This window comes from Peribacillus suis (assembly GCF_059384845.1).
Genome location: NZ_CM182019.1, coordinates 3,516,691 through 3,632,033 on the forward strand (window position 1 = coordinate 3,516,691; position 115,343 = coordinate 3,632,033).

General features: G+C 43.6%; 105 protein-coding genes, 22 tRNA genes, 3 rRNA genes, 3 pseudogenes, 1 riboswitch and 1 other annotated feature. Of the genes and pseudogenes, 44 read left to right on the forward strand and 89 right to left on the reverse strand.

The annotated features are described in order from the left end of the window. Positions 1-83 precede the first annotated feature (83 nt). A pseudogene (locus AC503W_RS17175) lies at positions 84-210 on the reverse strand (winged helix-turn-helix transcriptional regulator); the annotation flags it as partial. 513 nt (positions 211-723) lie between these two features. Between AC503W_RS17175 and AC503W_RS17180 the strand changes: the two are divergent. Then, positions 724-1,140: a hypothetical protein gene (locus AC503W_RS17180; RefSeq protein WP_494915197.1), complete on the forward strand. Its 417-nt coding sequence runs from the start codon at positions 724-726 to the stop codon at positions 1,138-1,140. A 138-nt stretch (positions 1,141-1,278) separates the two neighbouring features. Here AC503W_RS17180 and AC503W_RS17185 read toward each other — a convergent pair whose 3' ends face one another. Further along, positions 1,279-2,862 (reverse strand): DUF4179 domain-containing protein, encoded by a 1,584-nt coding sequence (locus tag AC503W_RS17185; RefSeq protein ID WP_494915198.1) that lies wholly within the window; start codon positions 2,860-2,862, stop codon positions 1,279-1,281. Next, a complete protein-coding gene (locus tag AC503W_RS17190) occupies positions 2,852-3,379 on the reverse strand; it encodes an RNA polymerase sigma factor (protein ID WP_407407491.1) in 528 nt (175 codons plus the stop codon). Before AC503W_RS17190 ends, AC503W_RS17185 begins: the two co-directional genes overlap by 11 nt. 150 nt (positions 3,380-3,529) lie before the next feature. Here AC503W_RS17190 and AC503W_RS17195 point away from each other — a divergent pair, with 150 nt between their 5' ends. Next, positions 3,530-4,081 carry a GNAT family N-acetyltransferase gene (locus tag AC503W_RS17195; RefSeq protein WP_427687728.1) on the forward strand — a complete coding sequence of 184 codons (552 nt, stop codon included), beginning with the start codon at positions 3,530-3,532 and terminating at the stop codon, positions 4,079-4,081. A gap of 616 nt (positions 4,082-4,697) precedes the next feature. After that, positions 4,698-5,564, forward strand: coding sequence for an SDR family oxidoreductase (locus tag AC503W_RS17200; RefSeq protein WP_402957193.1), 867 nt, complete (start codon positions 4,698-4,700; stop codon positions 5,562-5,564). Positions 5,565-5,624: 60 nt separating this feature from the next. Here AC503W_RS17200 and AC503W_RS17205 read toward each other — a convergent pair whose 3' ends face one another. After that, positions 5,625-5,960 (reverse strand): MerR family transcriptional regulator, encoded by a 336-nt coding sequence (locus AC503W_RS17205; protein WP_403080368.1) that lies wholly within the window; start codon positions 5,958-5,960, stop codon positions 5,625-5,627. A gap of 74 nt (positions 5,961-6,034) precedes the next feature. Here AC503W_RS17205 and AC503W_RS17210 point away from each other — a divergent pair, with 74 nt between their 5' ends. Beyond that, entirely contained in the window at positions 6,035-6,724 is a 690-nt protein-coding gene (locus AC503W_RS17210; RefSeq protein WP_494915201.1) for a type 1 glutamine amidotransferase domain-containing protein, read from the forward strand. A gap of 941 nt (positions 6,725-7,665) precedes the next feature. On the opposite strand, the gene AC503W_RS17215 is transcribed toward AC503W_RS17210, so the two are convergent. The 3 genes from AC503W_RS17215 to AC503W_RS17225 all read right to left on the reverse strand — a co-directional run bounded on the left by AC503W_RS17215 (position 7,666) and on the right by AC503W_RS17225 (position 9,628). After that, complete coding sequence (locus tag AC503W_RS17215; RefSeq protein WP_427687734.1) at positions 7,666-8,679, reverse strand: LLM class flavin-dependent oxidoreductase; 1,014 nt, start codon at positions 8,677-8,679, stop codon at positions 7,666-7,668. Between the two features lie 97 nt (positions 8,680-8,776). Continuing rightward, the gene (locus AC503W_RS17220) at positions 8,777-9,079 is read right to left on the reverse strand and encodes an ArsR/SmtB family transcription factor (protein WP_402874996.1); all 303 of its coding nucleotides are present in this window, start codon (positions 9,077-9,079) and stop codon (positions 8,777-8,779) included. Positions 9,080-9,109: 30 nt separating this feature from the next. Beyond that, on the reverse strand, positions 9,110-9,628 hold the full coding sequence (locus AC503W_RS17225; protein ID WP_427687736.1) for a GrpB family protein: 519 nt from the start codon (positions 9,626-9,628) through the stop codon (positions 9,110-9,112). Between the two features lie 271 nt (positions 9,629-9,899). Here AC503W_RS17225 and AC503W_RS17230 point away from each other — a divergent pair, with 271 nt between their 5' ends. Beyond that, on the forward strand, positions 9,900-10,601 hold the full coding sequence (locus tag AC503W_RS17230; RefSeq protein WP_494915203.1) for a hypothetical protein: 702 nt from the start codon (positions 9,900-9,902) through the stop codon (positions 10,599-10,601). 169 nt (positions 10,602-10,770) lie between these two features. Here AC503W_RS17230 and AC503W_RS17235 read toward each other — a convergent pair whose 3' ends face one another. The 4 genes from AC503W_RS17235 to modA form a co-directional block, all read right to left on the reverse strand. Beyond that, positions 10,771-11,271, reverse strand: coding sequence for a hypothetical protein (locus AC503W_RS17235; protein WP_494915204.1), 501 nt, complete (start codon positions 11,269-11,271; stop codon positions 10,771-10,773). After that, the gene (locus tag AC503W_RS17240; RefSeq protein ID WP_494915206.1) at positions 11,268-11,606 is read right to left on the reverse strand and encodes a hypothetical protein; all 339 of its coding nucleotides are present in this window, start codon (positions 11,604-11,606) and stop codon (positions 11,268-11,270) included. The genes AC503W_RS17235 and AC503W_RS17240 overlap by 4 nt, the downstream gene beginning before the upstream one ends. Next, on the reverse strand, positions 11,603-11,833 hold the full coding sequence (locus AC503W_RS17245) for a hypothetical protein (protein ID WP_494915207.1): 231 nt from the start codon (positions 11,831-11,833) through the stop codon (positions 11,603-11,605). The genes AC503W_RS17240 and AC503W_RS17245 overlap by 4 nt, the downstream gene beginning before the upstream one ends. A 127-nt stretch (positions 11,834-11,960) precedes the next feature. Beyond that, positions 11,961-12,755: a molybdate ABC transporter substrate-binding protein gene (gene modA / locus AC503W_RS17250; RefSeq protein ID WP_494915208.1), complete on the reverse strand. Its 795-nt coding sequence runs from the start codon at positions 12,753-12,755 to the stop codon at positions 11,961-11,963. Positions 12,756-12,909: 154 nt separating this feature from the next. Here modA and AC503W_RS17255 point away from each other — a divergent pair, with 154 nt between their 5' ends. Both AC503W_RS17255 and AC503W_RS17260 read left to right on the forward strand, forming a co-directional pair. Next, positions 12,910-13,833: a helix-turn-helix transcriptional regulator gene (locus AC503W_RS17255; protein ID WP_494915210.1), complete on the forward strand. Its 924-nt coding sequence runs from the start codon at positions 12,910-12,912 to the stop codon at positions 13,831-13,833. Between the two features lie 141 nt (positions 13,834-13,974). Beyond that, positions 13,975-14,799, forward strand: coding sequence for a hypothetical protein (locus AC503W_RS17260; protein WP_494915211.1), 825 nt, complete (start codon positions 13,975-13,977; stop codon positions 14,797-14,799). Between the two features lie 251 nt (positions 14,800-15,050). Here the strand turns inward: AC503W_RS17260 and AC503W_RS17265 are convergent, their stop codons facing one another. From AC503W_RS17265 to AC503W_RS17275, 3 genes are all read right to left on the reverse strand, one after another. Further along, entirely contained in the window at positions 15,051-15,281 is a 231-nt protein-coding gene (locus tag AC503W_RS17265; RefSeq protein ID WP_494915213.1) for a DUF3953 domain-containing protein, read from the reverse strand. A 145-nt stretch (positions 15,282-15,426) separates the two neighbouring features. After that, complete coding sequence (locus AC503W_RS17270) at positions 15,427-15,900, reverse strand: barstar family protein (protein ID WP_494915214.1); 474 nt, start codon at positions 15,898-15,900, stop codon at positions 15,427-15,429. A gap of 30 nt (positions 15,901-15,930) precedes the next feature. Next, positions 15,931-16,197 carry a hypothetical protein gene (locus tag AC503W_RS17275; RefSeq protein WP_494915215.1) on the reverse strand — a complete coding sequence of 89 codons (267 nt, stop codon included), beginning with the start codon at positions 16,195-16,197 and terminating at the stop codon, positions 15,931-15,933. A gap of 184 nt (positions 16,198-16,381) precedes the next feature. On the opposite strand from AC503W_RS17275, the gene AC503W_RS17280 reads away from it, so the two are divergent. Together AC503W_RS17280 and AC503W_RS17285 are read left to right on the forward strand one after the other, a co-directional pair. Further along, positions 16,382-16,606 (forward strand): hypothetical protein, encoded by a 225-nt coding sequence (locus AC503W_RS17280; RefSeq protein WP_402875029.1) that lies wholly within the window; start codon positions 16,382-16,384, stop codon positions 16,604-16,606. A gap of 256 nt (positions 16,607-16,862) precedes the next feature. Next, complete coding sequence (locus AC503W_RS17285; RefSeq protein ID WP_494915217.1) at positions 16,863-18,275, forward strand: polysaccharide deacetylase family protein; 1,413 nt, start codon at positions 16,863-16,865, stop codon at positions 18,273-18,275. Between the two features lie 101 nt (positions 18,276-18,376). On the opposite strand, the gene AC503W_RS17290 is transcribed toward AC503W_RS17285, so the two are convergent. After that, positions 18,377-19,093, reverse strand: coding sequence for a YebC/PmpR family DNA-binding transcriptional regulator (locus AC503W_RS17290; protein WP_427651159.1), 717 nt, complete (start codon positions 19,091-19,093; stop codon positions 18,377-18,379). Positions 19,094-19,554: 461 nt separating this feature from the next. Between AC503W_RS17290 and AC503W_RS17295 the strand changes: the two genes are divergently transcribed. Together AC503W_RS17295 and AC503W_RS17300 are read left to right on the forward strand one after the other, a co-directional pair. Beyond that, complete coding sequence (locus tag AC503W_RS17295) at positions 19,555-20,268, forward strand: DUF4261 domain-containing protein (protein WP_427687762.1); 714 nt, start codon at positions 19,555-19,557, stop codon at positions 20,266-20,268. Positions 20,269-20,528: 260 nt separating this feature from the next. Next, positions 20,529-22,565, forward strand: coding sequence for an acyltransferase family protein (locus tag AC503W_RS17300; protein ID WP_427687764.1), 2,037 nt, complete (start codon positions 20,529-20,531; stop codon positions 22,563-22,565). A 278-nt stretch (positions 22,566-22,843) separates the two neighbouring features. On the opposite strand, the gene AC503W_RS17305 is transcribed toward AC503W_RS17300, so the two are convergent. Further along, entirely contained in the window at positions 22,844-23,818 is a 975-nt protein-coding gene (locus AC503W_RS17305) for an alpha/beta fold hydrolase (RefSeq protein WP_427687766.1), read from the reverse strand. Between the two features lie 175 nt (positions 23,819-23,993). On the opposite strand from AC503W_RS17305, the gene AC503W_RS17310 reads away from it, so the two are divergent. After that, complete coding sequence (locus AC503W_RS17310; RefSeq protein WP_427687767.1) at positions 23,994-24,113, forward strand: DUF4023 family protein; 120 nt, start codon at positions 23,994-23,996, stop codon at positions 24,111-24,113. Positions 24,114-24,181: 68 nt separating this feature from the next. Here the strand turns inward: AC503W_RS17310 and AC503W_RS17315 are convergent, their stop codons facing one another. From AC503W_RS17315 to AC503W_RS17340, 6 genes are all read right to left on the reverse strand, one after another. Then, positions 24,182-24,478, reverse strand: a complete 297-nt coding sequence (locus AC503W_RS17315; RefSeq protein ID WP_494915220.1) for a spore coat protein — start codon at positions 24,476-24,478, stop codon at positions 24,182-24,184. A 74-nt stretch (positions 24,479-24,552) separates the two neighbouring features. After that, a complete protein-coding gene (locus AC503W_RS17320) occupies positions 24,553-26,469 on the reverse strand; it encodes a vWA domain-containing protein (RefSeq protein ID WP_427687769.1) in 1,917 nt (638 codons plus the stop codon). Positions 26,470-26,484: 15 nt separating this feature from the next. Further along, on the reverse strand, positions 26,485-27,348 hold the full coding sequence (locus AC503W_RS17325; protein WP_427687771.1) for an ATP-binding protein: 864 nt from the start codon (positions 27,346-27,348) through the stop codon (positions 26,485-26,487). 138 nt (positions 27,349-27,486) lie between these two features. Then, a complete protein-coding gene (gene brnQ, locus AC503W_RS17330; protein ID WP_494915222.1) occupies positions 27,487-28,815 on the reverse strand; it encodes a branched-chain amino acid transport system II carrier protein in 1,329 nt (442 codons plus the stop codon). A 391-nt stretch (positions 28,816-29,206) separates the two neighbouring features. After that, positions 29,207-30,469, reverse strand: coding sequence for a group II intron reverse transcriptase/maturase (ltrA, locus tag AC503W_RS17335; protein ID WP_494917251.1), 1,263 nt, complete (start codon positions 30,467-30,469; stop codon positions 29,207-29,209). A 600-nt stretch (positions 30,470-31,069) separates the two neighbouring features. After that, complete coding sequence (locus AC503W_RS17340) at positions 31,070-31,714, reverse strand: SDR family oxidoreductase (protein WP_494915223.1); 645 nt, start codon at positions 31,712-31,714, stop codon at positions 31,070-31,072. 343 nt (positions 31,715-32,057) lie between these two features. Here AC503W_RS17340 and AC503W_RS17345 point away from each other — a divergent pair, with 343 nt between their 5' ends. Both AC503W_RS17345 and AC503W_RS17350 read left to right on the forward strand, forming a co-directional pair. Then, a complete protein-coding gene (locus AC503W_RS17345; protein WP_494915225.1) occupies positions 32,058-32,321 on the forward strand; it encodes a CD3324 family protein in 264 nt (87 codons plus the stop codon). A gap of 137 nt (positions 32,322-32,458) precedes the next feature. Then, positions 32,459-33,094, forward strand: a complete 636-nt coding sequence (locus tag AC503W_RS17350; protein ID WP_494915227.1) for a FusB/FusC family EF-G-binding protein — start codon at positions 32,459-32,461, stop codon at positions 33,092-33,094. A gap of 43 nt (positions 33,095-33,137) precedes the next feature. On the opposite strand, the gene AC503W_RS17355 is transcribed toward AC503W_RS17350, so the two are convergent. The 6 genes from AC503W_RS17355 to gltB form a co-directional block, all read right to left on the reverse strand. Continuing rightward, positions 33,138-33,563, reverse strand: a complete 426-nt coding sequence (locus AC503W_RS17355) for a cytidine deaminase (protein ID WP_494915228.1) — start codon at positions 33,561-33,563, stop codon at positions 33,138-33,140. Between the two features lie 119 nt (positions 33,564-33,682). Beyond that, entirely contained in the window at positions 33,683-34,366 is a 684-nt protein-coding gene (locus tag AC503W_RS17360) for a YfjL-like protein (RefSeq protein WP_494915231.1), read from the reverse strand. A 2-nt stretch (positions 34,367-34,368) separates the two neighbouring features. Continuing rightward, on the reverse strand, positions 34,369-34,917 hold the full coding sequence (locus AC503W_RS17365; protein WP_494915235.1) for a zf-HC2 domain-containing protein: 549 nt from the start codon (positions 34,915-34,917) through the stop codon (positions 34,369-34,371). Then, positions 34,914-35,408 (reverse strand): RNA polymerase sigma factor, encoded by a 495-nt coding sequence (locus AC503W_RS17370; protein WP_494915237.1) that lies wholly within the window; start codon positions 35,406-35,408, stop codon positions 34,914-34,916. Before AC503W_RS17370 ends, AC503W_RS17365 begins: the two co-directional genes overlap by 4 nt. 454 nt (positions 35,409-35,862) lie before the next feature. After that, positions 35,863-37,344: a glutamate synthase small subunit gene (gene gltD / locus AC503W_RS17375; RefSeq protein WP_494915241.1), complete on the reverse strand. Its 1,482-nt coding sequence runs from the start codon at positions 37,342-37,344 to the stop codon at positions 35,863-35,865. 16 nt (positions 37,345-37,360) lie between these two features. Then, positions 37,361-41,911 (reverse strand): glutamate synthase large subunit, encoded by a 4,551-nt coding sequence (gene gltB, locus AC503W_RS17380; protein ID WP_494915245.1) that lies wholly within the window; start codon positions 41,909-41,911, stop codon positions 37,361-37,363. Between the two features lie 133 nt (positions 41,912-42,044). On the opposite strand from gltB, the gene gltC reads away from it, so the two are divergent. Further along, complete coding sequence (gene gltC, locus AC503W_RS17385; protein WP_494915247.1) at positions 42,045-42,947, forward strand: glutamate biosynthesis transcriptional regulator GltC; 903 nt, start codon at positions 42,045-42,047, stop codon at positions 42,945-42,947. An 82-nt stretch (positions 42,948-43,029) separates the two neighbouring features. Further along, positions 43,030-43,551 (forward strand): spore coat protein, encoded by a 522-nt coding sequence (locus AC503W_RS17390; protein ID WP_494915249.1) that lies wholly within the window; start codon positions 43,030-43,032, stop codon positions 43,549-43,551. Between the two features lie 155 nt (positions 43,552-43,706). Here the strand turns inward: AC503W_RS17390 and AC503W_RS17395 are convergent, their stop codons facing one another. From AC503W_RS17395 to AC503W_RS17415, 5 genes are all read right to left on the reverse strand, one after another. Beyond that, positions 43,707-46,613 carry a S8 family peptidase gene (locus AC503W_RS17395; protein WP_494915251.1) on the reverse strand — a complete coding sequence of 969 codons (2,907 nt, stop codon included), beginning with the start codon at positions 46,611-46,613 and terminating at the stop codon, positions 43,707-43,709. 426 nt (positions 46,614-47,039) lie between these two features. Beyond that, positions 47,040-47,525, reverse strand: a complete 486-nt coding sequence (locus tag AC503W_RS17400; protein ID WP_494915252.1) for a GNAT family N-acetyltransferase — start codon at positions 47,523-47,525, stop codon at positions 47,040-47,042. A 152-nt stretch (positions 47,526-47,677) separates the two neighbouring features. Beyond that, positions 47,678-50,092 (reverse strand): leucine--tRNA ligase, encoded by a 2,415-nt coding sequence (gene leuS / locus AC503W_RS17405; RefSeq protein ID WP_427687796.1) that lies wholly within the window; start codon positions 50,090-50,092, stop codon positions 47,678-47,680. Between the two features lie 54 nt (positions 50,093-50,146). Continuing rightward, positions 50,147-50,375, reverse strand: a binding site (T-box leader). A gap of 159 nt (positions 50,376-50,534) precedes the next feature. After that, positions 50,535-50,798: a DUF2524 family protein gene (locus AC503W_RS17410; protein WP_402875099.1), complete on the reverse strand. Its 264-nt coding sequence runs from the start codon at positions 50,796-50,798 to the stop codon at positions 50,535-50,537. 87 nt (positions 50,799-50,885) lie between these two features. Then, a complete protein-coding gene (locus AC503W_RS17415) occupies positions 50,886-51,389 on the reverse strand; it encodes an SMI1/KNR4 family protein (RefSeq protein ID WP_402875102.1) in 504 nt (167 codons plus the stop codon). 164 nt (positions 51,390-51,553) lie between these two features. Here AC503W_RS17415 and mnmL point away from each other — a divergent pair, with 164 nt between their 5' ends. From mnmL to AC503W_RS17430, 3 genes are all read left to right on the forward strand, one after another. Beyond that, positions 51,554-52,519, forward strand: a complete 966-nt coding sequence (gene mnmL, locus AC503W_RS17420; protein WP_402957045.1) for a tRNA modification radical SAM protein MnmL/YtqA — start codon at positions 51,554-51,556, stop codon at positions 52,517-52,519. Then, the gene (gene mnmM, locus AC503W_RS17425; protein WP_427687799.1) at positions 52,516-53,088 is read left to right on the forward strand and encodes a tRNA 5-(aminomethyl)-2-thiouridylate-methyltransferase MnmM; all 573 of its coding nucleotides are present in this window, start codon (positions 52,516-52,518) and stop codon (positions 53,086-53,088) included. The genes mnmL and mnmM overlap by 4 nt, the downstream gene beginning before the upstream one ends. 98 nt (positions 53,089-53,186) lie before the next feature. After that, on the forward strand, positions 53,187-53,372 hold the full coding sequence (locus tag AC503W_RS17430; protein ID WP_427687801.1) for a hypothetical protein: 186 nt from the start codon (positions 53,187-53,189) through the stop codon (positions 53,370-53,372). Positions 53,373-53,412: 40 nt separating this feature from the next. Here AC503W_RS17430 and AC503W_RS17435 read toward each other — a convergent pair whose 3' ends face one another. After that, positions 53,413-54,216, reverse strand: a complete 804-nt coding sequence (locus AC503W_RS17435; protein WP_402875113.1) for an alpha/beta hydrolase — start codon at positions 54,214-54,216, stop codon at positions 53,413-53,415. A 214-nt stretch (positions 54,217-54,430) separates the two neighbouring features. Here AC503W_RS17435 and AC503W_RS17440 point away from each other — a divergent pair, with 214 nt between their 5' ends. Beyond that, positions 54,431-54,949: a gamma carbonic anhydrase gene (locus AC503W_RS17440; RefSeq protein ID WP_402875249.1), complete on the forward strand. Its 519-nt coding sequence runs from the start codon at positions 54,431-54,433 to the stop codon at positions 54,947-54,949. 141 nt (positions 54,950-55,090) lie between these two features. On the opposite strand, the gene metK is transcribed toward AC503W_RS17440, so the two are convergent. Continuing rightward, positions 55,091-56,287, reverse strand: coding sequence for a methionine adenosyltransferase (gene metK / locus AC503W_RS17445; protein ID WP_402875116.1), 1,197 nt, complete (start codon positions 56,285-56,287; stop codon positions 55,091-55,093). 168 nt (positions 56,288-56,455) lie between these two features. Continuing rightward, positions 56,456-56,619, reverse strand: a riboswitch (SAM riboswitch). A 577-nt stretch (positions 56,620-57,196) separates the two neighbouring features. Between metK and pckA the strand changes: the two genes are divergently transcribed. Further along, complete coding sequence (gene pckA, locus AC503W_RS17450; protein WP_402875118.1) at positions 57,197-58,780, forward strand: phosphoenolpyruvate carboxykinase (ATP); 1,584 nt, start codon at positions 57,197-57,199, stop codon at positions 58,778-58,780. Positions 58,781-59,026: 246 nt separating this feature from the next. Here the strand turns inward: pckA and AC503W_RS17455 are convergent, their stop codons facing one another. The 7 genes from AC503W_RS17455 to AC503W_RS17485 form a co-directional block, all read right to left on the reverse strand. Then, positions 59,027-60,715 carry a methyl-accepting chemotaxis protein gene (locus tag AC503W_RS17455; RefSeq protein WP_427687803.1) on the reverse strand — a complete coding sequence of 563 codons (1,689 nt, stop codon included), beginning with the start codon at positions 60,713-60,715 and terminating at the stop codon, positions 59,027-59,029. A gap of 273 nt (positions 60,716-60,988) precedes the next feature. Continuing rightward, positions 60,989-61,126, reverse strand: a complete 138-nt coding sequence (locus tag AC503W_RS17460) for a hypothetical protein (protein WP_427687805.1) — start codon at positions 61,124-61,126, stop codon at positions 60,989-60,991. A 144-nt stretch (positions 61,127-61,270) separates the two neighbouring features. Beyond that, entirely contained in the window at positions 61,271-62,617 is a 1,347-nt protein-coding gene (locus AC503W_RS17465) for an MATE family efflux transporter (RefSeq protein ID WP_427687807.1), read from the reverse strand. Between the two features lie 24 nt (positions 62,618-62,641). Beyond that, positions 62,642-63,214 (reverse strand): TetR/AcrR family transcriptional regulator, encoded by a 573-nt coding sequence (locus AC503W_RS17470; RefSeq protein ID WP_427687809.1) that lies wholly within the window; start codon positions 63,212-63,214, stop codon positions 62,642-62,644. Between the two features lie 156 nt (positions 63,215-63,370). After that, on the reverse strand, positions 63,371-64,141 hold the full coding sequence (locus AC503W_RS17475) for a TSUP family transporter (RefSeq protein WP_407406295.1): 771 nt from the start codon (positions 64,139-64,141) through the stop codon (positions 63,371-63,373). Positions 64,142-64,440: 299 nt separating this feature from the next. Further along, positions 64,441-64,683, reverse strand: coding sequence for a DUF2584 domain-containing protein (locus AC503W_RS17480; protein WP_403080354.1), 243 nt, complete (start codon positions 64,681-64,683; stop codon positions 64,441-64,443). A gap of 39 nt (positions 64,684-64,722) precedes the next feature. Next, positions 64,723-65,511 (reverse strand): alpha/beta hydrolase family protein, encoded by a 789-nt coding sequence (locus AC503W_RS17485; RefSeq protein WP_402957029.1) that lies wholly within the window; start codon positions 65,509-65,511, stop codon positions 64,723-64,725. A 180-nt stretch (positions 65,512-65,691) separates the two neighbouring features. Between AC503W_RS17485 and AC503W_RS17490 the strand changes: the two are divergent. After that, positions 65,692-66,198: pseudogene (locus AC503W_RS17490) on the forward strand (ABC transporter substrate-binding protein); the annotation flags it as partial. Between the two features lie 18 nt (positions 66,199-66,216). On the opposite strand, the gene AC503W_RS17495 reads toward AC503W_RS17490, so the two are convergent. From AC503W_RS17495 to AC503W_RS17505, 3 genes are all read right to left on the reverse strand, one after another. Further along, entirely contained in the window at positions 66,217-67,824 is a 1,608-nt protein-coding gene (locus AC503W_RS17495; RefSeq protein WP_427590952.1) for a recombinase family protein, read from the reverse strand. A gap of 61 nt (positions 67,825-67,885) precedes the next feature. Then, positions 67,886-68,092 (reverse strand): hypothetical protein, encoded by a 207-nt coding sequence (locus AC503W_RS17500; RefSeq protein ID WP_427590953.1) that lies wholly within the window; start codon positions 68,090-68,092, stop codon positions 67,886-67,888. Between the two features lie 152 nt (positions 68,093-68,244). Next, complete coding sequence (locus AC503W_RS17505) at positions 68,245-69,675, reverse strand: DHA2 family efflux MFS transporter permease subunit (RefSeq protein ID WP_494915259.1); 1,431 nt, start codon at positions 69,673-69,675, stop codon at positions 68,245-68,247. A 165-nt stretch (positions 69,676-69,840) separates the two neighbouring features. Here AC503W_RS17505 and AC503W_RS17510 point away from each other — a divergent pair, with 165 nt between their 5' ends. The 5 genes and pseudogenes from AC503W_RS17510 (at position 69,841) to AC503W_RS17530 (ending at position 74,571) form a co-directional block, all read left to right on the forward strand. Further along, positions 69,841-70,377, forward strand: coding sequence for a TetR/AcrR family transcriptional regulator (locus AC503W_RS17510; protein ID WP_403080349.1), 537 nt, complete (start codon positions 69,841-69,843; stop codon positions 70,375-70,377). Between the two features lie 487 nt (positions 70,378-70,864). Continuing rightward, complete coding sequence (locus AC503W_RS17515) at positions 70,865-72,364, forward strand: malate:quinone oxidoreductase (protein ID WP_407406251.1); 1,500 nt, start codon at positions 70,865-70,867, stop codon at positions 72,362-72,364. Between the two features lie 169 nt (positions 72,365-72,533). Further along, positions 72,534-72,995, forward strand: a pseudogene (locus AC503W_RS17520) (ABC transporter substrate-binding protein); the annotation flags it as partial. A 24-nt stretch (positions 72,996-73,019) separates the two neighbouring features. Beyond that, on the forward strand, positions 73,020-73,790 hold the full coding sequence (locus AC503W_RS17525; RefSeq protein WP_402957022.1) for an ABC transporter ATP-binding protein: 771 nt from the start codon (positions 73,020-73,022) through the stop codon (positions 73,788-73,790). After that, positions 73,780-74,571 (forward strand): ABC transporter permease, encoded by a 792-nt coding sequence (locus AC503W_RS17530; RefSeq protein WP_402875150.1) that lies wholly within the window; start codon positions 73,780-73,782, stop codon positions 74,569-74,571. Before AC503W_RS17525 ends, AC503W_RS17530 begins: the two co-directional genes overlap by 11 nt. A gap of 66 nt (positions 74,572-74,637) precedes the next feature. Here the strand turns inward: AC503W_RS17530 and ytkD are convergent, their stop codons facing one another. Next, positions 74,638-75,099: an RNA deprotection pyrophosphohydrolase gene (gene ytkD, locus AC503W_RS17535; protein ID WP_427687817.1), complete on the reverse strand. Its 462-nt coding sequence runs from the start codon at positions 75,097-75,099 to the stop codon at positions 74,638-74,640. Positions 75,100-75,196: 97 nt separating this feature from the next. After that, positions 75,197-75,541 carry a hydrolase gene (locus AC503W_RS17540; protein WP_402875159.1) on the reverse strand — a complete coding sequence of 115 codons (345 nt, stop codon included), beginning with the start codon at positions 75,539-75,541 and terminating at the stop codon, positions 75,197-75,199. Between the two features lie 241 nt (positions 75,542-75,782). On the opposite strand from AC503W_RS17540, the gene AC503W_RS17545 reads away from it, so the two are divergent. Next, the gene (locus tag AC503W_RS17545; RefSeq protein WP_402875161.1) at positions 75,783-76,040 is read left to right on the forward strand and encodes a DUF6154 family protein; all 258 of its coding nucleotides are present in this window, start codon (positions 75,783-75,785) and stop codon (positions 76,038-76,040) included. 87 nt (positions 76,041-76,127) lie between these two features. On the opposite strand, the gene pdxR is transcribed toward AC503W_RS17545, so the two are convergent. Next, positions 76,128-77,531, reverse strand: a complete 1,404-nt coding sequence (pdxR, locus tag AC503W_RS17550) for a MocR-like pyridoxine biosynthesis transcription factor PdxR (RefSeq protein ID WP_427687819.1) — start codon at positions 77,529-77,531, stop codon at positions 76,128-76,130. 152 nt (positions 77,532-77,683) lie between these two features. Here pdxR and AC503W_RS17555 point away from each other — a divergent pair, with 152 nt between their 5' ends. Continuing rightward, positions 77,684-78,598 carry a DMT family transporter gene (locus AC503W_RS17555; RefSeq protein ID WP_427687821.1) on the forward strand — a complete coding sequence of 305 codons (915 nt, stop codon included), beginning with the start codon at positions 77,684-77,686 and terminating at the stop codon, positions 78,596-78,598. 51 nt (positions 78,599-78,649) lie between these two features. On the opposite strand, the gene AC503W_RS17560 is transcribed toward AC503W_RS17555, so the two are convergent. Continuing rightward, the gene (locus tag AC503W_RS17560; RefSeq protein WP_402875179.1) at positions 78,650-79,090 is read right to left on the reverse strand and encodes a Dps family protein; all 441 of its coding nucleotides are present in this window, start codon (positions 79,088-79,090) and stop codon (positions 78,650-78,652) included. A gap of 122 nt (positions 79,091-79,212) precedes the next feature. Between AC503W_RS17560 and ytzI the strand changes: the two genes are divergently transcribed. Continuing rightward, positions 79,213-79,368, forward strand: a complete 156-nt coding sequence (ytzI, locus tag AC503W_RS17565) for a YtzI protein (RefSeq protein WP_402875181.1) — start codon at positions 79,213-79,215, stop codon at positions 79,366-79,368. Positions 79,369-79,408: 40 nt separating this feature from the next. Here the strand turns inward: ytzI and AC503W_RS17570 are convergent, their stop codons facing one another. Next, entirely contained in the window at positions 79,409-79,882 is a 474-nt protein-coding gene (locus AC503W_RS17570; RefSeq protein ID WP_402957008.1) for an S-ribosylhomocysteine lyase, read from the reverse strand. Positions 79,883-80,086: 204 nt separating this feature from the next. Between AC503W_RS17570 and yidD the strand changes: the two genes are divergently transcribed. From yidD to AC503W_RS17585, 3 genes are all read left to right on the forward strand, one after another. After that, entirely contained in the window at positions 80,087-80,305 is a 219-nt protein-coding gene (yidD, locus tag AC503W_RS17575; RefSeq protein ID WP_402875252.1) for a membrane protein insertion efficiency factor YidD, read from the forward strand. A 143-nt stretch (positions 80,306-80,448) separates the two neighbouring features. Then, the gene (locus AC503W_RS17580) at positions 80,449-81,393 is read left to right on the forward strand and encodes a metal ABC transporter solute-binding protein, Zn/Mn family (protein WP_427687823.1); all 945 of its coding nucleotides are present in this window, start codon (positions 80,449-80,451) and stop codon (positions 81,391-81,393) included. A gap of 113 nt (positions 81,394-81,506) precedes the next feature. Continuing rightward, a complete protein-coding gene (locus tag AC503W_RS17585) occupies positions 81,507-81,668 on the forward strand; it encodes a DUF1540 domain-containing protein (protein ID WP_402875188.1) in 162 nt (53 codons plus the stop codon). 48 nt (positions 81,669-81,716) lie between these two features. Here the strand turns inward: AC503W_RS17585 and AC503W_RS17590 are convergent, their stop codons facing one another. After that, positions 81,717-82,778 (reverse strand): DctP family TRAP transporter solute-binding subunit, encoded by a 1,062-nt coding sequence (locus AC503W_RS17590; RefSeq protein ID WP_402875191.1) that lies wholly within the window; start codon positions 82,776-82,778, stop codon positions 81,717-81,719. Positions 82,779-82,921: 143 nt separating this feature from the next. Here AC503W_RS17590 and AC503W_RS17595 point away from each other — a divergent pair, with 143 nt between their 5' ends. Both AC503W_RS17595 and AC503W_RS17600 read left to right on the forward strand, forming a co-directional pair. Continuing rightward, a complete protein-coding gene (locus AC503W_RS17595) occupies positions 82,922-84,526 on the forward strand; it encodes an ATP-binding protein (protein WP_427687825.1) in 1,605 nt (534 codons plus the stop codon). Continuing rightward, a complete protein-coding gene (locus AC503W_RS17600) occupies positions 84,523-85,218 on the forward strand; it encodes a response regulator (RefSeq protein WP_494915265.1) in 696 nt (231 codons plus the stop codon). Before AC503W_RS17595 ends, AC503W_RS17600 begins: the two co-directional genes overlap by 4 nt. A 44-nt stretch (positions 85,219-85,262) precedes the next feature. On the opposite strand, the gene AC503W_RS17605 is transcribed toward AC503W_RS17600, so the two are convergent. From AC503W_RS17605 to AC503W_RS17635, 7 genes are all read right to left on the reverse strand, one after another. Continuing rightward, the gene (locus AC503W_RS17605) at positions 85,263-85,409 is read right to left on the reverse strand and encodes a hypothetical protein (protein ID WP_402991844.1); all 147 of its coding nucleotides are present in this window, start codon (positions 85,407-85,409) and stop codon (positions 85,263-85,265) included. A gap of 305 nt (positions 85,410-85,714) precedes the next feature. Further along, entirely contained in the window at positions 85,715-86,818 is a 1,104-nt protein-coding gene (gene menC, locus AC503W_RS17610; RefSeq protein WP_427687829.1) for an o-succinylbenzoate synthase, read from the reverse strand. Further along, on the reverse strand, positions 86,815-88,296 hold the full coding sequence (locus tag AC503W_RS17615) for an o-succinylbenzoate--CoA ligase (RefSeq protein WP_427687831.1): 1,482 nt from the start codon (positions 88,294-88,296) through the stop codon (positions 86,815-86,817). Before AC503W_RS17615 ends, menC begins: the two co-directional genes overlap by 4 nt. Positions 88,297-88,397: 101 nt before the next feature. Further along, a complete protein-coding gene (menB, locus tag AC503W_RS17620) occupies positions 88,398-89,216 on the reverse strand; it encodes a 1,4-dihydroxy-2-naphthoyl-CoA synthase (RefSeq protein ID WP_402875214.1) in 819 nt (272 codons plus the stop codon). Between the two features lie 12 nt (positions 89,217-89,228). After that, positions 89,229-90,038, reverse strand: coding sequence for a 2-succinyl-6-hydroxy-2,4-cyclohexadiene-1-carboxylate synthase (gene menH / locus AC503W_RS17625; protein ID WP_427687833.1), 810 nt, complete (start codon positions 90,036-90,038; stop codon positions 89,229-89,231). Then, on the reverse strand, positions 90,035-91,786 hold the full coding sequence (gene menD / locus AC503W_RS17630) for a 2-succinyl-5-enolpyruvyl-6-hydroxy-3-cyclohexene-1-carboxylic-acid synthase (protein WP_427687835.1): 1,752 nt from the start codon (positions 91,784-91,786) through the stop codon (positions 90,035-90,037). The genes menH and menD overlap by 4 nt, the downstream gene beginning before the upstream one ends. Then, positions 91,779-93,188, reverse strand: coding sequence for an isochorismate synthase (locus AC503W_RS17635; RefSeq protein WP_427687837.1), 1,410 nt, complete (start codon positions 93,186-93,188; stop codon positions 91,779-91,781). Before AC503W_RS17635 ends, menD begins: the two co-directional genes overlap by 8 nt. A 298-nt stretch (positions 93,189-93,486) precedes the next feature. On the opposite strand from AC503W_RS17635, the gene AC503W_RS17640 reads away from it, so the two are divergent. Both AC503W_RS17640 and AC503W_RS17645 read left to right on the forward strand, forming a co-directional pair. Further along, positions 93,487-94,410: a 1,4-dihydroxy-2-naphthoate polyprenyltransferase gene (locus AC503W_RS17640; protein WP_402875228.1), complete on the forward strand. Its 924-nt coding sequence runs from the start codon at positions 93,487-93,489 to the stop codon at positions 94,408-94,410. A 138-nt stretch (positions 94,411-94,548) separates the two neighbouring features. Continuing rightward, on the forward strand, positions 94,549-95,319 hold the full coding sequence (locus AC503W_RS17645) for a TraR/DksA C4-type zinc finger protein (protein ID WP_494915269.1): 771 nt from the start codon (positions 94,549-94,551) through the stop codon (positions 95,317-95,319). 86 nt (positions 95,320-95,405) lie between these two features. On the opposite strand, the gene hxlR is transcribed toward AC503W_RS17645, so the two are convergent. After that, positions 95,406-95,771 carry a transcriptional activator HxlR gene (gene hxlR, locus AC503W_RS17650; RefSeq protein WP_402875234.1) on the reverse strand — a complete coding sequence of 122 codons (366 nt, stop codon included), beginning with the start codon at positions 95,769-95,771 and terminating at the stop codon, positions 95,406-95,408. 209 nt (positions 95,772-95,980) lie between these two features. Here hxlR and hxlA point away from each other — a divergent pair, with 209 nt between their 5' ends. The 3 genes from hxlA (at position 95,981) to AC503W_RS17665 (ending at position 98,087) form a co-directional block, all read left to right on the forward strand. Continuing rightward, positions 95,981-96,613: a 3-hexulose-6-phosphate synthase gene (gene hxlA, locus AC503W_RS17655; RefSeq protein WP_402991865.1), complete on the forward strand. Its 633-nt coding sequence runs from the start codon at positions 95,981-95,983 to the stop codon at positions 96,611-96,613. A gap of 8 nt (positions 96,614-96,621) precedes the next feature. Next, entirely contained in the window at positions 96,622-97,179 is a 558-nt protein-coding gene (hxlB, locus tag AC503W_RS17660; protein ID WP_427687840.1) for a 6-phospho-3-hexuloisomerase, read from the forward strand. A gap of 437 nt (positions 97,180-97,616) precedes the next feature. Next, positions 97,617-98,087 carry an ABC transporter permease gene (locus AC503W_RS17665; protein WP_427687842.1) on the forward strand — a complete coding sequence of 157 codons (471 nt, stop codon included), beginning with the start codon at positions 97,617-97,619 and terminating at the stop codon, positions 98,085-98,087. 98 nt (positions 98,088-98,185) lie between these two features. Here AC503W_RS17665 and AC503W_RS17670 read toward each other — a convergent pair. From AC503W_RS17670 to AC503W_RS17785, 24 genes are all read right to left on the reverse strand, one after another. Next, positions 98,186-98,257: transfer RNA gene (locus tag AC503W_RS17670), tRNA-Glu, on the reverse strand. A 3-nt stretch (positions 98,258-98,260) separates the two neighbouring features. After that, positions 98,261-98,351: transfer RNA gene (locus AC503W_RS17675), tRNA-Ser, on the reverse strand. A 1-nt stretch (position 98,352) separates the two neighbouring features. Beyond that, positions 98,353-98,427, reverse strand: a tRNA-Asn gene (locus AC503W_RS17680). An 11-nt stretch (positions 98,428-98,438) separates the two neighbouring features. Beyond that, positions 98,439-98,515 (reverse strand) — tRNA-Ile (locus AC503W_RS17685). 4 nt (positions 98,516-98,519) lie between these two features. Beyond that, positions 98,520-98,593, reverse strand: a tRNA-Gly gene (locus AC503W_RS17690). Between the two features lie 4 nt (positions 98,594-98,597). Next, positions 98,598-98,673: transfer RNA gene (locus tag AC503W_RS17695), tRNA-His, on the reverse strand. 18 nt (positions 98,674-98,691) lie between these two features. Continuing rightward, positions 98,692-98,767, reverse strand: a tRNA-Phe gene (locus tag AC503W_RS17700). A gap of 7 nt (positions 98,768-98,774) precedes the next feature. Beyond that, positions 98,775-98,850, reverse strand: a tRNA-Asp gene (locus AC503W_RS17705). 6 nt (positions 98,851-98,856) lie between these two features. Beyond that, positions 98,857-98,930 (reverse strand) — tRNA-Met (locus AC503W_RS17710). A gap of 103 nt (positions 98,931-99,033) precedes the next feature. Then, positions 99,034-99,126, reverse strand: a tRNA-Ser gene (locus AC503W_RS17715). Positions 99,127-99,147: 21 nt separating this feature from the next. Continuing rightward, positions 99,148-99,224 (reverse strand) — tRNA-Ile (locus AC503W_RS17720). 10 nt (positions 99,225-99,234) lie between these two features. Next, positions 99,235-99,311 (reverse strand) — tRNA-Met (locus tag AC503W_RS17725). A gap of 32 nt (positions 99,312-99,343) precedes the next feature. After that, positions 99,344-99,419, reverse strand: a tRNA-Ala gene (locus AC503W_RS17730). 18 nt (positions 99,420-99,437) lie between these two features. Continuing rightward, positions 99,438-99,514, reverse strand: a tRNA-Pro gene (locus tag AC503W_RS17735). A 10-nt stretch (positions 99,515-99,524) separates the two neighbouring features. Then, positions 99,525-99,601, reverse strand: a tRNA-Arg gene (locus AC503W_RS17740). 9 nt (positions 99,602-99,610) lie between these two features. Then, positions 99,611-99,699, reverse strand: a tRNA-Leu gene (locus tag AC503W_RS17745). A 12-nt stretch (positions 99,700-99,711) separates the two neighbouring features. Further along, a tRNA-Gly gene (locus AC503W_RS17750) sits at positions 99,712-99,786 on the reverse strand. An 8-nt stretch (positions 99,787-99,794) separates the two neighbouring features. Further along, positions 99,795-99,876 (reverse strand) — tRNA-Leu (locus tag AC503W_RS17755). A gap of 12 nt (positions 99,877-99,888) precedes the next feature. Further along, a tRNA-Lys gene (locus AC503W_RS17760) sits at positions 99,889-99,961 on the reverse strand. A 21-nt stretch (positions 99,962-99,982) separates the two neighbouring features. After that, positions 99,983-100,058 (reverse strand) — tRNA-Thr (locus tag AC503W_RS17765). A gap of 15 nt (positions 100,059-100,073) precedes the next feature. Next, a tRNA-Val gene (locus AC503W_RS17770) sits at positions 100,074-100,149 on the reverse strand. A 10-nt stretch (positions 100,150-100,159) separates the two neighbouring features. Next, positions 100,160-100,275 (reverse strand): 5S ribosomal RNA (gene rrf, locus AC503W_RS17775). Positions 100,276-100,394: 119 nt separating this feature from the next. Continuing rightward, positions 100,395-103,328, reverse strand: a 23S ribosomal RNA gene (locus AC503W_RS17780). 173 nt (positions 103,329-103,501) lie between these two features. After that, positions 103,502-105,052, reverse strand: a 16S ribosomal RNA gene (locus AC503W_RS17785). Together the 16S, 23S and 5S rRNA genes with 21 tRNA genes alongside form the textbook arrangement of a ribosomal RNA operon. Before the next feature lie 410 nt (positions 105,053-105,462). Here AC503W_RS17785 and AC503W_RS17790 point away from each other — a divergent pair. After that, entirely contained in the window at positions 105,463-105,654 is a 192-nt protein-coding gene (locus AC503W_RS17790; protein WP_427592228.1) for a hypothetical protein, read from the forward strand. 45 nt (positions 105,655-105,699) lie between these two features. On the opposite strand, the gene AC503W_RS17795 is transcribed toward AC503W_RS17790, so the two are convergent. After that, entirely contained in the window at positions 105,700-106,581 is an 882-nt protein-coding gene (locus AC503W_RS17795; RefSeq protein WP_407407872.1) for a DMT family transporter, read from the reverse strand. A gap of 136 nt (positions 106,582-106,717) precedes the next feature. Between AC503W_RS17795 and AC503W_RS17800 the strand changes: the two genes are divergently transcribed. The 3 genes from AC503W_RS17800 (at position 106,718) to map (ending at position 108,713) form a co-directional block, all read left to right on the forward strand. Further along, positions 106,718-107,425: an MgtC/SapB family protein gene (locus tag AC503W_RS17800; RefSeq protein ID WP_402876056.1), complete on the forward strand. Its 708-nt coding sequence runs from the start codon at positions 106,718-106,720 to the stop codon at positions 107,423-107,425. A gap of 118 nt (positions 107,426-107,543) precedes the next feature. Beyond that, positions 107,544-107,616, forward strand: a tRNA-Ala gene (locus AC503W_RS17805). A gap of 356 nt (positions 107,617-107,972) precedes the next feature. Then, positions 107,973-108,713, forward strand: coding sequence for a type I methionyl aminopeptidase (map, locus tag AC503W_RS17810; protein ID WP_402954152.1), 741 nt, complete (start codon positions 107,973-107,975; stop codon positions 108,711-108,713). A gap of 127 nt (positions 108,714-108,840) precedes the next feature. Here map and AC503W_RS17815 read toward each other — a convergent pair whose 3' ends face one another. The 5 genes from AC503W_RS17815 to AC503W_RS17835 form a co-directional block, all read right to left on the reverse strand. Next, positions 108,841-109,017, reverse strand: a complete 177-nt coding sequence (locus AC503W_RS17815) for a hypothetical protein (RefSeq protein WP_427685614.1) — start codon at positions 109,015-109,017, stop codon at positions 108,841-108,843. Positions 109,018-109,326: 309 nt separating this feature from the next. After that, positions 109,327-110,781: an alanine/glycine:cation symporter family protein gene (locus AC503W_RS17820; RefSeq protein ID WP_402992110.1), complete on the reverse strand. Its 1,455-nt coding sequence runs from the start codon at positions 110,779-110,781 to the stop codon at positions 109,327-109,329. A 184-nt stretch (positions 110,782-110,965) separates the two neighbouring features. Next, complete coding sequence (locus AC503W_RS17825) at positions 110,966-112,618, reverse strand: glycerol-3-phosphate dehydrogenase/oxidase (RefSeq protein WP_402876050.1); 1,653 nt, start codon at positions 112,616-112,618, stop codon at positions 110,966-110,968. 243 nt (positions 112,619-112,861) lie between these two features. After that, the gene (glpK, locus tag AC503W_RS17830) at positions 112,862-114,352 is read right to left on the reverse strand and encodes a glycerol kinase GlpK (RefSeq protein ID WP_402876048.1); all 1,491 of its coding nucleotides are present in this window, start codon (positions 114,350-114,352) and stop codon (positions 112,862-112,864) included. Between the two features lie 25 nt (positions 114,353-114,377). Further along, positions 114,378-115,202, reverse strand: a complete 825-nt coding sequence (locus AC503W_RS17835) for an MIP/aquaporin family protein (protein WP_402876046.1) — start codon at positions 115,200-115,202, stop codon at positions 114,378-114,380. Positions 115,203-115,343: the final 141 nt, after the last annotated feature.

Sequence of the window (115,343 nt, forward strand, 5' to 3'; positions counted from 1 at the left end):
AGAAAACCCATACCAATTGTCATGGGTTTTCTATAGTACATTACTTATTTAGATGGCCCTCAAGTAATAGTCAATCTTTGACTTCATCCCCATTCATGCAAAAAACTTCATTACGGGCTCAAGCGTTTTACCATATTCAGTGAGTGAATACTCTACTTTCGGTGGGACTTGTGGGTACACAACCCGTTCGATTATATCTTGGTCCTCAAGCTTAAATATGGACAGCTTTAAAAGGTGCAGGATTAGGGGCATCTTTACAACATTATAATCCACTAATCGATGACAAAGTGAAAGAAGAATGGGATATACCAATCAACTGGAAATTAATTACCCAAATGCCGTTTTGTAATCCGATTTCTCTACCGGTAAAAAGGTATTTAGGCAAGTGACTTACCCCTATGTCATAAATTATAAACAGGAAACAACAAATGATTATGAGTTTTTCAAAATCAACCAAGAACTTTAACACAGCCTATATTATTTATAAAATTTGAAGCGATCTTCAACTAGTTTAATTTTAAGCTAAAGCTGTGGTAGATACATAAAGGGTACCTCGCTTAAAGTAACGGGTTCTCTTTACTGATAATCATTGATAAGTTTTGGTGGGGAATTTTGGAGATTTAATGTATGGTATTAGTATTCACCAAGGGGAATGATAACGAAAATTGTTAGCGGAGAAACAAAGCCGTTCATTTAAAGTGGGAATGAAAGGGGATTAAAAGTATGTTACTAAAAAAAAATTTGAATTTTTACAATTTATTGTTGTCTTTAGGCGCTTTTTATATGGGTGTGTCAATGCTTTTAGGAAGAGGAGTTTTCGATACATTCCCACCTGAGTGGATAGGTAAATTGCCATTTAATAGTTGGACGAGCCTAGCTTTATTTGGAATGATTATTTTTGGAATTGGAAATGCCTTTGCTTCCATTTGGGGTTTTATAAAGAAAGAAAAAATAATATTTATAATGACCTTCACTATGGGTGCTTTGCTTTTCTTCTGTACCATTATATCAACTAGGTTGGTGGGAGAATGGTACTTACCAACAGGACAATTTCTGATATTAAGCATCATCCAAATATTACTTGGATTAGTTGGCTTCGTTATTTCTTACTTCACTAACAGAGCTTTGGTCGAAGAATAAATCAATAGGCTTTATTAAAGGTTTTTATGTGCTTTTTTAAATCAACCAATAACTTTAACATAGCCATAATATAAAAGGGAAATCCGTAAATATAAAAGTCTGATACGATTTGACAGGTATCAGACTTTCACTTGCGATTCACTCCAACGGAATCTCAATCACTTGATCGTAAAAGGTCGTGATGGAATATCCCTCAATCTCTATCCCGATGGGGACAAAAGGTTCCTTTTCATCATCCGTTGATAGCTCGGTTTGATGATCGGTCGAGAAGAATCTCGGTTGCTCCAATTCGTTCAAACGGTGGGAATTCTCACTTGCTTTATACGTATGCCCCTCTTTATCTCTGTAATAGCCATCCCTCCTATTACCTGATGATCCTTGCCCATCTTTATCATAAAAATGAAAATGAAGCGTTTCATATTTCCGTTTTGGTTTGAGTTCTTCGGTCATCACGACTTCAGTAGGCTTACCGACCTTTATCGACTCGATGGAAATCCCACTCCCCAAATATTCAAATGTTTGTGGGAGCTCTTTTGAAGGGTCAATCGCGAAACGGGCTGAATCCTCTACAAAGAATGAAGCAGGACCCATATGAACACGGATTTCCTTTGGTTGATTGAAATATAGGGATTCAAATGTTGCCTCCGTTGAATTCCAGCCAGCTGCGCTTCCTCCGCTGCCACCCATTACTGGATAAACAAACTTTCCATCACTTTCGATACTGGCCATTTGAAGGTACTCCATGTTTTTCTCATCATTATCGTTCCGGTAGCGATAGGATAAGATTGTCGCAGTCGGGGCGATCATCACTTTATCGAATATAACAGGATTGCCTTCGATCTTCGTTTCCTTTTTAATCGCATATACGAGGGCTGGATGCTTCTTCACAGGAATGTCAAACTGCCATTTCCCTTCAATGAACTCATTGCTTCCCCCAGGAATCCCTTCAGAACCTTCTCCTTCTGATGATTGATTTATCATTTTCTCAAGCTTAGTAAGCTCCAGTTGAATCGTTCCTTCATCAGCGGACATCGGTAACGAGCTAAGCTCGCCTTTATACACATAATCCTTTTCCGAATAGAGGGCCGAACTACTATTGATGGGTGAAAACGTAGAATCATCTTCCTTGTCCCAATCTCGGTCTTGATTAGCAATTTTCAGCCCTTCAGTGAAATTGATGCCATATTTGTTCTCCTTCTTTACATCCTCCACTTCATAATAAATCAGCGTCTGGATGTCATCGGCCACCACATTCGTAATGGTCACCTTCACCCCATTACTTTCAGCCACAAGGTTCAACTTCTCTCCAAGCCCCTGCTGGATATAGCTTTCCACCTGCTCAGTTTGCTTGTTGGTTGAATCCTTCCACCAATCCATCACACTTTCAAAGCCATTCGTCGCTACCGCCGTCCCCATGAATACCAGTAAGAATAATGCGGCGGCCATGCCCATCATCACCCGAAGACGATGGTTGGGTATAAACGTGCGCCTGCCTTTTTGCGTGGTGGAAATCCTAGCACGAACCCCAGTCATGAAATCCTCCGGCACTACTATGCTATCATTTCCTGACTCAAGGCTCGCAATCACCTGTTTCAACCCGTTCATTTCCATTCGGCAGCCTTCACATTCCTGTATGTGTTCTTCCATCTCTTTTGTTCTCATCTCATCTAGAACGCCTTCCAGATAATCCAGTAAATCGGCTTGTACATCTTTACACTTCATCTGCGTCACCGCCTTCGATTATTTTTCTCAGCATCAAAAGTCCTCTATATATTCTGGATTTAACGGTCCCGACCGGCAGTTTAAAAATGGTGGCGATTTCCTTTTGCGAATAGCCTTGAAGGTACCGTAACATGATCATTTCCCGATACTTTTCATCCAGGCGGTCCAGGTCATCCAACATTTCCAACTCAGCCTGAAAGTGAGAAGCCGCCCCCATATCTTGTGAGAATTCCATTTCACTAGGCTTCCTTTTCCGGTAAATGGCCCGGCACTCATTGATGAATATCGAAGTGACCCATGATTCAAACGATCGGTCTTCCTTCAACTGACCGATTTTGGCATGCACCTTCATGATCGTATTGTGAAAAACATCCTCTACATCCTGATGGTTCTTCAGATACGACCACCCCAGTTTATAAAACTTTGATTGTCTAGTAGTAAACCAATCTATCACAGCGTTCATATCTTGCTTCTTTATTTTCTCCAGTACCTTATTTTCTGAAATCGATGTGATCACAAATGCTAGTCTCTCCTTTCCAATTTTCCCTTTTATAAGTAGAGCCTCTAACTATGGATAAAGTTCCCTCATTCATAAATTTTTTTCAACCTTGCCTCCATTTTATAGTAAAATAGTTCAATAATAAGGAAATAAGTAGGAGGTAAAGAGATGTTTATACATAAGATTGATGAAGAAGTTTCTTTGAAGATGCTAGAAATGAAGGATGCCAAGAAAATTTTCCAGCTAACGGACCTATCAAGAAATTATTTACGAGAATGGCTGCCATGGTTGGATAGGACAACCAAGATTGAGGATACACAAGCCTATATTCAACACTGCTTGAACGGGTTTGCTGATAATGCGAGCATGACAACGGTCATTTTATATCAGGGGGAAATTGCCGGGGTAGCCGGGTACAACCAGCTGAACTGGGCAAACAAAACAGCCTATATCGGATATTGGCTGGGAGAAGAATTTCAAGGGAATGGAGTGATGACCAAAGTGGCCAAGGCATTGACTGACTATGCTTTCAACGAGTTGCACCTGAATAAGGTGGAAATCAGGGCGGCGGTCGCGAATAAAAAAAGCCGGAGCATTCCCGAGCGATTGGGGTACGTAAATGAAGGCTGTATCAGACAAGCCGAATGGTTATATGACCATTATGTGGATCATATCGTGTATGGGATGTTGGCCGAAGAGTGGGAGAAGAAGAGGGTGTAAGTCACGTTATATCAGGAGGGGAAAATGGTGAATAGTACGAGTGAGAAACGACACATGAGGAAAATCAGGACTTTTATTTATCTGTCGATGGCCTTGCTTTTTTCGATGATTTTTATTTTGGTTAGTATGTTCCTTTTATATTTTCCTATGGTAAGTCTATTAGATTTTGCCTATTTCCCACCAAAACTCGCTATTGGATCTTTCTTGGCAGCGCTTGTATTTTCTATTTTAGCCATAAAAAATCCCTTTGGGAAGATATTGATAGCCGTGAATGTAGTTTTCATTCTCTTCATGATTTTTCAGGGAGTATAGTGGAGAAAAGCCTTCAATCGGCTTTCTTCCTCTTTCTTTAATAAACTGGAAAAACAGCTGGAAACGGGAGAAAGGAGTACATTTTCGTTCTCAATAACGAATTTTATCTTAAAACCTTGTCATATAACAGGATCGAACAGGGATTTGAAGCATATTTTTTGTTTATCGTCCCCTATATAGAAGGAAAAAACAGCAATGATATTTGTAACCGTTTTCCTGTTAATCCGTTGGGAATTATATGTTTAACCGCCCTCCACGATGGCTAAAGTATTAGTAGATTACTATTTTGGAGGAGGAGATTTTTTTGAATATCTATGAACAGCAAAAAAACGGACAACCGGGACAAACACAGTCCAAACAGCCTGGAATTGAATCAGAGATGAATCCACTTCCGATTCAACCAACGGACTATGTAGGAAGCGGTAAATTAAAAGATCAAGTCGCCTTGATTACAGGTGGAGATAGCGGGATCGGACGTGCGGTCGCCATCGCGTATGCAAAAGAAGGTGCCCATGTGGTCGTAAACTATTTGAACGAACATAGCGATGCAGAGGAAACGAAGAAACTGATTGAAGCGGAAGGCGTGCGATGCCTACTACTTCCTGCTGATGTTTCTGTGGAATCGAATTGTAAGGAATTAGTCCAGAAAACATTGGATGAATTCGGAAAGTTGGATATCCTCGTGAACAATGCAGCCGTGCAATATCCGACCGAGAAAATCGAAGATATTACGGGCGAGCAATGGGACAAAACGTTCCGCACCAATATCTATTCCGTATTTTACATGAGCAAATATGCGGTTCCACATATGAAACAAGGCAATTCGGTCATCAACACGACATCCATCAACCCTTATAGAGGACACGCGACATTGATGGATTACACTGCGACAAAAGGTGCAATCGTCGGATTCACTCGAAGCCTCGCACAGAATGTGGCAAGTAAAGGAATCCGTGTCAACATGGTAGCGCCAGGCCCAATCTGGACTCCACTTATTCCAGCGACATTCGATGAAAAATCCGTAGCTGAATTCGGCACCGAGGCACCACTCGGCCGCCCAGGTCAACCAGCCGACCACGCCGGAGCCTACGTTTTACTCGCATCGAATGAAGGTGCCTACATTACAGGACAATGCATTCATATCAATGGCGGAATTACGATGTCATCTTAATCCCAGGATTCAAAAACGACCGGGGCACAAAGCCTTCGGTCGTTTTTTCAAGGAGCACTTTTAATTAACTATTTTTTTCTCGATTTCACGAATGTAAGCATTCAAAATACCAATTTGCTCCTCTAATTTTTTCTTATGCTGAAACAAAATTTCTTTAGTATCTATATCTTCTTGTTCTAAATGTATGGTTGACATGCTTGCTCGTATCTCTTCAATCGACATGCCTAGATTTCGGAAACATCTTATTAAATTAAGGATTTCTATGTCTTTATCATCGAATATACGATGTTCTTGTTTATTTCTTTTAATAGGAGGAAGTACGTTTATCTTTTCATAATATCGAATAGTGCTTGAAGGAACCTGAGCTAAACGGCTAGCTTCTTGAATGGAATACAAAATGCTTCCTCCTTGACTTAAAGTATGGTTTAACCTTTAAGGTAAATACTATCAAACAAAAAGGAGAATGTATAATGAAAAATATCTTAGTAGTAGTCACTAATGTTTCTAAATATCCAAATCAGGAACGTGCAACAGGATTATGGTTGGGAGAAGCCGTTCACTTCGTGGACGAGGTGGAAAAAGAAGGCTATAAAATCGATTACGTTAGTCCTAAAGGTGGGTTTACACCGATTGATCCACACAGCTTGGAAGCCGATCAAATGACTGAATTGGATTGGAAATATTATTCAAACAATGAATTCTTAACGAAACTAGGCACTACTTTATCGGCAGATGAGATTAATCCTAAAGATTATGATGCCATTTATTATACAGGTGGGCACGGGGTAATGTGGGATTTCCCTGAAGATGAAAAGTTACAAAGTATCGCTAGTGCAATCCATGAGAATGGCGGGATCGTCTCAGCTGTATGCCATGGTTCTGTAGGCTTATTAAATATTAAAAATGCGGCAGGTAACTATTTAATTGCTGACAAAAAGGTTGTAGGCTTTGCAAATACGGAAGAAATCGCACTTGGACTAGACAAAACGGTTCCATTCTTAACAGAAGATGAGCTTGTCAATAGAGGAGCCAATTACGTGAAGGGCGATGACTGGGCAGCATTTGCTGTAGCTGATAATCGCGTTGTCACTGGACAAAATCCAGCATCAGGCGCGGCCGTTGCGAAAAAGGTCATAGAACTATTAAAATCCGCACAATAATAGTAGGGTATTCGAATCCAACTGCATCACGTCCCTGTGTCAGCTACTATTCTGACAACTGACTAGGTGTATTGCATTTTCTATAAAAGAAGAAGTAACCAGATGGAACATGGTTGCTTCTTCTTTTTTTATTGGATGTAGAGATTGCTTGTTCAAGGTTGTTGTTTGTCCAAATTAAATTACATTTACCTTCTAAATAAATCCTTCGTTTTTAAGAGCTTGAACGCCTTTTAAGTAGTTCTCCTTAGGGCGGGATACATGCTATTTTGTTAGATCTCAACTCAGCCCTACTATTTAAAGCACACACACTACTCTGCATTTTAACAAACATGACTTTTTTCGAAAATCTTCGAGATATTGCACTCATATTTATAGTATGATAAATATGGTTATTTTTGTATGTTTAGGTAAATTATATAAAATACGGCCAAAATGAAGGCTAATGCTCGCCTTTGGTATTTACACAAGAAATGGACAAGTAGTACCTTATTTACCTAATTCGGTATTTACCCAAACACTGTACTAGTCTGATAACTAAAACAAAGAAAACAGCTTGGCTGATTTTATGCATGTTTATGCATCTATACTTTTTATTTTTGTTCTTAATAACGACCATAAATTTAATGTGTTCGTTATTTTTACTATATTAATATAATAAAAGGTGCATTTTCAGTGATTATTACGCATTATGGGGGGTTTTTGGCGATATTGGACTCATCAACAAGGATTTGGTCTCTTTTGTTGATGAGTTTTTTGCTATTTTTCGAGAATCCTTCTCCATATCGGCCCATTTCGATGGTTTATCGGTCAAGTTGCAGCTTTTATCGGTCAATTTCAGTATTTTATCGGTCAAATCCCACTATTTATCGGTCAAACGCCGCCCCCAAAGCTCCATCAACACAGAAAAACCCCCGGATGCAGATGCACCCGGGGGTAGGTCGTCATTTAGTTTTAACGATTTGCGACATGATTTCGTACGAACGAACACGTGCTTCGTGATCGTAAATATGTGAGCAGACCATGATCTCGTCCACTTGCGTTTCATCCAAAAATGCTTGTAGTTCATGGCTGATTTTAGTAGAATCGCCGATGAATGTGTACTCCAACATCTGATTGACGGCGGCTTTTTCGTATGGACTCCAGTACGTATCCAGGTTATCGACAGGCGGTTTCAGCAGTTCCTGCCCTCCCCTGATCACGTTTAGGAAGAACAATTTCAGGGATGTTGCTAAGCGTTCGGCTTCTTCAGTAGTATCGGCTGCCACTACATTCACGCAGGCGATTGCATAGGGTTCCTTTAACTGTTCAGATGGTTGGAAGGAATCTTTATAGAGCTTTAGCGCGTCCTTTAAATACGATGGAGCAAAGTGGCTCGCAAACGCATATGGCAAGCCCATCATGCCGGCAAGTCTTGCACTGAATAGACTCGATCCGAGTATCCATAGAGGGACATTCGTGCCTTCTCCAGGAAACGCCCGGACTGGACCGGATTTATTCGTGCTTAAATAGTTTTGCAGCTCGACTATATTGGAAGGAAAGTCTTCCCCGGAGCCACCGACATTCCGTCGTAGGGCCCGTGCTGTTATTTGATCCGTTCCCGGTGCTCGTCCCAAGCCTAAATCAATTCTCCCCGGATAAAGTGATTCCAGCGTTCCGAATTGTTCCGCGACCACTAGCGGTACATGGTTCGGTAGCATGATTCCTCCAGAACCGACTCTGATTTTGGTTGTACCGCCGGCGATATAACCGATTAATAGCGAAGTGGCCGAACTTGCGACACCTGGGCTATTATGGTGCTCTGCCAACCAATATCGTTCGTAGCCAAAGTCCTCTACTTTTCTAGCCAGAGCGAGTCCATTGTGAAAGGAATCCGCAGGCACTTTTCCTTGTAAAACCGTCACTAAATCCAAAACGGATAAAGAAAGGTCTTGAAGTTGTTTATTCGTGTTTTTCATGTGTGTTATCCCTTCTTCCAACAATTTCATTTCAACATATCTAAATATGTAGATATGATATGGTAAAAAAATAGGCAGAGTTTCCGCGAAATTCTACCTATAACTCTTTTTTGATGAACTCCCCTAATTCCTTGATGACTTGCTCATTACGGCGATAATAGGTCCACTTACCAATCCGTTTGGATTCCAAGAGCCCTGCCTTTTGCATCATATCAAGGTAACTGGAGATGACCGATTGTGCGAGACCCGATTTTTCCTGGATACTCCCGACGCACACGCCATCATTGAACTGTCCATCATGTTGTTGATGAATAAAGTTTTCTTCAGGATTTTTTAACCACTGTAAGATTAACTGTCTTTTTTCATTAGATAATGCTTTAAAAATGAGTAAATGATCCATGGGTTCATTATATCTATTTAAGTAGATATGTCAATCAGGCGGATTGGCCCACTTTTTTGCCCGCTTATCGATCTCTTGTATATACTTGTTCTTTCCTTCTATGTATTCAGCCCTCTCATTCGGGAACACCTTCGCTAACCTTTTCTTGAGTTGGCTGTACTTATGCGCTTCTTCTGGATGGGCAATCATATAATCCCTGAATCGTACGTGACGGATAATTTCTTCATTGCCGCGTTGAAAGACATGAACATGATGAGTCCTCTTGTCCCCACCTTTCACGAAAAAACGTCGATGGGCGATTCCATACTCACCCATGGCTTCATACCCGATCCTATCCATATCCGCATTATACTCATCCACTCGATTCAACCACTTCACTTCAACCACCATATCGATGACCGGTTTGGCATGAATTGTAGGGATGGCTGTACTCCCAATATGATGGATGTTCAAAATATCGTTCACAAAGATCTTTAGTAACTTTTCGCATTCATCCTGAAACATGTGCGGCCACTTCTCCTGATGAGAGACAACCTCCACTTTCCTCATACGAACCACCTTCTTCTTACACGATTTCTCTTAATCGATTTATTACCGCACTCACCTCTTTCGCTCCGCTTCATTCATTCACACTAGCACTATACTCTTATGTTATATATTCTTGACCGACCGATAAAAACCCTTTCTATTATCCAATATAAGGAATTAGCCAAGTGCCATCCTCCCCACTTCTTGATCATACACACAAAGTGATATGGTTCTTTTTACCATTTTCGTGATATAGTTTAGTAATCATAATCGATCGACTGGGGGAGTCATTGTGGCAAAAAATACATCCGAGAAAGTAGTGTGGTGGCGCTTTTCCTTACTGTTCATCCTATTTTCTTCACTGTGGTTCTTTCTTTTCTATTGGATCAACAGACAGATACATGATACGGGAGATGTCCTGTTTTACGGAACGCCCGCTAGTTCCTATTGGGTATATTTCATATGTGCAGTCGTATATGGCCTCACCACGTGGGGAATCTATTTTACGATGAAACAAGGGATCCATGAAAAATCCTTTCAGTCATTCAAAAAGGGCGCTCAATTTATTATGACATTAGCAGGATTGCCCCTCCTTCTTTCTTTGCCCTTTCTTTATTTAGGCGTGACACATGCCCTCGTAGTAAGTGAGGAAAAGATTCAGTTTTCATCGTTCTGGAGTTTGAAAGAAACCGAGTATTCCTGGGAAAAAGATGTACAAGGCGTTGCCATCGACTATTCCATTACCACCACCACGAAGATTCCCCACAAACGTCATTTTAATGGTAGGTACATCATTTACTTTAAAGATGGGAAGAAAATCGATATGTGGGAAGGCATTTTGGAAGGAAATCTTCCTACGATCAAGAAGATAGATGAAATGATTCAAAAGAAGCAAATCCCTTTTGCGGTTCAACGAAAGCCATCTGCAGAAGAAATAGACGAATTCTTTAACAATAAAGACACTGAATTCATCAATGACCTTTATTCAAGGTGAAATTTCACATATTTTAAAAAGCCCGAATTGATTAATGGGAGTCAATTCGGTCACACCAGGTAAGTTTCCGCGTCAGTAGGCACCTTCATGCAAATCTTTAACCAGAAGCTTAAATAAACGATTCCTCTAAAAAGGAATCGTCCAGCCTTTTCTTATTGACAAATGATCGTCACTTATAATCACGTGACCAATTAATAACGGGATCCTGAATACTCGGTTCATAATAAATTCCTGTGTACTCCTTCTCCTTGCCCGTGATTCTATTGGTCCGTGTCACAGTGTATTCTCCTTTATCGTAATTCTTCGTCCGATAAAATTTACGCACCTTAAATCCTTTATCTGGACCAATCAGTGTACTTCCCCCTCCGTACTCCCTCGGCTCATTTAAGCTTTCGGCCACAACACTTTCAATATCTAGAGGTGCTCCCTCAATCTTTACATCCGTATGATACACCCCATTCATTTTCTTCTTCACTTCTCCTGACGGCACGGATGCCACTTCAACCGTCTTATCCGTATGTTCCGAAAAGGATTTCGTGACGTTATATGTATACAAAACATGCATGGGATTGCTCTTCACCTTTTTTGCTAGCGGAGGAGTCACGGATATCATAATGACAATGGCTACAAGCAGGGTCAGTACAATAATGATTTTTCTTTTCCTTTTCATAATTTCTCCTTCTTTAAACGCTTTGGTTTATTAGGACCCACTACCAAAGTAGCAAACACTAAAACCACAAGAAAAAGTATACACCCCAAACTCGTGTTATTTTCTGTAAAAAACGCATTCGGGACAAGCTGTGCACCTATCAGGATATTCAAGATATAGGTCGATAAAAACCCGGCGTAAGCGATGCAACGCAAATAGGATCCATATAACACCCTTTTTTGTATCGTTTTGTTATGTTTTCTAAGCAGTAATAACTGTTGAAGCTGCATGGCAAATCCGCATGTGAATGCGATGACCAAAATCCCGGTGATAAGATAATCCATCCCCTCACTCATGATGCACCTCCCCCTACTTCGTTTTCTTTGCTCCCTTTCTTATCACTATTATCTGCCCATAGCCACATCATAAAGGTATAAAATGTAACGTAAAACAACGAATCAAATAAGTTTTCCATCCAATGGAATTCGTGCTCCTCTTTATAATCCCAATATACCTTCATAGCAAAAATGCCAATAAAGAACAGGGTGAATTTCAAGTAAGCATGTTTTCTTATATAAGTCATCCAATTCTCCTATCCATCACAATCTGTGACCCCATTATATACGATTCGAACATGAAAAAGTTTCTAAATAAGGAATAAAATTGAATGATAACACAAAAAAAAGACCGCCTAACCGGCAGTCCCTTCATCATTTTACATCCGTAAATCCGTATTCTTCAAAAATCTTCATGGCCTCTTCCGTTTGAAGATAATCATAGAATAACTGGGCTTCTTTTGGATGTGAACTATCCTTGATCACACCTGCTGGATAGATGATCGGGTCATGTAAATCTTCCCCAGCCGTTGTGACGATATCCACTTTCGATGAAGTCAGCGCATCCGTTTTATACACCATGCCTGCATCGACATTCTCCGTTTCCACATATGTAAGCACTTGGCGAACATCTTTGGCATAGATTACGTTCTTTTCAACCTCTTCCCAAAGGCCGCTGTTTTTCAGCGTTTGCAACGCATACTGACCTGCGGGAACGGATTCAGGAGTACCAATTGATAGTTTCGTAGCTTTCGTAACATCTTTCAACGTTTTGATTCCTTTATCCGATTCCTTTGAAACCACCAACACAAGCTCATTGCCGACTAGGTCGGTGCCTTGTTTGTCATCGATAAGCCCCTCATCGACTAACGTATCGAATTTATCTTCTGCCGCTGAGAAAAACAGGTCGACAGGCGCTCCTTTGGAAATTTGTTGTTGTAGTGCTCCTGACGCTCCAAAATTAAAGTTCACATTCACATCTGGCGTTTCTTTTTCAAAGCTTGCTTTAATGTCGTTCAAGGCATCCTGCAAACTTGCAGCTGCCGAAATGGTCAAATCGACTTGCTTCGTTGCTTCCTTTTTTTTCGTTTCGGTGTTTTCATCCGATGAACATCCAGCCCCGATTACCATGACAAATAGAATCGAGATGATAAGATATAATTTCTTCAAAACCGATCTCCCTTTCTATCTAGTTATAATTAGATATAACTAGTTATAACTTATTATAATAAGAAAAAGGATGAAATGTAATACTTACTTTTCCCCTCTTGGAATTTATTTATGTAAGCCACTAGGATACAATAAAGTTGGAGGGATGCACATCATGTCGAAAGAGCTATCCTATACGATTGAAGAAGTGTCACACTTATTAAAGGTATCCAAACTAACGATCTATGATTTGGTTAAAAAAGGCGAGCTCCCTGTCTTCCGGGTCGGCAGGCAGATGAGAATGGATGCAAAAGACTTGGACGACTACATTCAGGGTCATAAGTCCCCATCCACCACAGCTCCGGTTACCGAAAATCAAAAAGCGCAATCGAAGGAATCACATAACCTTGTCATAAGCGGACAGGATATGGTGCTAGATATTCTTGGTCAATATATCGAAAAGGATTCCCCTTATAAAACGCTACGGTCCAACACCGGCAGTTTGAACGGTCTGATCTCGATGTATAACGGCGAAGCGGATATCGCCAGCATGCATATGTTTGACGGAGATACAGGAGAATATAACCTGCCTTACATAAAGAAAATCTTGGTTGGATATCCCTATATGTTAATCAACCTTGTTTCAAGGAAAGCAGGTTTTTACGTCCAAAAGGGCAACCCGCTCCATCTCCACACATGGTCTGACTTGAATCAGGACTTGACGATCATCAATCGGGAAAGAGGGTCCGGCGCCCGTATCCTCCTTGATGAGCAGCTTAGACTCCATCAGATATCCGCTCAAAGCCTTAAGGGCTATGAACACGAAGAAACCAATCATCTGAGTGTAGCCTCGGCTGTCTCGGCAGGGTTGGCGGATGTTGGGATTGGTATCGAAAAGGCGGCCAAAATCGTCGGGGTGGACTTCGTTCCATTAATAACCGAACGGTACGATTTGGTCATTCTAAAGACGCCGAAAACTGACCAGCTCCTCACGATTGTTAAGGAGATATTAACATCGAAACCCTTTCAGTCCGAAATCAACGCATTGGGTGATTACGACATATCCAGGACGGGTTCGGTCATTTGTGAAACATTTTAAACGGGGAGGACTCTTTGAGGAGCCTTCCCGTTTGGCATGCCTTCAAATCACTCATAATTTTTCCTCTGTAAAAGCAGGCTTGATGACGAAGGATAGTGAATATAGTAGGAAACACTATTTCTTTTATAGGAGGCTTTGAACGTGAATGTTCTAGGAAAATACAAAGAATTCCCCCATGCTCTTCAAGCATTGACTAAATTAGATCAAGATTTACAAAAGGAGGGATACAGCTTATTCGATCAGTTATCCCTATTCTTACAAGATGATGATTATTCCTACGATGTCACGCCCTATGATGTCATCCCATTCGCAAGCATTGGGGCTGATGGGATTCACTATGGATTCCTCACCGATTTTGGCAGGGTGCAACATTTAGACGAGGCCTTCATCGTTTGCGTGAGCCCCATGAATTTCGGAAATCACGTAAAAATCATAGCCAGAAATCTTGCAGAATTCATAGATGTAATTCTGACCTTGAATGATGCCTCGGTGATCGAAAACCTATTAGGTTATTCAAACATAGAAGAATATCAGGAATTTTTGGATTGGATCACTAAAGAAGCAACTGCGGATCCGGAGTTTTCAGCGCAAAGTGCCTACGTCTGCAACAGGATCCAACAAGAACTCAACCGTAAACCCCTTGATGATTTATACGAATATGTCGAAGTCACTGTACGTGATCAAAGAAAAAAAGTGGCCTCCCTCCCTACTTTTGATACATTAGGGGTTGTAAGCGATGACCGTCCTAATCAGGAGACGTTTTCCATGAACAGAGATTCAACGATCAATCTAAAAGACTTGGGGAATTTTTTTGATAGAAGTGATGAGGCAACCAAATTAGCAACCATCCGAAACTTGCAATACTTCTACCTCATACAGGAAGACGATGAATTGAAAGAATGTGTGAAAACCGAAATGCTGAAGATGGGGTTGACGGATGAAGTGAACAGGATGGACATGACATGATAAGTGAGGCGTTCCCATGGTTTTAATAATGGATGAACTACATGAAACCTGCTTCTACATTATCAGAAACTATTAAAACGATGAACGAAAGCGCTAAACGGAAGGCCGAAAAAGGAATGTATGTGAAGATCATTTCAAACTGACCATCGTCTCCCCCTCTGATTCAAATCAATAGAAAAAGCATGTTTTGAAACCGATTAAAACATGCCCTTCTATCATTTATTGTTCTTTCAAAATAGGCTGCCTACCTGTTAGCCCATGAAAAAACTCTGGATGGAAACCAAGAAAACAAAGAAAGCAATCCCGATGCTCAGGTGTCCCTTAAAGCCTTTTTTGTCTTTTTGGAGTTCGGCGATCCCTGTCACCAGTATAAGCGCCCCTAAGAAAAACATATAATACGGCATTAATTCGGTTTCCGTTTTTAGACTATAAGTGGCTAGACTAATAACAATGGCTGCTAAGATGATTTTAACTACTTTCAAGGAATTAATTCCTCCTATTTATGTATGATTTCTTAATCATACCATTTATCATCTTTTCATTTATGAGGACATTGAACGTTTCTTTAGTTTACTGACGTGCTGGGGCCAAATGAAAAAGGCTGCCGCAGCAACCTTCTCCAAAATACTAGCCTCTATTTACATTCAGCCATTCTTCATTATTCCATTCAGCAGGCATGCCGCCTAAACGCGGGAATTCCATTGTCGCGTCATTCGATTGGACAAAAGCTAGTAATTTAATGTCCTCCAGTAAAAATCGCCAAGCGTTTGTTTGAACGATATCCAACAATCGATAAGCAACTTCCGGTTCCTTATTTGCGAATAAGTCGTAATTCTTAAACACCAAGACCATCCCTCTTCCTTCTGGGGCCATATCTAATAAACAGTCATGAAAGGCATCCAAATTCTTTCCGTAATAATCAGGAAAGTGGAGTATCGATGCCAAGTCATTATGGTAACTTTCCAAATCCCACTTTGAACAATCCATTACATGGATTTCGAAACCTTCACGAGAAATATCTGAAATATATGCATCCAATAATTCTGTCCTCTGAAATAGCTTAACAGCACCATTTAAAAGAAGACTTTTCCAAAGTTCCACGGTCATCACCTCGCTAAAGAATCAATAAAATTAAAAGAACAAACGAATGGGCGGTGGGTATCCTGCTTCGGGTAAAAAATAAGCAACGAACGTGAAAAAAGTGATCAATACAGAAAAGAATAGAATGCATATCGAGATGGCACCATATGATTTCTTCGCCAGTAAATAGGCGCTGATCAATAAACTGACAAACCCAATCAGCAAGCCAGTAGCAGCACCTATATAGACATGCAGGTTAGAAAGAACTCCGGTGAAAAAATCGATGAGAAATACGGTTTCCAGTATGATGGCAAGCACCAGTATAACTCTTAATTTCCGCTCTGGTATTTCCGTAGTTTTTATTTTAACCGCTCCCTTCCCTTGGCCATTCCGCCTATTCCCTCCGAAGGAATAACCATTATTTCAAAACTGCTTCCTAAATGTAACCACAGTTGTATAATATAGAGAAGACATAAAATTCCACTTGAGAGGAGGGCACATTATGGTTGGCACAATAACCGTTGTCATGATATTCTCTATTCCTATTATAGCGATTGTGACAAACCATTTTCAGGAACAAGCGAAAATTAAGCATAAAATGCTTAAAGACGAAATAGAACTCGAAAAACTCAAACACGAAAACTATCTGATAGAAACAGAGAAGTTGAGGATTGAACTCGATCAAATGAAGCTTCATTCTCCTGCCGATGAATCCAAAACTCTCTAATCTTTTTCCGCTTAGAAACAGAGGTCAACATGGACGTTCATTTCTTCCACCACGATACACTTCAACCTCCGCTTTTTTCATGAAACGGTCCCATTACTTTTGATAATAAATACCACTTCTATAGGCACAAGGAAGGTCATATCTTAGTTAAAAACCACCAGGGAAAATTCACCCTATAAAAAATGAATTATTTTACAAACTTTTAAGGCTTTTGTAGTTATATTATAGTAGAATTATCACGAGGTGGGAAAGCATCATGAGCAAATCAAATTATAAAAAAGTATTTATTTCTCTTTTATGTCTAACTGTGGTTTTGGGCTTGTCCGGATTGGCTATTAAACTGTTGAAAAATAAGCATACAGTTTCCGCTTATTCCATAGATGAAAATTATCCGGATGCGGATATTCAAACGGATGTTAACGATTATACAAAAGGTGGATTTTCAGTAAGCAGGCCGATATTCCATCAAGAGTCAATCGATGAGCAGCTAGAATCCTATATTCATAAAGAAATAAAGGAGTATCAAAAGAAATGGAAGGCTGTCGATGGAGAAGCTTCTTCTGAGTTGAACATCACTTATGAAATCCTTCATTTCAGCAAACAGACCATCACGATTTCCTTCGATAAATATCAACAAATTGCAGGTAAAAAACAATCGGAATATAACATTTTCACATATGATATTCCCTCTCAAGAAATCCTCTCTTTAGATGACATTTTTTATTCTGATACTGATTATTTATCGGTCTTATCCGACATTGCCTTTGAAGAGTTAAGTGATAAGAAAGACAAAACACTTACCGAAGACATGATCAAGAAAATGACAGATCCGAAAATGGACAATTTTGATTCATTTTCCGTATTGAAAAACACGCTGGTTTTCTATATGAAACCGAAAAAAGACGGAGATTCATCCACCATACAATCCATCGCTATCAAAAAAGAGTTATTCAAAGATAGCTTGCTAGATACATATCAAAACAAGGACATGAATCAAGATCGCGTGAAGGAAAGGCAGCCCAAGCATATTGTCGCCAAGCTTCCTCCAAAGAATGATTGGATCGATCCATCCCAAAAGGTGATCGCCCTCACATTCGATGACGGACCTCATCCGGACAATACCATGGCCATCCTGAAGTCCTTGAACAAACATCAAGCCCATGCGACCTTCTTCGTATTAGGAAGCCGTGTCGAGCACTATCCAGAGGTCTTGCAAAAAATGATTGCACAAGGAAATGAAATCGGGAACCATTCCTGGGATCATCCGCAACTGACACGCCTAAACAAGAAAAAGATCAAGAGTCAAATTAACAAAACACAACTTGCCGTCCTAAAAGCCAGTGGTTACGAGCCATCCCTTATCCGTCCGCCATATGGTGCAATAAACGATAAGGTCCGCAAACATATAGGCGATATGGATGTCGCACTCTGGGAAATAGACCCGGAAGACTGGAAGCTCCGGAACAAGAAGAAAGTGGTCCGCAAAGTCATGAACAAAGTGGAAGACGGGAAGATCATCCTCATGCACGACATTTACAAAACCAGCGCCCAAGCGGCTGACGAAATCATAAAACAGCTGGACCAGCAAGGCTACCAACTCGTTACCGTATCCGAACTTGAAAAAGTAAAGCAAGACCGTAAACGATATGGAATCAAAGTAAAAGAATAAATGTGAAGAGCCTGTTTTGTCATCAAAACAGGCTCTTTTCCATTCCTAATCCGTTAAAAAAGGCCTGTGATTATATCTCACAGGCCCGCTTTTCTATATAATCAACCAAGATCCACATTGTGATAAACTTGTTGAACGTCTTCTAAGTCCTCTAATGCATCAATCATTTTTTCGAATTGCTCTTGTGCATCAGCAGGAAGTGTTAGGTCATTTTGTGCAAGCATGGTAAGCTCGGCAACCGTGAACTCCGTAATGCCTACATCTTTGAATGCTCGTTGTACAGCATGGAATTGATCAGGTTCCGCATACACGATAACCGAATCTTCTTCATCGATGATATCACGAACATCAACGTCCGCTTCCATCAATAATTCTAGTACTTCTTCGGAATTCTTTCCTTCTATCCCGAAAACGGCCGTGGCATCGAACATATAGGCAACAGATCCGCTGACCCCCATGTTTCCTCCATTTTTACCGAAAGCGGCACGTACATCAGAAGCAGTACGGTTAACGTTGTTTGTCAGTGCGTCCACAATCACCATGGATCCATTAGGTCCGAAGCCTTCATAGCGAAGTTCATCATAGTTCTCTTCAGAACCACCTTTTGCCTTCTCGATTGCACGGTCAATGATCGCTCTTGGTACATTGTACGTTTTCGCACGTTCCAATACGACACGTAAAGCCTGATTCGATTCCGGATCAGGTTCACCTTGTTTGGCTACCACATAAATTTCACGTCCGAATTTTGCATAAATACGGCTAGTATTTGCATCTTTAGACGCTTTTTTTTCCTTGATATTATTCCACTTACGACCCATTATATTCCACTCTCTTTCATCATTGGATAAACAAAAATCGATTGATATGGTAAATTCCATTACCATTTTTCCATAGATCCACGAGTGAATCTACAAATTATATTCTAGTAAAAATATCACATACCGTCACTCGCTTATATTATACATCAATTGCATTAATTTGAAAAAGTCCTACACACTATGAATTTTCCACTAGAAAAAGTATCAGGTCTGCCTTCTGTTTCTTATCCCTACAGTAATCATGGCCAGAATCAGGAAGACCGTCCCTATACTCACGCCGATAAGCATGGGGTATTCCGAAACACTCCTTAACGCTAACCCCAAAAAAATGCTGGAACTGAATAAAAGCAAACAGATCGAGGTGTAATTTTTCAAAAGAATCGCCCCTTTTCCACTATTATACAATAAGACAAACCGGCAGAAGACGTAGTATAGTAAAAAAAAGAAAGTCGAGGTGCGTCATGACCGAAATTATTATCGGAATACCTGGAGTGTGGAAGAACCGCACGGAATTGATTCAGGCGGTGGCTACGCAAAGCGATGGATACCTGTTGGCTGGACACGTTTTGCATAACAAAGAAAAGAATATTACATTTCCTATCGAAGTGTATGAGTATGAACCTCATTTGAAAGAGGCCTTCGATTATGCCAGTAAAGGGGCATTTCCTGAAAGTCTGTTGACCGAAATCGATCATCATACCTTCACGGTCTATATCATTGCGGAAGTATCTGACTTTGAGGCCGTCATAAACCTGATTGATGCTGGGTCGGCCTTGCTTAAAGCTGGCGGCATGGCTGTGAAAATCGAAACGTCGGGCATGGCTCATACGAAGGAAGCCTGGCAAACTTTACAGAAGAACCCGGATATCATCCCGGTTTATGCCCACTTTGTCACCATCATCGGCGAGGACGACCACTATGGTTCATTCGGAATGAAGGCTTTTGGCCTCCCAGATGTCGTCACGCCAAACACGATGAGCCCAAAAGATGCGGTGACATTACTGAGCACCTTCAACTTTTATAACCTTGGGGAAAGACCTACCTTCACAAATGGCCAGGATTTCCGGATAAAATCGGATGCCCCCACCTTTACATTGACTAGCCGTCAAGACTTCAGGTACGAGGAAGACCATCCTTTTTACAACCCGTATGGATTGTGGAGTTTAGAAAAATAAATGTGTTATACCATATAACGATCAGGAAGCCACTTATACAGAATAGGTGGCTTTTTCATAAATTTTTCTCCATGTTCCTTCAAGGTGATTCCCCGTCTAATCTCTGCTTTTCACTTTACTTCCAACCTATTAAATTCAGGTCCTAAAATACATACTAAGGAAAATTTCCTACTATATTGACAGAAACTCTTCTTATAATGATATAATTTTATTTTGTAAATGTTTAATTAAGCAAGATAAAAAGTATAGGAGATAATTAAATGAACCAACCATTATTAAAACAAAATAAACAACCATCATTTCCAAATGAACAAAGGAAACCTTTAATTAATATTGAAAGGAAATTCAGACCCGAAATCGAGGGGTTACGTGTTATTGCTGCACTACTAGTAGCGGTGTATCATATATGGCTTAACCGTGTTTCTGGAGGGGTGGATGTATTCTTTGTCATTTCAGGTTTTCTAATTACAACTTCCATTATCTCCACAATAAACCGAACAGGTAAATTTAGTTTTCGGGCATATATTACAAAATTAGCAAAAAGATTGCTTCCTTCCGTATTTTGCATTCTCGGAATTGTTCTGATTTTAAGTTGGTTTTTACTACCAGATTCAATTTTAAGTAAAACTATACGCGAAGTATTTGCCTCCATGTTTTTCTATCAAAATTGGCAACTCGCTTTTTCTAGCACAGATTATTTAGATGCCAGTCAAATGAAATCACCCGTTGAACACTTTTGGGCTTTGTCTATACAAGGACAGTTTTATCTGATTTGGTTTTTAGTGTTTACTTTAATTTTATTTATAATAAAAAAATATAAATTAACTAAAGTTAAAACATTAATTAATACGATTTTAGGAGTATTATTTGTTTCTTCCTTTATATACTCTATATATTTAACCGCTGTCGATCAACCTTGGGCTTATTTCATAACAATGACACGTGTATGGGAATTTTCTTTAGGTAGTTTGCTCTGTGTCAATTTATCATCAATTAAGATAAACAAATATATTGCTACAATTATAGGTTGGTTAGGACTAATCGGTTTAGTTTTAACTGGAATAGTTTTCAACGTTTCTGAAATGTTTCCAGGGTATGTTGCCATCTGGCCAATGACTTGCGCCTTATTCATTGTTCTGTCTGGTACACGTGAGACAAAATACGGTATCAAACGCTTTTTAGGTTCACCTCTAATGGTGAAGCTAGGAGGGATATCTTTTGGAATCTATTTGTGGCATTGGGTAATATTGGAATTTTATCGTTATAATGTCCAAGAAACTCCAGGGGTAGTCGTTGGACTTCTAATTATTATTTCTTCTGTCGCGCTTTCATTTTTAATGACACGATATATTGAAGCACCCCTTCGAAGCTCGTCTAACAATAAATATGCATTTTCAAGACTTGCGATACTCGGTAGTATAAATATACTCTTAATTGGTTCTCTTTTGACACAAATGTATATAGACCAATCTAAGCCCCAAAAGGTAATGGATACAAAGAATTATCCAGGAGCCTTAGCTGTAAATAACCCTGATGATGTCCCTGACGAAGACCCATTACCTGCCCTTTCCGATGTATTTAATGATCTACCGAAAGCACATTTGGATGGCAGTAACCAAGGGTTAAAGGAAAGTGACCTAAAAGTCGGAGAATACGGCGAAACTGAAAATTACGATGCTACAATCGCGCTGGTGGGTAGTTCCCATTCGGAACATTGGTTAGGTGCCCTATTAAAAGCAACGAAAAATGAGAATTATCGTATATTAAATATCACTCGTTCAGGTACACGATTCTCAACAGGTTACTCGGATGACGATTTGAAAGGCATCTGGGTCAATAATGCTTTAAACTATCTAAAAAATGAAGATGTGGATCTAATCGTATCCCAAGCTACGGCTGCTGATACGTCTAACGAAAAAATACAACAACAAATGATTGATCAGCTACAGTTTGTTAAAGATGAATATGACATTGAAGTATTGGCTATTCGTGATAGCCCAAGATATAGTTTTAATGTGTTGGAATCATTAGAAACAGCTGGACTTGAAGAAACCATAAAAAAAATGAATAAAACAGATAATCAGAAAGACGAAAGCTTTTGGAAGCAATTCGAAAGTGAGAACCAATCATTGAATAAAATGGATTTAACCAATTACTTTAAAATAGACGGTAAATATCAGCCTATTATAGGAAACATCGTCATTCATCGCGATGATAGACATTTAACGAATTCTTACTCTGAAAGTTTCGCGCCTATATTCAAAGAAAAAATCAACAGTATACTCAAGAATAATTGAAAAGAAATAGGGATAATAAACTGGAGATTTCAGTTTTTATCCCTATTTCTTTTTTTAATGGCCAATAGGAATTAGGGGCATAGTTTAAATTCCCAGCCACCTCCCTCAAATTCTTGTTTCGGAAGGAATACATATATGAATCATCATATTCACCACAACTAACCTAATAATCCTTACTTATAAACCCATGCTTTTCCACTAATTGTTTTGTTTCAAGCATAGGAAATATATCACCTTCCTTCGGCATAAAAATCCCCCTCAGAATTCAGTAGTTTCCTTTACCGGTCTTCTAATTGTGCCGTGAAATGACGAACATGTTCACCCATTTCCTTATAGCGCGTCCAATGAAGATAATGATGGCCTTCTAAGACCACGAGTTCATTTAAAGGGTTCTCCCCCAATTGCTCTTGATAAAACGTTTCATTCGATTTACCATCTTCTGTTACCTTATCTCTTTTGGCAGCAAAGATCAGGAGCGGCATGTTTGAAGGGAAGGACATCTCCTTCGTCTTGTTCACATTCTCCTCTATCGCATTTGCTTCATCGACAATATTTCGGTTGTACACTTTCCAAGCCGTAATCGTTTTGGTCATGTCTAGATTTTCTTCTGAATATATACCCTCATCCGCAATCGGCAGGACATTTTCCGCGCTCACGTAAGAAGCTATTCGTGCCAATCCAGTGGGTGCAACATACTTCAAATAGGCAGGCATGCTAGGAGCAGGCTCCTCAAAATACTCCAATGCCTTCGGTAACGTGAAATCCACTCCGATAATGGCCTTGATCTCGTTTGGATATTCATGGGCATAGTACATGCTATAGATTCCGGATAGGGAGTGGGGCATCAATATGTATGGACCTTCTATCTTTGATTTTTTCAGGGCCGTTCGTATTTCCTCCACGACGTTTTCCACGGTCCTCTCCTTATTCGTCAGCTCACTCCAACCATAGCCAAATGGCTCCACTACGACGATTTTATTATCCTTTGCCATCTCGTCAATCAATGGTTCGTAATCCAAGACAGGCGCCGCCGTTCCTAAACCGCTTAATAGAACAATCGTATGCTCCCCCTCGCCTTTGGCATACACATGCATCTCCTTTCCATCCACTTCCACCATTTGCCCCCATACCGGGTGTTTCTTTTGTTCATAGGCCTTCATGACCGTATGGAAAGCGACCCAAGCCAAGGATATGGCCACAACAAATAATAGGATTGACCGCATGACCCTGAGCGTCCTATTTCTCTTTTTCATGTTCATCCCCTTTCCCTTCTATATAAATGACGCTCCAGGTTCGGAAAAGGATACAGGATAATTTGTTAAGTTATGGATGTTCTCGCCACACAGGGTAAATTCCGGCTCGATTTCCTCATGAATCATAGTCGTTCTGGTTATAGTAAAAAAGAATATAACGGAGGAGGTTTTATGCATGGAACGTTCTGAGGAATTTGTTAAGAAAATCAAGGAACAGCAAAAAAAAGAAGCGGATAATAAACGCCGTCAGGGGAACGGACACCCAGAGAAAAGGTTGCCGAACAAACAGCATTGATCAAAGAGCCAAACAAAAAGAGCCAGAGGAGATCATACATTGATCTCCTCTGGCTCTTTTTTCCTGTTTCAATATTGCTGATATCCGCCGCCTTGGCCCATGCCGCCATGCATCGGGTATGGATGAAAGGCTCCTCCATGTCCGCCCATGCCACCTGGCATCTGCATGGGAAAGCTATTCTGTCCGCCATAACCGTGGTGCATCGGAAATCCTCCTGGAAAGCCCATTCCCGGATGACCACCCATGCCACCAAACATCGGATACCCAACTGGTTGACCAAACCCTCCTGGAACACCATATCCTCCAACTCCCAGGAATCCCCCGAAGTTTCCATATCCGCCAAAGTTCTGTCTTGTGTAGTACATCTCTGTCACTCCTCATCTAGGTTACAGTCTAGAATATGATGAATAGACAGAAGCGTGCTCAAAAATTCCAGGCGTCATATTGTCTTTAATAACAGTTTCTTCAACAGCGGGGTAAAGTGCTCTGGCAATTCAGATACAGTGGGAACCATCAGCCTTTCTTTGCCATAGATGTTTTTCATCGTCAGTTCTTCGCTTTCCTCTATGCTTCCATCCGCTAGAAACATGCCAATGACATCGATTCCCTTTTTACGTGCTTCGGATACGGCAAGATGCGTATCGACGATCCCATTCTGGTCGTAATGTGCAGCAGCCGGTTCGCCATCGGAGAAGACGAGCAGAAAGCGATTCTTCTCCCGCCTTCTTTCCAATTCCTTAGTGGCGACGCGGATGCTGTAACCGTCCCGATTATCTTCCTCAGGTTCAAGCTGCATGATCTTCGCGCCGGCATTCTGGTAAAGAGAATCGGAATGGGAGTGAATCACATGAAAATAGTTCGGTTGGTACCCTTCTTTCACATCATTGGCGTCTTCCCAAAATCCGACGATTGAATGGGGGATTTTCAATTTCTTCAGCACTTCATGAAAGAGGACAATGCCACGCTTCGTTTCATCCATTTTATTGTGCATCGAGGCCGAGCAATCGACAAGAAGTGTGAACACGGCATCGATTTCCTTGGACTCCTGGTTCTTTTTATAAAAGACCCTCGGGTTTTCATCCAGTACGAGTGGCAGCAACTTCTTGGATAACCTTCCGAACGCCAAATCTCTTCTTGGTGCATTCTTCTTATTTTCAAGCGTCTTTTCGATGGTGCTGGAAAGCTTCCGCTTGAAAGGTTCGATGTCAGCCACGAACTCTCGATACCGTTTTTCCTCATCGATTGTTGACGCCCTCGCCTTTTTGGTTATCATGACGGCATCTTTATTATCCTCGCCAAACGGATAATCTCCGTTCTTCCCGGCATTCGTTTGCTTTTTCTCGAGTGTCTCCTGTTGCTTGTAGTCCTTTTCTTTACTTTCACCGGAAGAGCCTTGAATCGAGGCCAACGCCTGGTCAGCATCTTCCGCTTCCCGTGCACCGCCACCCAGCATGCTCGTTTTCGTCCCCTGCTCCAATTCAAACTGAAGGAAGGTGGAAGGGTTCTCGCCATTCTTATTCTCCCGGTGCCATGTCGAGAACTTTTCATCGATGAACTCGCTATTCTCTTCATCCACATCTTCTGTGTCATCATTCGCTAACTCATCGTTTCGCGTCAGTTCATCGAAAAGCGTGTTGGCTGTATACTGTTCCACATTCGCGACCGGGAAGATGAAATACTCATTCATGCTATCTTGATACTCTTCATTCAAACGGAAGACGATTTGTTCGCAAATTCTTGTGATATCACTCGTTTTCCTTGCTTCAAACACCATATAAATCAACGGTTTGATTTTTTCCAATGCCTCCACCTGGCGTCCGTTGGCTCGTGGAAAAATCGGATCCGGACGATCGGAATGAAGCAGTAAATAAATCAGGCAGAACAGTTCATCAAGTGCAAAGCTCCTCGTTACGTTCGCAGCCGATTGCGTTTCAAAGTATTGCGTAAGATACGCCTCGCGTATAGAAAACCACTTCTTTGTTCCCGGGCGCTCTTTTTTGATCAATTCTTCAAGTCGTACATCTTCGAATAAGGTAAACAGCTCTGCCGAAAACTTTGGAAGCCCGCTTTCCTCGATGACTTCCCGATAGGACTGTAAATCCTTCACGCTCGAATGATGAAGGGTCCCAATCGTCCTGAGAAGGACATCCGTCTTCAATCCTGCAGCCTTTACCTCTTGGTTGCCGTTTTCCCAAAAATGACTCGCCGTGACTTTACTGTTTACAGAATCAAGGAAAGATCCATAGTTGTATTCAAATTCCAGTTCTGGAATACCGGATAAAACCGTCGATAAATCCTGAAGCTGCAAAAAAAGCGCCGTATCAATAATTGAATCGTTGAATCGAATATACTTCATGCGGCATTCTCCTAGTTAGAATAATGTGTCGGCCAAGTTCTTCACAAATTCCCGCTCCCGTTCCTCATCAAGCTTATCCACGATTGAACGAAGAATCGCCCGCTTAGGTGGGATCAGTACACTTAAATCACACGCATCAAGCAGTGCCCGTATCGATGCTGCATCCTCAGCCACTTTCCCTTGATTCACGGCATGAATCAAATCACCCGATAGCTTGACGAACAGCTCAATGGTCCGTGCATCCTTCAGTTTCGTATTGGTTTCGATCAATTGCTTAAGCTGCTCTCCTTCAATATAGGGAACCTCAATCACGATGAACCGGTTTTTCAGCGCTTCATTCAACGGCACTGTACCGACATAGCCTTCATTGATGGCCGCAATCACATTGAAGTCCTCTTTTGCCGTGACGATTTCATTCGTAAATGGATTCGTGATCGTCCTTCTATAATCAAGCACCCCATTGATCAACGGCAACGTTTCAGGCTTCGCCATGTTGATTTCATCAATATAGAGGAAAGTTCCGTGATTCATCGCATTTGTCACGGGTCCCGGAACGAATTCAATCTCCTGTTTGCCCTCGTTAAAGGATAAAGTCTTGAAGCCCAACAAGCTCTCAGCATCCAAATCGACCGAACAGTTGACGCTGAACATCGGCTGGTTGAATAAATGGGATAACGTCTCCGCAAACTTCGTCTTCCCTGCCCCTGTGGGACCTTTTAACAAAATGTTTTTCCCCATGCTCAACGCTGAAATCGCATCGACCATCAAATCCATCTCGGGTGGCAAATATCCACCTTTGGAAATCAGCTCCTGAAATTGAACAGGTTTTTTCTTATTCATATGTAAAATATTCGCTATTTTTTCTGGCAACGTATTCATCACGATCTCACTCCACTCCTTTTTCCTCATTCTAAAGTTCTTTTCCAGTAAAGACAAACATCTGCATTTAATCAAAAAGGAGCCGTCAAAAAAGACAGCTCCTTTCATTCATAATCGTATCATTTCTAGCCTTACATTCTAATTCGTTACCGGTTGCCCTTTTATCAGGCTTACGATATAGCCGATTATCCCACCAACGATGGCAGGAATGACCCAACCTACCCCTACACTGAATAATGGCAGGTAGTCAGTCAAAAATTCAGTAACCGGGTTCTTTGGTATCCCGAAAGCAATGAGTCCATCATAAATCCCGAAAATCAAGGTAAGGAAAAGACTTCCCAAATACACTTCCGATCTCCCTTTGAAAAGGGGATGTAAAAATGTCAACGCGATGATGACGATGGCAACTGGATAGAGCGCCGTCAATACCGGCACCGTATACTCGATTAAGTTGCTTAGGCCGACATTGGCCACCGCTGCACTGAATGCAGAAAAAATGACCACATAGATTTTATAGGATACAGATGGCCACAACTTGTTAAAGTAAGTAGAACATGCCGTAATCAGGCCGATGCTCGTCGTTAAACAAGCAGCAATCACAATCAGGCCTAATAACACGGCACCTCCAGAACCGAAAAAGTGGTTCGATACTTGGGCAAGAACGTCTCCGCCATTCCCTAACTGGCCAAGCAATTCCACACTAGTTGCCCCTACATATGTTAATGACGTATAAACGATCATTAACAGGAAGGCTGCAATCAAACCGGCCTTAGTACAGAACTTCAGAATTTCCTTCTTGGAAGTGATGCCCCTATCCTTGATGGTATTGATCACAATGATACCAAAAGCAAAGGATGCCAGGGTATCCATTGTTAAATAGCCCTCTTTGAATCCTTTAAAGAATGAATTGTCAGAATAGTCTGCTATAGGAGCTTGAATGTCCCCCATTGGGTTTATGATCGCCACAATGATCAGGATGGCAATGAAAATTAATAATAATGGAGTTAATATTTTTCCGACTATATCCAAAACCTTTGAAGGATTAATAGATAAGAGACAAGCCACGCCAAAGTAGATGATCGTGAAGACTAGCAAAGGTAAAAAACCGACTCCATCTGGAAGGAATGGCTTGATTCCTATTTCATACGAGACGCTTCCCGTTCTTGGTAGAGCGAATAAAGGCCCGAGCGATAGATAAAGAACGATCGTGAATATCAAACCGAACAGTGGATGCGCCCGGCTTACAAGTGACTGCACATCGTTCTTACCTGAAATACCGAATGCCAGGATTCCGATAAAAGGCAACCCGACCCCGGTAAGGATGAATCCAAGGTTAGCCGACCATAAGTTGGTCCCGGAGGATTGTCCAAGCATGGCAGGAAAAATCAAATTACCTGCACCAAAAAATAAAGCGAAAAGCATTAAACCTGTAACCCATATAAAAGAAAGTGGTGCTTTCTGTGACATTATGAAACCTCCAATGTTCTCTTTCTCCTAATCATTAGATAAGAGAAGTGCCTGCGATTCAACGTACATGATTCGTACAACCCACAACACAACACTCCTAACTATAAAATGCAGTCGTTCGTTTGTCAAAAACTATTTTAGTAACTATTCCGAAAAATCATTTTAGTGTTTCTTATTATCTAAATAAAAATAGTTTTATGCATGATAGTAGGTCTTTCGACACAAGGAAAAAGAAAACAGATAACCAAAAGAAAAATAACGTTATTTCAGTAGCCTGTAATGTTTTTGTTTGGTTAACGAGAGCTGGCTTGAGACAATCGAGTAGGAGGAGGCGCCTAGCCTCCGACCTCTCACACCACCGTACGTACCGTTCGGTATACGGCGGTTCAGTTTAAGTCTGACGTAGTTTTGTATATCGTTCATATAAACTTTCTAACCCTTGATTGTGCCAATAAGCATTGTCGAGGGTTTTATGTAGAATAGGACTTTGGGTAATTCGCCAGTAACCCTTTCTACTATTCCCCCATTCATATGCTTTTCTAGAAGGTACACCAAGCCCTTTGAGTTTTCGTACTCTCGTCTTTGGGAGTTTCCACTGTTTCCAGAGGCACATTCTGAGCCTTCTTCGAATCCATGAATCTAATTTTCGCAATATACTTGGAGTATCAATGAGAGAAAAATAACCTACCCATCCTCTAAGGTACTGTTTTAACCTACCTATTTTGAGTTCCATGGGTATCGGGGATTTCCTCGAGGTCATTTCTCTGATTCGGTTCTTCACTCTCTTCACCGTTTGTTGTGCCAATCGAACCTTCGGGTTCTTCTTTGACCTTGTGTAACTAAAACCGAGAAATGTTCGATTCCAAGGACGATCTACCTTTGATTTCTCATAATTAACCTTTAGTTTTAGTTTACGTTCTATGAAGGAGGAAAGGTTACTCATGGCTCGATTTGCCGCTTTTCTTGTCTTTACGAAGACATTACAGTCATCCGCATACCTCACAAATCGAAGATTTCGCTTCTCCAGTTCTTTATCTAACTCATCTAACATGATATTAGATAATAAAGGACTTAAGGGTCCCCCTTGCGGAGTTCCCTCATTACTCTTATGGAATAGTCCGCCAATCATAATCCCTGATTGTAAGAATTTACGAATCAGTTTTAGAACTCGTTTATCTTCAATTTTCAGCTCAAGCTTTCCCATGAGTTTATCATGATTCACTTTATCGAAAAATTTCTCTAAGTCCATATCTACTACCCATGTATACCCTTCGGCTATATACGATTTCGCCTTTCGAACAGCCTGGTGGCCCTGTTTATTAGGGCGAAATCCGTAGCTATTCTCTGAAAAGGTGGAATCGTATATCTTGTTCAATATCTGGGCAATCGCTTGTTGAATGAAACGGTCAAGAACGGTCGGGATTCCCAATAACCGAACTCCGCCGTTTGGTTTCGGGATTTCGATACGACGGACGGGTTGCGGTTGATAAGTACCCTCTAGTAAGGATGTTTTCATGTTATGCCACGCTGTTACGAGGTGCGGTCTCAGGTTTTGAACCGGCATTCCATCGACTCCATGGCTTCCCTTATTTCTCTCTACACGCTTTAATGCCTGTATTAAGTTGTCCCTTTCTAGTACCTGTTCCATTAACATCATTGATATCCTTTCTACGTGGATAAATGGTCTATTTGTGCCTTTATCTGCTCCGCCCTTTTGAAGTTCCCCGTGTATTCACCACTTCTTCCTTCAAATAAGTTCCGTTTGGAATTGTTTGCTTCTTTGCAAGATAACGAACGCCTAGTATTTATCCTCCTTAATCTGTTCGGTCCTTCCTTATCTTCTCGAGTAGATAAGTACTATGACCTCTGCTGACTTCTGATGATTCAGCTGTCCATCACTGGACAGGTTGCCAAGTTTACTTGGTTGTCACCAGACCTCCCCGGGTAAGAGTGCAATCTTTCCCTCCACCTATCTGCTTCATTTACTCTGTACCACCTTCGGCAGTATGGACTTTGTTTTGTGCAGCAAACTCATCCAATGATACCTAGCCTTATATGAAGTTCGTGTTCCTCAGACCGGAGGTTTGCCGCTTGCTTCCTTCAGATTCCACGTCACCGTGGACACCCTTGCATTAAGCTAACCATTACTACTGCCTTCATGGTTCGGGACTCACACCCTATAGATTGCACCCATGCCGGGCACACTGCAAAAGCAGGGCCATCCATTCAGGATGGCCCTGCTCATTTCTTCCTATTATATAGATTTCAATGCTTTTTCAATCGGAGTTTCCCCTGCAATCAAGTCAAAAGAGCGGTTATAGGTATGTTCCTCGGTTAAGGCAGCCACAATTGTCTCGGCCACATCCTCACGTGGAATCGTGCCTCTTTCCAATTTCTCGGATGCCATCACCTGGCCTGTTCCCGGTTCGTTCACGAGACCGCCCGGCCGGATGATGGTATACGTTAAATCACTATGCAACAGTGCTCGATCGGCATAGTGTTTGGCCACATAATACGGTTTAATGGCTTCGCTCCAATTTTCCCGGTTGTTTGCCTGAAAAGCGCTGACCATGATAAACCGCTTCACCTGTAATTTTTCGGCGGCTTCGATTGTCTTGACTGCGCCATCAAGATCCACCAATAAGGTTTGGTCTGCTCCGGTGCTACCCCCGGAACCTGCTGCGAACACGACGGCGTCGCACCCTTTCGCCGCTTCTGAAATCTCTTCCACCGTCCCCGTCAAGCTGACGACCACGGATTCGACTCCGATTTCTTCAAAGGATTTCTTCTGTTCCTCTTTTCGAATCATGGCCCGGACACTATGTTCCTTGCTTTCTTTCAATAACGTAACTACTTTTTTCCCGATCTGCCCATTTGCTCCAACTACGAATACTTTCATATAAAATCAGCCCCCATACTGGATAATTGGTTTTCTCATCCAATTATTTCATGAACAGCGAACAACAGCAAACAATCCGCATAACGCCAGGATGAAAATGGAATTTCCTTGCAATGCGCTTGAGATATTTTATAATAAAGGAAATTCGATAAGGAGGTGTAATGATGGCAATGAAACGCGTTTTGCCACCTTCTGCAGCGTCTCATGCAAAGCCTGATAGTGGAGGCGATACTTTGCATGGGGTGGAAATGAAGTAAACGAACATCGCCCATCTTTTATCATTTCTATTAAACAGGCTTTGCCCCTTATTTCATTCGAAACAAAAAATAAGGAGCTGGCAGAAATGACGTATGTAAAAGCAACAACCGTTTTACCAGAGGCATTGATTCAGGAAATTCAAAAGTATGTGCAAGGGGAAACCATCTATATTCCCAAACCCGATCAAACGCATCATAAATGGGGAACACGTTCTGGATCCCGGAAATTGATTGATGAACGAAATGCCTCGATTAAATATGCCTTTAAAACCGGGACCGCTATCCATCAATTAGCAGAAGAACATTTTCTCTCAACGGAAACCATCAGGAAAATCGTTTATTCCAAATAGAGCTTATCTCGCAGCACTGATGAAAGAAATCAGTGCTATTTCTATGCCCAATTCGCTTCCTAAACATTTTCCACCTTTCTTTCAAAAAGCGGATTCTGTAAAATGAAAGCAACAGGAACATGAACAGGAGTGGGGAAATGAAACCCTTTATCAAAAGTGAACAATATAACTTCATCAAATTACAAACGCAGATACTGATAAATGGACACGCAACAGCCAACGATAAAGATGTCGTTCATACAGTCAAGTCCGTTGCAAAGGAAAGAGTGCTCGAATTATTCAATGAACTGGATGACGGGCAAAAGCAACTTCTGGACCCCATCGACACCATCAAGGACCCTGCCCATGCTGAAGCCTTTCTCTTGGAACTCAAACCCTATGTCATCCCTTTTAAAGACGTAACGGAACAAACGGTCAAGAAGTTATTTCCGAAAGCGAAGAAATTAAAGGCCCCCAAAATGGAGAACATCGATTTAAGAGAGATATCCTACTTGGGATGGGACGATAAGGGCTCTGGAAAGAAATTCATCATCGCCCCCTGGCAAAATAAGCTAGTTGGACTGCACGGGACATTCAAACCTTCTCATAAAAAAGGGATCTGCGCGATATGCAGCCGCTTTGAGGAAGTCGGGATGTTCCTGTCTGAAACAAAAGGAACCGTTCAGGGCACATTCATTAAAAAAGGGAACTATATTTGCAACGATAGCATGAAATGCAACCTGAATATTACCACATTGGATAAATTGGATGATTTCATTTCGCGGATCAAATAAATGATTAAGGCAACCCTTCGGTAGGAAGGATTGCCTTTTAACATTACGAACCTCTCGTATATTTCAGGGGAAGCAACTCACTGATTCTCGTTTTAACGGTTTCCCCGTCCACCTCTATGATCACAAAACAATCCCCAGCATAATCCGAGATCAGTTCCCGGCACATCCCACAAGGACTGACCATCTTTAACTCTCTATTGATTTCATCGGAATAGGGATGCTTCACAGCCACAATCGTATCAAACTCTTTTTCCCCTTCCGATAACGCTTTTCCAATCGCAACGGCTTCAGCACATACCGTGATACGCCCGACATATGCTTCCATATGTACGGCAGCTACAATTCGACCCGACTTTGTCTTCAACGCTGCCCCTACATGGTGCTTATCTTCCTCGTACAGCGCTTTGATCATTTCCCTTGCCGCTTCGATTACTGGATAATCGGACTCTTGTAAAGGATAGGTTTTCATAAAGCTTTCCCCTTTTTTAAAAAATAACTAAAACTATCCATCTTCTTTTCTACTGGATTGTAAATCTAAAAGAGTAGAGATTCTCAAAAAGAATCGCTAAAAACCATTAGATTTAGTTTTTAATTCAAATCATTTATGGTCAATTCCTTGCCTGGAGTAAAACTCACATACTCATAATCTTCTTCTCCGTTCACCATACTTCGATATCCCACCTCGGTAGTATCATAATCGATCGATTCGTCATTCAATAACTCCTGTATCATCTTGCACTGCTGTACCATCTGTTCTTTTGTTACATCGCCTTTTTCCATTTCCAGCATAATGTGAAGGGGCTTTGGCGTTTTCATCTGCGGCGTCCATTCCTCGGTAACTTTGTTGTATACTTCCACATCCGTATCCACAGAATCGACTTGCGGGATTTTTTTCTGGAGGAGCGTTAGAATATACTGTTCTGCCTCAGCACTTAGCTTTTCGGATGCGTCTTTCTCTATCTTGGATTCATGGATTGTATCACTATACACTTCATACGGTTCGATGCCGGAGACATAGAACCGATAGGTGGTTTCAACTGCTTTCGAACCCTTTACCACTACATGGAACTCATACGTTTCATCAGTCCATCCATACCCTACCGACCGCTTGATTTCGTAGTCCATGTCGGGATAAGTCTGTTCTAAAAATTCCTCAAGGCTCTCCTTAGCTTTATACTTACCAGTTTTATTTCCGCTCATTTGCATATAAGCGAACACTATGGCGGCAATTAATAAAATCGCAATCACACTGTATATCATTTTCTTTTTCATAATTAATGCTCCTCTCTTATTTTAAGAATGCAAAAGCCGATGATGATTCCGACAAAAGTTAACAGCAGGTGGCCAATTAAGGAAGTCAGTGCGATCAGAAGAGCTTCCGAAAAACTTTGAGCATAATACTCACCGAACCAATCCGTCATATATAACAGGCAATTCCATATGAAATTCGGTACACCCGCAAGCAGGACGGCAATGAGGACTGAGCGGTAGAACAGATATGTGACCGCACCTAAAATGGCGTAAGTCAGAATAAAGCCACTAGTGTCATTCATAATGGTCGTACTCATGGCCAATATAAAGGCAATGGCTACAAAGAAAATCTGTATTGTCGTCAATTTCAAGGTGATATTTCGAATCATTTTTTTAGAAGCACCGCCGGGTATTACTTCCGCGGGCAATGGAATCTGTGATTGTTCTGCTATCTGCCGACATTCTTGACAACTTTGCAAATGTTCCTCAACAAATCGTTGAGTTTCCTGTTGCAATAATTCCTCTTCGTATAAAGGTAGTAAATCTTGCGTCACCGAACATTTTGTGTTCATACATTCTCCTCCATTGTTTTTTGAATTCCCAATTTCAAGCGGTGAAAGGATACTCGCGCATAATTTTCGGATTTCCCGATTAATGCGCCAATATCTGCAAAACTCAGCTCCCCGTATATACGCAGTAGTACGATCTCCCTCTCTGAATCCTCCAACTTTGAAATATGATGCAAAAGACTTTTCGTATCCTCCTTAATTTCCGCCAGCTCTTCTAATGAATGGATTTCCGTTTCTGGCAGGATGGCAAGTTTTTGCATTAAGCCAAGCTCATATTTGTTTTTGCGGTAATACTTCTTCAATAGATTATTTGCAATCGAAAACATCCAAGTTGATAAGGTGGACTTGCCATTATATGATGCGATGTTTTTACACGCCTCATAAAAGGTATCGTGGCAAAGATCTTGGGCAGTCGCCTGATTTCCTGTCTTGGCATAAAAAAACGCATAAATTTTTGGGTGGATTTCTTCGTATTCTTCTTCAAGCTTCTTCATAACGCCCTCTCTCTCTTGCTTTTCCTAATATTAATACCTCGGTTACACGTTTCGTTACAACTTTTTAAAAAAAAACCATATTTTAGGTTCGTTTTTTTATTTTTGAGTAGATTAAATGACTATTTAAAACCTGTACATGAAGATTAAAGAAAAAAACAAAAAAAGAAGCGCTAGAAACAGCACTTCTTACAGTTTATCGACAAAAGAGGATCGCCTTTTTGATTTTACTTGATGATCATGCAAAGTGGATTGGAACGGAAGGTACGAGCTCCTGCGGGAAATGCGCGTCTTGGAAAGACACCGCAGGCGAAGCCGAGGAGGCTCCCCGACCGCCCGCGGAAAGCGAGTGCCTGAAGTGGAAATCACCGTGCACATTGTACAAACCATATATAAACAAACACATTTTTCATCAAGTGTGGCTACAGTCTAAAAGAAGTGTTAAAAACAGCACTTCTTACACCAACACTTCTGCACCCATCAAGTAGCTGTTCACTTCCCTCGCTACTTCACGGCCTTCATTGATGGCCCAGACGATCAGGCTTTGCCCTCTTCTCGCATCTCCGGCAGCGAAAACGCCTTCGACATTCGTTCTATAGTTGCCATAGGCGGCATCGATCTTTTGATTGACCGTGTCCACCCCGAATTGAGTGAGGAGCGGTTGCTCTGTTCCTTCGAATCCGATGGCAATGAAGACGAATTGGGCCGGCCATACTTTTTCCGTGCCCGGAATTTCTTTAAAGAGATAGATGCCATCTTCCCCTTTGATTTTTTCCATTTGAATCGTATGCAGTTCCTTTACGTTGCCTTGTTCATCGGCCACGATCTTTTTCGTTTGAATCGAGTATTGACGTGGATCGGAGCCAAATTTAGCTTCCGCTTCTTCGTACGCATACTCAAGTGAAAATACGTTTGGATAGGCTGGCCACATATTATCGGACGTACGGGAGGCCGGCAGGATTGGGTGTTTCCCGAATTGCACGACGCTGTTACATCCTTGGCGAAGGGCCGTCGCCACGCAATCGGCGCCTGTATCGCCGCCACCGATAACGATGACATCCTTACCTTTCGTATTTAAAAACTTGCCATCTTCGAAATTGGAGTCCAACAAGCTTTTCGTCGCCGTTGTTAAGTAATCCATCGCTAGGTGAATGCCTTTTGCTTCACGGCCTTCGATATCCAGTTCGCGTTGCTTCTGGGCACCTGTGCAGAGGATGACCGCATCGTATTGATCTTGCAGTTCTTCTTTTGTGATGTCTTTCCCGACTTCCGTATTCAGGACGAAATCGATGCCTTCTTGATTCAACAAGGTGATCCGGCGTGCGACGACATCTTTCTCCAGCTTCATGTTCGGGATTCCATATGTCAATAAACCGCCTGCACGGTCAGAACGCTCATACACCGTTACAGAATGACCTGCTTGGTTTAACTGGTCGGCACTCGCCAATCCAGCAGGACCTGAACCGATGATCGCAATTTTCTTACCCGTCCGAGTTTCCGGAATGCGAGGGGTGATCCAGCCATTTTCGAAGCCCTTGTCAATGATGGAGCGTTCGATGCTTTTGATGGCAACGGCCGGGTCATTAATCGCTACCGTACAAGACCCTTCACAAGGAGCCGGGCATACCCGTCCCGTGAACTCGGGGAAATTATTCGTCTTCATTAAACGCTCCAACGCTTCCTTCCATCTGCCACGGTACACTAAATCATTCCACTCAGGGATCAGATTGTTAATCGGACAACCCGTTGTGACCCGGTTCAATTCCATTCCCACATGACAGAAAGGGGTAGCACAGTCCATGCACCGTGCTCCCTGTCTGCTTAATTTTTCATCCGAGAACGAAGTGGAGTATTCCCTCCAGTCCCTTAACCTGGTTAGAGGATTCCGTTCACTTGGCTTTTCACGCGGATATTCCATAAATCCTGTTGCTTTTCCCATTTGACTCTCCCCTTCCTTACAGCATCACAGCTTGTTTCGTGGATTTTTTTCCTTGGATCGCATTGGCCTGAAATGCACTCATGAAAGCTTCTTCTTTCGAGAGGCCAGCTTGCTTTTGTTCCTCGATGCTATTCATCATCCGCTTGTAATCCTTCGGAATGACTTTAACGAACCTGTTCACAAGATCGTTCCAGTTCTCCAGCACATAGGAAGCTTTCGCACTCTCTGTATAATGCAGGTGGTTCGAGATCAATTCTTTTACTTCGTTAACATCTTTTATGTCATCTAGCGTTTCGAATTCGATCATTTCCGGGTTACACAAGGCTTTGAATGCTTCCACTTCATCTGCAAGTACATAAGCAATACCGCCTGACATACCGGCTGCAAAGTTTTTCCCGACATCCCCCAGAATCACGACACGTCCGCCTGTCATATACTCGCAACCATGGTCGCCAATTCCCTCGACGACGACATGGACGCCACTATTCCGGACCGCAAAACGCTCACCCGCACGTCCGTTGATGTAGGCTTCCCCACTTGTGGCACCATATAGGGCAATATTCCCGGCAATCACATTGTCGCCCGCTTCCATCTGATTTCCAGGTGGAGATGTGACGACCAATTTCCCTCCGGATAATCCTTTACCGATATAGTCATTGACATCACCTGTCAAATACATCGACATCCCCTTCGGTATGAAGGCACCGAAGCTTTGGCCGGCCGATCCCGTGAAGCGAAGGGTGATCGTATCTTCCGGCAGCCCTTCCTCGCCATAGCGTTTGGAAACTTCACTGCCGACGATCGTTCCAACCACGCGGTTCACGTTTGTGATTGGGAAACTAACATCCACTTGGGTTTGGTCCTCAAGGGCAGGCTGTACGGCCGGGAGGATTTCCCTGACATCCAAGGATTCCTCGATTTTATGGTTTTGCGGATGCTGGAACGTACGGATTCCTTTCGGTTGGAAAAGAAGGGTCGATAAGTCCAGGTGCTTCGTTTTCCAATGGGCCTTGGCCCGTTCACTCACCTCTAAAACATCCGTGCGTCCTACCATTTCGTCAACCGTCTTGAACCCTAGTTCAGCCATCGTTTCACGAACTTCCTCCGCAATGAAGCGCATGAAATTCACGACATGATCCGGATCTCCGGCAAATTTGCTCCGTAGCTCAGGGTTTTGTGTAGCTACACCTACTGGACATGTATCCAAGTGGCACGCACGCATCATCACACAACCAAGCACGACGAGTGGAGCGGTTGCGAAACCGAACTCTTCGGCACCAAGTATCGCCGCCATGACCACGTCACGGCCAGTCATCAGCTTTCCGTCCGTTTCAAGGACGACTCGACTACGTAGACCGTTCAGCATCAAGGTCTGATGGGCTTCGGCAAGACCAAGCTCCCACGGCAGTCCAGTATGCTTGATGCTCGTTTTAGGCGAGGCACCTGTTCCACCGTCATACCCGCTGATGACAATCACATCGGCAGCCCCTTTGGCGACACCCGCAGCAATCGTACCGACTCCCGCTTTCGATACCAGCTTGACGCTGATCCTAGCCTCACGATTGGCATTCTTCAAATCATGGATCAATTGCGCCAAATCTTCAATTGAATAAATATCATGATGTGGCGGTGGTGAAATCAGGCCGACGCCTGGCGTGGATCCACGCACTTCTGCCACCCAAGGGTATACCTTATTCCCAGGCAATTGCCCGCCTTCACCCGGTTTCGCTCCTTGTGCCATCTTAATTTGAAGCTCATCGGCATTCACGAGATAATGGCTTTTCACACCAAAACGACCGGATGCGATTTGCTTGATTCCACTGCGGCGGCTATCGCCGTTTTCATCGATTTCATACCGATTCGGATGTTCCCCGCCTTCTCCACTATTACTTTTTCCGCCTAAACGGTTCATCGCGATCGCCAATGTTTCATGGGCTTCCTGACTTAACGACCCAAATGACATGGCCCCTGTTTTGAAACGGCGCACGATGGATTCCACGGATTCCACTTCATCTATGGAGATACTTTGGTTCTTTTGATTGAATGAGAATAAATTCCGCAAAAATCCGAGGCGCTCTTCATTCGCCAACTGGGAATATTGCTTAAATAGGCTGTAATCACCTTTTCGGCACGCCCATTGCAGCGTATGAATCGTTTTCGGGTTGAACGCATGATGCTGACCATTTGCCCGATATTGAAAATCACTGCCCGCTTCAAGCGTCTGATTGGAAAGATCGGCGACGGCACGTTGGTGACGGATCCATGCTTCTTCCGCAATGGTCTCCAATTCAATCCCACTAAGCTGTGACGCTGTACCACTGAAATAGCGTTCAATCACATTCGCACTAATTCCGACCGCTTCGAAAATTTGGGCACCACGGTAACTTTGGACCGTGGAAATTCCCATCTTCGACATGATCTTGACGATGCCTTCCGTCACGGCTTTCACATATTTGCGAACCGTTTTCTCGTAGCTGATTGTTAGACTGCCGTCTGCGACTGCCTGCTTATACGTTTCAAAAGCAAGATACGGATAGATGGCATCCACCCCATATCCAATCAAAGCGGCGAAGTGATGGACTTCCCGTGCTTCTCCGGTTTCGACGATGATGCTGACCTTCGTCCGGTTCCCATGACGAATAAGCTCTTGGTGAAGGGCACTGGCCGCCAATAATGGAGGAATCGCAGCACGGTCTTCGGTCATATTTTTATCGGATAAAATCAGGAGGCTGGCGCCTTCCGTTATCGCCTGTTCCGCTTCCCGGCATATACGATCCAACTCAAGTTCCAAATCTTCAGAAAATAAAGTCTCGATGACCCTGCTTTTGAACTCCGGATAGGTATTTTCTTTTAGCTGCTTCATTTGTCCTGGCGTCAATACCGGTGTATCCAATTGAATGCGATGGCTGTTCCTTTCATTCGGGTTCAGTAAGTCGCCTTCTGCCCCCAGAAACGTCATCGTTGACGTAACTATTTGTTCACGCAGCGAATCGATTGGTGGGTTGGTCACCTGGGCAAAGGATTGCTTGAAGTAATTGAAAAGCGATTGCGGGCCATCCGCCAATACCGCCAACGGAATATCGTTCCCCATCGAGCCAAGTGGATCTTTTCCTTCCTTAATGACCGGCAACAAATATTTTTGCACGTCTTCATACGTATAGCCGAACGCTTTTTGACGGAAAACCAAATCGGATATTGGTTCCACATCGACCGGCTGTTCTTCGTCCGTCAACTGCACAATCTGTTCGTCCAGCCACTTTTGATACGGTAGTTCGTTTGCCATTTCGGATTTGATTTCTTCATCCGAGATGATGCGCCCTTCCTCTAAATCAAGCAGAAGCATCCTGCCTGGGCTTAAACGCTCTTTATATAATACATTTTCCGGCTCGACTTCGATTACGCCGACTTCCGAGGAGAAAATGATATAGTCATCTTTGGTCACATAATAACGGGCAGGTCGTAATCCATTACGGTCCAGGATCGCCCCGATTTGTTTCCCATTCGTGAACGAGATTGCCGTCGGACCATCCCAAGGCTCCATCAACATGCTGTGGTATTCGTAAAAGGCTTTCTTTTCCTTGGTCATATGCGGATTTTCCGTCCATGGTTCAGGAATCAGCATCATGGCGGCATGCGCCGGTTTTCGTCCTGCCAGCACGAAGAATTCAAGGGCATTATCCAAAATGGATGAGTCGCTTCCATCCGTATCCAAGATAGGAAGGACCTTTTGTAAATCATCCCCGAAAGCTTCCGAAACGAACTGCTGTTCACGCGCTTTCATCCAGTTGACATTGCCCCGAAGCGTATTGATCTCCCCATTATGGATCAAGTAGCGGTTTGGATGGGCCCGTTCCCAGCTAGGGAAGGTGTTGGTACTAAAGCGGGAATGCACTAAAGCGAAAGCGGACAAAAAATCTTCATGCTGCAAATCAAGATAAAAAGCATCGACTTGTTCCGGCGTCAGCAATCCCTTGTAAACGATCGTCGCGCTTGAAAGACTCGCAAAATAAAAACGGTTTCCCCGTTCCCTCGCCCAGTTTTCAGCCTGTTTCCTGATGATGAATAATTTGCGCTCAAAAGCCAAGTCTTCCGTAACGTCATCACTTGCCCCGATGAACACCTGTCGGATTGTCGGACATGTTTCCTTACCGACGTCCCCTAATTTCCCTGCATCCACAGGAACCGTTCTCCAGCCTAGAAGCGTTTGACCCTCTAGTTCGATTAATGAATTCAGACGAGTCTCAATTTCATTCCGTTCAGCATCATCGTTGGAAAAAAAGAGCATGCCCACACCATAGCGTCCCTTTGCCGGCAAATTCATTTCCGGGCAAGTCAGCTTGAAATACTTATCAGGAATTTGCACCATCAATCCTGCCCCATCCCCTGTTAGAGGATCGCTCCCTTGTCCCCCGCGGTGATCTAATTGGCACAGCATCTGCAGTCCTTGCTTGACGATATCATGTGTAGCTAGCCCCTTTAAATGAGCGTATAAACCGATCCCACATGCATCATGTTCAAATTCCGGACGGTAAAGACCTTGTGCTTTTGGTATTTGATTGTATGTCATACGTTTTCCCCCCTCTTATTTCTTACACCGTTATGTCACTTACATATTATTCTAGGTTTTCAAATCAATATAAACAATATATAATTAAGCCAAAATCTATCTCACTTTGAGATAGATGGAAGGAGATGAGTAAATGGAACTACGTCAATTGCGTTATTTCGTCGAGGTTGCGGAGAGGGAACACGTCTCTGAAGCCGCCGAACACCTACATATTGCCCAATCGGCCATCAGCCGCCAGATTGCTAGACTGGAAGAAGAACTCGGCGTCTTGTTATTCGAGAAAATCGGCCGGAACATTCAACTAACACCGATTGGACGAATATTTTTGGTTCATGCCAAAACGGCGATAAAGTCCATTGAATATGCCAAATATCAAATCGAGGAATTCCTGGATCCGGAACATGGGATGATCAAAATCGGGTTTCCGACAAGCCTCTCCACCTATTTATTGCCGACTGTCATTTCCGCTTTTAAAGATGAACAGCCGAACATCTCATTTCATTTGAAACAAGGCTCCTACTCCTACTTAATGGACGCCGTGAAAAACCGGGAAATCGGCTTGGCCTTCCTGGGACCGGTCCCTACAAAAGATCCCGATATCGACGGCCATATCTTATTCACCGAAAACGTGTCCGCCCTACTTCCCATCACCCATCCGCTGGCTGAAAGAAAGAGCCTGCGCCTAAGCGACCTGAGGAATGATCCTTTTGTGCTGTTCCCCAAAGGTTACGTCTTGAACACCCTGGCCATCGAGGCTTGTAAGCAGGCCGGCTTCACACCGAACATCGCTTCGGAAGGGGAAGACATGGATTCCATAAAAGGGCTTGTGTCCGCTGGAATCGGGGTCAGCCTCTTGCCTGACAGCACCTTCTATGAAATCGTGCCGAGGATGACCGTCAAGATTCCCATTGAAACGCCTTCTGTCAAACGGACAGTCGGTATCATCTCTCCAAGGAATCGAGAGCTTGCCCCATCAGAAAAGGTATTTTACGAGTTTGTTAAGAAATTCTTTGCAAGGCTGGAGCAATACCAATAATATTTTCTCAATAATGGGATAACTTCCGAAATGCCCACCTCTTGAATACTGTATCGAGACAATATGTTCAGGAGGTATTAACATGACACCCACACATTCACATCTTGCTTGGCATGAAACACTTGAGCTTCATGAATTGGTAGCATCACAGTCCAATGCCCTTATGAAGCTAAAAAAAGCCTATCCAGAAATAAAAGACCCGGTTTTAAAAACACACTACAAAAACATGATCCATTCGCTAACGCAAAACCTCATGGAGCTGTTGCAATTTTATCCGTTGACACCTGATGCCAATCGGGATGAGGAAGATCGCATGGGAGAAATACTGCAGGGGGATGAAATAAGAGATGATGCATCGGCAATGGCTGCCGGGGATTTACTCGGGCTGGCCAAATCCTCCATCAGAAATTATGCGACTGCCATAACTGAAACGGCCACCCCTTCCCTACGGAAGGTCTTTAAAAAGCAATTAAATGGGGCCATCGATAATCACGCAAGGATTTTCAACTATCTATATGAAAGAGATCTCTATCCAGCTTATGATTTCAACCAGCTTCTCCAAAACGACGTGAAGACGGCCAAAAAAGCTTTGTCCCAATTATGAACGAAAAAAGGTAAGTGGAAATCGATCCCACCGCTTACCTTTTTATCATGGGAACTATTTTCTATATGTGTTTTCCAACCATTTATAGTAGACCGATAGACCATGACAAAAAACGGCACATCCCTATTAGGGGAGTGCCGTTTCCGCTTCATGCGTTACTTTTTATATTTCTTGACAGTCACTTTCTTCGCTTTGCCTGTATTGCCCGCTTTATCTTTTGCTGTTACGGACAACGTCGATCCTGCTTTTTTCTTGCTGATTTTCACGGTGAATTTCCCTTTTTTATCAGCTTTGGCCGATCCTAGCTTCTTATCTTTGTACTTGACAGTAACGGTCGATCCCGCTTCCGCTTTACCGGTTACTTTTTTTGATTTGTCCGTTACTTTATCGACTTTTGGTGCACTTGGCGCCGTTTTATCCAACACAGTCACATTTTTCGCTTTACTTACCCGTTTCGCCGCGTCTGTAGCTGTGATGGAAAGTTTTGTGCCTGCTTTTTGTTTGCTGATTTTTACTTTGTAATTCCCTTTACTGTCTGTGTTGCCCTTGCCAATTACTTTTTTGGCGCTATTCTTGATGGAAATCGTGATTCCCGCCGTTGCTTTTCCCGTTACATACGTATCTTTGTCACTTACAGCCTTCACAGTAGGTGCTTTAGGAGCTTCCCCCTTCTTCACAAACACTTTAATGGAAGCCACCGCTGACTTAGTGGAATCAGAGATATTCACGCTAAGGCGTTGATCGGCCTTTTGAGCTGGAATGGCAACACTGAACGTACCTTTGGCTGAAGTCACTGCCGTTCCAATTGTCTTGCTTCCGTTTTTCACTTCCACTTTTGAACCTTTTATAGCCGTTCCTGTCAGTTTCGTTTGATTATCAAGGATGGGGTTCACTGCAGCTTTCAGATCCACTTTACTAAGGGCACTAAAGCCATTCAGCCTTCCGAACCCTGACACATAATCTCTGTCGACCGCTGGTGCTATCGGCTCTCCTTCCTCATCATAATCTTCATACATTCCTTCATTGTCTTCTTCCTTAAAGGCAATGTAATCGGTTGTTTCATGAAGGATGGTGCGTACGTCATTGGTTTTCAATCCCGGATTACCGGAAAGTAATAACGCGGTAACTGCTGCGACATGTGGCGTTGCCATCGATGTCCCATCCATAAACGTGACATTTCCGTTTGGCACAAGACTTGGAATCCCTGTTCCAGGTGCCACCAAATCAAGTGTCGGGCCAAAGTTGGAATAATCCGAAACGATATCATAGGCATTGGTTGCCCCGACGGATATCACATATTTAGAGGAAGCCGGGTAAGAAAGCATGCTGGCTTCATTCCCGCTTGCCGCAACGATCACGACGCCTTTGGATGCTGCATATTTCAGGGCGTGCTCGATGGTCCGGCTATAGGTACCGCCTAAACTTAAGTTAATGACCTTGGCTCCCTTATCTGCCGCATAAATGATTCCCGCTGCAATTTTTTCCGTGTCGCCTGCCCCTGAAGAATCAAGGACCTTGACAGGTAGGATTTTGGCCAATGGATTGATTCCCTCCATGGAATATCCATTATTCGACTGGGCAGCGATGATGCCTGAAACATGTGTACCATGTCCATTATCATCGATTGCGTCCACTTTTTGGTCGATGAAGTTCTTACCTTGGTCAATAAGGACTTTGCCTTTCAGGTCCGCTAGCGTATGATCGACACCTGTATCGATTACCGCAACCAATGTCTCTTTCAGATTGCGACTTTTTATAAGTTTCTGCAATTCATCATTATGAATGTCAGCGCCTTTTTTACTTACTTCACGCCCCTCATTGTTCAAGGACCATTGATATGGGGATTGAATGTCATTTGAAAGGGCTTTATACGGTTTAACCGGCTCGATATACTCTACATCCGAGAGGTTTTCAACCTGTGTAAGGGCTGCTGCACTCATCTTGCCCGTTCCCTTTAGCTCCACCACATATGTATCATCGAGGATGACATCTTGTTTTTTGAAGGTCGAGAACGTTCCATAGCTTTGTACCTTGGTTTGAACCGAAGTCAGTTTTTTACCCGGCTTCATCTTGACGATATACTTGCTCGTGATGCTTTTGGAAGCCGGTAGCTTATAACCCGCTTTGCTTGCAATATCGACAACACGCTCGCCTGCGAGATGGTTCATGCCGATTTTATCCGCAATGCCGTTCATTTCTTTTTTCAGTGAAGCGGGAACCGCATCGACCGTCACATCGAACAATTCTTTAATCGCCTGTTGCTGTTTGTTTGAAATGACGGCTGTACTGCTTTCCCCATTTTCATTAAGGTCTGCAATAAGAGGTTGAAGGATTACTAGATTGTTGTATACATCGTCTCGTTTACTCTTGCTTCCTGCCATATCAAGGACCAGGAATGGTCCGGCTTTATAGTACAAGGAAGATAGGGCGCGTCCTTCCTCTGACTTGGAAAGGACTCCGTCTCTGAACTTGCGAATTTCACTTAATAGGTTTTTACCCGTGGACTTTCCTACAGCACTTAACTCCACTGGACATGAATCCAATCCCAGTTCAGCAGAAGTTGCGGAAGGAGGCAATTTTACGGATTGTGCATGTATTTTGTAAGTCGTCTTATTCTCCGACTCGGGCAAGGATAGACCCTCTTCATCCACTTCACCGAAATACTCTATTTTCACATAATAGCTTCCTTCCCAACCGAACGGGAAGTCGATGACGGCCTTTTCTTCAGGACCACTAGTTGCCCGGTAGCTATCATACGTTTCATCTTTCTCCGCTTTTTCTAAAGTGGGATAGACTGAAATAGTAAGATAATCGTCCGATTCTACATCGAACTCAACATGGGAAAACTGACTCGTGTCATCTTTCGTTGGGGTGATCTGGAGCCAATGGGTCTCAGGCTTGTCAAAATTTCCTTCAACCGTTTCCCCACTTTTAATGGAAGTTGCTTGTGTGATTTTTGATGAATCTGTCGCAGCCTGGGATCTTTGCGGAATCAACATCCCAAAAACAAGTGAAAATATGAGTACACTTACCATAAACTGCCTTACTCTTTTAACGTTCAATAGTTACCCTCCTAAAATTGCTAAAAATGCTCTACTATACCAAATTATCACACTGTTAAATATTATCAACCATTTTTTTGGCAATAACCTTAGAATGCTAGACTCCAAGGAATAAACAGGCATTTGGCACTAATACGTATCTTTGATTCAAGATATTTTCCTTTTTATAAGAACCGGTTTTCCTTCTATTTCTTCCACATTCACTTAGGGTTCCGACCATATCACCCATATGTGTCCGAATCTCGAATCTTGGTTCTTCCACTTTCTTCATCTGCGTTTTGGGAAGCCTTGTTCTTAGGTACATAATCAACTATCATCGGCAAAAAAAAGAATCTTCAGCGAAGATCCTTTTTTTCAAATTAAAACACTCTATGATTTATTCATGCTATCTTTCTATTACAGGTTAGCTTCCGAAAGTTTGAAGAGTTATGTATTCTTCACCGACAAATGCATGACAAACTGTTCACCAATCGGACCGATTTTTCTTTTACCTGTATCAGTAAAACCTACTTTTGCATACAGTCGCTGAGCAGGGACATTTTTATGATTAACAACTAAAACGATTTCATCACAGTACGGAAATTCTGATTTAACGAAATCACTTAGTAAGAGCATCGCTTGTTTAGCATAACCATTTCCTTGCTTTGCATGGTTAATAGATAATGCCGTTAAGAGCATCGCTTTCGGATTATCCGAGTACACCTTAACGCGTTCCGTTGAATGTAATAGAAAGAAGCCTACAGGCTCATCCTCACATAAAATAACAATACGATGTTGTCCTTCTTTCACCTCTAAAATCTTGCTTGGTAATGCTGTGAACTGCCCTTGTTCTTCAGGAAGTTCAAAGGAATGTAATACGTCCAAATATTCATTCGAAAAATGTTTTAACTCCACGTCATGAACTTTTTCCATAGTTATGGTTGCTCCTTGGTTTTTCATTACATATTACCATAAAAATACATATCATGATATGGTCCTAGTATTTATAAATCGACGAATGTCCCTTTCCAGGGCAACAAAAAAAGAGCTGCCCCGGCCAATATGCGGGGCAGCTCTTTTGATTGTTAGTTTGCGACGATGTTGACTAATTTGCCAGGTACGGCAATGACTTTGCGGATGGTTTTACCATCAATCTGTTCTTTGATGGCGTCTTCGCCCATCGCGATTTCTTCGAGTTTTTCTTTTGTCGTATCAGTCGGCACCATAAGTTTGGCTTTGACTTTTCCGTTGATTTGAATGACGATCTCCACTTCGTTATCGACGAGCTTCGCTTCGTCGAACGCAGGCCATGTTCCGTAAGCGATACTTTCAGAATGACCCAGTTTAGACCAAAGTTCTTCTGAGATATGTGGTGCAGCCGGTGCTAACAATTTCACGAAGCCTTCGATATATTCTTTCGGAAGTGCTTCCGCTTTGTAGGCATCGTTGATGAATACCATCAGCTGTGAAATCGCCGTATTGAATTTCAATTCTTCATAGTTCTCGGTCACTTTTTTGACAGTTTGGTGATACACTTTTTCAAGCTTGCCACTGTCGTCCGTTTCGACCAATTTATCCGTCATCGTACCGTCTTCATTGACAAGTAAGCGCCAGACGCGATCCAGGAATCGGCGTGAACCGTCCAATCCGTTTGTCGACCAGGCAATGGATGCATCCAATGGCCCCATGAACATTTCGTACATGCGAAGCGTATCCGCACCATGGCTTTCCACGATGTCATCAGGGTTCACGACATTCCCTTTTGATTTACTCATTTTTTCATTGTTCTCGCCAAGGATCATCCCTTGGTTGAATAAGTTTTGGAACGGTTCTTTCGTTGGTACGACACCGATGTCATACAAGAATTTATGCCAGAAGCGCGCGTACAATAAGTGAAGCACGGCATGCTCGGCACCACCGATATAAATGTCGACCGGCATCCATTCTTTCAATTTTTCCGGATCGGCAAGAGCTTCCGTATTGTCCGGATCGATATAACGAAGGAAGTACCAGCTACTACCTGCCCATTGTGGCATGGTATTTGTCTCACGACGGCCTTTACGTCCGTTTTCGTCAACTACATTCACCCAATCCGTGATGTTCGCAAGTGGTGATTCACCCGTTCCTGAAGGCTTGATGTCCGTTGCCTTAGGTAGAAGTAATGGAAGCTCTTCTTCCTTAAGTGCTGACATGGTGCCATCTTCCCAATGGATGATTGGAATTGGCTCACCCCAGTAACGTTGGCGGCTGAACAACCAGTCGCGAAGGCGGTACGTGATTTTTTTCGTACCGATTGCTTTTTCTTCCAACCATTTAATCATGGCCGTGATGCCTTCTTCTTTATTCATTCCATCCAGGAATCCGGAGTTCACATGAAGTCCGTCGCCCGTGTAGGCTTCATTCGTCACATCTCCACCAGCTACGACTTCTTTGATTGGCAAGTCGAATTTGACTGCGAATTCATAATCACGTTCATCATGAGCAGGAACCGCCATGATTGCACCCGTTCCATAGCTGATCAATACGTAATCGGCAATCCAGATCGGCATCTTTTCGCCATTGACCGGATTGATTGCATAAGCACCCGTGAACACGCCTGATTTATCTTTTGCAAGGTCCGTTCTTTCCAGGTCACTTTTATGTTTCACTTCGTCTAAATAAGCGTCAACGGCAGCACGTTGTTCGGATGTCGTGATCTTATCCACGAAAGGATGTTCTGGAGCAAGAACCGCATAGCTTGCACCGAATAATGTATCCGGACGTGTCGTGAACACCGTGAATGATTCATCGAATCCATCGATCGTGAACGTCACTTCAGCCCCTTCAGAACGGCCGATCCAGTTACGTTGCATATCCTTGATGTTTTCTGGCCAATCCACATCATCCAAATCGTCGATCAGACGGTCGGCATAAGCCGTGATGCGCAACATCCACTGCTTCATTGGACGGCGTTCGACCGGGTGTCCGCCACGTTCACTTTTCCCATCGATGACTTCTTCATTCGCTAAAACCGTACCAAGTGCCGGGCACCAGTTCACAGCGACTTCATCGATATAGGCAAGGCCTTTTTCGTATAATTTCAAGAAAATCCATTGTGTCCATTTATAATATTCCGGATCCGTCGTATTGATTTCACGATCCCAGTCATAAGAGAAACCAAGCGCCTTGATTTGGCGACGGAACGTGTTGATATTGTGTTCCGTGAATTCAGCCGGGTCATTCCCCGTATCGATTGCGTACTGCTCTGCCGGAAGACCGAATGCATCCCAGCCGATTGGATGGAGCACATTGTACCCTTGCGCCCGTTTCATCCGTGCCAGAATATCACTCGCCGTGTAACCTTCCGGATGTCCAACGTGAAGACCCGCTCCAGATGGATAGGGGAACATATCCAGCGCGTAGAATTTACGTTTGCCGCTATCTTCTCCCGTTTTAAACGTTTTGTTCGCTTCCCAATATTGCTGCCATTTCGTTTCTATGCTTCTATGTTCAAAACTCATTAGACTTCCTCCTATTTTCCGTATAAAAAAAACAATAAAAAACCCCTCATCCCAAATTGGGACGAGAGGATTATGTATATCTTCCCGCGGTACCACCCACATTGGCGACAACAAACAATCGCCCAGCTTAAAAGTTCCGTAACGTGGATTGGACGCCAGGCATTACTATCGCTTCACACCTGTGACTCCAAGACGAGTTCACAATCAATCCAGGTTGACTTGCACCATCCGTCAACTCTCTAAACTGGTTCTAATTGCTACTACTTCTCTTCATAGTCTTTATAAGAATATTTGATTTTATTTCATTCTAGTCAATTTTACCGACAATTGCAATAGCCGGTCACCAACATTATCTCCAGGTTTTTCATTATATATGCATCACCATTCAAAATCGTGCACATTGGAAAAGGGAGCTATGCTTCCATAGCCCCCACATACACCTTTAATGACGCAATAAAATCATATCATTCTTTATATCATTCAATTGCTGTTGCATCCTTTGAAGCATATCCCGTTGCTGGGCATCCGCACTTCCATACATTTTGTCCAAGTTCGTCAAAGCCTCTTCGATATAAAGCTGTGACTTCTGGAATTCCTCATCACTGTAATGGCCCAGCCTTGATGCTTCGTTATATTCATAATCTGCAAATCGGAGAGCCCCTTCGCATTGCTCCAATAACTGACCAACGGATTGTCTTGTTGCCATTTCAAACCCTCTCCTTCACGTTCATTTGGATGACATTACATCATCACAATTAGTTTGAACTAAGAACGGGAGGATTATCATTTTTTTTCACTTATCCCAGAACTTTACCCCTTGATGGGAAATGAATTGCTCCAGCCACTCCGCGAAACCCATATGAAGCGGCTTGCTTTCATCGAAATCATCGATATGACCTTTTACCATGATATAATCCTGCTTGCCTTTGGCCACGTCATTTCCATGGATCACGATATTATCTTGATAAATGCAGGCCACCTTATAACAGCCTTCATAATCTTCTTCATACGTGTAATTTATGATATCCTCGAGGCTGTATAGATCATTTTCGCCCCCGGATTCAACATGATCGAACAGGCGGCAGCCATTCGTTATCTTCAAAAATGCTTTATATTCATCTGGCAGCAGCAAACCGGTCTTTTCCTCAAAAGCGAGGATTTGTTCGTCCGAGGCAGGAGAATTGAAGGTACACGTTGCATTGAACACAGTCCCGTCATCATTGACTTCTAGCACCTGGTTATTTTCTGCTAATTTCTTTTTCATTTGATTTATGACTTCTTCTACTTGAACGGTCATATTCATCAGCTCCCGACTCAATTTAGATAAACGAACACACCTGTTTAACTATCTAAAATTAACCTTCAAGATACATTATACGCTTCTTTTTTAAGAAAAAGACCTATTCTCCGGAATGTTGTATAATATAGGTTGCGCTTTATTACACGTAGGAGGTTGCTGATATGGATCAAGCAAACCCGTTTATATATGCAACGGATAACAAACGATATCATACTTGGAATTACCATTTACGCCATCACTTTGGCCATAAAGTTTTCAAAGTTGCGCTTGACGGCGGTTTCGACTGTCCGAACCGTGATGGCACAGTCGCACATGGCGGCTGCACCTTCTGCAGTGCCGCAGGATCGGGGGATTTTGCAGGCGATCGCGTCGAACCGCTTGATGTCCAATTTAAGAAAGTCAGTGAAAAAATGCACCACAAATGGAAAGACGGCAAGTATATGGCCTATTTCCAAGCGTTCACGAACACGCACGCCCCTGTCGCAGAGCTTCGTGAAAAGTACGAAAGCGTCCTCACTCAGGATGGAGTGGTCGGGCTTTCCATCGCGACACGCCCGGACTGCCTGCCTGATGATGTAGTCGACTATCTAGCCGAACTGAATCAACGTACCTATCTTTGGGTCGAGCTTGGCCTGCAGACGGTCCATGATGAAACGGGGAACTTGATCAACCGGGCCCACGACTATGCTTGCTACAAGGAAGGCGTCGATAAACTGCGTAAACACGGGATCCGGGTCTGTACCCACATCATCAATGGCTTGCCTAACGAAGATTATGCAATGATGATGGAGACCGCACGTGAAGTCGCTAAACTGGATGTCCAGGGAATCAAGATCCACCTGCTTCACCTTTTGAAAGGAACGCCGATGGTCAAGCAATATGAAAAAGGAATGCTTGAATTTCTTGAACGGGACGATTATGTAAATCTCGTATGCGATCAGTTGGAAGTCATTCCCCCAGAAATGATCGTCCACCGCATTACCGGCGATGGCCCCATAGACTTGATGATCGGGCCGATGTGGAGCGTCAATAAATGGGATGTCCTGAACGCCATCGATGCCGAACTGAAACGCCGCAATAGCTGGCAGGGAAAACATTATCAATCAGAGGAGGTCCCATCACCATGAAGCTGAATCGCGTTTTGGATTTTGCGAAGCTACTTCTTGAGAGAGCCGTTCAACAAGGGGACATCGCCGTTGATGGAACGATGGGCAACGGCCATGATACCGTTTTTCTCGCCCAATTGGTCGGCGAAACCGGTCATGTCTATAGTTTTGACATTCAAGAGCAAGCCATTCACACTACCGCGAATAAATTGGAAACGGAACATTTACAAAAGCGTTGCACCCTCGTCCACGATGGACATGAACAGCTTGATACGTATATCACCGGGGAACATGCGGGAAAGATCACCGGGGCCATCTACAACCTTGGCTATCTACCTGGAGGCGATAAATCGATCATCACGCAAGCCGATACGACAATCGCTTCTCTGGAAAAACTGTTCGACATGATGGCGCCAGAGGGCATCATCGTCCTCGTCATCTATCACGGCCATCCAGGAGGAGAAACGGAACGGGATGCGTTGATGCACTATGTACAGAACCTGTCTCAACAAAAAGCCCATGTCCTGAAATACGACTTCATCAACCAAGTTCATTCTCCTCCGTTCCTCATTGCGATAGAAAAAAGGTAGAACTCCCACCACCGTTCAATAAACGGTGGTGTTTTTGTAAATCCGACCGTTTATTTTGTATTTTTAAACTTTTACCCATTATAATGAGAAAAAAATGGGTGCAGAAACATGGAACATTTATCGACTTCGTTACTGGCAGGGCAGATTTATTGACTGTGAAAATCAAACCGGATACAAGTGAATCATATGGCCAATTCGTCACCAGCCTGAATGCATTGACCGAAGATAAGAACACGATGGAAGAATTGAAGCCGTTCGAACATGCCTTTGACAAATTCCTCTAAAACAAAAGCTGCTGAAGTTTCTCAGCAGCTTTTTTCTTATTTAAACGACATAGCCCAATATCTTCAACCGGTTTTCAACGAAACTCAGTGCATATTGAAATACGTCATCCCGCTCCGGTTCATTGAAAATTTCATGATATAGTTTCGGCCATTCCTTGTATTGCTTTTCGCTGGCCAAGTTATAGTTGAACCACTCCCGGACCGCCTTTTTGTTGACGACCTTGTCATCTCCGCCCTGCATCATCAGTAAAGGCACGTCCTGAAACTCCGGAATCTCTTCAAAAGCATCCTTCATTGCCTGTACAAGCTCCCGATACCAGCGAACGGAAACCTTGGTAATGTACAATGTATCGTTCGTATCCGATTCACGGATTTCCGAATTCCTCGTCGCCATTTGGGGAGTTAACCCAGAATCCACCCGGAATTTTGGCATCACGATATTCATGCCGTGTGAAATGGCGGTTAAGTATTTGGGAGGATGCGTCATCAGACCGAGGCATGGCGATGATAAAATGACCCCCGCGATGTCCCATTCTTCCTCCTGAAGCAGGCGGATCGCAATCAACCCACCCATGCTATGTCCTAATAAAAAGACAGGAAGGGAATAATCGTATGCATCTTCAATCCAGCTTTTTACTTCTTCTAAATATTCGTCAAAGGAATCGATATGCCCCCGGAAGGCGCGTGTCGTCATTCCCTGCCCGGGTAGGTCGCCCATGACGACATGGTATCCGGCTGAAAGCCACATTTGTGTTAACCACTTGTAACGGCCATGATGCTCCATTGCCCCATGAATAATGACGATGACGCCTTTTGCATCTCCGTCCGTCTCCCATTTCCACATTCGAAATCCCCCTTTCACTTTTCTCTAGTTGTAAACGTTCCATGCAGAATGAAAAATAATCTATATGGTAAATTATAACCACATTTTCGGTTTTCGACAAAAACGAAACCTAATTAATTGTGCTCAATCAAATAGTAGCCAAGGCTATTTTGATACGGTATATTAAAATAATACAGCAAAATTATCCACTTCGGAAAGGAAATGATGAAAATTGATTATTTATCCATTCAAGGGCATGGAACCAGAAATTTCCGAAAGCGCCTATCTTGCTGAAAATGCCGTCGTGACAGGCGATGTCAAAATCGGTGATGAATCAACGATCTGGTTCAATACCGTCATTCGCGGCGATGTGGCACCCACCATCATCGGGAAAAGAGTAAGCGTACAAGATAACAGCGTACTTCATCAAAGTCCCAATAACCCACTGATAATCGAAGATGAAGTGACCATTGGCCACCAAGTCATTCTACATAGCTGCAAAATTCGAAAGAGAGCCCTCATCGGCATGGGTTCGATCATCCTTGATGGAGCGGAAATCGGTGAAGGTGCCTTCATCGGCGCAGGGAGCCTTGTCCCCCAAGGAAAGGTTATCCCGCCGAACACCTTAGCCTTTGGAAGGCCGGCCAAAGTCGTTCGTGAAATTAATGAGGAAGATCGCCAGGATATGGATCGCATTGTCCGGGAATATGCTGAAAAAGGACAACTCTATAAACAGGCTGACCGAATAAAGTAACACCAATCGTATGATTACAAAAAAACGCTTAGCTAAAAATAGGATTCCTTGAATTATTCCCTAGGAAGCCATATTTAATCCTATTTTTGCCCATCAAAAAAGGTGCCTTGCATTAAAGCAAGGCACCTTTTCTCATATGATTTACGCTTTAGCTTGTGTTTTTAAAGCTTCTGCTTTATCCGTACGCTCCCAAGGCAAATCAACATCTGTACGGCCGAAGTGACCATATGCAGCTGTTTGCTTGTAGATTGGGCGACGTAGGTCAAGCATCTTGATGATACCAGCTGGACGTAGGTCGAAATTCGCCTCTACCAATTCCACTAGCACCTCTTCACTTACTGTTCCCGTTCCAAATGTATCGATTGAGATGGATACAGGCTTAGCCACGCCGATTGCGTAGGCCAATTGCACTTCCGCTTTGTCAGCCAGGCCAGCAGCTACGATGTTCTTCGCAACGTAACGAGCGGCATATGCAGCAGAACGGTCCACTTTTGTTGCATCTTTACCAGAGAAAGCACCGCCGCCGTGACGAGCGTATCCGCCGTACGTATCAACGATGATTTTACGGCCAGTAAGACCAGCATCCCCTTGAGGTCCGCCGATTACAAAACGGCCAGTCGGGTTGATGAAGTATTTTGTATCTTCATTGATTAAGTCAGCCGGTACGACCGCATTAATCACATGTTCTTTTAAGTCGGCTTGAATTTGTTCAAGTGTCACTTCAGGATCATGTTGTGTGGAGATGACGATTGTGTCTACACGTACAGGTAGGTTATTTTCATCATATTCAACCGTTACTTGCGTTTTTCCATCAGGACGTAAATAACTTAGCGTGCCATCTTTACGAACTTGAGAAAGACGAAATGATAGCTTATGAGCCAATGAAATGGGAAGTGGCATAAGCTCTTCCGTTTCATTGCACGCGAATCCGAACATAAGACCTTGGTCCCCTGCACCGATAGCATCGATTTCCTCATCGGACATCGTACCTTCACGTGCTTCCAATGCTTTATCAACACCCGCTGCAATATCAGCAGACTGCTCATCGATCGAGCTTAGCACGGCACAAGTCTCGGCATCGAAACCATATTTCGCACGAGTGTACCCGATACCTGCAATCGTATCGCGGACAATGCGTGAGATATCCACGTAAGCAGATGTTGTAATTTCTCCAGCAACAAGTACAAGACCTGTCGTTACACTTGTTTCACACGCAACGCGCGCATTTGCATCCTTAGCTAGGATTGCATCTAAAATGGAATCTGAAATCTGATCACAAATTTTATCCGGATGGCCTTCTGTCACAGATTCAGAAGTAAATAGACGTTTCTTTGACATCTTATTTCCTCCTTGGAAGTTAGTATGTTGTAGGCATGAGCCTGATCTTTTACGGAACTCGTTTCCCTTATTAGTTTCAATCATAGACACAGAATTAATGAATAAAAACACAAAAACCTTCCCTGGCAAATGAGGAAAGGTTTAAAAATTCTATCATCTATCCTTTCACTCTTATCGTTCAAGGGTTTTTTACCTTGCTCAGGTTAGCACCATCACCACTATTCCTTGAAGGTTCATCGCTTTATTTTCGGCGATTGACCTTGGAGTCAAGTTCAATATGGCAGGTTGCTGGGTTTCAAAGGGCCTGTCCCTCCACCAACTCGGGATAAGAGAATCCGTACAATTTAAGATACTATCGTATTTAGTCTGAATTTGTCAATGTTTTTCTAAATAGAACATTTTTCCCCAATGAAAAATAAAAAAACTTTTTATCTGGCACAGCCGGAATATAAATAGTATTCTTAAAGAGTGTAAACTAAGAAGATAAGACCATTGACTTACAATGGATAAATCAGACAAAATGAACATACCATCCGAACCCCATATTCATCCCTTTTTCAAATACATAAATGGTTGTTCACTTCTTTTCTTCCTATTATAAATGAAAAGGTACACTAATCCTAAAACGGGACTTCACAAAGACTTGTGGCAGCAATCGTTTTTCACATCCTAGATTCACTTCATCCAGATCGTCTCCCGAATCAACCAGATTCAAAAACATCCATCCAGGATGACTCACTGCAAGTATATGCCCGCACTATACATAAGGTTACACTCGAAGTGAGATAATTGATTAATGTGACTATTCCATTTTCATTCACAAAAAAAGTTAAATAGTATAGACTATTTAATCCAATGTGTTATACTAATTGTATTATAAAAACTTAAACAAAGGAAGGTATCTCATATATGAATTCTGTTGACGTTAATGAGTTACACCAATTATTAGCAGGAAATAATGTGCAAACTCAACTCTCAGTTCCTCAATTAGTGGAAAAAGTATTAAGCAGAAATGAAGGCGTTTTAACTTCAACCGGCGCAGTAAAAGCTGAAACGGGCAAATACACGGGCCGTTCACCTAAAGATAAATATATTGTGGAAGAAGCTTCTGTAAAGGACAAAATTGACTGGGGCCCAGTGAACCAACCCATTTCCGAGGAAGTATTCAATAAACTATATAGTAAAGTAGTGGATTACTTAAAGACAAAAGAAGAAGTCTTTGTCTTCAAAGGTTTTGCTGGAGCAGACGAATCATCACGCCTTCCTATCCGAGTGGTTAATGAATATGCTTGGCACAACCTTTTTGCTCATACATTGTTCATCCGTCCGAATGAGGAAGAACTAAGAGGGCACGAAGCAGAATTCACCATCCTTTCCGCACCTAATTTCAAAGCGGATCCAGCAGTTGATGGAACGCAATCCGAAACGTTCATCATGGTATCATTCGAACGCCGTACTATCCTAATCGGTGGAACTGAATACGCAGGTGAAATGAAGAAATCGATTTTCTCAATCATGAACTACCTACTTCCGGAAGAAGAAATCCTTCCGATGCATTGTTCGGCAAACGTAGGTCGTGAAGGCGATGTCGCTTTATTCTTCGGATTGTCCGGTACTGGTAAAACGACTTTATCTGCCGACACGAACCGTAAACTGATTGGTGATGACGAACACGGCTGGTCTTCTAATGGTGTATTCAACATCGAAGGCGGATGCTATGCAAAAACCATCAACCTTTCACGTGAAAAAGAACCACAGATCTTCGACGCCATCCGTTTCGGCGCCGTATTGGAAAATGTCGTGGTAGATCCCGAAACACGCGTGGCGGACTACGATGACAGCTCATTAACGGAAAACACCCGTGCTGCATACCAAATGCAAGCGATCGATAACATCGTGAATCCAAGTATTGCGGGACACCCGAATACAATCATTTTCTTAACGGCTGATGCTTCTGGCGTACTGCCTCCAATCAGCAAACTTTCTAAAGAACAAGCCATGTTCCACTTCTTGAGCGGATACACAAGCAAATTGGCAGGTACAGAAAGAGGTGTGACGTCTCCTGAAGCAACATTCTCTACATGCTTCGGTTCACCTTTCCTACCACTTCCTGCTACACGCTATGCTGAAATGCTTGGAGAAAAAATCGACGAGCATGACGCAAAAGTATACCTGGTTAACACAGGATGGACTGGCGGAGCTTATGGAACTGGAAGCCGTATGAAGCTTGCTTATACTCGTGCCATGATCCAAGCAGCACTTGAAGGTGAATTAGCCAACATTGAAACCGTTCAAGATGATATCTTCGGCTTGAACATTCCGGTTCATGTTCCTGGTGTTCCTGATGAAGTGCTTCAACCAATCAAAACATGGGCAGACCCTGCTGCATACACAAAATCAGCAAAAGACCTTGCCGCTCAATTCCGTGCAAACTTCAAGAAATTCGGTAGCGTACCAAACGAAATCGAAGAACTTGGCGGGCCGATTGCATAATAAAGATAGGAAAAAGGACCAAGCGAAAATCGCTTGGTCCTTTTCTTTATCATCAAAGCAAGAATGCATAGTCCTTGGATATCCTCCTCTTCCCCATATTCACATTAGCTTTCTACGCGCACACCCCTTGGCTATCCCCGTCCCTTCCTCCTATTTCATGTGACAAGCCGCATTGCAACAGAAAAAACCCGAACGACTAAAACACCGTGGGAGTGGTGTTCATCGTTCGGGCTCTTCATCGTGTTCTTAAATCTTGAAGTGGCTTACTTCCTTCTGTAGGTTTTCGGCCAGGATTGCTAGTGATTGGGCGCCTGTCGTAATCTGTTCATTCGCCGCTAGCTGCTCTTCTGTGGCTGCACTTGTATCATGTGCCCGTTCAGCAGCGCTCACCGCAATTTCCTTTACGGAAGTGGCCCCTGCTGCCACCTCTTCGGTCATGGCTTGAATGTCTTCGATAGCATTGGATGCCGACTCTATCCGTTTTCCCACTTCACCGACTGCCACTTTGATCTGGTCGAACACCTGCAAGGAATTCTCCGAGGCAATGAGTCCATCTTCCGCTTTCTTGGTTCCCATCTTGATGGATTCCACCCCTTTTTTGGTCGCATCTTGAATCATGCTGACCATGTTTGCAATCTCTGAGGCGGACAATTTCGATTGCTCAGCCAGTTTCCGGACTTCATCTGCCACGACCGCAAAACCTTTTCCATGATCCCCGGCACGGGCAGCCTCGATCGCGGCATTCAATGCCAGTAAATTAGTTTGGTCGGAAATGTCCGTAATCAAGGCTGTCACTCTTTGAATATCACTTGAATGGCTCGTCATCATTTCCATGATTTTCGCCGAGTCCTGAATGGTGGAATTGATATGATTCATTTCCTTTGTCACCGCATTCATGCTGGATGATCCCTCACGAACTAGCGAATTCACCGTTTCAGCAGATTGAAGCATGTCGACATTGCTTTCCGTAACTCTCCCGACGGCTGCAGCCATTTCATTCATGGAATCCACCGAATTTTCAATAATGACCACCTGCTGATTCGTTCCTTGCATATTATCCTCTGCCGTTTTAGCAACCATCTCCGAAGAGGCAAGGCTTTCCTCGGAACTGGCTGACATTTGCTCCGCTTGAACAGCTAACTGGCTCGAAGAATCCCTCATACTCGAGACTATCGACTTCAGTTCATTAACCATTTTGTTGAATGCACCGGCCATTTCCCCAATCTCGTCCTTGTTCCGGACCTGTATGCTTTCCACCTGGAGATTTCCTCCAGCAACCTCACCAATAGCCGCAGTGAGCTTGCGGACCGGGCGGGTGATGCTGCGACTCAGGACAGTCGGCATTACGATACTAAGTATGAAGCCTCCGATGATGACCAACGTGATGAAGCTCAGCATATCCTTAACCAAAGCATCAATCTCTTTCCTTTTCTCTTGCATATAAACCTTCTGGTTGTCACTTAACTGTATGGCTTTTTCGATGATTGTTTCTTCTAGTACACTGGTCTCTTTCGCAATGACCAAAGCTTCCTGAGTTTTCTCCTTCTGGACATTATTGATTATTTCTTCTGAAAGTTCTGTATACTGCTGTTTTGCTTTATATGCCTCTTCCAGTAAAGTCCGATCTTCTTTCTTTTCCATCGTCTTTTCTAACTCTTTATAGGCACCTTCAAACCTATCATACTTCTCGGACCGGCCTTCTAAATACTTGGCATCTCCATAGATCATATATCCCCGAATATCGTTGGAGTAATCTTGCTGATTGATGATCAGGTCATCCACAAGTTGAGTCTTTTTCACGCGATTATCCAATAAAAACGTATATTGTTTATTAAGATCATCGATAATCAACAAATATACAGTCCCAATGGCCAATAAAAATACAAGTAAAGATAAAAAACTACCCCATAATTTTTTTGATACAGTTAATTTCATATAGCATCCCCCAAGTCGATTTATCTTCTTTGACCATCATTTAAGAGTATAAAGTCCTATATCCATTTTACCATATTCTTCATAATATTTTGTCACTTCAAGGAAAAAAAACCTAATGCTCGTTAAAGAGTCATTAGGTTTCCTCGTCTTATCCATATCTCTTTTTCCTTTTTAGACATAACAAAACCCCACCTCTACTATTCGTAACGGGTGGGGTTTCTATAAGGCTTCCACATCGGCTAGATCCATCTACAAGAACACGTCCTTTTCAATTTAAATGGCTAATTTACTGTATTCGTCTAACTGATCCTCGGTTAAATGTCTGATGAAATGGTGAAAGTTAATCGACTCGATTCCATATCTTTCGCAAGTCATTAAATAGGTTTCATACGCTTTATTATACATATTCATTTTACTTTTCCCCCTCTGTTATATAACAAATTATTTATTGTATAAATAATATATAACAGAGTGAATCATTCTGTCAATATTTTTTCAGAAATTTTAAAAAAACAAAAAAGACCACCGAATAGGTGATCTCTAAATTCCATGAACTCATTTACCAAAAAAGGTGCCTTCCCTTTTCAAATAAAGCAGGATGGTACAGAAAATGACTACTTCTGATAAAGGAATCGACAGCCATGCTGCATTGGTTCCGAATAGGAAAGGAAGGGTTACCAGGAATATGAGCATGAAGAGAAATTCCCGCCCAATCGTGATCCAGGCTGCCATCTTGACTTGCCCGACCGATTGAAAATAGGTCATCATGACAAAGTTGACCCCCATCAGAATATACCCGCCAAAGAAAATCCGAATGCCGATTGTCGCGAGTTCCTTCACGTCTTGTGAAAAGTCTCCGAATAAAGCAACTATATACGGTGCCGTCACTTGTCCGAGTAAGGTAATGAATACCCCCGCACCGATGGCCGTAAAAATGGCTATGCGAACCGTCTCGCGTTTTCGCTTCTCATCTTTCGCTCCATGGTAATAGCTAACGAGCGGTTGGATGGCCGATCCGATGCCCAGGAACATCAATAGCATCACACTGTGGGCATAATTGACGATGGAAAAGGCGGACAGTCCATCTGTTCCCGCCAACCGGGAAAACACATTGTTATGCGCAATCGTAAAGACGGATACACCGAGTTCAGATAAAAAGCTCGGAAAACCGATGGACATGGTCAAAAGGAAAAGCCGCTTATCAAAGCGGAATTTGACCAGACGAAGGGTATTCTTCTTCGTGAAGAAATGGGCGGAAAGCACGACGATTCCAAGCGCCGACGCAGTGATGGTCCCAAACGCAATTTCACGTACCCCTAAATCGAACACATACAAAATGATATAATTCAAGACGAAATTCGAAACAGCCGTCACAATCAATGCCGTCATGGCCAGTGTCGGATTTCCGTTATTCCGGATAAAAATACTCAAGGCATTTTCTAAGGTGAAAACAAAACCGAGCATCAAGAAAACGTTCATATAATCCGTCGCAAAGGGTGCGGTCGCGTCATTTGCCCCTAATGCGAACACGAGCTGATTGTGAAACAGATAGGCAATCAAACCAATGACGATGGTGAAGCCTGTAATTAGAACGATGGAATGCGTAAAAATGAAGCGGGAACGCACATAATCCTTCGCTCCCATGCTTTGGGAGTATAGCGTTGCGCCGCCGACACCAATCCAGATCGACATGGCGACAAAAATGGTATAAATGGGTCCAGCAATATTTACCCCTGCCAGGGCAACGGACCCAAGTTTGTTACCGACCATGACGCCATCGACGACAAAGTTCAATGCCATCAAGATCATTCCGATCATGGAAGGAATCAAATAGCGTAAGAAAATCTTTCCCGTCGATTCTATTTCCAGAAGACTTTTCTGTTGTTGTTCTCTCATTGCCATGTTCCCATCTCCTATTGCTTAACCTTACTTGGAAATTCCGCTCCAAAATACGGTCCATAATGCGTCAAATTTATCTTCCAACCGCTTAGGGTCATCGGAGTATACAAGTTCGACCAAGATGGCCACGATCACACCTGTGTAGGCCAATGTTAGCGTCCGGGCATTTCCCGAACGAATCGCCCCTTCTGATATCCATGAATCGAATAACTTTTCTAACAGTGCTTCCTGTTGATTCTCGAGATCCGCCGCTTCCCGCTGCACCACTTTATACAAATGAGTAGGCGGAAAGAACTCCATCCTGAGCCAGAACTTTAAATTCTCATTTTCCTGAAACATCCTTCTCATCTCATCCAAGAATCCATATAGCGTCCTTTCCGGATCTTGTTTTTGCTTAAAATACGCCTCATAAAAGGATAGCTCCATCTCCTTGGCATCTGTAAGGACGGCTAAAAATAAATCATCCTTTCCTTTAAAATGAGAATAAATCGATTGTTTTTTAATTCCCACATCATCAGCTATTTGAGAAAGCGACGTGCCCTTATATCCGTTAACCGCAAAATGTTTGAGTGCCGCTTTTTTAATTTCTTCACTTTTCATTACCTTCACCCTTCATCAACCAATATTTTACCCGCACTGGTACGCTCATTATCCTAACGAACGTTCGTCAGGAAATTATCACACAGAAATTCCATTCTGTAAACAAGGAAAAGCAGCCGCAGATCATTCCACGGCCACTGGTATGTATACTTGCATTTAAATCACATGGAAATAGTTCAAGATATTCTTGCCAATCAATAAGACGGTGACGCAAATGAATAATAGCCTAACATAGGAAGATCCCTTTTTAATCGCGAAGTTCGTCCCGACTAAAGCCCCGGCCACCATGGCGATTCCCATCGGAATTCCGTAAGCAAAATTGACCGTGCCCATCGATAGGAAAACAACGAGTGCTGCAATATTACTGCCAAAGTTCAAAATCTTGGCATTGCCAGCCGCTTGAACAAAATCAAATCCTATGATCAAAAAGGCAAACAATAAAAAAGATCCCGTCCCTGGTCCAAGAAAACCATCGTAAAAACCAATTGCAAAAATGACCACTAACATCAGAATGAGCTTATTCCGGGTCAATCCCTTATACAAAGTTTCTTTACCCCAATCCTTTTTGACGATCGTGTAAATCGCGACAATCACTAATATCAACAGAATCAACGGCTTCAATATGTCAGGCGAAACAAAGTGAACGACATAGGCACCCAATATCGACCCGATCACGGTCAGCGGCAAAAACTTGATGACAAATTTGAAGTTCACTTTCCCTGCCCGAATAAATGAAATCGTACTCGTCAAGGAACCCATCGAGCTCGAAAACTTATTCGTCGCTAAAGCCGCAGATGGTGAAATTCCCGTAAACAATAAAGCAGGTATGGAAATAAGACCGCCCCCGCCCACAACAGAATCAATGAACGCAGCGATGAAACCCGCTATCACCAAAAACAGCAACGTATAAAGATTAATATCCTCCATCTACATTCCTTCTTTCAACAGCAATATCTCATCCATTATACTCCGGTGTCCTGGATTTTTTATAAATATCAAACAATTCTTCATAAAATTTCGGTTTGATCTTATAACGTGGGCGAATCAACGGCCCACGACCGGTCTGCACGCTGTGAATGTTGAATTATCCGCGTGAATGTCGAATTAATCGCACGAACGTCGAATTATGTGCCACCAATGGCGGAATGCTGGATAGTTCGGTCGAATTCCGTCCGTTCTCTACCACATAAAAAAGCGCATGCTAGATTCGCATGCGCTTCATGTATTCAATTCGTTGAATTCAGTGAGATCAATTGATATGTAATGTTGGTTTTTTCATTCATCCATTCGACTTTGCGGATGACGGCCGTTCCACTTGAATCGGATTGAATCGTTTTACGGACATCAATCGGGATGTCGATTGGATATAAGCGGTACCCGGCTTTCGTCAGGCTGAACACATTTTCTTCTTCACGAATTTCGTTTCCCTTTGTCACGATCATGGTGTTGAGTTCCATAGGCATGCCCATGTATATCTCCTCCTCTGGTCAATATACTTCATTCTACCATTATTCGGTTTTACTTTTCATCCAAGTTGTTAAATCTTCGACCACTTTTCGATTGACCGCAGGCGGGAAAAAATGCGTGAATTGTGGGAAATACCAACTTTCGACAGGCTTATCGTGGGCCTTCAACCTTTTTTCCAGTCGATAGGCGTGTTCCACCGATACATTATCATCCCTTTCCCCATGAATGATCAGAACCGGAACATTCAATTCCTCGATGGCAAACAACGGCGTCCTGTATTCATATTGCTCCGGGCATTTCTTAGGACTACCACCGATGACCCTCTTCATCATCCGCCGCATATCGACTCGTTCGACATACGTCATGAACATATCCGACACTCCCCCCCATGTGACAAGGGACGCAGCCGTCTGACAATGGATCGCCGTCCATAGTGCCATGATGCCACCCCGGGAAAAGCCGAGGATATGAATATGCTCCTTATTCACCCGTGGATGCTGCTCCAACAGGTTAAAGCCTGCTATCGCATCGAACCGATCTTCTCCGGCAAAATCCTCGTCCCCCTCGCCGCCTTGGTTGCCCCTATAAAACGGGGCAAAGACGATGAACCCTTCTGCCGCATACTGGATGATACGTCCAGGCCTTACCTTGCCGACGTTTTTAATGCCACCCCGTAAATAAAGGAAAGCATCGTGAATGTCCCCATCCACCGGCTCAGCCAGTAATCCCTTTACCTTCAAACCTTGAGACATGTATGTGACTAAAAAAAGGTGAATGCCAGGATGTGGTGAAGGGAACCGTTGCTTTGAAATCATCCTTCCGTTCTCCATGTTCCGCTCCCCCTTTCTGTTTCCCTTATTGTAAAACATTCAATCGATTTTATCCCCTGTTAGGCATTCACCATTTTCCCACTCGTTCATACGATAAGATAGGCAAAATTCCTATATATCAAGGAGGAAGGTAAATTGAAGAAATGGTGTAAAGCGGGTGTCCTATTTTTACTTGTATGCATGCTAGTCATTCCCCTTGGGGCATGTGGTTCAAAGAAAGAAGAAACGACGAAGGTCCGTGTGGCCGAAGTGACACGCTCGCTTTTCTATACGCCGCAATATGTCGCGATTGAAAAAGGTTTTTTTGAAGAAGAAGGCCTAAAAATCGATTTAAAAACGACTGCTGGCGGCGATAAGACGATGACCACTCTACTGTCTGATGGTGCGGACATTGCACTCGTCGGATCGGAAACATCCATCTATGTCCAGGCGCAAGGGTCCAGTGACCCGGTCATTAACTTTGCCCAGCTAACGCAAACGGATGGGACCTTCCTTGTTTCACGTGAAAAGATTGAAAATTTTGAATGGGATATGTTGAAAGACTCCACCTTCCTCGGACAGCGTAAAGGCGGAATGCCGCAAATGGCGGGGGAATTTGTCTTGAAAAAACACAATATCGACCCGCAAAAAGATCTGACGCTCATTCAGAATATTGATTTTGCGAACATCGCGACCGCATTCGCATCCAGTAACAAAATGCATACTTCAAGGCGCCTCGCTATCAGGAAGTTCCTCCGTATTTTCATGTAAACATTCCCGAAGAGCTAAATTGAACGTAATCTGGACTTCATTTTTTCCAAAAACCACTTTATCCACAACCCTGGAAAGCATAGCCTTTTTCAAATCATTGTCCGCCTGATCGAATTCACTCTCCCACTGCTCAGCTAGATCGACATGCCTTGATGAGGCTTCTTTTTCCTTTTCGATATTTGCTTTCAATCCTGTCATACGTGCTGTATTTTCTGTTAACTTTTTCTCTACACTTCCCATGGCACCCGACAGTTGGTCCGGGGTGAATGCACTATCTCCCCCCAATGATTTGATGATTTCACCATGTAGCTTAGCCAATTGCTTCGTCAGAACCTGATGTTCCTTCTCCAGCTGCTTTAGGTTCCGCTCAAGCTGGGCTAGATGTGATGCCTTGTGAGAGGAGAGAGCGAAGTAGGAGCCCATATCCAGTTGAGACAGAACGGCCTTCACCCTTTTCATCACGATGGCATCGTATTTTCTGCCTTCCCATGTGCTGCTTACATGTTCGCCATTCATCCTGCCTTTATTGAGCGGGCACCTATAGCGATATATAACTTTGGCGGAGTGATCCTCCTTCCCCTTACTTTTGCGATACAAGTAGTTTCCACTCAACTTTGCCCCACAATACTGGCAATAGGCCAACCCCGAAAACATCAGCTTCCCTGCCAATGGGATGCCTTCCTTGTCTTGTTGGTATAATTTAGTGCTCCTTGCACTCCTGATCCGCTCCGCTTCCTTGAATACTTCATCCGGAATAATTCGTAACTTCTCATTATATGGCTGTGTATTTCCGTCTTCCCCATTAAAGCCTTTATAGCGTTTGTTCCCGATATAAATCGGGTTGGCCAAGATGCGCTGAATGGTACTTACCCCATATATGTTCCCGTCCCTATTTCGATAGCCTTTGTTGTTCAAGTAATCAACAATTTTTCGATACCCCATGTGTCGGTCCACGTATAAACTGAAGACCAGCTTTATCATGGCCGACTCTTCCTCATCCACCGCCAACTCTTTCAGGTGCCTGTCTTTGTTCTTCCAATGCACCCGGTCTGTTTCGAGGATTCTATAACCAATCGGGGCGGCCCCACCTTGAAAATAGCCTTGCTCACTTAGCTGCTTTTTAGCTTCTCGAACCCTCATAGAAGTTTTCTGGCTTTCCCCGTCGGATTGCCAGAAACTGATATAGTTCAACAGCTTGTCGATATGTGTTTCCGTGTTCCGCTTTCCTTCTTGCGTGGACCAGACCTCTACGGCATTTTGATTCAGGAAATTGACGATTAAAGGCGTTTCATCCTCCCGCCTCCCTAATCGGTCAAACATGAACACCAAAAGAACATCCAATTCCTTGTCCAGGGCCCCTTGTTTAATCGTATTCAGGGCATCCCTTTCGTCCGCTTTCTTCGACCAGCCCGAAACCCCTTTTTCTATTACTTCATGAGTGATGCGCCAATCCGGCCTATTTTTCACGAATTCTTGGCATGCGTTTTTTTGAATGGGAATATCATCATCCGTAGCCATCTGCTTCATGGTGGATACTCGATACAGGCACCAAACCCGTTTCATTTTCACACCCCTTTTTCCCTGTTTCATTCGGTTAAAATAAAACCCTCATTAAAACGGTGCTTCAAAACCATATCCCCCTAAAAAACGCTTTAAGCCCTTTTCTCGCCACCTCGTTCCTCGCCTCACTCTTAGCGAATTTCAAAGTCACCTTCACCTTATAATCGGAGATCTCCAACAAATGATCGTATTCTTCATCTGTTCTGTGCTGGTATTCCGTTGTGTCCCATACAATCAGTTTCCCTTCCCCTCCATTTGCTTCCTCTGTCATCGCCATCACCCCGTTGCCATGGATTCCTATAATCTATGGCCGTTGCGATGATAGTATTAATAGTCTTCTAATCACTACCCGTAGAATACTGGGGCAGAATGAGATTCATAAGGATAGAAAAAAGCCAGTACCCGAAAGTACTGGCTGACCAATTATGATGGTTGTTTAATCTTTGCTTTAGACGGAACAAACAGGGTTAACACGAACGCGATAATCGCTAGGATGGTCATGAAATAATAGGCATCACTCGAACCCAAAATCGAAGCTAGTGCGCGGATGGATTCACCTGTAGCATTTGGTGTATCCCCCAACAATATTTCCCCATGCTTTGTCGTTTGTGCCGTAAACACGGTAACGACAATAGCCGTTCCAATTGCCCCTGCAATTTGGCGAACCGTATTATTCACGGCTGTACCATGTGTCACTAGTGTTTTCGGTAAGGCATTCAAACCGGCCGTGTTTAATGGCATCGTAATAAAGCTCAATCCTATGCGAAGGAAAATGGTCCGCACCATCAAAAAGACGAAGGTCGTCGATTCGGTTAAATCTGTAACCACCCACATGGACGGAATGATGAAAATCAACCCGATGATGAATACCGGTTTCGCGCCTAAGCGGTCAAACAATTTCCCCGTGACCGGAGACATCAAGGCGTTGATGATAGCACCCGGCAATAATAATAAACCGGCGTCAAATGCAGTGAATCCTCGACCATTTTGTAAATAGATCGGCAATAGGATCATATCCGCATACATCATCATCGTAACGAAGATGTTAATGATGGAAGTTAGCGTAAATACTTTATTCTTAAAAACCGATAAGTTAAGGAACGGATCAGATGATTTTATTTGTCTCATACAGAAAATCGCTATCGTCACAATCCCTACAAGTATGGTCATTATGACAACCTTATCATCCCACCCATGGCTCCCGGCATTACTGAAGCCATATAGAATAAGACCAAATCCGATGGTTGATAAAATAACACTTGCTACATCCAACTTCACTTTTTCTGTTTCCGAAACATTGATTAAATATTTCATCGCTAATAATATGACGATCACGACAAATGGAATGATCCCGATGAATAACCAGCGCCATGAATAATATTCAATAACGAAACCGGCCAATGTCGGTGCAATGGCTGGAGCGAATATGATCGCCAGTCCCATCAACCCCATCATGCTTCCCCTTTTTTCTGGAGGAAAAATAAACATGACGACGCTCATTAGCAATGGCATAATAATTCCTGCCCCAATGGCCTGAATCATACGTCCCATCAGTAAAATAGCGAAATTCGGTGCTACCGCGCACAAAATAGAGCCAATTAATAAAAACAGCATCGAACTTATAAATAATTGGCGTGTAGAAAAACGTTTCATTAAATAGGCCGTAATCGGGATTAACACCCCATTCACCAACATAAACCCAGTGGATATCCACTGCACGGTTGTAGCGGATACAGAAAATACCTCCATTAAGTTACTTAGTGCGACGTTTAAAAGGGTTTGATTTAAAGTGGATAAAAAACACCCTAAAATCAACACGGTTAATAATACCTTTTTATTGATTGGTTCCGACATATTACCCCTCACTTCATTTGCTTTTTTAACACCTTGTCAATAAAATAGATAGTACCATTCATTTTTTTGGATGCCTATTCACAATTTGTTATGAAGTGTTAATTAAACAACAGATTTGTAAAATATATTGAAGAAGTTCGAAATAATAGATGAAGGAGGTTTACGTTGTCGACACAAAAAAAGCAGGATCCCCGTGCCCTTCGCTCTAAGCGAATGATTAAAAAGGCCGTCACGGATATCTTGATTGAAAACCCTGATATATCGAAGCTTACCGTCCAAAAGATATCGGACCGCGCAGAGCTGAATCGTGCAACTTTTTATTTACACTTTGTCGATATTAATGATTTGTTAAAACAATTGGTCTATGATATTTTCGACGACTTGTCGTTGGAATTGTCACCCATCCTGCAAATTGATAATTTGAATAATGAAGAGCAATTCATTACGTTTTTGGATTACTTTTATAAGCACCGAAAGCTTTTTGCCGTGCTTTTTGCCCACCCGGGTTTCAAGAAAAAATTGCATATGATCTTAAAGGACTCCATTGCCATAAAACGTGTAAGGGACCGGACAAAGGAAGTAACGTTATCCATGGATATTCTTGCCTCCTCCATCCTGGGTGTCATCATGTGGTGGCTTAAAGATGGCGTTCATTTCAGTTCCGAATACATTGCCAAACAAATTATTGAACTCTATCGATAATCGAGTAGCAAACCAAATAATTAAAATGCTCTTTTTTTACATTTATTATGCATTCTTTTCATTAAAAGGTGTAAAATAAATATCGACCGGATTTATCTCTTTATTTACGTTCTCCATTACTTTCCTTCTATAAGAAATACGGGTGGAAAATCCAATTGGATAAACTTTTTCTGAGAGTGTTTTTAAGATATAATGGAGATAATGTATAAATGGTAGGTCATGTTTCATTGGTTTTACCTATTGGTATTGGGTTTATGCTCATAACCAAAGCAGCGATATAATTTACGTTCACTACTTCACATCATCTATATTTTAACGATATAGTATTATTGGCTATTTTAATCTATTAAAAAAAGCAATACAGTATGATATGCTTATAATAAAGACAGGAATGATGTGTGACCAGGTCACGCCTTGGCTTATTGTGACGCCTAAGCAGGACCACCTACATCCTTTCTGCAAATTTTAGGGTATAAGGATGGTAATGATGAGCAACGGAGAAATCAAAACAGACGTCATCTTAATTGGTGCCGGGATCATGAGCGCGACTTTGGGGACAATGCTTAAAGAACTAGTACCGGAATGGGAAATCAAGGTGTTCGAAAAGCTTGAAAGCGCGGGGGAAGAAAGCTCTAACGAGTGGAATAATGCGGGGACAGGTCATGCAGCACTGTGTGAACTTAATTACACAACTGAAAAACCAGATGGTTCTATTGATATTAGCAAGGCCCTTAAAATTAACGAACAATTTCAACTTTCAACTCAGTTTTGGTCTTATCTAGTAAAGAACAAGCTGATAAATAATCCACAAGACTTCATCACGTCATTGCCACATATGAGCATGGTTCAAGGGGAAGAAAATATTGCGTTCTTAAAGAAACGTTTTAAAGCGCTATCAGAAAGCCCTCTATTCCAAGGGATGGAATTTTCTGAAGACCCTGCAAAATTAAAGGAATGGATTCCACTTATCATGGAAAACCGTCCATCGAATGACCGCATTGCGGCCACTAAAATCGACTCTGGAACAGATGTTAACTTTGGTGCCTTGTCGCGTATGTTATTTGACCACTTAGAAAATAAAAATGTAGATATTAAATATAAACATTCTGTTGATAACATTAAACGGGCTAACGACGGTTCTTGGGAATTGAAAGTTCGTAACGCCAAGGGTAATGTTGAACGCCATAATGCTAAATTCGTCTTCATCGGCGGCGGGGGCGGAAGCTTGCACTTACTGCAAAAATCCGGTATCCCTGAAGGGAAGCATATTGGTGGATTCCCTGTCAGCGGGATCTTCATGGTATGTAATAATCCAGAAATCATCGAGCAACATCATGCCAAAGTATACGGAAAAGCTAAAGTTGGTGCTCCACCAATGTCTGTTCCGCATCTTGACACACGATTCATCGATAATAAAAAATCATTGCTATTCGGACCGTTTGCCGGCTTCTCACCGAAGTTCCTGAAAACAGGTTCCATGTTTGATTTAATCACTTCCGTCAAACCGAATAATGTCTTGACGATGTTATCAGCTGGCGCAAAAGAATTGCCTTTGACTAAATATCTGGTTCAGCAACTTATGTTATCGAAAGAACAACGCGTTGAAGAATTACGTGAGTTCATCCCTAACGCTAAAGTTGAAGATTGGGATTTGGTCGTAGCTGGACAACGTGTTCAAGTTATCAAAGATACGGATAAAGGAAAAGGAACGCTTCAATTTGGTACGGAAGTCATTACAGGGGCTGACGGTTCGATTGCCGCGTTATTGGGTGCATCACCAGGTGCTTCAACAGCCGTCCATGTTATGCTTCAAATCATCGACAAATGCTTCCCTGAACAGAAGCAAGAATGGGAACCGAAACTTAAAGAAATGATTCCGTCTTACGGCATTTCCTTGAAAGATAACCCAGACGTTCTTGAAGAAGTTCATTCTTCTACAGCAGAGGTACTTGGTTTACACAAAAAAAAAGAAAAAGCCTATAATTAATATTCGATAACCTTCAATCTGAAAAGGATTGAAGGTTTTTTTTTATTCATTTTAACTCAAAACTCTCCCCCTCTATTTATTCCGCCAAACTGGAAATCATGACATAGACCATAAAAATAGATTCACTAATCTTCCCATACCATGTTTTGTATGTATCTTGTTATCCATTGCCTTCGCATCCGGTACAGGTGATTTCGTCCAATTGTTTGAACCGACTGCCAGTGTGTTCGAGAAAGAAGGCAAGGGCCATATTGTCGCTTCCTTTGGTGCAGAGTCCGGTCATCTTCCCTATACCACCTTTATGGCCAAGGAAAGTTATCTGAAGGACGATAAAGAGACCGTAGAGAAATTTACTCGAGCCTTGAAGAAGGCACAGGATTGGGTGCAGGAAAATGATGCAGCAGAAGTCGCCAAAGTGATCCAACCATTCTTCGATGATATCGACGTTGAGACGATGGAGACCGTTATCGACCGTTACAAGGAGCAAGGTTCCTTTGCACCGGATCCGATTCTGGATGAAGAAGAATGGAATAACTTGCAGGATATCATGGACGAAGCCGGTGAATTGCCTACACGCATCAGCCATGATGAGCTTGTCAATACGGACTTTGCAAAAGAAGTCTCCAAATAAGGTACAGAGTAAGGAGGATGTCTCATGGGATTTTTGACGATCGAAGACATTCACCACACGTATTTTTCAAATCAGGCGGCCCAAACCGCACTTGGGGGCATTTCTCTCGATATTGAAAAAGGTGAATTCGTCTCTTTTCTTGGCCCGAGCGGTTGCGGGAAAACGACCCTGCTTTCCATCATCGCCGGACTGTTTCCACCCACTTCTGGGAAAATCCTGCTCGAGAACGAACCGCTTGGGACGGATCATGATTTTCCGATTGGCTATATGCTTCAACAGGATTACCTCTTTCCATGGAAGACGATAGATGAAAATGTTACGTTGGGGTTACGTCTATTGAAGAAAAATGAAGGATTGGAACGGGTCAAAGCGTTGAAGTTATTGAATGAGGTGGGTTTGGCCGGATCTGAAAAGTCGTATCCACGCGAACTCTCTGGTGGAATGAGGCAACGTGCAGCCCTGGCCCGGACTCTCGCCGTTGACCCGAAGATCCTGCTTCTTGATGAACCATTTTCTGCCCTGGATTATCAAACGAAACTGAAACTCGAGGACCTTGTATCGGAAACACTGAAATCATTCGGAAAGACTGCTGTCCTTGTGACCCATGATATCGGTGAAGCGATTGCGATGAGTGACCGGATCTATTTGTTCGCTGCGAAACCAGGTAAAATCCATAAGACATTCGATGTGCCCATGGAATTGCGTGAACTGACACCTTTCCATGCCCGTAATCATCCAGAGTACACCGCGTTATTCCAAACAATTTGGAAGGAGCTTGAAAGTCTTGAATATTGAACAGCTTCATGGCCAATATAAAGCCTCGTTGAAAAAAGAAAAAAAGCTGGTCCGTGTTTATCAGCTCCTCATTTTCATCGTCTTTTTCAGTGGGTGGGAGTTGTTTTCACGGATGAAATGGATCGATCCGCTCATCTTCAGTTCCCCTTCGAAAGTCTGGCAGTTATTTTTAACGAAAGTGGCTGATGGTTCCCTGCTCTCCCATTCGGGCGTGACGCTATTCGAAACCGTACTCGGCTTTCTTATCGGAACACTGCTTGGGACGGTGCTCGCTTCCGTACTTTGGTGGTCTCCTAGACTATCCAATATCCTTGATCCCTATCTCGTCATTTTAAATGCGATGCCGAAAGTGGCCCTTGGTCCCATCATCATCGTCGCATTCGGTCCCGGCTTCCCTTCGATTATTTCCATGGGAGCGATCATTTCCATCATCATCACCACGATTGTCGTCTATACCGCATTTCGGGAAGTCGACCCAAACTACCTGAAAGTCCTTCAAACATTTGGTGCCACACGGTTACAGTCGTTCCGGGAAGCCATATTACCCGCTTCCTTTCCAACCATCATCTCCACCTTGAAAGTGAACGTGGGACTCTCATGGGTGGGTGTCATCGTCGGAGAATTCCTTGTTTCCGCAAAAGGGCTCGGCTACCTAATCATCTATGGATTCCAAGTCTTCAATTTCACCCTCGTGATGCTTGCCTTGATGATCATCGCCGTCTTCGCAACCATCATGTACCAGCTTGTCGAACTGCTTGAACGAAAATTGATCAAGGACTGACCTAGCTGCTGATCGTAAATCGGCAGTTTTTTTATGTAAAGAAACAGCCTGCTGACTGTCTCTTTGTCATCCTTCCATCATGTCTTTAAGCCGTTTCAGGCTAAGCGGCAGGATTTCGTCTTTCATGATAAAACTGTACTCCTCGCCCGGGACGTCCGGCAGCTTAGCCAAAAGGAGCGGTCCGTCCGTCTCCAGATAATCCTTTTTGCTTTCCAGACCACCTAGCTCGGCGAAATAGATGGATTTAATGAACGGTTTCATGGGATCATGGACCTTGTATTGCCCTAAAAAAATCAACTCGTTCACCAATCCGCCTGTTTCTTCATACACTTCACGCTTGGCTGCCCCTTCAATCGTTTCTCCATCCTCCCGCTTGCCACCTGGAAATTCCAACCCGCGCTTCCGGTGTTTCGTCAATACCCACTTGCCACTGTATCGGCATATGACAAATACATGATAGGCAACCCCGAAAGCCTCATCATGTGAAAACTCGACCATATATCCATTTTCGTCTAGAAAGCTTTTCATATTTCCCACAACCAATCCTTATTTCACCCATTTCTCTCCATTTGAGTTATACTTATTATAAGATAAAAAAATGAGAATGTAGCAAAAAAGATGACCTCTAATATTCGAGGCCATCATCTGTCCGCTTTGCCTGCAGAATACCCATGCTTTCGATATGCCGCTTGCCTTCTTCTGTTCCTAGCATATAGATCATTTCATAAATCTTTTGAAGCGTGACATCCTGTTCATCGTTTTCACGGTCATAATGATATTGTAAATACGGTACGTGGGCACGATAAAAATTATCTTCCCCTACTGAATAATTGTAATCGAACAATTCCCGAAGCTGGATGATTTCATTATCCGTTGCCTCGATTTCAAAATTCCATGGAGAACTTTCCCGGTCCTGCGTGATTTGCCCGTTTGGGATGTATACGTAATACTTTTTCCTTGTTTCTTCCATTCGTCATCATCCTTTCCCTAACTCCTACGCTTATTTTCTCACCAGATTCCACCTTCATACGATGGAAAAATTTGTTTGCACAAATGGGAAAGATGTTAAATAATAGATTAAAGTATCTTTCAAAGGGTAAAACATATAATAAGCCCAAGCATCCTACAGATTTTTATATGCATCATGAGTTTTTTTTGATAACCTACATATAAAGAGATAACGGATTTTCAAGAAATGTGAGGTGAAAGTTATGAAGTTGATTGAAGAATTGTACAACATGTACCGTAATAAATTGACTGGTGATGAAGAAGACATTGATATGCTAACCTTTGCTGTCCTGGAACAATTGGACCGCAAGGAAATTTTTGAATTGCTTCAAGAGATGGATGACCAAGAACTAACCGATCTTATGGGCCTTTACATTATTGAAACGTTAAAAGGAAAATTCGCACAAAATAGTTTAAATGATACGAAACCTACTCACTTTTCACCAAGGAATATACATTAATTACATACCATATTAGGCGTCCCGCATCTTGGGACGCCTTTCTTTTTTTGGGATCTGTTAATAACCGAAATAATTTTCTCAGTCTACCTACTTCAACTTATCGTCTTCTAGATCCCAGGCACCTTTCAATTTCTTTATGCCCACTTGTATTTCTTCTTCTGAAACCCCTGCGAACCCTATTAAGACAGTGGTGGTCGGAGGTTGCTTTGTATAAAACAGGGAAGCGGGATAGATTTTCACGCCATGCATTTTTGCCCTCTCAATAAGCTCTACTTCATTAAACCGTGAGTCCACGTCAAGCAAGATATGCAGACCTGAATCTCCTCCCCGTATCTTCACATGTCTTCCTAATTCGTTTTGGATGGTCTCTAATACCATCTCTCTCTTTTTTTGATACAGCTTTCTCATTCTGTTGATGTGTTTTTGCCATTCGCCCCTTTTGATAAATTCAGCAAGCGTAAACTGAATGTGACAGGATATCGTTTGTTTATACAAGGAAGTGATTTCGGTACCTTTTTCTAATAGAGGTGCAGGAAGAACCATATAGCTGATGCGCAACGAGGGGAGAAGGGATTTAGAGAAAGTGCCCATATAAATGACCCGGTTATGCTGGTCAATCCCTTGCAAAGAAGGAATCGGCTGTCCGCTGTATCTATACTCCCCCTCATAATCATCCTCAATGATATAAGATTGGTTATCCTCTGCCCATTTAAGGAGCTGCCTTCTTCTGTTGACCGTCATGGTGGTGCCGAGTGGAAATTGATGAGAAGGCGTTACATATACAAGAGAAGGATTTTCATTTCGGATTCCCTGCATACAGATACCCTCTTCATCCACTGGCATAGGGAGAATCTTCATAGAATTGATTTCAAAGATCCTCCTCGCTCTCGGAAAGCCCGGATCCTCATACCCTATGGAAATGTCCCGCCCAAAGACTTGGCATAAGATCTGTAACAGTATAGGATTACCCGCCCCTAAAATGACCTGTTCAGGTTGACAATGAACACCGCGTGAATGATATAAATATTCGGCAATAAGCTCTCTCAACACAGGTTCCCCCAATATATTCCCTGGCCGATAAAGCTGTTGACCATATTGATCTAAGCTACTGACCATACTTTTTCGCCAAGAAGAAAAAGGAAAGTGGGTTGAATCCACATGGCCATAATGAAAGTCAATCCATTGTTCATTCTCTTTTATTTTGGGCTTAATGGAAGAGTCGTTTGCCATATGTACAAAATCGGATTCACTATAATCCACATACCAGCCGCTTCTCGGCTTGCTCACAATGTACCCTTCAGCCGCAAGCTGATCATAGGTACGCTCGACTGTCGTGTGGCTGATTGAAAGCTGAGACGCGAGCACCCTTTTGGAAGGAAGTTTCATCCCTTTTTGAAGATGCCCTTCCTGCATCTCTTTCTTGAAAAGCTGATAGAGCTGTTGATAAAGGGGCGTATCGTGGTTTCGATTTAAAAAAAATGTGATATCCACTTCGATGATCCCTCCTAACTGGCATGGTTTTATTTAAAGAAACTGGCTGTTTATTAAGAACCATTTTCTGTTTATATTCATTGTAATCCATTAAAAGGAATAAGACGCAGATAAAAAAGGATGTTGGAGAAATATGATTGGGAGTGATTGTAATGAAGAAAACATCAAATGGTTGGGTGAACGGTTTTATTGGCGTAATGATTTTTAGCGGCTCACTGCCTGCGACTCGCTTAGCTGTAGCGGATTTCGATCCAGTGTTCCTTACCTTGTGCCGCGCGGCGATAGCAGGTGTATTGGCAGGAGCCCTTCTTCTTCTCTTCCGGCAGTCACGTCCTGAAAGAACGGATATCGTCCCTCTTATGATCGTAGCGGTTGGTGTCGTGGTTGGTTTCCCACTGCTGACTGCCTTGGCCCTGCAATCTGTCACATCGGCACATGCTATCATCTTCATTGGTCTACTTCCGCTCTCGACGGCTATATTTGGGGTGATTCGGGGTGGGGAACGCCCACGTCCCTCCTTCTGGATATTTTCTGCTGCTGGTAGCTTCCTGGTTGCAGGGTATGCCCTCATCCAAGATGGGGAAGCTTCCCCAATCGGCGACGTTTACATGGTGGCCTCGATCATCATATGTGGTCTCGGTTATGCTGAAGGCGCTCGACTCTCACGGAAGCTAGGGGACTGGCAGGTGATCTGTTGGGCTCTCGTTCTATCCCTTCCCCTAATGCTTCCATTTTCCGTCTATCTATCCCCGGATTCGTGGGACGACATTGGTGGACCTTCACTATTGAGCCTTGCTTATGTATCTTTATTCAGCATGCTCATCGGCTTCATCTTCTGGTACCGTGGTCTCGCTCAGGGTGGTATAGCGGCGGTTGGGCAGCTGCAGCTCCTTCAACCATTTTTCGGGATGTTGCTTGCAGCTGTCTTTCTGCATGAGGAGGTTGGTCCCACACTCATAGCTGTGAATATAGCTGTGGTGCTTTGTGTGGCAGCGACCCGACGTGTAGCAAGAGCACCACGAATGAAAGCCGAGACAGAAGACGTGAAAAGTGATTTGACGAAATAGTCTAGAAACAAAAAAAGGCCCTACCGAAGTAGAACCCATCTCATTCTAAGCTTAGTTTCCTAAATAAGCACGTAGCATCCAAGCATGTTTGTTCAAGCTTTTCTTCATGCTAGTCAGCATATCGGCTGTTACTGGATCTTCCTCTTCAGCGGCTTCGATGATTTCTAGGAATTCCGTAGAAAGTTTTTCGAAATCGGTGATGACGCTTTGTACCATATCTTCTGTATTTTCTTTACCTGTCGCTTCTTCAAGAGTCGTCAATTCTAAATATTCTTTAAGCGTAGCGACCGGTTTTTCTCCGATGGCTAAAAGTCGTTCAGCTAGCTCGTCCATGTCTGTGCCGATTTCTGTGTATAATTCTTCTAGTTTTTGGTGAAGTTCAAAGAAGTGGGGTCCATTTACGAACCAGTGGAAATTGTGGATTTTTGTATAAAGGACATTGAAGTTTGCAATTTCTTTGTTTACTAATTTACCTAATTTTTTCTGAGTCATAATATCTACCTCCGTTAGTTGGTTATACCTATATAGTTCCCTCTCCACAAAAATTGAAACCTTTATCGCTTCAATTCTTATGCTAAAATGAATATATAATTTGTCCCAAAGGAGCTGTCAATATGTTTACGGTTTTGGTGATATCCATCATAGTCATCTTGATTGTACTGGGGCTATCCGTCCTGACGATTGGTAAAGGCTATAGCTACAAGCATACTGTCGATCCAATTGACCCGCTGCCAAAAAACGAAGAAGAGGAAAAAGACCAAGATAAATAAAAAAAATCCTGTCTTGGAAAAGACAGGATTTTTTTAGAGCTTAACCGAATACTTTATGAAGGTCCGCTTTATCTTGTGATAACCAGAAATTCATCAATTTCTTGGCTCCTTCAAGATCATGCAATTTTGCTTGGCCGCATTGCTTTTCATTAGCAGCTGGAATTTCCGTGATTTGCAGGGCATCCTTGAACGTATCTTCCAATACGTCGATGATTTCCGTCACGGTCGGCTCACCACTCACAACCAGGTAATATCCTGTTTGGCAACCCATTGGCGAAATGTCGATGATATCAAAATGATCGTACTGCTCGGAATGCTTACGGATGTTGAACGCGAGCAAATGTTCCAAAGTGTGGATCGTATCCGGCTTCATCGCTTGCTTGTTCGGCTGGCAGAAACGGATATCAAATTTATTAACAACACCATCTGTTCCGACCTTATGGACACCGCAATGTCTTACATAGGGGGCTTTAACAGCATTATGATCTAATTCAAAGCTTTCAACTGAAGGCATTTTATTCACTCCTTAATTGTATGTCTCTTCTATTTTACCTTGAAACACAATATATTTCACCCTTTTAAATTTATGCCAATTGGCTGAACAGGCCTAAAATCCTTTCTCACATCCTTTATTAACCTTCTAGAAAACAAAAGAAATATGGTATAATAAACGATAGTGAATTTATTTGAAAAGAGATGAAATTGCTTGCTGAAAAAAATGATCATGGGCATCATACGTTTTTATCAGATTGTGGTTTCTCCATTAAAACCGCCAACATGCCGTTTTTACCCTACCTGTTCTCATTACGGTTTAGAGGCCGTGAACCGTTTCGGTCCGATCAAAGGAAGCTGGCTAGCCATCATCAGGATTCTTAAATGCCATCCGTTCCATCCAGGTGGTATTGACCTTGTTCCAGAAAAAAAGAAAAAACAGTAATAAGAAGGAACGCGTCAAAAAAACCTTGCTTTTCGGAACGATTTTATGTATTATACTATAGTCAAATCGTAATCATTTCGTTTTCAAAACCATACATTTTAAATCGTAATCAATACGAATTATTCAAAAAGGAGAATTTTTTCATGAAAAGAAAATTATTACTTCTTTCACTCATTGCAGCATTGGCCCTTACAGGTTGCGGCAAGTCTGAAGGAAAGCAGAAGGAAGATAAAGATGTGCTGGATATATACACGACCGTTTATCCTCTGGAATATTTCACGGAAACCATTGGGGGCGAATTTGTGAACGTTGAGACGGTTTATCCTCCGGGTACAGATGAGCATACCTTCGATCCCTCCCAAAAGGATATTGTAGGCATGGCGAACTCAGACCTATTTTTCTATATTGGATATAATTTAGAGGGCTTTGTCACAAAAGCTGAACCGATCTTAAAGGGTGAAGGCGTAACTACGGTCGCTGTAGGTGAAACCGTTTCAGTAGATGAACATGATGAGGAACACGATCATGAACATGGAGAACCCGATGACGATGGCCATGATCATGGCAGCGTCAACCCACATCTATGGCTCGACCCCATCTATTCCATTCAGATGGCCGAAACCGTGAAAGACGAGTTAACGAAGCAGATGCCGGAACAGGAAAGCTACTTCACATTGCGTTTTAACGAGCTTTCAGATAAATTGAAGGCACTCGACAAGCAGTTCGCGAAAACAATCAAGGCCGGTCGTACGAATAAAGTGATTGTTTCCCATTCTGCTTATGGGTATTGGGAAGATCGCTACGGCCTTGAACAAATCGGGGTAACCGGACTTACCTCGTCAAATGAACCGTCGCAAAAACAGCTGGCTAGCATCGTCTCCATGGCTAAAGATGAAGACCTTCATTACGTCATCTTCGAACAGAATATCAGTTCCAAGCTGACCGAAATCATCCAGAAGGAAATGGGGGCGGAAGCACTCGAGTTCCACAATCTTTCCGTTCTGACAGATAAGGACATCGAAGCCGGTGAGGATTACTTCAGCCTCATGGAAAATAACATCAAGACCCTACAAACGGCATTACACTAAACATATCAGGAGGCGAACCCACATGGTTCGCCTCTTTTCCATTTTTAATCCAGTGTAAATGCACTTCCTTTGTTCAAAGCTATAGATGTACCATTAAAGGAGGAGGAATTCATATGGCTCAGGATGTAAAATGTGCTGTTGACAGCTGTACGTTTTGGAAGCACGGCAATCGTTGTTCCGCTGACATGATTAAAATCGAGCATTATTCAGAAGAACGTGCTCACACAAGCCATCAAACTGGATGCCGCACCTTCAAACCCGCTGAGGATTTGTAAGTTCATTAAGAAACCGGACTCAAAGATTGGATTTGAGTCCGGTTTTTTTCACTCGATATATTTCTCGCGTATCCTTTCCATCTTCTCCATCAAGTCTTTTCCGATGACTGGCTCGAATTCTGGATAGATGCTTGTCATTTCTTTCATCCACAGCTTTCTCTCTTTATCGGATAAGGTATAGACTTCAATCGTGGATTTCTCTTCAATGGCTTGTAGCTGGGTTTGGTTCATTTCCTTCGCCTTGTCCCAAAGCCAAGATGTGGTATCATCCATCGCCCGCGTGATTTGCTGTTGGATATCCGGAGGAAGGTCTTCCCAAAAGGATTGATTCATCATGACGACATACCCTAAATAGCCATGGTCACTTATGGTTAAATATTTTTGCACGTCATATAGCTTCTTGGAATAGATATTGGAGATCGTATTTTCCTGGCTATCTGTTTTCTTGATTTCCAGACTTTTGAATGTGTCATTAAACTCCAACTTCGAGGTTGACGCACCAAAGTGTTCGAATTGACTCTCCAGCACAGGACTTGGCATGATCCGGAAGTTTTTCCCGGACAAGTCTTCAGGACGGCGGATGGGCTCATTGCTTGTCATTTGTTTAAAGTTATTGGACCAAAAGGCAAGACCCTCGATATTTACCTCAGCTAAATGATTCAGAAGTTCTTCTCCTACTTCCCCATTCAGCGCTTCTTTGAGGGCAGCATCCGTGGGAAAGATATAAGGAAGGTCCAAAAGCATCCATTTTTCCGATATGTTCGTAATTTTAGAAGTGGTCGGTGCAATCATCTGCACCTTATTTTCTTGTAATGCCTCTATTTCTTCGCGATCACTATACAACGATTGATTCGGGTACACCTCAATTTTGACACGGTGATCGGTATATTCGTCCACAAGGGCCGCAAACCGGCTTGCCGCCAAACCCTTGGGTGTATTCTCAGCCACCACATGACTGAACTTAATCACGATTTGATCCTCCATTCCAACCTGTTCCTCATCTATGGGCAAATCGAACCCAAAGCTTGTAAAGAACGATTGAAAGGCGATATAAACCGCAACCAATACCCCTATTCCGATCAACACCAGGTATCCCCCGTAAGCACGCATAGTGACATCTCCTTACCGAACGCTTCACATTATACGTTCATTCTATCACAGCTTTTTCACCGTTGTATGACAACCTAGGAAATTGGGCGAAAATAACCGAAGATTCTGGTAGTATTAAGGAGAGATCTAATGGAGGAAAACAAATGGATAAATCCTTTCATATGCCGATTCAATTAAAGATCACCCTGCTATCCTTTATAATCGTGGCCTTTTCCATCCTCATTGGTGGGATTATCATTTTTGGGAATATCGTCTCCATCAGGGAAGAGGAAACCGGTGCCCGTTCGATGATCACGGCCCATACGATTGCAGAACTTCCCGAAGTACAAAAGATGGTCCTGGAACCTGAAGGCTGGACCGAACTGAATCCCATCATTGAAAATTTAAGAAAAATTCATCAGGCCGATTATATCGTTGTCCTGAATGAAAAACATATGCGGTACTCCCATCCGGTTTACAGCCAACTGGGAACCTTATCGAAAAGCAATGATGAGCGTGCCGCTTTTGCAGAACATGAATATATCTCGAAAGCCGTAGGGGAACTTGGCGTTTCCGTTCGTGCCTTCGTTCCCATCCTAAATGAAGAAAACAAACAGATAGGTGTCGTCCTTGTCGGGAACATCCTGCCGACGATCCCGGAAGTCATCACTGACTTAAAGACGGAAATACTGCTTCTTCTCTTTTTGACGCTTCTGTTTGGTGTATGCGGCTCATGGCTACTGGCCAGGCGCATTAAAAAGGAAACCTTCCAGCTTGAGCCACACCAGATTTCCCAGATGCTCGTTGAAAGGACGGCCGCCTTCAATGCCATGCATGAAGGGGTCATCGCCATTGACACTAATCAGATCATTACGATATTCAATGAAAAGGCCAAACAGATGCTGAACATAAGCGGTTCCGTGATCGGCAAAAAAATCACGGATGTGGTGGATGATACCCGCCTCCCAGAAGTTTTGGAACGGACTACTCCCATCGTCAATCAGGAAATTTCCGTCCAGCAAAAAAACATCCTGAGCAACCGGGTACCGATCAAGATAGACGATAAGACCGTCGGCGCCGTGGCCATTTTCCAAGACCGGACGGATGTGACGAAGCTTGCCGAAGAACTGACAAGCGTAAAGGCATTCGTGGAAGCTCTGCGTGTACAAAATCATGAACATATGAACAAGCTACATACGATCGCTGGATTGATACAACTAGGAAATTTAGACGATGCTCTACAGTATATTTTTCAGATCACCGAGGAACAGGAGGAATTGACCAGGTTCTTAACGAAGCACATACACGATGATAATTTAGTGGGGCTACTTTTGAGTAAGGTTTCCTTAGGCAGGGAACTTGGCATCGAGCTTACCATGGATAAGCATACGAAGCTGGACCGCTTTCCACCTGACATGGATTATCATGATTTTGTCTTGATCGTCGGAAATCTGATTGAGAATTCTTTTGCGGCACTCAAATATTCGACCGAAGAATCCAAGCAGGTCTATCTGTCCATCTATCAAGATGAACGGCATTGTCAAATCGTGCTGGAAGACAATGGACCGGGCATTCCCGAACCTATACATAAGGATATTTTCGAGTATGGTTTCACGACAAAAGGTTCCGGGGGATCGGGAATAGGACTTTATCTAATCAATCAAATTGTAAAAAAGGCGCATGGTGAAATGAGTTTTACGACGCGGCCTAACGAAGGGACTAGCTTTTTTCTTTCCTTTCCCATGCAGGATATAGAGGAGATCAAATGACCAATCAAATATGTGTACTTTTAATTGAAGATGACCCAATGGTCCAGGAGGTAAATAAACAATTTATCGAGCGCCTTTCCGCCTTTACCGTGGTGGATACGGCTAATAATGGACTGGAAGGTCTTGGAAAAATCAAGAAGCTAAAACCGGATCTTGTCATTTTGGACATCTTCATGCCGAACTTGAATGGCGTGGATACGCTTTATCAAATAAGGAAAGACCAACTTGATGTCGACGTCATCATCATCTCGGCGGCCAATGATCAGAAAACCATCCGGAAAATGATTCAGAATGGAGCCTTTGATTATTTAATTAAACCCTTTAAATTCGAAAGGCTGCAACATACACTTGAGCAGTATTATGCCTTTCGCATGGAAGTTGAGCCAGATCATTCTATCTCTCAAACCCAACTGGATCGCCTTCTCTTCCAAAACCAATCGTCTCCTAAGCAGACATTGAAAAAAAATGTCCCCAAAGGGTTGAACGGGTCCACTCTGGAACAGGTCACGAAATTCATCAAAACCCAACCTGGCTCTCTATCCGCAGAGGACGTCGCCGATGGAATCGGCATTGCGCGGGTGACGGCCCGACGCTATCTCGAGTACTTACATGATGAAGAAATCCTTCAACTTGATGTCCAGTATGGCAATATTGGCCGCCCTGTCAATCGATACCGCCTTAACAAGGAATAGCCCATATGAAAAGGGACCGATTCATACCATGAAGACGGTTCCTTTCATGCTTCCTTCGTCCGGTCATACATTCCCCATTTTCTTTTCAAAAGAAACAACTCGCACTCCGCTAATGCAGTGATTTCCTTAATGACAAAATCCGGCATCCCCCTTCTTAACAAAACCTCTGCAATAAGGTACGGCTTTTTCATATTCTTCCCCCCTCCCTTTCTCTAAAATGTTTTCGCTTTCTTACATTATACAAAATAATCCATAAAAAGAAAAATAGACAAAGCCCCATTTTTGAGTAAATGGGGCTTTTTTTGAATATAAATATTTTAATAAGGACTAATCATTCAATCGATAAATGAGGAGGAAGGTAAAACCAGTTACGAATTGTAATAGAGTCGCCGAATCGGAAACCGATCCAGTTCTCTCCTTTATCCATAGCAAAAAAGCTGCCCCATGACAGCTTCATCTACTCACTATAATCTCCCCTATTGCATCGGGGTTTACATTACTTATAAACGGCCCTATAGCTTGTCAGTTCATCCAACCGCTTCTCACGGATGTCAAAACCGATTCCCGGTTTGTTCGGAACCTTAATGACACCATTTTTCACGATGACTTCCGGTTCGATGATGTCACTCTCCCAATAGTGGGACGAAGAGGAGATATCTCCCGGAATCGTGAATCCTTTTAACGTGGCCAGTGCAAGATTATGGGCACGTGATATGCCGAACTCAATCATGCCACCACACCAAAGAGGAATATCGTGCTCCACACAAAGATCATGAATCTTGACCGCTTGCGACCAACCTCCGACCTTTGCCATTTTGATCGTGATCACTCCGCAGCTCTTTAGCATCAGCGCACTTTTCGCATCATGGTAGGAATTGATGCTTTCATCAAGGCAAACCGGTGTCTTTAGCCGCTTTTGCAAAATGGCATGTTCGACGATATCATCATGCCCAAGGGGCTGCTCGATCATCATAAGCTGAAAGTCATCCAGCTTTTGCAGATGCGGGACATCCGAAAGCGAGTAGGCCGAATTCGCATCCACCATCAAGGGGATATCTGGATAGGCCCTCCGGATTTGCGTCAGGTATTCCGTATCATTTGCTGGATTGATCTTGATTTTATAGCGTCGATAGCCGACCGCCAAGCCTTCCTCTATTTGCCGGAGTGCATCCTCTATGTGATCCGAGGCAACGACGACCCCAGCATCCACTTCGGTTCGTTCCCCGCCGAATAGCTTTCCGAGATAGATGCCCTCTTGCTTGGCATACAGATCCCAGATTGCCTGTTCCAAGGCCGACTTTGCCATGGCATTCCTTCTGATACCGCTCCAAAGGCCCGCAAGCTGATTGGGATGCGTCAAATCGAATGCCAAAGTCTTAGGAATCAGGAAGTCCTTCAACATATGAAAACAGGTTTTCACTGTTTCCTCGGTGTACCATGGACTCGAAAATGGCACTGCCTCCCCGTATCCAATACCCCCATCTTGATCTCGTGCTTCGACAATGATGACTTCCCGTTCCGTCACGGTTTCCAGATGGGTCGTGAATGGCCGCTTTAAAGGGGCCTTCACGAGCCTTAAAGTGATGGATGTCAACTTCATTTCTGGTCCCCCCATCGCTTCTTCAGTTCCCTCCGCAGCAGCTTACTTGCACCATTGCGTGGCAGTTCTTCAAGAAATAATACGCTGCGGGGAATTTTATAAGCAGCTAGCCCTTCTCGGCAATGGGCCAACAGCTCAGCTTCGCTAACTTCCATGCCTTTATGCCTGACAACGAAAGCAAGCGGCACCTGCCCCCATGTTTCATGATCGATACCGGTGACACCCGCCTCGAAAACGGCTGGGTGCGTACTTAGGACATTCTCAATCTCGGCTGGATAGACATTCTCCCCTCCAGAAATGATTAAGTCCGAACGCCGGTCAAGCACGTATAAAAACCCTTCTTCATCAAGGTAACCCAGATCCCCCGTGTAAAGCCAGCCCCCTGAAATCGCTTGCTCTGTCGCATCCAAACGATTGAGATAGCCTTTCGTTACATTCGGACCCGATACGACAATCTCACCCGGTACACCCGGTCCGCATATCTTTCCGTCCTTCTCTATCCTTAGTTGGGAAGGGAACAAGGCCTTACCGGCAGACCCAACCTTTGTCATCGCATTTTCCGGGGCAAGTGTCACGATTTGCGAAGCTGTTTCCGTCATGCCGTAGGTCTGATAAACGGGTATTCCTTTTTCCCTGCAGGCTTCGAGCATATGTACAGGTGCAGGGCCTCCGCCTAGCAGTGCGCAACGAAATGTTTCCGGATAACGTGCAGCACCAAGGTCATGCAGCATTCTATTCAACATCGCCGTCACAACCGATATCATCGTCACACCATTATTCAAGATGGCTCGGTTTGCCTCATGTTCATCGAATTTCTCGACCAACACGACTTTCATTCCATAGATTACACTTTTCATCAGAATCGATAACCCGCTTATATGAAAAATCGGGACTGCACAATACCAGCTGTCCTCTTCCCTCAAGCCAAGGTTCAATACGGAGCCGACCGCGCTCCACCAGTGATTGCCGAACGATTGGATGACGCCTTTTGGATGGCCCGTCGTACCCGATGTATACATGATCGTGGCCGTATCTTCCAGATAGAAGTAATTGAGTATATCAGCGGTTCCTTCAGCGGGCAACGCTTCTTTAAAAAGAACCTCAACGTCCGGAAGCAACGATTGGATCCCGGAAAGCTTTTCGATAAACCCTTCTTCCGAAATCAGCCTCATTGACTCGCTGTCCTTGATTTGCCAAGATAATTCCCTGACCGTCAGCTTATTATTGAGCACCACGATTTTCGCGCCCAAATAAAAGAGGGCATGAATCATGACGACGCTATCAATATGATTCCGAAGTAAAACCGCGCATGGTTCACCAGCCTTTATCCCACTAGCTGCCAATTTCCCCGCCATTTTTTCCGTCAACCTATGTAATTCAAGAAACGTATACGTGCTCCCTTCAAACTCGATCGCCGGACGGTCAGGTGATAAATGAGCACGGTTTTTCAGCCAATTCGGCAATTTCTCTTCAGTCATCCAAAGGCCCTCTCCTTTTCTTTTATATATAGAAAACAGCTCGACGAATAATTCCGCCAAGCTGTCCACTAATCAAACCACTCATTTTCTTACTTTTTCCATTAAGGGAAACGAGGGAATTGCCCGAAGTCTGGATCACGTTTTTCTTTGAACGCGTCGCGGCCTTCTTTTGCTTCATCTGTTGTGTAATATAAAAGAGTTGCGTCTCCAGCAAGTTGTTGAAGTCCTGCAAGTCCATCTGTATCGGCATTCATCGCTGCTTTTAAGAAACGAAGTGCTGTTGGGCTCTTCTCAAGCATTTCCTCACACCATTTAACAGTTTCAGCTTCTAATTGATCTAGAGGCACAACTGTGTTGACTAAGCCCATTTCCAATGCTTCTTGTGCATTGTATTGACGGCATAGGTACCAGATTTCACGCGCTTTCTTATGTCCAACGATGCGAGCTAGGTAACCTGAACCGTAACCGGCATCGAAGCTTCCCACATTCGGACCAGTTTGACCGAAGACCGCATTGTCAGCAGCGATTGTTAAGTCACAAACGACATTCAATACATTACCGCCGCCAATTGCCCAACCTGCAACCATCGCTACGACCGGTTTTGGAATCACACGGATCAAGCGTTGTAAATCAAGTACGTTCAGGCGTGGGATATTATCTTCCCCAACATATCCGCCATTCCCGCGTACCTTTTGGTCTCCACCTGAACAGAAGGCTTTTCCGCCTACACCTGTCAAAATGATAACACCGATGCTTGCATCATCACGCGCTCTTGCAAAAGCATCAATCATTTCTGCAGTCGTCTTTGGAGTGAATGCATTATGTACATGCGGACGGTTAATCGATACTTTCGCAATGCCATTATACTTCTCGTATAAAATTTCGTCATATTCACGAATTGTTTCCCATTGAATTGTCATCGTATTTCCTCCTTAATTTCGCTTTAAAAACCCATTTATTATTTTACCAAACTTTTGCCCATCTTCCACATGAATTGCATGCCCGACATCATTAATTTTTTTCCATTCGACATTTTTCAATCGACTTTGCATCAATTCAGCGATATGGCAGAATTTTTCATCCAATTCACCCGTCACAAGCAACACGGGAAAATCCAGGGTCTCAAGATTTTCCCAATAGGAAGGTTGGCTTCCTGTCCCCATGCCGAGCAAGCTGTTCGACAGCCCAATCGGTGTATTTGCGAGCCGTTGCTGTCGAATGACAGTTTGTATAGCTGTGGGCAACCTTTTTTGGGTTTCAAACAACGGGATGTTTTCCCACTGTTCGACAAACGCTTCCATGCCATGTTCAAGGATTCGCTTAGCAAGCTTCGCATCATTGCCCCTGCGGTGTTCTCGCTCCTCTTCTGTCTTGAGACCGGGAGAGGAGCTTTCCAGCATCAATGTATGAACATACTCTGGATACAAGCAAGAGAACGCCAATGCTAATCTGCCACCCATCGAGTAACCAAGGATATGGGCTTTTCGCAGCTTCAATGTCTCTAGAATATGCTTCAAGTCCTTTGCTACTTGCTCCATCCCATACCGCTGGAAATCATCAGGCGCCATCGTTTCCCCATGGCCGATGATATCAACCATGATCAAAGAATAGCGGTCCTGCAACATGGGAACAAGAAAGTCCCATGTATCCCGGTTCCCGGTGAACCCATGTAGACATACTATAGGTTCACCATTTCCCGCTATTTCAACAGCATATGTGACATCTCCACTGACAATTTTCATGAAATTTCCCCATCAAGCACCCGTTTTATTTCCTGGGAAACAAAACTCCACAAATTTCGATGAGTTTGCATATTGGATTCCCGCTCTGTAGGCACTTCAATGATTTTCAATCCAGGTATTTCAAAGGAATCCGTGAACACTTGTTTTAATTCATCCCAATTCCGCACCTTGTTATATTTCCCTCCATAAAGCAAAGCAGCATGGGAGAAATCAAGTCCGTGCGGCGTTCCGAATAACGTTTCGAAATGTTCCTTCTCTTTCGCCTGTGGAAGGAAGGAGAAGATCCCTCCGCCATCATTGTTGATCAACAGGACCGTGATGTTCTGCTTTTGCAGTTTGGCTGCAAGCAATCCGTTCATATCATGGAAAAAGCTTAAATCACCTATGGCCAGCACCGTATTTTCGGTAACCGTGCTCACCCCGATTGCCGTGGAAACGACACCATCAATTCCGTTTGCCCCACGGTTCGCCATCGTCTTGATGCTTTTCTCGTTGTTTAAAAAGAACGTATCCAAATCCCGGATAGGCATACTGTTCCCGACGAATATGGTCGAACCTACCGGCATCATGTCCTGGAGTAAGGAAAAGAGCTTTCCTTCACTTAACTCCGATTCATCCCGGATGGAAGATAAGGCATTCTTCGTCGCTTCATTGATGGATTGCCATAAACCAAGCCAGTCTCTGTCTGTTGCTTCAGGCAGTTTTTCACCGATGCGATGACAAAAATCGACTTCATCACAATAGATCATGCTCGTGGCCAAGCCAGCCGGTTCACGCCATCCTGCACCACCATCGATGACCAATGTCAAAGCCTGCTTCTGTTTTTTCAAGAATAAAAGCAGGGGCTTCGAGACTGGCATCGAGCCGAATCGAAGTACGACATCCGGTTGGAATGCAGCCTTGGCAGCTTCATCACGCAAAAATGTATCATAAGCCTCGATGATGGCGTCTTTGTCATGTGTGCCGCTCCGTAACTGAGAAAGCGGGTCAGCCAGTATTGGGAACCCAAGCTTGTCCGCTAATGTGATGATGGCATCCTTCATCTCTGGGTTCCTAAGTTCCCCACACACGATGATGCCTTGTTTTGCTTTTGACAAAGTAGAGGTCAATCCGTCTAATTGTGCGGCCGTTAGTGAGCGTATCCCACTATCGATCATCACAGTCGGCGTTTCCTTACTTTGCCTATATTCCTTGGCTTGTTTTAAATCTGGAATGAGTGGCTCACGTAAAGGGAAGTTCAAGTGGACAGGTCCTGAAGGTTCCATGGATGCCGTCGCTACCGCTCTCGCCCCAATGGTCCTCGCATACCGGATCATTTCATCACTGCTCTCCGGAAGCGCCATCTCGACAAACCACTTCACTTGCTTTCCATATAAATTGATTTGGTCGATGGCCTGTGGAGCTCCGACATCTCGTAGCTCATGGGGGCGATCAGCTGTCAGGACAACTAGGGGCACCCTTGAATAGAAAGCCTCAATGACGGCAGGATGAAAGTTCGCCGCAGCCGTTCCGGACGTACAAAGAAGTCCGACTGGTTCTTTTAATGCCTTAGCCAATCCAAGAGCAAAAAAAGACGCCGAACGCTCATCGACATTAATATGTACCTGAATATCAGGATGTTCCACCATCAATAAAGCAAGAGGTGTAGAACGTGAACCAGGGCTCACGACCACATGCTTCATTCGATTTTGTGCCAGCTCATCGACAAATGAAGCAGCATAGGCTGTCAATGCATCTCGGTCATTCATTCATTTTTCCTCCTAAAGCACTTAACATCGGGTTGAATTTAATCCCCGTTTCCTGGAATTCACTTTCCGGTGTTGAATCTTCTACCACGCCACATCCTGCAAAAAGCGATGCCTCATTGTCCTGTAATAGTGCGGAACGGATTCCAACCGCGAATTCACCGTTCCCCTTCGAATCCACCCAGCCGAGTGGCCCCGCATAAAAGCCTCGTTCCAGACCTTCTATTTCCCGAATGCGTGTGACAGCTTTCTCTTTTGGAAGCCCACCCAATGCCGGCGTTGGATGGAGATTCTCGACACACTCGAAAATAGTCGTATCCGCTTTACACGTTCCTTTCACCGGTGTAAACAAATGCTGTATATGACGGTTCTTCATCAACTTCGGTCCTGATGGAATGATGACCTCATCACATACGGCTTCAAAAGCGTTGGTAATCATCGAAACGACGTACTTGTGCTCTTGTAGATTCTTTTGATCCAAAAGAAGTTCATTACCTAGACGAGTATCCTCTTCTTCGGTTTTCCCCCGGCCCATTGATCCGGCAAGACAAGTTGAAAAGACTTCATTTCCCTGCTTTTTGATTAATCGCTCAGGAGTGGCCCCGACAAAGCAGTCACCGCCTGCCTCTAAACAGAAAATATAGCTCATCGGCTGCTCGGCAAGCAGTTGCTCTAGAACCTGTTTCGAATCGATGGAGCGTTCAAACACAAGGCGCAATTCCCTTGCCAGAACGATCTTATCAAGATCCGTCGTCTTAATTTCCTCAACGGCCCGCGCAACGGTCTTCTTCCATGCCTCAGGTTCGACTTCCTTCTGCTCAACAAAGACATTGGCCGGTATTTCGCCATCATCAAAGTTTTCGGTAAGGAATGCTTCCCTTTCGTTTATCATATCTATGAAGAGTTTTTCTGAATCATCCGGCGAACAAAGTAGGTTTGTCGTTAAGTAGGCCTCCCCCTCCACTATCGATAGCATGAAGGCAGGTATATAGAACAGATTGTCCCCAAATTGATTCCATAGGAACGAACTGTTGGTTTCATAATCAAAAGAAAAGCCCCCAAATAGCAAAGGGCCGGTCGCATCCACATCGGTCACTCCTGTTGTAACAGCAGTATTCTGCAGCTTGATCCAGCTCATTTCAACTTCTCTATAACGGTCGGCATTTGGTGCCGCCTGGATTTTCTTAACGTTGCCTAAACCAGTAATGGTTATATCTTTTGCGGGATCCTGCCAAAAGAAGCGTTCACCCTTATACCGTTCTCTTCCAGCTTGATAAAATGAAAGGGGGTTGTTGCACTCTATTTTCTTAATATGACTAAATAGAACTTGTTCATTCAAGTTCTTCGCCTTTTGTATGGCCATAGCCAGTCCCTGAAACCGTTCAGTTTCTTTCGAGATAGCCAAAAATATCCCCCCAAATCGTACATTTTAAAAGCTTTTTAACCTATTTAAAGATACACCTCCGTTTAACCTCATGTCAATAAAACCACCCTCGAACCGACAAATCATGCCTGCTTTTTTCCTTATTATATGATTCTTAGATAATGATGTAGCATCTCCTTCAATTTGGAAGTCCCGGCTCATCAAATCCCTTTGACACGCTCGAACACTTTTCCTACATTTTATAGGATATCCTTTTGTGAACAAATTCAATCTTTGTTATAATTTTAAGGTACTGATCATGATTTTGAGGAGAGAAATAATGCACACAGAATACGACGAGCTTCCCCTTAAACGAACCTGGAAAATCTGGTGGGAGTTAATTCGTCCACATACACTTACCGCAGCTTTTGTTCCCGTCCTGCTTGGAACCGTCCTTGCCTTGTTAGAGGATGGCGTAAATTGGTTATTATTTGCGGCCATGATGATCGCAAGCATCCTTATTCAGGCTGCAACGAACTTATTTAATGAATACTATGATTTCAAAAGGGGCCTTGATACCGAAGAATCAGTCGGCATCGGTGGCGGTATCGTCCGTCATGGCATGACCCCGAAACTGATCATGACCTTGGCCCTTAGCATGTATGGAATCTCTCTTTTACTAGGAATCTATATTTGCGCCGCGTCATCTTGGTGGATTGCCGCTGTCGGCCTTGTTTGCATGCTGGTCGGCTACCTTTATACCGGAGGTCCGCTACCGATATCATACACACCATTCGGGGAACTTTTTTCCGGTCTATTCATGGGCTTCTTGATCATCTTGATCGCCTACTTCATCCAGACCGGTACAGTTTCTTCCTTAGCCATCCTGATTGCCGTACCAAGCGGTGTTCTTGTCGGGTTGATCAATCTATCGAATAACCTTCGGGACCATGACGGCGATAAGGCCCATGGCCGCAAAACGATGCCTGTCGTTATGGGAAGGAAAAATGCACTAACTTTCATGTCCGTCATGTTTGCCTTCTGTTATGTGTGGGTTGTCGGACTGATTCTCTTGGGAGACGTAACACCTTGGATCCTGCTTTCTTTCCTAAGCATTCCGAAGGCCCTGACTGCCATCAAAGGCTTTGCAGGTAAAACGGAAGCCATCACAATGGTGCCAGCGATGAAAGCAACGGCACAAACGAATACGTTCTTCGGTTTACTGATGTTCATCGGTTTACTCATCCATTATTTCATTCAATAAACGCAAAGCTTTAAACCCCGTGCATGGTGCATGGGGTTTTTTCGTTGTTTCCCACCCCGCTGATTCGGGTACTTACTAATAACTACACAAAAAACAACGATGAAACCATAATCGTACTTATAAAAGGAGAGGAAACCAATGGCGACTGAAAAACAAATCCTGAAATTAAAAGAAGAACTGTTAAGTGAAAAAGAACAGCTTCAACAAAGAATCAAGAATGATGAGACTGTAACCAAACAGTCACAAACCGACTTTTCCGGCGAAATCTCTTCCTATGATAATCACCCCGCCGACTTAGGCACCGAGCTTTTCGACAAGGAAAGATATCAAGCCATCAATGAGCACGCGGAAGAGGAAATCGGAAAAATCGATCTTGCCCTAGAAGCCATTAAAGAAGGAACATACGGTGTTTGTAAGGAATGCGGCAAAGATATCCCATATGAACGGCTTGAAGTGGTTCCTTCCACCTTATATTGTATCGAGCATACACCAGAACAAAAAGTCCATGACGACGTGACCGATGAATATAGGCCAGCCGAGGAAGATATCCTGATCCCTTCTAAGGGAGATAACTTTGAGAACAGGCGCCATTCAGATACAGATGACGAAAATACGGTCAAAGAAGACAGTTTCGGTGAAGTCGCCCAATTCGGAACATCAGACACTCCGGCAGACTATCAGCATAATCGCACAAGCTATAACGAACTTTATGATACAGAAGACGATACCGAGACATTCCCTGAAGACTATGAAGGTTATGCAGCCAATGATATAGAAGGGAAAAATCGTCAAGTCGTATCCAACGAGAACAAAAAAGAATACGAAGACATGCTCGATGACCGGAAGATTGATTCTAAAATGGGCGATATCCCTTACAAGAAGAAAGACAGCTATATAGATGAAAAATAAAAAAGTGCCAGACCTTGTACAGAACTTTGTACGGGGTCAGCACTTTTTTTAATGCTATCCTTATAAGGCTTAAAAGAACTCCTTTTCTACTTGATACTCTCTTTACTATCTTCTTGCCCTCCAACGACATTCTCCATATAATTTTTACCCCAATTATACATCGAATCAAGAATCGGCATCAGGCTTTCTCCTTGTTCTGTCAGAGAGTATTCCACTTTGGGAGGTACGATTGGATAAACCTCGCGATGAACAATAAGATCTTCTTCCAGCTCTCGAAGCTGGTTAACCAGCATTCTTTGAGTGATGCCCGGCATAAGTGCCTTCAATTCACCAAAACGCTTGGTCCCCTGCTTGCCTAAGTGCCATAAAATAAGCATCTTCCATTTTCCCCCTATAACAGAAAGGGTCAATTCCTTCTCACAATTGAATGTTTTATTCTCTAGCCTTGTCATCTGAATTACCTCCATATTTAGAATCCTGCATCCCATGGTATACTTTTTAACACTATGTATAATAAAAGTGCGTACTAACAAAAATATTATACTTAGTATATGATACATTGTATAGTCAAGATGATTTTCTTGCTGTGCATTGAATGAACGTGAGAGGTACATACTTACTGTGCAACATACTAAAACATACTAGTGGGAGTGAAGGATAAATGGAATTACAATTGGCATTGGACTTAGTAAACATTCAAGAAGGAATTGAATTGGTTAAACAGGTGGAAGAATATATAGATATCGTAGAAATCGGTACACCGGTAGTTATTAATGAAGGGCTTCGGGCTGTTAAAGAAATGAAAGAAGCTTTCCCTTCTTTAAAAGTATTAGCTGACCTTAAAATTATGGATGCAGCCGGTTACGAAGTGATGAAGGCATCTGAAGCTGGCGCTGATATCATCACGATTCTTGGTGCAGCTGAAGACATGTCCATCAAAGGGGCTGTTGAAGAAGCTAAAAAACAAGGCAAAAAAATCCTTGTTGATATGATCGCTGTGAAAGATCTTGAAACACGCGCGAAAGAATTGGATGCATTTGGCGTCGATTACATCTGTGTACACACTGGCTACGATCTTCAAGCTGTTGGAAAAAACTCTTTTGAGGACCTTCAAACGATTAAACGCGTTGTAAAGAATGCAAAAACGGCTATTGCAGGCGGCATAAAATTAGATACACTTCCGGAAGTCATTAAAGTACAACCTGACCTTATCATTGTTGGCGGAGGCATCACTGGACAAGCCGATATTAAAGGGACAGCTGCCCAAATACAAGAATTAATTAAACAAGGCTAATATTTAACATGCAGACTTCACAATATATGGCTAAAATCATACAAGAGCTAAGTCGTTCAGTAGACTTAATAGCTGACGAAGAAGCTGAACAACTGGTTAATCGGATTCTTGAAGCAAAGAAAGTTTTTGTAGCAGGTGCAGGAAGATCCGGGCTGATGGGTAAATCCTTTGCCATGCGAATGATGCATATGGGGATAGATGCATATGTATTAGGTGAAACCGTCACCCCCACCTTCGAAAAAGATGACCTTTTAATCCTTGGAACCGGTTCGGGAGAAACAAAAAGTTTGATTTCCATAGCAGAGAAAGCAACGAATATCGGTGGAACCATTGCGACCGTAACAATTTCCCCCGAATCGACCATTGGAAAATTGGCGGATTTCTCAATAAAGCTGCCTGGTTCACCTAAAGACCAGTCGGAAGGTGATTACCAAACAATCCAACCGATGGGCTCTCTATTTGAGCAGACTCTCTTACTTTTCTTCGATAGCGTCATTTTAAGGATAATGGATAAAAAGGGATTGAATACGAATAAAATGTATGGCCGACACGCAAATCTCGAGTAAAAAGTGAAATATAAAAAGACCGCAAGAAATTCTTCTGAATTTACTTGCGGTCTTTTTTTTTGTAAAAGGATTACAGGCTCCTATATATTCTATAAATTAAGATACCGTCCAGTGACGGAAGACATATTATATGCCCATCCTAATAAAAGGTCTCTTCCTTTAATCAAACTTATAGAAAAAAGACTCCTACGATGTAGCTGACCACCTTATATAGGTTTGATTAGCTTCTTAAGTGTACTCATCTTTTGGGAGTTACTCTATCAATTTAGAGTAATCAATCCTATATTTTTAAGTTCTCCATTGCAAATGGTACAGGTCGGATATCAACTAGCTGTAAGCGGTGTACTTTTGGAAAACTTGGCATTCACACTTAAGAACTTTTCCGTAGGATTCATTCTAGTTGCTTTCGTAGGGATGGGCGTCGGACTAATTACTGGATGGTACAAACCTTTAGGTATAAAGCTTTTGATCCTTTTCTAACCGCAATGCTAGGTACCCCTCGCATTGTCCTACTGCCTTTAATCATGGTATGGATGGGATCCGGATTTTCTAGCAAAGTATTACTCGTCTTTCTCGCAGGTGTATTCGCGATTATTCTCAATACCATGTCCGGTGTACAGAATCTTGACCCCAATCTCACAAGAGTGACAAAGGCTTTCGGAGCTTCTCAGCTTCAAACTTTCCTTACGGTCGCTCTTCCAGGTTCTTTACCCCAAATTGTATCTGGATTACGTGTAGGAATCAGGCAGTTCTTGGTTGGTGTAATTGCTGCTGAAATGTTTGTTTCAACGGGGGGAATAGGCTATTTTATTGCACAGCCTTCAGCGAACTTCAACATTGATAGAGTATTCGTAGGAATAGTAGTGATCATTATGGTAGGAATGCACGTTACGCAATCGGTTAAATAGATAGAAGTATTTTATTAAACATCCGATTAATAAAATACTTCTATAATAAGAAAAAACAGTCATAAAAAAAGAAGCATACTTATGTATGCTTCTTTTTATGACCCGTACGGGAATCGAACCCGTGTTACCGCCGTGAAAGGGCGGTGTCTTAACCGCTTGACCAACGGGCCGAATGGCGGAGAAGGAGGGATTTGAACCCTCGCGCCGCTCGCGCGACCTACACCCTTAGCAGGGGCGCCTCTTCAGCCTCTTGAGTACTTCCCCATGGCTCCGCAGGTAGGACTCGAACCTACGACCGTTCGGTTAACAGCCGAATGCTCTACCACTGAGCTACTGCGGAACAATAAAATATGGTGGGCCTAAATGGACTCGAACCATCGACCTCACGCTTATCAGGCGTGCGCTCTAACCAGCTGAGCTATAGGCCCATATTGGAGCGGGTGAAGGGAATCGAACCCTCATCATCAGCTTGGAAGGCTGAGGTTTTACCACTAAACTACACCCGCGAAATGGGGCGACTGATGGGAATCGAACCCACGAATGCCTGAACCACAATCAGGTGCGTTAACCACTTCGCCACAATCGCCGTAATATGAAATTGTAATGGTGGCTCAGGACGGAATCGAACCGCCGACACAAGGATTTTCAGTCCTTTGCTCTACCGACTGAGCTACTGAGCCTAAAAAATGGCGGTCCCGACGGGAATCGAACCCGCGATCTCCTGCGTGACAGGCAGGCATGTTAACCGCTACACCACGGGACCTAATGATTGCGGGGACAGGATTTGAACCTGCGACCTTCGGGTTATGAGCCCGACGAGCTACCGGACTGCTCCACCCCGCGACGGTAATAATGAATCATTTTGCATCAAGTTTTCATGAATACTGTTTTTTTACTTCCTAATATGTAAGGTTGCTTTAAAACAACTTGTTGCTTTTTAAAAAAATGGAGGAGGTAGAGGGATTCGAACCCCCGCGGGATTTGACTCCCCTGTCGGTTTTCAAGACCGATCCCTTCAGCCGAACTTGGGTATACCTCCGTGGCTAAGAAAAAAATTCTATGGTGGACCTTGTAGGACTCGAACCTACGACCGGACGGTTATGAGCCGTCTGCTCTAACCAGCTGAGCTAAAGGTCCTTATATTTATTGGTAGCGGCGGAGGGGATCGAACCCCCGACCTCACGGGTATGAACCGTACGCTCTAGCCAGCTGAGCTACACCGCCAAAATAATATAAGTTTTCTTTTTTTGAAAAAATGGTGGAGCCTAGCGGGATCGAACCGCTGACCTCCTGCGTGCAAGGCAGGCGCTCTCCCAGCTGAGCTAAGGCCCCATTTCATTAAAAATCACATGGTCGGGAAGACAGGATTCGAACCTGCGACCCCTTGGTCCCAAACCAAGTGCTCTACCAAGCTGAGCTACTTCCCGCAAAAAAACATGGTGCGCCCGGCGGGAGTCGAACCTACAACCTTCTGATTCGTAGTCAGATGCTCTATCCAATTGAGCTACGGGCGCATATTAAGATGGTGCCGAGGACCGGAATCGAACCGGTACGGTAGTCACCTACCGCAGGATTTTAAGTCCTGTGCGTCTGCCAGTTCCGCCACCCCGGCACATACGAAAAGTGGAGCGGAAGACGGGATTCGAACCCGCGACCCCAACCTTGGCAAGGTTGTATTCTACCACTGAACTACTTCCGCATGAATGATGCGGGTGAAGGGACTTGAACCCCCACGCCTTGCGGCGCCAGATCCTAAGTCTGGTGCGTCTGCCAATTCCGCCACACCCGCATGAAAAAGTGATGAGCCATGAAGGATTCGAACCTTCGACCCTCTGATTAAAAGTCAGATGCTCTACCAACTGAGCTAATGGCTCATGCTTGTCTTACTATGAAAATGGTGCCGGCAAGAGGACTTGAACCCCCAACCTACTGATTACAAGTCAGTTGCTCTACCAGTTGAGCTACACCGGCAGGTGTAAAAAATAATGGTGGAGGATGACGGGATCGAACCGCCGACCCTCTGCTTGTAAGGCAGATGCTCTCCCAGCTGAGCTAATCCTCCATATTTATATGCTTGGCGGCGTCCTACTCTCACAGGGGGAAACCCCCAACTACCATCGGCGCTGAAGAGCTTAACTGCCGTGTTCGGAATGGGAACGGGTGTGACCTCTTCGCTATCGCCACCAAACATTGTTAACTTTTTTAGGACATTTACTATTATAGCATATCTCTGAAAAAAAGCAAGAAGAAATTTTCATTCCTTCAAAACTAGATAATATATTAGAAGGTGTTCATTTTTTAAAAGCGTTGGTTAAGTCCTCGATCTATTAGTATCAGTCAGCTCCACATGTCGCCACGCTTCCACCTCTGACCTATCAACCTGATCATCTTTCAGGGATCTTACTAGCTTGCGCCATGGGAAATCTCATCTTGAGGGGGGCTTCATGCTTAGATGCTTTCAGCACTTATCCCTTCCGCACGTAGCTACCCAGCTATGCCTTTGGCAAGACAACTGGTACACCAGCGGTGCGTCCATCCCGGTCCTCTCGTACTAAGGACAGCTCCTCTCAAATTTCCTGCGCCCGCGACGGATAGGGACCGAACTGTCTCACGACGTTCTGAACCCAGCTCGCGTACCGCTTTAATGGGCGAACAGCCCAACCCTTGGGACCGACTACAGCCCCAGGATGCGATGAGCCGACATCGAGGTGCCAAACCTCCCCGTCGATGTGGACTCTTGGGGGAGATAAGCCTGTTATCCCCGGGGTAGCTTTTATCCGTTGAGCGATGGCCCTTCCATGCGGAACCACCGGATCACTAAGCCCGACTTTCGTCCCTGCTCGACTTGTAGGTCTCGCAGTCAAGCTCCCTTGTGCCTTTACACTCTGCGAATGATTTCCAACCATTCTGAGGGAACCTTTGGGCGCCTCCGTTACTCTTTAGGAGGCGACCGCCCCAGTCAAACTGCCCACCTGACACTGTCTCCCACCCCGATAAGGGGCGCGGGTTAGAATTTCAATACAGCCAGGGTAGTATCCCACCAACGCCTCCACCGAAGCTAGCGCTCCGGCTTCTCAGGCTCCTACCTATCCTGTACAAGCTGTAACAAAATTCAATATCAGGCTGCAGTAAAGCTCCACGGGGTCTTTCCGTCCTGTCGCGGGTAACCTGCATCTTCACAGGTACTATAATTTCACCGAGTCTCTCGTTGAGACAGTGCCCAGATCGTTACACCTTTCGTGCGGGTCGGAACTTACCCGACAAGGAATTTCGCTACCTTAGGACCGTTATAGTTACGGCCGCCGTTTACTGGGGCTTCGGTTCAAAGCTTCGCTTGCGCTAACCTCTCCCCTTAACCTTCCAGCACCGGGCAGGTGTCAGCCCCTATACTTCGCCTTGCGGCTTCGCAGAGACCTGTGTTTTTGCTAAACAGTCGCCTGGGCCTATTCACTGCGGCTTTTCTGGGCTATTCACCCTAAAAAGCACCCCTTCTCCCGAAGTTACGGGGTCATTTTGCCGAGTTCCTTAACGAGAGTTCTCTCGCACACCTTAGGATTCTCTCCTCGCCTACCTGTGTCGGTTTGCGGTACGGGCACCTTACATCTCACTAGAGGCTTTTCTTGGCAGTGTGGAATCAGGAACTTCGGTACTATATTTCCCTCGCCATCACAGCTCCGCCTTAATGGAAACGGGATTTGCCTCGTTTCCGGCCTAACTGCTTGGACGCGCATATCCAACAGCGCGCTTACCCTATCCTTCTGCGTCCCCCCATCGTTCAAACGATGTATAGGTGGTACAGGAATATCAACCTGTTGTCCATCGCCTACGCCTTTCGGCCTCGGCTTAGGTCCCGACTAACCCTGAGCGGACGAGCCTTCCTCAGGAAACCTTAGGCATTCGGTGGAAGGGATTCTCACCCTTCTTTCGCTACTCATACCGGCATTCTCACTTCTAAGCGCTCCACCAGTCCTTACGGTCTGACTTCAACGCCCTTAGAACGCTCTCCTACCATCGACACCATACGGTGTCAATCCACAGCTTCGGTGATACGTTTAGCCCCGGTACATTTTCGGCGCGGAGTCACTCGACCAGTGAGCTATTACGCACTCTTTAAATGGTGGCTGCTTCTGAGCCAACATCCTGGTTGTCTAAGCAACTCCACATCCTTTTCCACTTAACGTATACTTTGGGACCTTAGCTGGTGGTCTGGGCTGTTTCCCTTTCGACTACGGATCTTATCACTCGCAGTCTGACTCCCAAGAATAAGTATTTGGCATTCGGAGTTTGACTGAATTCGGTAACCCGTTGGGGGCCCCTAGTCCAATCAGTGCTCTACCTCCAATACTCTCATCTTGAGGCTAGCCCTAAAGCTATTTCGGAGAGAACCAGCTATCTCCAGGTTCGATTGGAATTTCTCCGCTACCCACACCTCATCCCCGCACTTTTCAACGTGCGTGGGTTCGGGCCTCCATTCAGTGTTACCTGAACTTCACCCTGGACATGGGTAGATCACCTGGTTTCGGGTCTACGACCTCATACTCATTCGCCCTATTCAGACTCGCTTTCGCTGCGGCTCCGTCTTATCAACTTAACCTCGCATGAAATCGTAACTCGCCGGTTCATTCTACAAAAGGCACGCCATTACCCATTAACGGGCTTTGACTACTTGTAGGCACACGGTTTCAGGATCTATTTCACTCCCCTTCCGGGGTGCTTTTCACCTTTCCCTCACGGTACTGGTTCACTATCGGTCACTAGGTAGTATTTAGCCTTGGGAGATGGTCCTCCCTGCTTCCGACGGGATTTCTCGTGTCCCGCCGTACTCAGGATCCACTCAGGAGGGAACGAAGTTTCAACTACAGGGTTTTTACCTTCTTTGACGGACCTTTCCAGGTCACTTCATTTACCCCGTTCCTTTGTAACTCCATATTGAGTGTCCTACAACCCCAAGAGGCAAGCCTCTTGGTTTGGGCTACATTCCGTTTCGCTCGCCGCTACTCAGGAAATCGCTATTGCTTTCTCTTCCTCCGGGTACTTAGATGTTTCAGTTCCCCGGGTCTGCCTTCAATACCCTATGTATTCAGGTAGAGATACTGTTCCATTACGAACAGTGGGTTTCCCCATTCGGAAATCTCCGGATCAAAGCTTACTTACAGCTCCCCGAAGCATATCGGTGTTAGTCCCGTCCTTCATCGGCTCCTAGTGCCAAGGCATCCACCGTGCGCCCTTTCTAACTTAACCGTTAAAAAGATCTTACTGATGCTTTGAAAAAAATTAATTGCCTTCTATCTATTATCTAGTTTTCAAGGAACAATGTAGAAAGATCGTCATCACGATGTGATGAGTCCTTCGTGGTTGAATGAATTACTCATTCAAAACTGAACAAAACAAAAGCGCTCTCGTATTATCCTTAGAAAGGAGGTGATCCAGCCGCACCTTCCGATACGGCTACCTTGTTACGACTTCACCCCAATCATCTGTCCCACCTTAGGCGGCTGGCTCCATAAAGGTTACCTCACCGACTTCGGGTGTTACAAACTCTCGTGGTGTGACGGGCGGTGTGTACAAGGCCCGGGAACGTATTCACCGCGGCATGCTGATCCGCGATTACTAGCGATTCCGGCTTCATGCAGGCGAGTTGCAGCCTACAATCCGAACTGAGAATGGCTTTATGGGATTCGCTTACCTTCGCAGGTTTGCAGCCCTTTGTACCATCCATTGTAGCACGTGTGTAGCCCAGGTCATAAGGGGCATGATGATTTGACGTCATCCCCACCTTCCTCCGGTTTGTCACCGGCAGTCACCTTAGAGTGCCCAACTGAATGCTGGCAACTAAGATCAAGGGTTGCGCTCGTTGCGGGACTTAACCCAACATCTCACGACACGAGCTGACGACAACCATGCACCACCTGTCACTCTGTCCCCCGAAGGGGAACGTCCTATCTCTAGGAGTGTCAGAGGATGTCAAGACCTGGTAAGGTTCTTCGCGTTGCTTCGAATTAAACCACATGCTCCACCGCTTGTGCGGGCCCCCGTCAATTCCTTTGAGTTTCAACCTTGCGGTCGTACTCCCCAGGCGGAGTGCTTAATGCGTTAGCTGCAGCACTAAAGGGCGGAAACCCTCTAACACTTAGCACTCATCGTTTACGGCGTGGACTACCAGGGTATCTAATCCTGTTTGCTCCCCACGCTTTCGCGCCTCAGTGTCAGTTACAGACCAGAAAGTCGCCTTCGCCACTGGTGTTCCTCCAAATCTCTACGCATTTCACCGCTACACTTGGAATTCCACTTTCCTCTTCTGCACTCAAGTTCCCCAGTTTCCAATGACCCTCCACGGTTGAGCCGTGGGCTTTCACATCAGACTTAAAGAACCACCTGCGCGCGCTTTACGCCCAATAATTCCGGACAACGCTTGCCACCTACGTATTACCGCGGCTGCTGGCACGTAGTTAGCCGTGGCTTTCTGGTTAGGTACCGTCAAGGTACCAGCAGTTACTCTGGTACTTGTTCTTCCCTAACAACAGAACTTTACGACCCGAAGGCCTTCTTCGTTCACGCGGCGTTGCTCCGTCAGACTTTCGTCCATTGCGGAAGATTCCCTACTGCTGCCTCCCGTAGGAGTCTGGGCCGTGTCTCAGTCCCAGTGTGGCCGATCACCCTCTCAGGTCGGCTACGCATCGTCGCCTTGGTGAGCCATTACCTCACCAACTAGCTAATGCGCCGCGGGCCCATCTATAAGTGACAGCCGAAACCGTCTTTCCATCTTCTCTCATGCGAGAAAAGAACATATCCGGTATTAGCTCCGGTTTCCCGAAGTTATCCCAGTCTTATAGGCAGGTTGCCCACGTGTTACTCACCCGTCCGCCGCTAATCTCAGGGAGCAAGCTCCCATCGATTCGCTCGACTTGCATGTATTAGGCACGCCGCCAGCGTTCGTCCTGAGCCAGGATCAAACTCTCCGAAGAAATGTTTGACTTGCTCATTTTGCTTTTTTATAGTGTATGCTCACTCAAAATTTACGTTGGCGCTTTGTTTTGTTCAGTTTTCAAAGAGCAATTTCGTTGTCGTTTCTCTCAAAGCGACTTCGTTAGTTTATCATGTTTCATTGCTGTTTGTCAACAACTTTTTTAAAATAATTTTCAACAGCTTGTTAAGCTGTTTAAGTTGCTGTCTTAGCGACAAGAAATAATATACCATGTATAAAAAATGTTTGCAATATATTTTTACAAAGTTTTTTAAAAAAAGTTTTCATTTTCATTTCTTCTATATAAACTTCTCCTGCATTCACTTTATCTCCGTAACAAAATTAAACAATCACGCATATTTCATCTTGAATTTATATATAGATAGATTGATATCTTTTTTATGAGGTGAAATGATGAATCTTTTATTGGTTGCGCTACTCATTTGTTATAGCATGGCTCTTTATTTATTCTGCACCGCTTTTTATGAAGCCATTAAATTCAGTAAAGAAAAAGGGAAAGTGAACGGCACGACCTTCTTATTCAGCTTTATCTTCGCCTTGATTTTCACCAGGATGACCTATTTATTCTATCCCTATGAATAAAAGCAGTAAGTCGCGTCAGACTTACTGCTTTTATATGAGTCTTTTTCAACCTTCTTTCCCTTCACCTTTTAAAAACGTCGTTAGACCAACCAAGATGATGGTGCCTCCGAGAACTTGAGTCCATAGAATAGGCTCATCGAGAATAAAGTAGGCAAGGACCGTGGCCCCTACCGGCTCCAGAAGTATCGCCATCGAAATGGTTGTAGTACTTAGCCATTTCAATGTCCAGTTGAACAACGAATGTCCTAATAACGTTGGAAAGATGGCAAGGAGAATGAAATAGATCCAATCTTCAACGGCATAGGGCGCGAGTGCCTCGCCTTTAACAAGAACATAGACGAACAAAGTAACCGCACTAATGCTATACACGACAAATGTGTATGTTATAGAAGAGATACGTTTTACAACACTCTGTCCAAACAATAGGTAACCCGTTACTAATGCACATGCGATAAGGGCTAGGACATCTCCCCAAAGTGCCATCCCGCTGATTCTGAAATCTCCCCAGCTGATGACAAAACTTCCGGCTATCGCGATGACGCCACTACCTATCGCTCTCAACGAAAACCTTTCTTTAAAAAAGAAGTAAGCCCCCGCGAAAGCGAATAACGGCTGAAGTGTGACAAGGACTGTCGAACTGGCCACAGATGTGTAATTGAGCGATTCAAACCACAGTATGAAATGAAAGGCTAGAAACACACCAGCGGCAATCGATAACAACCAGTCCTTTTTCCGGATGAGCTTGAGTTCATGCCGGTACTTGATAAGGAAAACAGGAAGCATCAATAGAACGGTAAATAATAATCGATAAAAAGCAATGATTCCCGAAGGCGCAGTTGCTAATTTGACCAAGATCGCCGAAAAAGAAACCGAGGCTACTCCTATAGCTAAAGCCAAATAGGGATTCATTTTTGGTTTGGGCTGCATTCTCTCTCCTCTTTCCCCGAATTCTAGTTTGAAGTTTATTTTACTATGGTAGAATTATAAGGGATAGTTTATTTGAAATGGGCAATATTGAATAGATTATTAATTCTTCTATCTTTTCTGAGGAGATGTGAATGGTATGGAATGGGTGTTCGAACCTCAATCTGAACTGCAGATATTGATAAAGTTAGGGATTTCGGCTCTCCTCGGATTAATCATTGGGTTAGAGAGGGAGATGAAACGGAAACCAGTCGGACTAAAAACAAGTCTGGTCATTTCCATCGTCAGCTGTTTATTAACAATCGTTTCGTTGGAATCAGCTTATAAATTTCCAGGCAGTGACGATGTTAATATCACGATGGACCCTCTTCGTCTTGCGGCCCAAATCGTATCAGGGGTCGGTTTCATCGGTGCAGGGGTCATCCTGCGTCGCGATAATAACAGCATTTCCGGTTTAACGACCGCCGCCATCATATGGGGTGCCGCAGGTATTGGGATTGCGGTCGGGGCAGGATTCTTCCTTGAAGCGATCGCTGGAGTCATCCTGTTAATCATCAGTGTCGAATTGGTGCCGTCCCTTGTCACTTGGCTCGGACCAAGAAAATTGAGACAAAAGGAAATCTTTCTAAAGCTAGAGATCAAGGGTAAAGATGATATTGCTATCGTACTGAAGAAAATTAAAGAAGAGAATATTTACATCAAGGCGCTTCGGATTAAAGATGTCGAAGAAGACCTTCACCTTTTAACACTAAAAGTGTTGGTCGATTATAAAGTCAAGACTTCCGAGGTGTACTATACCGTCTCTAAACTCAGTGAAATATCCAGAGTGGAAATTGAAAATGGCTAATGTACAAAACCCGTTTGAATTCCTTCAAACGGGTTTTTCTTACTCATTTTACAAATTATAAAATTTAATATTGACTTTTCTTCAGATTCCGAATAAAATAATTATTGTACCATAACCCGGGGGCTTAGCTCAGCTGGGAGAGCGTTTGGCTGGCAGCCAAGAGGTCAGGGGTTCGATCCCCCTAGTCTCCATACTTCAAAACCCTTTGCTTTTAAGCAAAGGGTTTTTCTTTGTATCCCTCCCCTTTTCTTCTCAAAAAACTTCCCTTTATAATCGCCTTAACAGTAATTCATGCTTTTTCCCTCTACGTTGGAATAGCTACATTTTACTTACCTTTGCCTCGATACCATTCTCATCTCACATCGGACGATTCAAACCAGCCACTCATCAGTTGTTTTTTCTTGTGTTTCTGATATTTTTAGAAGAGTGAAGGAGCTAACTGTTTTCGGAATAAATTCGTCAGGCACTTTTTCACATTTATTTTAACTAAAGTGGAAATAAGGGTACAATTAATAACTCCTATATAAATAATTAATGAGGTGAAAGAATGATTGCAAAGACTGAAGAAGATTTTAATGGCTTGAAAGAAATCGGCAAAATTATTGCCTCCATTAGAGATGAATTGGTACAAAGATCAATTCCTGGCGTAACGACCAAAGAACTTGATGATATTGCTGGAGAACTGCTAAAGAAGGCAGGTGCCATTTCCGCCCCAAAAGGGGAATATGATTTTCCTGGTTATACTTGCATTAGCATTAACGAAGAAGTGGCGCATGGCATTCCAGGTGAACGGGTTATTCAAGAAGGGGATCTCGTAAATATAGATGTCTCCGCTTCAAAGAATGGTTATTTCGCAGATACAGGAATCTCATTTGTAGTAGGAGAGGGCAATGAAGTCTTAACGAAACTATGCGATGTCGCTAAAAAGGCATTTGATGCAGGTCTCAAGAAAGCAAAACCTGGTGCCAAGAAAAGCAAAATCGGAAAAGCGGTCTTTGAAACCGCGAAACAACATGGATTCACTGTTATCGAAAATCTTACGGGACATGGTGTTGGACGAAAGATCCACGAAGCACCTGCCCATATATGTAATTATTATGATCCTTGGGATAACGAAATACTAAAGGAAGGGATGGTTATCGCATTCGAGCCATTTATTTCAACCTTTGAAGAAGAAGTATTCCAAAAAGAAGATAATTGGACCTATGCCACAGAAAAAAGCTTTGTAGCTCAATTGGAGCATACGATTATCCTTACTAAAAATGGCCCGATTATTGTCACCCTTTAATTCAAGCATAGACGGTAAAGTTTTATATTAAAATAGTAGTACACGGCGGAATGTTCTTTACACTCCGCTTTTATCTCGTCAGGTAGGGAATATTGCGAGAATGATTCGGGGAGTGAAGGCATTTACGCTAACTTCTACTCATCATTTTCTTGATCTTGCGAACAGCGGGTGCTAGAACGGACTCTTGTACTTTTGTAAGGGCTACACCCAACCCAACCATCAGCATCAAGGCGATGATCAATCCTAATACCAAACTCACTATTTCTCCAACTTCTTTAAATACAGCAACCAATACGGCAACCATTCCACTCGCCTCCCTTTACCACCACTTTTTACGAACTTCTCACCAAACTTAAGTGAAGGATTATTTACTTTCCCTTTTCCGTGACATTAACTGAACGAACGATTACCTATAGATAGTCTCATTATAACCAAATGTATAATATTGGTCCATTTACCACCTTTGTGAATATGAAGACACGCCCGACTCAGCTAGTCCGCTATCCATTTCTTTACTCATAATATGTAGTTCCCTTTTTGGTAATGACATCAAAAAAAGCTAGCCCAATCACTCGAGCTAGCTTAATTGAAATACATATATCATTTCATAGGATTATGATATTTTCTCTTCATCCTTCATATATTCATGCTCCCAGAAATCCGCATTTTTAATCCCCAATGCTTTTGGATCAAAAACTGGGTCCACCCCTTGTTTCTTTTGTTTCTCGTAATCCCGTAATGTTATGAGTGCTGGTTTGGCTAGAATCAGAATCGCTATGACATTGAGCCATACCATGATTCCTAACCCCGCATCCCCTAAGGCCCAAGCCACTTCTGCCGTTCGGATCGTTCCATAAAAAGTGGCGGCAAGGATAATGACCTTCAAGGTGTGCATCGCCCATTTACTATTCCGATTTCGCATCAGGTAAGCAATGTTCGTTTCTGCGATATAATAGTAGGCCATGATGGTCGTAAAGGCGAAGAAAAAGAGGGCTATAGCCACGAATCCTGCACCAAACCCAGGAATCACACTATCAATGGCCGCTTGTGTATAGCCTGGACCCGGTTCCACCTCTCCTAAGTTATTCACGATTGATGTCCCATCTTCCGCTTGCGTATTGTACATGCCCGTGAATAAGATCATGAAGGCAGTAGCCGAACAAACGAATAGGGTGTCTATATAAACGGAAAAAGCTTGGACAAGGCCTTGCTTGGCCGGATGGGAAACTTCGGCTGCAGCTGCTGGGTGAGCACCCGTTCCTTGACCAGCCTCATTCGAGTACACGCCGCGTTTCACTCCCCACGCGATGGCCATCCCGATCAACCCACCAAATGCAGAATCCAGACCAAAAGCACTTCTAAATATTAATGATATGACACCGGGTAATTCTGTGATATTCATGAAGACGATGATAACGGATAATAGAATATACCCGAGGGCCATAAACGGAACAATCAGTTGTGCGGCATTGGCGATCCTCTTTACGCCACCGAATATGATGAACCCAAGTAAAAGGACCACGGCAATTCCTGTTATGAACGGCTCAACACCGAAGGCATTTTCCACTCCGGCGGCAATGGAATTGGACTGGACGCCCGGCATAAGAATTGCCATTGCGATAAGTGCCGCGCCTGCGAAAAGGACGGCGAACCATTTCCACCCTATCCCTTTTTCAATATAATAAGCAGGCCCCCCACGATATTGACCGTCTTGCTTCACTTTATAAATCTGGGCTAACGTAGATTCTATGAATGCGCTGGATGCCCCTATGAAAGCAATGGCCCACATCCAAAAAACCGCACCTGGTCCACCGAAGGCGATGGCCGTCGCCACCCCTGCTATATTCCCTGTCCCGACACGTCCTGAAAGGGCAATGGATAAAGCCTGGAATGAAGAAACCCCCGCTTTCGAACTCTTTCCCCGGAACATCAATACAATCATTTCTTTAATATGCCTAACTTGTAGAAAACGCGTCAATATGGAGAATAATAGCCCGACCCCCAATAAGATATAAATGACCGGTGAGCTCCATAACACTCCATTCAAAGCATCTATGAATTCCTTCAAGTAAGTTCCCCCTTTTATCGATTAGAATATTCAAAATTATATAACAATTTATATTTTTCCACAATATGTTATGTTAGTTTTTCTTACATTAAATATAATCTTGTCGTAAAAAGGGGAACCTGTTTGACAGCATAAAAAAGAAACGCCTGCGTTATCCGCTGGCGTTTCTACTTTCATATGGAGGTCACAAGACTGAAGTAGCGCCTTGTATTGCGTGTTCCAGTTCGCTTGTTCTTTTCTTTGTAACTGATTCGTTCCAACCAAAGTATTCAGCCATGTAGTTGGTTACGGCTTCTTTATGCGTTTGAACCAAATCGATATCAAATAGAAGCGTTCCAGTTCTGCGGAAGAAGAAATCTACAGGAGTGGCTGCCATTTCATGGTCCAGTGCATATTGCAATTGTACGAATAACACTTGCGGTAGGCCTGTACGGCTTCCCCCATCCTTTTCATTGATAGCAATATTAAATAACACCGGCGCGTTCGATCCGTACATGGACAGGATCTTTCTGGAATCTTCAACAGAGAGCCCTGCATCTACACCCATTTGAATATGGTTCTTGATGTATTCAGGGAAGTTGTTCGACCCACCTACATCTCCACCTGAAACGCGGATCCGTTTTGTACTATGATCAGCGAACAATTTGTTCAAGTCCTCTGAAAACTTCTTGGCCACTAGGTCTACGGTCGTTTTGGCCATTTTGCGGTACCCGGTCAATTTCCCACCGGCAATCGTGATAAGACCTGAATCGGACACCCATATTTCATCTTTTCGTGAAATTTCAGAAGGGTCCTTGCCTTCTTCCAGAATCAATGGTCTTACACCGGACCAGGTTGACTCAATATCTGCATCCGTAACCTTCACTTCAGGGAACATGAAAGCTATCGCCTTCAAGATATAATCACGGTCTTCTTGCGTTACACCCGGATCTATCGGATCTCCTTCATAAAAGGTATCTGTCGTTCCCACATAAGCTTTACCCGCACGCGGAATGGCAAAGACCATCCGTTTATCCGGCGTATCAAAATAAATGGCCTGTTTCAAAGGGAACTTCGATTGGTCAATGACGATGTGAACACCCTTGGATAGCTTAAGCGTTTTTCCTTTTTTCGAGTTATCTTTTTCACGAATTGAATCGACCCATGGTCCAGCTGCATTGACCACTTTTGCTCCAAGTATTTCGTATTCTTCATCTGAATGTACGTCCCGGACTTTTACTCCAGCAATTTTACCATCTTCATAGACCAATTTTTCTACCTTCGTATAGTTGATGGGAGTCGCCCCTTTATCGACGGCCGCCTTCATGACTTCAATCGTCAGACGCGCATCATCCGTACGGTACTCAACATAATACCCTCCACCTTTAAGCCCGTCTTTCTTGACAAGCGGTTCTTTCTTCAAGGTTTCATCCGCAGTAAGCATTTTTCTCCGTTCACTTCTCTTGACGCCTGCAAGGAAATCATAGACACGGAGACCGATAGATGTGCTGAATTTGCCGAATGTCCCACCTGCATGCATCGGAAGGAGCATCCATTCCGGTGTCGTTACGTGCGGTCCATTTTCAAAAACGATTTCTCTCTCTTTACCTACCTCGGCAACCATCTTCACTTCCAACTGCTTAAGGTAACGCAATCCACCGTGGACAAGCTTGGTTGATCGACTTGATGTACCAGCCGCAAAGTCTTGCATTTCAACTAATGCCACTTTCATGCCGCGTACGGTCGCATCCAATGCTATCCCTGCACCGGTGATTCCTCCACCTATTACAACTAAATCAAATTTCTCTTTTTTTAATTTATCGATTGTTTCTTTTCTATATCTATTTGAAAACCTCATATCTAACTCCTCCTTGGGGTGTTATCTTGTTGGTTCTTCTAATAATCAGCATATACTCTATTATCTTCCCATTCTAGTAAGCCAATAACCATAATCAGGATATAAATATAGAGAAAGAGACCACAAATGCACATCATCGATTTCTCGATAACGCATTCGTGGTCTCTCCTATTCTCCGGCCGAGTTATTAACTTGATTTCAGTATATCATAGTGTTGCCTGTATTTAAAAGACTTTGCTTATTTTATTTAAAAGCCATTGCCGCGTGCACGGCCTTTTTCCAGCCTTCGTATAATTTTTCACTTTCCTTCTCTTCCATGGAAGGCGTGAAAGTCTTGTCTATTACCCACTGCTGGGCGATTTCTTCTTGATCCTTCCAATAGCCAACCGCTAGTCCAGCCAAGTATGCGGCACCCAGCGCTGTCGTTTCATTCAGTGTCGGCCTTTCCACGGGTACCCCTAATAAATCACTTTGGAATTGCATTAAGAAGTCGTTCTTCACTGCCCCGCCATCCACTCGCAATGTCTTCAGCGCAATACCTGAGTCTGCTTCCATCGCATCCAGGACATCCTTCGCTTGGTAAGCAAGGGATTCAAGGGTAGCGCGTATAAAGTGCTCTTTCGTTGTCCCGCGTGTTAGTCCAAATACAGAGCCACGTACATCGCTGTCCCAGTATGGGGTTCCCAGTCCTACGAAGGCTGGCACCACATAGACGCCATCCGTGCTGTCCACTCGTTTTGCATACGCCTCACTATCCTGGGCGTTATTCAGCATCCGCATGCCATCACGTAACCATTGGATTGCAGAACCGGCTACGAATATGCTGCCTTCCAGTGCATATTCAACCTTGCCATTCAATCCCCAGGCAAGCGTCGTCAATAGGCCATGTTCGGAATCGACTGCTTTTTCACCCGTATTCATAAGCATGAAACATCCTGTTCCATACGTATTTTTCGCCATTCCCTGATTAAAGCAAGCTTGGCCGAATAAAGCGGCTTGTTGGTCACCTGCTGCACCGGCAATTGGAATCGATTGCCCGAAGAAATGATATTCGATCGTGTTCGCATACACTTCTGAAGAAGGTCTGACTTCCGGTAACATGGACTTTGGAACATCCAGGATTTCCAGAATCTCTTCATCCCACTTCAATTCATGGATGTTATACATCAACGTTCTTGAAGCATTGGAATAGTCCGTCACATGGGCTTTTCCTCCTGAGAGCTTCCAGATCAACCACGTATCGATCGTTCCAAATAGTAGTTTGCCTTCATCGGCCTTTTGACGTGCACCTTCCACATTATCAAGGATCCATTTCACCTTTGTACCGGAAAAATAAGCATCAATCAATAATCCCGTTTTCTTCCGGAACATATCATTATGACCTTTTTCCTTCAACTCTTCGCAGATGGCACTCGTCTGTCTGGATTGCCATACGATGGCATTATAGATAGGGACTGACGTTTCCTTATCCCATACGACTGTCGTTTCACGCTGGTTCGTTATTCCGATCCCGGCAATTTGTTCAGGCTTTATTCCGGATTCCGATATGACGCTCGCAATGACGGCTAAAACCGACCCCCAAATCTCATTGGCATCATGCTCAACCCAGCCCGGTTTCGGGAAATGCTGTGTAAACTCCCTTTGGGCTACATGGACCAACTCGCCCTTTTCATTGAACAATATTGCCCGTGTGCTTGTTGTTCCTTGATCCAAAGATAAGATGTATTTTTTCATAGTATTTTCCCCCAACCTCTTTAAATTAACTAGCTATATTCTTACTCTCTATTTCATGCGACTGTTTTTTTCCAAATACGTAAGCCACTATCAATAATACTAGGCTTCCTGCAAAAACAGACCAACTTACTATCGTGATTTCACCTAAAAAGAATGCTTTATAAAAGATGGCTCCGAGTCCCCCACCTACTATCGGACCTACGACTGGAATCCATGAATAGCCCCAATTCGAATCTCCTTTACCTGGAATAGGAAGAAGAAAATGTGCAATACGTGGACCCAAGTCACGGGCAGGGTTAATGGCGTATCCTGTTGTCCCACCTAGGGACATCCCGATCACAACGATCAATAAACCGACTGCAAATGGATTTAACCCTTCCGTAAATTCATTGGCCCCTATGAATAGTAAACCAAGAACAAGGATGAATGTACCAATCATTTCGCTTAATAGATTGGAAAAAGTATGTGGGATCGCTGGTGAAGTCGCGAATACACCAAGCTTGGCACCCGGATCGTTCGTACCCTTCCAGTGCGGTAAATAATGCAAGAATACTAATGTCGCACCTAGAATCCCACCAATTAACTGACCTATGATATATCCTGGAACGTCTCCCCAAGGAAACTCCCCGATAAGTGCAAAACCTATGGTGACAGCCGGATTTAAATGGGCACCACTAATGGAACCGACTGCAAAAACACCCATTGTCACAGCTAACCCCCACGCAATCGTCACGACAATCCATCCAGCATCTTTGGCATAAGATCCTTTCAATGAAGATCCCGCCCCGATGCCTGCACCAAAAAGAACCAAAATCATCGTACCTACTACTTCTCCCCAAAATGGTGTCATATTAAAACCTCTTCCCCTCTAGAATAATGACCATAAATCAATAAAAGGAGGCCCACAGCAGAACTATCCCACAAGTAAATGGGAATTTTCCGTTGTGAATCTCCTTATCTCCGTCACATCTATTAACTTGTATTTTAGATT

What these genes read in the sequence shown, in the direction of transcription:
- AC503W_RS17470 (WP_427687809.1), bottom strand. Translation starts at nt 63,214, where the DNA reads ATGAAAAGTGAAGAAATTAAAAAAGCGGCACTCAAACATTTTGCGGTT.
- AC503W_RS17350 (WP_494915227.1), top strand. Translation starts at nt 32,459, where the DNA reads ATGAAACCCTTTATCAAAAGTGAACAATATAACTTCATCAAATTACAA.
- AC503W_RS17240 (WP_494915206.1), bottom strand. Translation starts at nt 11,606, where the DNA reads ATGAGTGAGGGGATGGATTATCTTATCACCGGGATTTTGGTCATCGCA.
- AC503W_RS17465 (WP_427687807.1), bottom strand. Translation starts at nt 62,617, where the DNA reads ATGGCAATGAGAGAACAACAACAGAAAAGTCTTCTGGAAATAGAATCG.
- AC503W_RS17435 (WP_402875113.1), bottom strand. Translation starts at nt 54,216, where the DNA reads ATGTGGAAATGGGAGACGGACGGAGATGCAAAAGGCGTCATCGTCATT.
- map (WP_402954152.1), top strand. Translation starts at nt 107,973, where the DNA reads ATGATTGCAAAGACTGAAGAAGATTTTAATGGCTTGAAAGAAATCGGC.
- AC503W_RS17340 (WP_494915223.1), bottom strand. Translation starts at nt 31,714, where the DNA reads ATGAAAGTATTCGTAGTTGGAGCAAATGGGCAGATCGGGAAAAAAGTA.
- pckA (WP_402875118.1), top strand. Translation starts at nt 57,197, where the DNA reads ATGAATTCTGTTGACGTTAATGAGTTACACCAATTATTAGCAGGAAAT.
- AC503W_RS17540 (WP_402875159.1), bottom strand. Translation starts at nt 75,541, where the DNA reads ATGGAAGAAACAAGGAAAAAGTATTACGTATACATCCCAAACGGGCAA.
- mnmM (WP_427687799.1), top strand. Translation starts at nt 52,516, where the DNA reads ATGAAGCTGAATCGCGTTTTGGATTTTGCGAAGCTACTTCTTGAGAGA.
- AC503W_RS17285 (WP_494915217.1), top strand. Translation starts at nt 16,863, where the DNA reads ATGAGCAAATCAAATTATAAAAAAGTATTTATTTCTCTTTTATGTCTA.
- AC503W_RS17570 (WP_402957008.1), bottom strand. Translation starts at nt 79,882, where the DNA reads ATGCCTTCAGTTGAAAGCTTTGAATTAGATCATAATGCTGTTAAAGCC.
- hxlB (WP_427687840.1), top strand. Translation starts at nt 96,622, where the DNA reads ATGCAGACTTCACAATATATGGCTAAAATCATACAAGAGCTAAGTCGT.
- metK (WP_402875116.1), bottom strand. Translation starts at nt 56,287, where the DNA reads ATGTCAAAGAAACGTCTATTTACTTCTGAATCTGTGACAGAAGGCCAT.
- AC503W_RS17500 (WP_427590953.1), bottom strand. Translation starts at nt 68,092, where the DNA reads ATGACAGAGGAAGCAAATGGAGGGGAAGGGAAACTGATTGTATGGGAC.
- AC503W_RS17545 (WP_402875161.1), top strand. Translation starts at nt 75,783, where the DNA reads ATGAAGTTGATTGAAGAATTGTACAACATGTACCGTAATAAATTGACT.
- mnmL (WP_402957045.1), top strand. Translation starts at nt 51,554, where the DNA reads ATGGATCAAGCAAACCCGTTTATATATGCAACGGATAACAAACGATAT.
- gltD (WP_494915241.1), bottom strand. Translation starts at nt 37,344, where the DNA reads ATGGGAAAAGCAACAGGATTTATGGAATATCCGCGTGAAAAGCCAAGT.
- AC503W_RS17410 (WP_402875099.1), bottom strand. Translation starts at nt 50,798, where the DNA reads ATGGCAACAAGACAATCCGTTGGTCAGTTATTGGAGCAATGCGAAGGG.
- ytkD (WP_427687817.1), bottom strand. Translation starts at nt 75,099, where the DNA reads ATGAAAAGCTTTCTAGACGAAAATGGATATATGGTCGAGTTTTCACAT.
- gltB (WP_494915245.1), bottom strand. Translation starts at nt 41,911, where the DNA reads ATGACATACAATCAAATACCAAAAGCACAAGGTCTTTACCGTCCGGAA.
- AC503W_RS17365 (WP_494915235.1), bottom strand. Translation starts at nt 34,917, where the DNA reads ATGAACACAAAATGTTCGGTGACGCAAGATTTACTACCTTTATACGAA.
- menD (WP_427687835.1), bottom strand. Translation starts at nt 91,786, where the DNA reads ATGAATGACCGAGATGCATTGACAGCCTATGCTGCTTCATTTGTCGAT.
- AC503W_RS17815 (WP_427685614.1), bottom strand. Translation starts at nt 109,017, where the DNA reads ATGGTTGCCGTATTGGTTGCTGTATTTAAAGAAGTTGGAGAAATAGTG.
- AC503W_RS17800 (WP_402876056.1), top strand. Translation starts at nt 106,718, where the DNA reads ATGGAATGGGTGTTCGAACCTCAATCTGAACTGCAGATATTGATAAAG.
- AC503W_RS17475 (WP_407406295.1), bottom strand. Translation starts at nt 64,141, where the DNA reads ATGGAGGATATTAATCTTTATACGTTGCTGTTTTTGGTGATAGCGGGT.
- AC503W_RS17185 (WP_494915198.1), bottom strand. Translation starts at nt 2,862, where the DNA reads ATGAAGTGTAAAGATGTACAAGCCGATTTACTGGATTATCTGGAAGGC.
- AC503W_RS17595 (WP_427687825.1), top strand. Translation starts at nt 82,922, where the DNA reads ATGGATAAATCCTTTCATATGCCGATTCAATTAAAGATCACCCTGCTA.
- AC503W_RS17835 (WP_402876046.1), bottom strand. Translation starts at nt 115,202, where the DNA reads ATGACACCATTTTGGGGAGAAGTAGTAGGTACGATGATTTTGGTTCTT.
- AC503W_RS17400 (WP_494915252.1), bottom strand. Translation starts at nt 47,525, where the DNA reads ATGGAAAAAGTTCATGACGTGGAGTTAAAACATTTTTCGAATGAATAT.
- AC503W_RS17305 (WP_427687766.1), bottom strand. Translation starts at nt 23,818, where the DNA reads ATGAAAAAGAGAAATAGGACGCTCAGGGTCATGCGGTCAATCCTATTA.
- menC (WP_427687829.1), bottom strand. Translation starts at nt 86,818, where the DNA reads ATGAAGTTGACATCCATCACTTTAAGGCTCGTGAAGGCCCCTTTAAAG.
- yidD (WP_402875252.1), top strand. Translation starts at nt 80,087, where the DNA reads ATGATCATGGGCATCATACGTTTTTATCAGATTGTGGTTTCTCCATTA.
- AC503W_RS17525 (WP_402957022.1), top strand. Translation starts at nt 73,020, where the DNA reads ATGGGATTTTTGACGATCGAAGACATTCACCACACGTATTTTTCAAAT.
- AC503W_RS17325 (WP_427687771.1), bottom strand. Translation starts at nt 27,348, where the DNA reads ATGAATACGTTGCCAGAAAAAATAGCGAATATTTTACATATGAATAAG.
- AC503W_RS17415 (WP_402875102.1), bottom strand. Translation starts at nt 51,389, where the DNA reads ATGACCGTTCAAGTAGAAGAAGTCATAAATCAAATGAAAAAGAAATTA.
- AC503W_RS17225 (WP_427687736.1), bottom strand. Translation starts at nt 9,628, where the DNA reads ATGAGGAAAGTGGAGGTTGTCTCTCATCAGGAGAAGTGGCCGCACATG.
- ltrA (WP_494917251.1), bottom strand. Translation starts at nt 30,469, where the DNA reads ATGTTAATGGAACAGGTACTAGAAAGGGACAACTTAATACAGGCATTA.
- AC503W_RS17290 (WP_427651159.1), bottom strand. Translation starts at nt 19,093, where the DNA reads ATGGGTCGTAAGTGGAATAATATCAAGGAAAAAAAAGCGTCTAAAGAT.
- hxlA (WP_402991865.1), top strand. Translation starts at nt 95,981, where the DNA reads ATGGAATTACAATTGGCATTGGACTTAGTAAACATTCAAGAAGGAATT.
- AC503W_RS17790 (WP_427592228.1), top strand. Translation starts at nt 105,463, where the DNA reads ATGATGAATCTTTTATTGGTTGCGCTACTCATTTGTTATAGCATGGCT.
- AC503W_RS17310 (WP_427687767.1), top strand. Translation starts at nt 23,994, where the DNA reads ATGGAACGTTCTGAGGAATTTGTTAAGAAAATCAAGGAACAGCAAAAA.
- AC503W_RS17300 (WP_427687764.1), top strand. Translation starts at nt 20,529, where the DNA reads ATGAACCAACCATTATTAAAACAAAATAAACAACCATCATTTCCAAAT.
- AC503W_RS17460 (WP_427687805.1), bottom strand. Translation starts at nt 61,126, where the DNA reads ATGAATATGTATAATAAAGCGTATGAAACCTATTTAATGACTTGCGAA.
- AC503W_RS17195 (WP_427687728.1), top strand. Translation starts at nt 3,530, where the DNA reads ATGTTTATACATAAGATTGATGAAGAAGTTTCTTTGAAGATGCTAGAA.
- AC503W_RS17600 (WP_494915265.1), top strand. Translation starts at nt 84,523, where the DNA reads ATGACCAATCAAATATGTGTACTTTTAATTGAAGATGACCCAATGGTC.
- AC503W_RS17295 (WP_427687762.1), top strand. Translation starts at nt 19,555, where the DNA reads ATGACCGAAATTATTATCGGAATACCTGGAGTGTGGAAGAACCGCACG.
- AC503W_RS17560 (WP_402875179.1), bottom strand. Translation starts at nt 79,090, where the DNA reads ATGACTCAGAAAAAATTAGGTAAATTAGTAAACAAAGAAATTGCAAAC.
- glpK (WP_402876048.1), bottom strand. Translation starts at nt 114,352, where the DNA reads ATGAAAAAATACATCTTATCTTTGGATCAAGGAACAACAAGCACACGG.
- AC503W_RS17220 (WP_402874996.1), bottom strand. Translation starts at nt 9,079, where the DNA reads ATGGATCATTTACTCATTTTTAAAGCATTATCTAATGAAAAAAGACAG.
- AC503W_RS17585 (WP_402875188.1), top strand. Translation starts at nt 81,507, where the DNA reads ATGGCTCAGGATGTAAAATGTGCTGTTGACAGCTGTACGTTTTGGAAG.
- AC503W_RS17665 (WP_427687842.1), top strand. Translation starts at nt 97,617, where the DNA reads ATGGTACAAACCTTTAGGTATAAAGCTTTTGATCCTTTTCTAACCGCA.
- AC503W_RS17245 (WP_494915207.1), bottom strand. Translation starts at nt 11,833, where the DNA reads ATGACTTATATAAGAAAACATGCTTACTTGAAATTCACCCTGTTCTTT.
- AC503W_RS17645 (WP_494915269.1), top strand. Translation starts at nt 94,549, where the DNA reads ATGGCGACTGAAAAACAAATCCTGAAATTAAAAGAAGAACTGTTAAGT.
- AC503W_RS17555 (WP_427687821.1), top strand. Translation starts at nt 77,684, where the DNA reads ATGAAGAAAACATCAAATGGTTGGGTGAACGGTTTTATTGGCGTAATG.
- AC503W_RS17355 (WP_494915228.1), bottom strand. Translation starts at nt 33,563, where the DNA reads ATGAAAACCTATCCTTTACAAGAGTCCGATTATCCAGTAATCGAAGCG.
- AC503W_RS17235 (WP_494915204.1), bottom strand. Translation starts at nt 11,271, where the DNA reads ATGAAAAGGAAAAGAAAAATCATTATTGTACTGACCCTGCTTGTAGCC.
- AC503W_RS17180 (WP_494915197.1), top strand. Translation starts at nt 724, where the DNA reads ATGTTACTAAAAAAAAATTTGAATTTTTACAATTTATTGTTGTCTTTA.
- AC503W_RS17370 (WP_494915237.1), bottom strand. Translation starts at nt 35,408, where the DNA reads ATGAAGAAGCTTGAAGAAGAATACGAAGAAATCCACCCAAAAATTTAT.
- AC503W_RS17315 (WP_494915220.1), bottom strand. Translation starts at nt 24,478, where the DNA reads ATGTACTACACAAGACAGAACTTTGGCGGATATGGAAACTTCGGGGGA.
- AC503W_RS17795 (WP_407407872.1), bottom strand. Translation starts at nt 106,581, where the DNA reads ATGCAGCCCAAACCAAAAATGAATCCCTATTTGGCTTTAGCTATAGGA.
- AC503W_RS17455 (WP_427687803.1), bottom strand. Translation starts at nt 60,715, where the DNA reads ATGAAATTAACTGTATCAAAAAAATTATGGGGTAGTTTTTTATCTTTA.
- AC503W_RS17210 (WP_494915201.1), top strand. Translation starts at nt 6,035, where the DNA reads ATGAAAAATATCTTAGTAGTAGTCACTAATGTTTCTAAATATCCAAAT.
- AC503W_RS17320 (WP_427687769.1), bottom strand. Translation starts at nt 26,469, where the DNA reads ATGAAGTATATTCGATTCAACGATTCAATTATTGATACGGCGCTTTTT.
- AC503W_RS17580 (WP_427687823.1), top strand. Translation starts at nt 80,449, where the DNA reads ATGAAAAGAAAATTATTACTTCTTTCACTCATTGCAGCATTGGCCCTT.
- AC503W_RS17280 (WP_402875029.1), top strand. Translation starts at nt 16,382, where the DNA reads ATGGTTGGCACAATAACCGTTGTCATGATATTCTCTATTCCTATTATA.
- AC503W_RS17390 (WP_494915249.1), top strand. Translation starts at nt 43,030, where the DNA reads ATGACACCCACACATTCACATCTTGCTTGGCATGAAACACTTGAGCTT.
- AC503W_RS17360 (WP_494915231.1), bottom strand. Translation starts at nt 34,366, where the DNA reads ATGAAAAAGAAAATGATATACAGTGTGATTGCGATTTTATTAATTGCC.
- menB (WP_402875214.1), bottom strand. Translation starts at nt 89,216, where the DNA reads ATGACAATTCAATGGGAAACAATTCGTGAATATGACGAAATTTTATAC.
- AC503W_RS17640 (WP_402875228.1), top strand. Translation starts at nt 93,487, where the DNA reads ATGCACACAGAATACGACGAGCTTCCCCTTAAACGAACCTGGAAAATC.
- AC503W_RS17825 (WP_402876050.1), bottom strand. Translation starts at nt 112,618, where the DNA reads ATGAGGTTTTCAAATAGATATAGAAAAGAAACAATCGATAAATTAAAA.
- AC503W_RS17495 (WP_427590952.1), bottom strand. Translation starts at nt 67,824, where the DNA reads ATGAAACGGGTTTGGTGCCTGTATCGAGTATCCACCATGAAGCAGATG.
- gltC (WP_494915247.1), top strand. Translation starts at nt 42,045, where the DNA reads ATGGAACTACGTCAATTGCGTTATTTCGTCGAGGTTGCGGAGAGGGAA.
- menH (WP_427687833.1), bottom strand. Translation starts at nt 90,038, where the DNA reads ATGAAAATTGTCAGTGGAGATGTCACATATGCTGTTGAAATAGCGGGA.
- ytzI (WP_402875181.1), top strand. Translation starts at nt 79,213, where the DNA reads ATGTTTACGGTTTTGGTGATATCCATCATAGTCATCTTGATTGTACTG.
- AC503W_RS17255 (WP_494915210.1), top strand. Translation starts at nt 12,910, where the DNA reads ATGTCGAAAGAGCTATCCTATACGATTGAAGAAGTGTCACACTTATTA.
- AC503W_RS17615 (WP_427687831.1), bottom strand. Translation starts at nt 88,296, where the DNA reads ATGACTGAAGAGAAATTGCCGAATTGGCTGAAAAACCGTGCTCATTTA.
- AC503W_RS17345 (WP_494915225.1), top strand. Translation starts at nt 32,058, where the DNA reads ATGACGTATGTAAAAGCAACAACCGTTTTACCAGAGGCATTGATTCAG.
- hxlR (WP_402875234.1), bottom strand. Translation starts at nt 95,771, where the DNA reads ATGACAAGGCTAGAGAATAAAACATTCAATTGTGAGAAGGAATTGACC.
- AC503W_RS17215 (WP_427687734.1), bottom strand. Translation starts at nt 8,679, where the DNA reads ATGAAAAACACGAATAAACAACTTCAAGACCTTTCTTTATCCGTTTTG.
- AC503W_RS17505 (WP_494915259.1), bottom strand. Translation starts at nt 69,675, where the DNA reads ATGTCGGAACCAATCAATAAAAAGGTATTATTAACCGTGTTGATTTTA.
- AC503W_RS17480 (WP_403080354.1), bottom strand. Translation starts at nt 64,683, where the DNA reads ATGGGCATGCCTATGGAACTCAACACCATGATCGTGACAAAGGGAAAC.
- AC503W_RS17485 (WP_402957029.1), bottom strand. Translation starts at nt 65,511, where the DNA reads ATGGAGAACGGAAGGATGATTTCAAAGCAACGGTTCCCTTCACCACAT.
- brnQ (WP_494915222.1), bottom strand. Translation starts at nt 28,815, where the DNA reads ATGTCACAGAAAGCACCACTTTCTTTTATATGGGTTACAGGTTTAATG.
- leuS (WP_427687796.1), bottom strand. Translation starts at nt 50,092, where the DNA reads ATGAGTTTTGAACATAGAAGCATAGAAACGAAATGGCAGCAATATTGG.
- AC503W_RS17515 (WP_407406251.1), top strand. Translation starts at nt 70,865, where the DNA reads ATGAGCAACGGAGAAATCAAAACAGACGTCATCTTAATTGGTGCCGGG.
- AC503W_RS17605 (WP_402991844.1), bottom strand. Translation starts at nt 85,409, where the DNA reads ATGAAAAAGCCGTACCTTATTGCAGAGGTTTTGTTAAGAAGGGGGATG.
- AC503W_RS17590 (WP_402875191.1), bottom strand. Translation starts at nt 82,778, where the DNA reads ATGCGTGCTTACGGGGGATACCTGGTGTTGATCGGAATAGGGGTATTG.